We start from the raw sequence: 111,937 nt of genomic DNA, 5'->3' as shown, positions 1-111,937 counted from the left end.
GCCCGCTGCAGGCCGGTATCGGCAGCATTGCCAACGCAGTGATGTGCGGCCTGATCGAGTCGCCGTTCGAAGACCTGACCATGTACTCCGAAGTACTGCAGGACTCCACCTTCGACCTGATCGACGCCGGCAAGCTGAGCTTCGCCTCGGGCAGCTCGATCACCTTGTCGACCCGCCGCAACGCCGACGTGTTCGGCAACCTGGAGCGTTACAAGGACAAGCTGGTACTGCGCCCACAAGAAATCTCCAACCACCCGGAGGTGGTCCGTCGCCTGGGCATCATCGGTATCAACACCGCGCTTGAGTTCGATATCTACGGCAACGTTAATTCCACACACGTGTGCGGTACCAAGATGATGAACGGCATCGGCGGCTCGGGTGACTTCGCCCGTAACGCCCATCTGGCCGTGTTCGTCACCAAGTCGATTGCCAAGGGTGGGGCGATTTCCAGCGTGGTGCCGATGGTCAGCCATGTCGACCATACCGAGCACGATGTGGACATCCTTGTCACCGAGCAAGGCTTGGCCGACCTGCGCGGCCTGGCGCCACGCGAGCGCGCCAGGGCGATCATCGACAACTGTGTGCACCCGGACTACCGCGCAGCACTGAGCGACTACTTCGATCGCGCCTGCCAGCGTGGCGGCCATACCCCGCACATCCTGCGTGAAGCCCTGAGTTGGCACGAGAACCTGGAAGAAACCGGGCGCATGCTGGCTAGCTGATACAGATGTGGTACGGAACGGCGGCCCTGCTCCCGCTGTTCCGGCTTCTTCGCATGCTTGCCAGCGAATGGGCCATAACAGTCCAACCCGTCTATCAAGATACCTGGCCGCCGCTACTCAGTTAATCTGTACTACTGTACTGGTAATTCCACGCCTTCCTGGCAGACAAATACCTTTGGTTTAATGAAAATGCACCAAATAAGGGCGGACCAGTACAGTTACGCCAGTTTCGAGTGCAACAGTAGGGTTACACAGTTAACTGGACCATCGTCTTTCAACTGAACTGTATCTACTGTTATGGACGACAGAGGAGGATCATTGGCATCAGTTAAATCACTACCTAATCCCGCCATAAGCGGAAGGATGAAACATCATGGAACGTACCCTCAGTTCCGGTCTGGTTTTTGAAAGCAACGCCCAACAATCCAACGCTTCGCTGCCGCTGCGCGCTCTGTCCACCTTGCTGCTGTGGCAGCGCCGCATGGCCAGCCGCCGTCAACTGGCTCGCCTGGACGCCCGCCTGCTGGCCGACGCCGGTATCAGCGAGTCGCAGCGTTACGAAGAGCTGAGCAAGCCATTCTGGCGCTAAGCTCCGGCTTGCCGGCTTCGGCCGGCACCGCGAATTCCCGAAACCCGTTGCAGGTGACTGCGACGGGTTTTTTGTTTGCAGGCGGCATGTCAGAGCCTTTTCCAAGCGAACCTGTACAGTTTTAAAAAATCATAAATCAGACCAGAACAGTTTATTGGTGCGCTGTTCATTAACATCCAGAAACACCGGCGCGTGATACGCTTGGCGTAACAGTCTGGTAGAACGCACTGTTGAAAAGTACCGCGACGAGCTGTGCGAGCGTCCGATAAAGCAGAACCACCCGACCCTAGTCCAGGAGTCCACGATCATGTCCCGTAAATACCTGATTGGCGCCGCCCTGATGCTGAGCCTGGCCGGCACCGCAAACGCCACCAGCTTCGTTGTAACCACCGACGCCGTCGTTGGCGCAGTGGCCGCGTCCACCGATGCCACTTCCGATATTTCCTCCTCGTTCCGTGACGACAAGATCGTCCAGGCCGCCCGTGACGACGCCGCCAGCTTCGTTGGCAGCCAGGGCGACATCCGCGGTGCCAAGCTGGAAAGCGCTTTCCTGCACATCCGCTCGCAGATGCCAACCCTGCAGGCCAGCGACGCGCAACTGGCCCAGGCCATTCTGGCGCTCTGACCCCGCCTGAGCCGTTCAGCTGTGCTGGTCACCACCAGCACAGCCGTACTCACCATTGCCGCCCACGTTTCCAGCTGTTGTAGAGCCCATGCGTTATCTGTTGCCGTTGCTGTTCTCCGTTATTGGCATGGCCAGCGCCCATGCCATGGATACCACTACGCAAAGCCTGGTCATCACCGGCTATGTCACCAGCCAGGTCACCAGCGCACCGTTCGACCGCAAACTGGTCCGCCAGGCCCAGGACGATGCCGCTGCCTTCGTCGCCAGCGACGGCCAGATCCGCGGTGCACGGCTGGAGGCAGCACTGGAATCATTACGCCACAATTGCACACGGCATACCGTCGGCGATCTGGAACTGGCGCGAGCAATTCTCGTCCAATAATTAAATCTGACTCCCTGTATTTTTCGGAGATGCTCCATGCGTAAACCGCTGATTGCCGCTACCCTCGGCATGCTGCTGCTGGCCGACCTGGCCCAGGCACAGACCCTGGTGGCCACCAGCAATATCATCGTGCGGGCCTTTGGCCGTTCGATCGATTTCACCTCTGACACCACCACCTCGATCCGCGATTCCAAAGTGGTGCGCGAAGCCCATGACGACGCCGCCAGCTTTGTCGCCAGCAACGGTGACATCCGCGGCGCCCAGCTCGAGGCCGCCTTCAACACCCTGCGCGAGCGCGTACCGCAAGCGCGTGACGCCAGCGACCAGGTACTGGCTGAAGCCATCCTCGCGCTGTGAACCGCGTGCGCGCCTGGCTGCTCGGCTGCGCCCTGACGCTGCTCGGCACGCCCGCCCTGGCCGACCTGCAGCTTGAGCTGCAGGCGTCCGGCCTTGACTCACAGCAGGCCCTGGCCACTCAGGCTCTGCTCGACGAAGCCATGGGCAAGCTGCCCCCCAGCTTCAAGCAAAAGCTGAACCGCCGAGTGCGGGTCAGCTGGAGCGACAATATGCCGGCCGACGCCTATGGCCAGGCATCGCTGGTCTCTACCCTCGAACTCAATCGTCGCCTGCTGCCCAGCCTCACCGATGGCAGTGCAGCCACCGAACGCACCAACCGCCCGCATGGCACGGTGCGAGAAGAACTGCTGGCCACCGTGCTGCACGAACTCACCCATATCTATGACCGTGCCCGGCTGTGGCCCAGCGCCGAGAACGCGCTGATCGCCCGTTGCAAGCGCCAGCAAGGTACGTTGGGCAAGGTCGGCCTGCCCGAAGCATGCCGTGGCCAGGCCGAGCGCCGCTTCACCCTCAGCGACGACCCGCGCCTGCTCGACCTGGCCGGCTGGCAGCAGTACGTGGGCCGACGCGGCGAGCGCGAGCAGCACAACGGCCAGTTCGTGCGCAGCCCCGACAGCTATGAACTGAGCAGCCCCAAGGAGTACATCGCGGTCAACATGGAGTACTTCCTACTCGACCCGAGCTACGGCTGCCGCCGTCCGGCGCTGAACCAGTACCTGCGCGAACACTTCGGCTGGGCACCACAGCAGGACAGCTGCGCCAAGGGCCTGCCGTTCATCAATGCCGGCAGCGACTTCGCCCGCCAGCCGCTGGGCGAAATCGACCCCGAGCGGGTCTATGAGGTGGACTACCTGCTTGCCGAAGCCAACCAGAACCTGGTCAGCCGCTGGGGCCACAGCATGCTGCGCCTGGTGATCTGCAAGCCGGGCCGCCCACGCGGGCCGGACTGCCGCCTGGACCTCGACCAGAGCCTGGTGCTGTCGTACCGTGCCTTCGTCAACGATGTGCAACTTTCCAGCTGGGACGGCTTGGTCGGTGCCTACCCCTCGCGCCTGTTCGTGCTGCCGCTGGGCCAGGTGATCGACGAGTACACCAAGACCGAACTGCGCAGCCTGGCCTCGGTGCCCTTGCGGCTCGACCGCGACGAGATCGAGAACCTGGTGCGTCAGGCCGCCGAAATGCACTGGAGCTACGATGGCAACTATTGGTTCCTGTCCAACAATTGCGCAGTAGAGTCATTGAAGCTGCTGCGCAGCGGCACCGCCAACCCGCGCCTGAACGACCTCGACAGCATCATGCCCAATGGCTTGCTGGCTGTGCTCAAGGGCAGGGGACTTGCCGACACCAGCGTGCTCGACGACCCCCGCGAAGCGTTGCGCCTGGGTTATCGCTTCGACTCCTACCGTGACCGTTACCAGGCCATGTTCGAGGTGTTGAAGAAGCACTTGCCAATAAAGCAGGACAAGGTCGAAGACTGGCTGGCCCTGGACGCCGAGCAACGGCGGGCCTGGTTCGCCCAGGCCGATCTGCGTACCAGCGCCGCCTTGCTGCTGCTTGAACAGGCCAGCTTACGCCGGCAACTGCTGCTGGCCCAGGACGAGGTCAAGCAGCGTTACCTGAACGCCGCCGCGCTGAAGGATGGCAGCGTCAGCAAGGCCGATGCGACCCTCAGACAGATGCTTGCCAACAGTGGCTTCCTCAGCCGCCCGGCAGAGTTGCTCGACAGCAAGGGCTACGGGCTGCCGCAGCCGCAGGAGCGCAAGCATCTGGAACAGGTCAGCAGTGAGCGGCAAGCGCAGTTGCTGCGCTTGAGCACAAGCCTGGACAAAGAGGTGAGGGCGCTGCTGGAGCCGTCGCGGGCCAAGGAAATTGCGGCGGTGGAAGCCAATGTGAAGCAGGTGGGCGAACATCTGCGGGCGCTGCACAAGGCCGCCGGTGGCCTGCAATTGTAACGTCCACTGTGCCGGCCTCTTCGCGGGCATGCCCGCTCCCACAGGATCTGTACAACACCTGAAATCTGCGCCGTCCCTGTAGGAGCGGGTTTACCCGCGAAAGGGCTGGCACAGACAGCACAAGGCCTACAGGTTCTCCTCCGCCTCCGAAGGCAAATCCTCATCCAGATGCAACCAAGGCAACCGGCTACCCACCCAGATATGCCGGTTGGCCCTGACCCGTTCCGGGTGGTCCAGCGTCGCCACCGTCACATCCACCGTCTCCGGGCTATGTGTAGTCACCAACGCCACATGCGCCCCGCAATGCCCACAGAAGTAACGGCTGCAACTGGCCGGCGCCACATAGCAGTTCGGCTCGCCCGCCAGCCACCGAAACCCCGAGCGGGGCAGGGTAAGCCAGGTCACCACCAGCCCGCCACTGACCCGCCGGCAGATCGAACAATGGCAATGGGCAATGTCCGTCAGGTCGCCCTCCAACCGATAACGCAAGGCGCCACAATGGCAGCCACCCTCGGTCACATCCTGCATCACCTACCTCTCGTCGCCTTAGCTTCGGCGAAAGCTGGCTGAAAGCTTGCCCTCATAGGATAGCCCCCACTACCGGCACAAGACCGGTCAGCCAGGGCACCCGGTAACCACCGCGCCCGGCCCAATCAACAACAACAATGGTGATTCTGATGTATTCCTGTGCCCGACTTTCCGTAGCCCCCCTCCGCATGCTCCCTGCACAGCGCCAAGCGCGCTGATCCGCCCGAATCGACGTTCCTTTCGCCGCGCCACGCCTGGAGTATTGCCATGCTGACCTTCCTCGGCTTTGCCATGGTCATCACCTTCATGTACCTGATCATGACCAAGCGCCTGTCGGCCTTGATCGCGCTGATCCTGGTACCGATCCTGTTCGCCCTGTTCGGCGGTTTTTCCGCCAAGATCGGCCCGATGATGCTCGAGGGCATCAGCAAGCTCGCACCTACCGGCGTGATGCTGATGTTCGCCATCCTCTATTTCGCCCTGATGATCGATTCCGGCCTGTTCGACCCGGCCGTGCGCAAGATCCTCAAGCTGGTCAAGGGCGATCCGCTGAAAGTGTCCGTCGGCACCGCGGTACTGGCCCTGGTGGTCTCGCTCGACGGTGACGGCGCCACCACCTACATGATCTGCTGCGCCGCCATGCTGCCAATGTACAGCCGCCTGGGCATGAGCCCGCGGATCATGGCCGGCCTGATCATTCTCGCCGGCGGGGTAATGAACATGACCCCCTGGGGTGGCCCGACCGCCCGCGCCGCCAGCGCCCTGCACGTGGACCCGTCGGACATCTTCGTGCCGATGATCCCGGCCATGCTGTTCGGCGTGCTGGCAATCCTGGCCATCGCCTACATGTACGGCAAGCGTGAACGTGCCCGCCTGGGCGAGTTGCACCTGCCCACCGACGACATCGACCACAGCCAAATTACCGTTTCGCAGTACCCGGACGCGCGCCGGCCAAAATTACTGTACTTCAACGGTGCCCTGACCGCTGCCCTGATGGTCGCGCTGGTTGCCGGCGTGTTGCCGCTGCCCGTGCTGTTCATGATCGCCTTCAGCATCGCCATGATCGTCAACTACCCGTGCCTGCAGCAGCAGAAAGACCGCATCGCCGCCCACGCCGGCAGCGTGCTGGCGGTCACCGGGCTGATCTTTGCCGCCGGCATCTTCACCGGCATCCTGTCGGGCACCGGCATGGTCGACGCCATGTCCAAGAGCCTGCTGTCGGTCATCCCCGAGGCGTTGGGCCCATACCTCGCGGTGATAACCGCGATCGTGAGCATGCCGTTCACCTTCTTCATGTCCAACGACGCATTCTACTATGGCGTGCTGCCGGTGCTGGCCGAAGCTGCCAGCCACTACGGCATCAGCCCGGTGGAAATGGCCCGTGCGTCGATCGTCGGGCAGCCGGTACACCTGCTAAGCCCCCTGGTACCCTCCACCTACCTGCTGGTGGCCCTGGCCGGGATCGAGTTCGGCGATCATCAGCGCTTCACCTTGAAGTGGGCAGTGCTGGTGTGCCTGTGCATAATGCTCGCCGCGCTGCTGATGGGGATTTTCCCGCTGTTCAGTAGTCTTTAATAAACACGTATTTCCCTAACGCGACGCGCCCGGATCCGGGCGCGTCGCCTTTACCGTTCGAAGGAAGACACATGGAATGGCTGACCAGCCCGGAAATCTGGGTTGCCTTTTTTACCCTTACCGCGCTTGAGATCGTCCTCGGTATCGACAACATCATCATGATCTCGATTCTGGTCAGCCGCATGCCCAAGCACATGCAGCCGCGCACCCGGATCTTCGGCCTGGCCCTGGCAATGGTCACTCGTATCATGCTGCTGCTGTCGATCACCTGGGTCATGCGCCTTACCGCCGACCTGTTCGTGGTCCTGGGCCAGGGCATCTCCGGGCGGGACCTGATCCTGTTCTTTGGTGGCCTGTTCCTGCTGTGGAAAAGCTCGCAAGAGATCTATCACGGCCTGGAAGGCGAGGACGAAAACCCGGAAGAACCGAAAGGCGCGGGTGGCAAGTTCTTCTACACCATCATCCAGATCGCCATCATCGACATCGTGTTCTCGCTGGACTCGGTGATCACTGCGGTGGGCATGGTGTCCCACGTACCGGTGATGATCGCCGCGATCATCGTCGCCGTGCTGGTGATGATGCTGTGCGCCGGCACCATCAGCGATTTCATCGACAAACATCCGTCGTTGAAGATGCTCGCACTTTCGTTCCTGATCGTGGTCGGTACCGTGCTGATCGCCGAATCTTTCGACGTACATGTGCCTAAAGGCTATGTCTACTTCGCCATGGCGTTCTCGCTGGCGGTGGAAGCCATCAACATCCGCATGCGAACTGCCTTGGCCCGCAAGAACGGCAAAGAGCACGAGCCAGTGAAACTGCGCAAGGACATTCCGGGTCAATAAGATCAGGAAGTGCAGGACAAAGGGCCCTTCGGGCCCTTTTTTCATTTCCGCCACATTTCAAACAAATGACAGCCATGCGAAGCTGGCGACAGCTCCGCAAAACAACTAAAGCTTTGAGTGAGCACTGAAAATTCTTCAAACGCTCACGCTTCGTCTCTTGGCCCTCTGGGCCAATGCAACAGGGGGCCGTCGCCATGCTGACCCTGCTCAACCTGCTCTCGGCCGTTACGCTTCTGGTCTGGGGCACCCACATCGTTCGTACCGGCATACTCCGGGTATTCGGCTCGAGCCTGCGGCGCATCATCAGCCAGAACATGAGCAAACGCCCGCTCGCGTTCGTCGCAGGCATTCTGGTCACAGCCCTGGTGCAAAGCAGCAACGCCACAGCCATGTTGGTCACCTCGTTCGTCGGCCAAGGTCTGATGGCCATGACCCCGGCCTTGGCAATCATGCTCGGCGCCGACGTGGGTACCGCGCTGATGGCCCGGGTGCTGACCCTGGACCTGTCCTGGCTGTCGCCGCTGCTGATCTTCCTGGGTGTGATCTTCTTCCTCTCGCGCAAGCAGACGCGGGCGGGCCAGCTGGGCAGGGTAGGGATCGGGCTTGGCCTGATCATCCTGGCACTTGAGCTGATCGTGCAGGCAGCTACACCGATTACCCACGCCCAGGGCGTGAAGGTGCTGTTCGCTTCGCTCACCGGCGACATCATGCTCGACGCCCTGGTCGGCGCACTGTTCGCCATGATTTCCTATTCCAGCCTGGCCGCCGTGCTGCTCACCGCGACACTGGCCGGCGCCGAAGTGATCAGCCTGCCGGTGGCCATCGGCCTGGTGGTGGGCGCCAATATCGGCAGCGGATTGCTGGCCTTCATTAGCACCAGCATGCAGAACGCCGCTGGCCGCCGTGTGGCCCTGGGCAGCCTGCTGTACAAGCTGATCGGCCTGCTGCTGATCATCCCAGTGCTGCACCCGCTGGTGGGTTGGATGGACTCACTGAGCTTCAGCCCACAGGAGCTGGTCATCGGCTTCCACCTGCTCTACAACACGCTGCGTTGCCTGATCATGCTGCCCACGGTCAAACCCATGGGCCGGCTGTGCAACAGCCTGCTGCCCGAACGGGAAAACGGCAACGGCCAGATTCGCCCGCGCCATCTCGACACCTCGGCGCTGGAAACACCCAGCCTGGCCCTGGCCAACGCCTCCCGCGAAACCCTGCGCCTGGGCGATATCGTCGACAGCCTGCTCGAAGCCATGCTCGGTGCCCTGCGCGGTACCCAGGCCGCCTTGCCGCAGCAGGTCCGCGCCCTGGGCGAGGACGCCGAAGCCTTGTACAGCGCGATCAAGCTGTACTTGGCGCAGATTTCACGTGAAGGCCTCAGCGAACAGGACAACCGCCGCTGGGCAGAAATCATCGAACTGGCGATCAACCTCAAGCTGGCCTGCGACCTGATTGAGCGTATGCTGCGCAAGGTCCAGCAGCAGAAAACCAGCCAGCGCCGGGAGTTCTCCCAGGTGGGCCTGGAAGAACTCACCGGCTTGCAGGAACAGCTGCTGGCCAACCTGCGCCTGGGTTTGTCGGTGTTTCTCAGTGCCGACCCGGAAAGCGCCCGTCTGCTGCTGCGGGAAAAACGCCGATTTCGCGCCCAGGAACGGCGCCTTGCGCACGCCCATGTCAGCCGCCTGCAGCGCAAGGTAGTGCAAAGTATCGAGACCAGTTCGCTACACTTGGAGCTGATCGCCGACATGAAACGGTTGAACTCTTTGTTCTGTAGCAGTGCCTATGTGGTACTGGGCGGCTCGGACACGGGCGGGCTGATGCTCGACAGCGTGCCGGACGAAGCCCGACTGCCGTGATTTCGCCTACCTGAGGACCCAAGCTCGCCCATGCGTTGCCTGATGTTCGTTTGCCTGCTGATCTGCAGCCTGCCCTCATTTGCCCTCGACCGCTCGCGGGTTGAAGGTTACCTGTTGCCCAACGGCCTGCAGGTGATCCTGAAAAACGGCTATGAACGTGACCATGTAGCGATTCGCCTGGTGGTCGGCGTCGGCCTGGATGACTTCAATTGCGAGCAGAAAGAGCTGCCGCACCTGCTCGAGCACCTGCTGTTCAGCGGCATCGACGCAACCGGCGAGGGTGGCCTGGAAGAGCGGCTGCAATCGTTGGGCGGCGAGTGGAACGCCTACACCAGCAGCGCCGACACCACCTTCGTCATCGAAGCCCCGGCGCGCAACCAGCGCAAAGTCCTCGACCTGCTACTGGCGGTGATCCACGAAACCCGCATAGATGCCAAGGCCCTGGCCACTGCCAAGCGCATCATCGAGCGTGAAGATGGCGGCCATTATGGCCACCTGCAGCGCTGGCTCGACCGCCAGGACATCGGCCACCCCGCCAGCGACCAGTTGGCCACCGAGCTAGGCCTGAAATGCCCGGAGCGCTCCAACCTCGACGACATGACCCTGGAGCAGGTGAACACCTTGCGTGACCGCTGGTACGCGGCCAACAACATGACCCTGATAGTGGTCGGCGGCCTCGACCGCCTGCTGCCGGCCTACCTGGAGCGCACCTTTGGCGAATTGCCCGCCACCGAGCCGGAGGAGCGCCGCACCCTGGAAAGCATCGGCCAGCAAGCTGAACAGCGCCGCGACCTGACCCGCGGCTGGCTGGGCGACAGCGTCAAGCTGCACTGGCTGTTCGTCGAGCCGGTGCTGGACAACGACCATCAGGCCACCCTCGACCTGCTGTCGCACTATCTGGATTGGGCGCTGTATGACCAGCTGCGCTTGCGCAACGGGTTGTCCTACGGCCCTTCGGCACAACGCGAGAGCTTCGGCGACACCGGCCTGCTAAGCCTCAATGCCGACCTGGAGCGCGAGGACATCGACCAGGCGGTCGAGGTGATGCAGAAATTGTTCGATCACCTGCGCAAGGAAGGCCTCGACCCGGACACCTTCGAGCGCATCAAGTACGCCAGCGTCGCCAAGGAAAGCTGGAGCACCCAGGGCAACAGTGCCTTGGCCGACTACTATTGGGGCGCGCTGAACGACTATAGCGACGGACGCTTCGCCAACCCGGTGCGCAAGCTGCGCCAGGTCAGCCTGGCGCAGGCCAACGAGGCGCTGAAGGAACTGCTCAAGGAAGATGGCTATGTGCGTATCGAAAAGCCATTGCTTGGCTATGATGAACTCTATGGGCTGGTTGCCTTGCTATCGGGGCTGATCCTGGCAGCGGGGCTGTTGCGCTGGCGTCTGCATGGTCCAGAAAAACCGAGCGGTGCTACACGCTAGCGGTGAATCGGCGGTATCCTTTTGCCAGTACCGGCCCATTCGCGGGTATCGCAACACGGTCTTTGTGGGAGCGGGTTCACCCGCGAAGAAGCCGGCACAGCCACCATATCCTTTCTGTTGTAGCCCCCAATGCCCCAAATCCCCCACATCGTCCAGCGCATCATCGAACTGCTCAAACGCTACCCCGGCATCATCGCGCTCGGCGGTTTCCTCTCCGGCATCGGCAGTTTCATACTAGTCGACCGCCAGGCTGGCCTTGCCAGCTGGGTAGCTGTGCTCATGCTGGTCAGCTGGCTCTGGCTGATGCTGGAAAACACCCTCACCGGCCTGTTCGCGCGCACCTTCAACCGCGAAATACCGCAGCCATTGCTGCGCTATGCGACACAGATGATCCACCAGGAATCGCTGTTCTTCGTACTGCCGTTCTTCTTCATCACCACCACCTGGAACAGCGGCCAGTTGGTGTTCACCGGCCTGCTTGGCGCCGCCGGGCTGATTTCGATCATCGATCCGCTGTACTACAAGTGGCTGGCACCGAGGCGCTGGCTGTTCCTGGCGCTGCATACCCTGACCCTGTTCGCCGCCCTGCTGACCGCGCTGCCTATCATCCTGCACCTGACCACCGCGCAAAGCTTCAAGCTGGCCCTGATCGCAGCCATGGCCTTGTCGTTTCCCAGCCTTGCCAGCAGCTTCCCGATCAACAACTGGCGCCGTGCCGTGGCCCTGGTGCTGGTCACCCTGTCGGTTGGCGGCGGGGGCTGGCTTCTGCGCTCCTGGGTGCCACCAGCAACCTTGTGGATGACCGAAGTGGCGGTCAGTACCGAAGTGCTGAACCGCCAGCCGGGCGATTCGCTGCACGAAATTGCCGCCAGCCGCATCCGTAGCAGCGGCCTGTACGCCTACACCGCGATCAACGCGCCACGCGGCCTGAACGAGCGGATCTATCACGTGTGGCAAAAGGACGGCCAGGAAGTTGATCGCATTGCCCTGGACATCCATGGCGGGCGCAAGGAAGGCTACCGGGCCTGGACCCACAAGCAGAACTTCCCGCCGAACCCGGTGGGCAAGTGGCAGGTGAGGGTACTGACAGAGGATGGGCAGGTCATCGGTGTGCTGCGCTTCAAGGTGGTCGATGACGCACCCGCGGGGTGAGTGAAAGGGGGCCGCTTTGCGGCCCTCAAGGTCAGTGAAGACAGCACATAATCACCAAACAGCCCATGCCCGCTGCGCTATGATCAGGCCCTAAGCCTTAGCGCCGAGTCAGTAGCATGGAGCCGATGACCACCCCCAGCGCCACCCTGGACACCAGTAGCCAACCGGCCTGCCTGCGCATTACCGGTGACTGGACCCTGGCGCACTACGCCAGCCTCAAGCGTGAGAGCGAGCGCCTGCGGGCGCAATATGCTGCCGATACCGTCGCCGACCTCAGCCAACTGGGACGCCTGGATACCGCCGGTGCCTCGCTGCTGGCCGAACTGCTCGGCTCCGAACGCCTGTCCCGCTGCACCCACGGCCTGCCCGAAGCCAGCCGCGCCCTGCTCAAGAATGTCTACTGCTCGGTGCAGGACTACTGCATTCCGGTCAAGGAACCCGAGCGTAACGTGCTCCTGTTGCTTCTAGAGCGCATCGGCTGCGCCGTTGGCACCTTGTGGCAAGACACCCTGCAGGTGCTCGGCTTCGTTGGCCTGATCCTCGAAACCCTGCTGCGCCGCGCCCTGCAACCCCATCGCTGGCGCTTCACCCCGGTCGTGGCGCACATCGAACAGACCGGTCTGGACGCCGCGCCCATCGTCGCCCTGCTGACCTTCCTGGTGGGCGCGGTGGTGGCCTTCCTCGGCGCTACGGTGTTGGCCGATTTCGGCGCGACCATCTTCACCGTCGACCTGGTGGCATTCTCGTTCCTGCGAGAGTTCGCCGTGCTGCTGACCGCCATCCTCATGGCCGGCCGAACCGCCAGCGCGTTCACCGCGCAGATCGGCTCGATGAAGGCCAACGAAGAAATCGACGCCATCCGCACCCTGGGCCTGAACCCCATGGAGATGCTGGTGGTGCCGCGCGTACTGGCGCTGTTGATTTCGCTGCCCTTGCTGACCTTCATCGCGATGATCTGCGGCATCGTCGGCGGTGCGGTGGTGTGCGCGCTGACACTGGACATCTCGCCAGCCATGTTCCTGTCGCTGCTGCAAAGCGACATCGGCGTGCAGCACTTCCTGGTCGGCCTGGCAAAGGCACCGTTCTTCGCCTTCCTGATCGCCGCGATCGGCTGCCTGGAAGGCTTCAAGGTCAGCGGCAGCGCCGAATCGGTGGGCGCGCACACCACCTCGGCGGTCGTGCAGTCGATATTCGTGGTCATCGTGCTGGATGCGGTGGCTGCGCTGTTCTTCATGGAGATGGGCTGGTGAATGGCCAGGAACGTGTGATCGAGGCCCGCGGCATCTGTAACCGCTTCGGCCGTCAGAGCGTGCACGAAGACCTCGACCTCGACCTGTATCGCGGCGAGATACTCGCCGTGGTCGGCGGCTCGGGCAGCGGCAAGTCGGTGCTGTTACGCAGCATTATTGGCCTGCGGCGGCCCAACGAAGGGCAGATCAAGGTGTTCGGCCAGGACCTGTCCGGCCTGCGCGAAGAGCAGCGCTCACTGGTCGAGCGGCGCTTCGGCGTGCTGTTTCAGAAGGGCGCGCTGTTCTCTTCGCTGACTGTCACCGAAAACGTGGCATTGCCGCTGATCGAGCACGCCGGGCTGTCCCGCGCCGATGCCGAGCACCTGGCCGGGGTGAAACTGGCCCTGGCCGGGCTGCCAATCTCGGCCGCCGACAAATACCCGGCCTCGCTGTCCGGGGGCATGATCAAGCGCGCCGCGCTGGCCCGGGCACTGGCACTGGACCCTGACATCCTGTTCCTCGACGAACCCACCGCCGGCCTGGACCCGATCGGTGCCGCCGCCTTCGACCAGTTGATCCTTACCCTGCGTGACGCCCTGGGCCTGTCGGTATTCCTCATCACCCACGACCTCGACACCTTGTACACCATTACCGACCGCATCGCCGTGCTGTCGCAGAAGAAGGTCCTGGTGGCCGGCCCGCTGGCCGAGGTCGAGCAGACCGACGACGCCTGGATTCAAGAATACTTTCATGGCCCACGCGGGCGCGCAGCCGAGCAGGCCGCCACCCGTGCCGGGCAGGAGCGCTGAGCAATGGAAACCCGAGCCCATCACGTTCTTATCGGCCTGGTCACCGTCCTGGTGGTGGCCGGCGCCATGCTGTTCGGCATGTGGCTGGCCAAGTCGAGTGTCGACGACGCCTTCAAGGACTACGAAGTGGTGTTCAACGAAGCCGTCTCCGGCCTGTCCCGCGGCAGCCCGGTGCAGTACAACGGCATCAAGGTAGGCGATGTGTCCACCCTGCGCCTGGACCCGAAAGACCCGCGCCGGGTACTGGCACGGGTGCGCCTGAGCGCCGACACCCCGGTGAAGGAAGACACCCAGGCCAAGCTGACCCTGGCCGGCGTGACCGGCAACTCGTTCATCCAGCTCAGCGGGGGCACCCCGCAAAGCCCCGAGTTGAAAGGCAAGGACGGCAAGCTGCCGGTGATCATCGCATCGCCCTCGCCAATCTCGCGCCTGCTCAATGACAGCAGCGACCTGGTGACCAACATCAACCTGCTGCTGCATAACGCCAACCAGATGTTTTCCGAGGACAACATCGGCCACCTCAGCAACACCCTGTCCAACCTCGACAAGACCACCGGCGCCTTCGCTGGCCAGCACGGCAGCATCACCCAGGCCATCGAGCAACTGGTACAGGTGGGCAAGCAGGCCAGCGCCACCCTGGCCGAAACCCAGGCACTGATGCGCAATGCCAACGGCCTGCTGGGCAGCGAAGGCAAGCAGGCAATCGGCAGCGCCGAGCAGGCCATGCAGTCACTGGCCGAGAGCACCGCCACCATCAACCGCCTGCTCGAGGACAACCGCGAAGCCATCGGCGACGGTGCCCAGGGCCTGAACCAGCTGACCCCGGCGATTCGCGAGCTACGCGAAACCCTAAACGCACTCAAAGGCATTTCCCGGCAACTGGAGGCCGACCCTAGCGGCTACCTGCTCGGCCGCGACAACAACAAGGAGTTCCAACCATGAAACCGTCGCTGCGCCTGCTGGCCCTGGCGGCCGCACTGAGCCTGGCCAGTGCCTGCTCGATATTGCCGCAGAGCGAGCCCGTCGACCTGTACCGTCTGCCGGTGAACCAGCCCGGCCGGACGGCGCCGGCGCTGGACTGGTCATTGCGCCTGAACAAGCCGCTGGCCAGCGAAGTGCTGGCCGGGCCACGGATTGCAGTGATTCCCCAGGGCGATGTGGTCAGCAGCTACAAGGGCGCGCGCTGGAGCGACGCAGTGCCGGTGCTGCTGCGCAACCGCCTGCTCGACGGTTTCCAGCGTGACGGCCAGGTACAGCGCCTGAGTGCCGACGACAGCAACCTGCAGGCCGACTACGAGCTGGCTGGCGAGCTGCAGGCATTCCAGACCGAGTACCTCCCGGGCGGGGCGGTGGAGGTGGTGATCCGCTATGACGCACGCCTGATTCAAGGCCGCAACCAACGCATTCTGGCCAGCAAACGCTTCGAAATCCGCCAGCCGCTGGCCGACAAGCAGGTGTCAGCGGTGGTTGCCGGCTTCGGGAAAGCCTGCGACCAGCTGACCGGGCAGGTGGTGAGTTGGACCATTGCACAGGCGGGTAGTACACAACCACCATCAGTCCGTTGAGTCAGGCCCGGCTCTATCTCCTGTCAGGGCCTCATCGCCGGCAAGCCAGCTCCCACAGGAACTTCGCATGCCTTGAAGTCTGTGAGGTCAAGGTGGGAGCTGGCTTGCCGGCGATGGGCCTCAAAGCGGCCCCAAAAAGGTCAGGCGAAGAACCAGTAGCAGACGAATATCGCCGCGATCACACCGGAAAACTCCGCCAGCAAGGCGCAGCCGACGGCATGGCGCACGCGCTGGATACCCACCGCACCAAAGTAAACCGCCAGCACGTAGAAGGTGGTTTCGGTACTCCCCTGAATCGTCGCCGCCACCAGCGCCGGGAAGCTGTCCACACCGTGGGTCTGCATGGTCTCGATCAGCATCGCCCGCGCCGCACTGCCGGAGAACGGTTTGACCAGCGCCGTGGGCAAGCCCTCGACGAAGCGGGTGTCCAGGCCCAGCCCAGTCACCGCATGACGAATACCGTCCAAGGCCAGCTCCAGGGCGCCTGAGGCCCGCAATACACCCACCGCCACCAGCATCGCCACCAGGTAAGGCAACAGGCCCTTGGCCACATCGAAACCTTCCTTGGCGCCTTCGACAAAGGCTTCATACACCTTCACCCGCTTCAAGGCGCCGATCACCAGGAACAGGGTGATCACACCAAACAACGTGAGGTTGCCCAGGATCGACGACAGGCTGGCCAGCGCGGCCGCCGAAAGGGTGCCGAGAAAGGCCATGAAGCCGCCCAGCAGCAAGGCACCGGGAATTAGGTAGGCAAGCACTACCGGGTCCCACAGGCGCAGGCGCTGCATCACTGCCACCGACAGCAGGCCGACCAAGGTGGAGACGCTGGTGGCCAGCAGGATTGGCAGGAACACCATGGTCGGGTCCGCCGCACCTTGCTGGGCCCGATACATGAAGATGGTCACAGGCAGCAGGGTCAACGACGATGCGTTGAGCACCAGGAACAGGATCTGTGCGTTGCTCGCCGTGATACTGCTGGGGTTCAGCTCCTGCAGTGCGCGCATGGCCTTCAGGCCGATCGGCGTGGCGGCGTTGTCCAGCCCCAGGCCGTTGGCGGCGAAGTTCATGGTGATCAGGCCCAGGGCCGGGTGGCCGGGTGGAACTTCCGGCATCAGCCGGGCAAACAGCGGGCCGAGCACCTTGGCCAGCCACTCGACGATGCCAGCCTTCTCGGCGATCTTGAGAAAGCCCAGCCACAGGGTCAGCGTGCCGAACAACAGCACCATCACCTCGACCGACAACTTGGCCATGGCGAATATGCTCTCGACCATCGCCGCGAAGATGCCGGCGTTGCCGCCTATTAGCCATTGGGCCAGGGCGGACACTGCCGCCACCAGGAAAAAGCCAAGCCAAAGGCCGTTGAGCATCCGTGTGTTCCCCCTGAAAAATGCCCGAATGATAGCGTATCGGGGCGTAAGGCTGGAGACCGCAGGCGAGGGCTGCGGCCTTGCGTCGCGAAAGGGCCGCAAGATCTCACAGGCAACAAAAAGCCCCGACAGGTCGGGGCTTCTTGTTCAGCTCATCAGGCTCAGCGCTTGGCAGCTTCGCCAACCATGGCCGCTTCCTGCTTGCCGGCCATCAGCGAGGCGTAGTACTTCTCGCCCTTGGCGGCGTCGTACATGCCTTCCCAGCGCGCGATGACCAGGGCTGCCAGGGCGTTGCCCACAACGTTCAAGGCGGTACGGGCCATGTCCATGATGCGGTCGACACCGGCGATGAAGGCCAGGCCTTCCAGCGGGATACCCACGCTGCCCAGGGTGGCCAGCAGCACCACGAAGGAAACACCCGGTACGCCAGCGATGCCCTTGGAGGTGACCATCAGGGTCAGCACCAGCAGCAGCTGCTGGCTCCACGACAGGTCGATACCGTACAGCTGGGCAATGAAGATGGCCGCGATGCTCTGGTACAGGGTCGAGCCGTCGAGGTTGAACGAGTAGCCGGTCGGTACCACGAACGAGCAGATCGACTTCGGCGCACCGTACTTCTCCATCTTCTCGATCACGCGCGGCAGCACGGTTTCCGAGCTGGAGGTGGAGTAGGCGAGAATCAGCTCATCTTTCATGATGCGCATGATCTTGATCACCGAGAAGCCGAACAGGCGGGCAACCAGGCCCAGCACCATGAAGGCGAAGAAGGCGATGGCGAAGTACACCAGTACCACCAGCTTGGCCAGCGGCAGCAGCGAGCTGAACCCGAAGTTGGCCACGGTCACGGCGATCAGGGCGAACACGCCGATAGGGGCGTAGTTCATGATCATGTGGGTGACCTTGAACATAGTCTCGGAAACCGCCTGGAAAGTACGCACCAGCGGGTCGCGCAGCTCTGCCTGCAGGCTCGACAGGCCCAGGCCGAACATCACCGAGAAGAAGATGATCGGCAGCATTTCGCCACGCATCAGCGCTGCGAAGATGTTCGACGGGATCAGGTTCAGCAGGGTTTCGATGAACGCATGCTCATGCTGCACCTCGGCCGCGGTAGCCTGGTACTTGGAGATGTCCACTGTACCCAGGGTGCTCATGTCGATGCCGGCGCCCGGGTGGAACAGGTTGGCCAACACCAGGCCGACGACGATGGCGATGGTGGTCACCACTTCGAAGTAGATGATGGTCTTCAGGCCGATGCTGCCCAGTTTCTTCGCGTCGCCAACCCCGGCGATACCCACGATCAGCGACGAAATCACGATCGGGACGACGATCATCTTGATCAGGCGAATGAAGATGTCACCAGCGGGCTGGAGGACGTTGCTGATCCACCATGCCTTTTCTGCACTGAAATGATTCAGTAGAGCGCCGATTGCAACACCCAGGACCAGACCGATGACGATCTGCCAGGCGAGGCTCAGTTTTGCCTTCTTCATGTCTTTACCCTTTGTTCTAGTGGTCATGGGCACCCAACGGAAACGCGCGTAACAGAGCTGTTAGCTAGGTCACGGGCAGCAGCTGCTTCCGTCCGGCGACTTCATGTAAGGACACCGCAGGCGAGCGACAGGGGCGCTCGGCCGGCGAAAAAGGCGGCAACTATTGCGATGGCAAAGGGGGAAATCTAATGCCTGAAGCGCATGCCCCATGCCGTTTATGCATAACGTTTCTGACCAAAACGGGAGGTTCGCAAGTGCTTGATTTCCAACGTTCGGAATCCCGAACAAGACCAAACCGCCATATTTAGGCAGATTTGGCAGGGTAAAAAGGACAGGGGCGATGGCTTGTTCGACAATCCGAATGGCCGAAATGCCACTTGAACAAGCGCCGATCTGATCGAAAAAAATTGATGTGCGGTCGAGACAAAATGTGTCTCGAAGAAGAAATCGCGCAGGAAGAGACGTTTCCTACATGGCTCCTCGGAAGTCAGGTCTGGTCAGCCCCTATGGCACCGCCGACCTGAAACTTCCGATTCCGCCGTTCCTGACCCGGCCCATTGCTGGAGGCACTCCCTGTACCCCTAGGCCACTCCGATCCTGCAACAATCAGAACAGCCCGGCCCCTTGGTCATGTGCAGCCCCTCCTCGGGGCGGCGCATCATAGAAGGCTGAAATATAGAAAGGTTCAGCTTCTATTACGTGACAGTGCATGACCTTTCATCCGTACCGGGTACAAACGCTCAGTACCAGTTCGGGTCACGCTTGAGCTGCTCCTGCAGCATCGCTTTCATGCCGTCGTCCGGCTCACCCAGCCAGCGGTACTGTGCGTGGCGGGTGGGCGACTTGTCGTTCGGCAGACCTTCGGGCACCTCCACGAGCATCCCGTAGGCATCATCCTTGTCCCAGCTGAACGCCACGATCAGGCGCTTGTAGGTGCAGTTGTCCTTGCCTTCGCACAACGGGCCGACCAGGTACTTGTCGCCGTCCTCGGTAACGGCAGACATCTGCTGCTGGGAACTGCCGGTCAGATTGACCACCCAGTCAGGCAGGCGTTCCTCGCCTTTGATCGTGTCCTGCCAGGTTTCCCTGTACTCCGGGTCCGAGCCGAGCAACTGGTCGACCCGGACCTGGCCGTCATTGGCCGCCATCGCCGCTGCACTGCCACCCAGTAACAGGGCGGCAGCCAGGGCTGTCCAACGCTTCCTGCCCATCTTCAACCTCGTCCACGTCCAAAGAAGAAGGAGGCTACGAACAGCACCAGGAAGACAATGAACAGAATCTTCGCGATACCCGTGGCAGCGCCCGCGATACCACCGAAGCCCAGTACGGCGGCGACAATGGCGATGATGAGGAAAGTGATAGCCCAACTCAGCATGGTGGTTCTCCTTTCTTTTTCGGAATCGGTTCAGCCGGCGGTCAGAACACCCAGCGGTCCTGGGGTACGATATTTTCCAAGGTGGCCGGTGACGCAGCGGCCTGGCCGGTTGGCAGCGGGTCGGCGGCCTTGACCAGGGTGTTGGCACGGGTTGCCTGAATCTGCGTCAACAGGGCGGTCTGCGCCGCCACTTGCTCGGCCAGGCGTGCGGTCTGCCAGCTGTAATAGAAGAGGCCAGCGGCCAAAGTCAGTACCAGCGCCAGGCTGAGTGACAACACCTGGCGCAGGGGCAGTGCGGCGCTCTGCAAGCGGTTGACGGATTGGCAGTTCATGCCGGCTCCTCCTGCTGTAATTCTTGTTCAAACCTGAATAAGTAATTGCAGCCTGCATGCCAGCCTTTTGATTCAAATAAAATCCTTTGAAATCAATAATTTACACACGAAGACAATAATCGACAGGGACGTATCCTGCACGATGCCGTCCGTGGGGTCGTGCGAATTGCACGATCAACCTTCGACCTTGGTCGATACCTTGAGCAGGTCTGCGTCCACCCCGCGCACACCGATGATCTGCCTAGCGATTTCCACGGCGATGGTTTTCTGCTCGCTGCTGACCACTTCGCCTGAAAGCCGAACCAGCCCCTCTTCGCTGGCCACTTTCAGGTTCAGGCCATCGAGGTTGCGGCTGAAGCGGTAGCTGTTCTGGATCTTGTCGATGATCCAGCTGTCACTCGGCTGCGGCCCGGTCGGCAGCCCAATCGGAGCTTCCCGGGCCTTGGCCATGGCGGCGGTATCGAGGCTGACCAGGTTGTTGACCAGGTGCACGCCCTCCGTGGTGCGCGCCACCACGCCGGCCAGCTCCTTGGCCTCGGCACTGTCGACCTTGCCGCGCAGGGTCACCACACCTTCGCTGCTCTGTACATCTATAGGTGCCTTCTCGGTTATGCGGCTCCATAGCAGCCGAGCACGGATCACCGCGGCCAGGGTGGCATCCTCCAGGCGCTGGGCGTAGGCACGCAACGCCAGCGGGCGCTCCACCAGCTGGGCATTGACCCGCAGTTGGTTGTCAACTTGCTCGATGCCACGGGTAGCCAGAGCCACATGCTCTGCCAGCTGGCGCTCGACATCGTTCTCCACCTCACCGGAAAGGCGCGCCTGCTTGCCATCCACCTCGACCTGAATACGGAACGGGTCGAGCATGCGGTTCAGCGACAGGGCAGTTTGCAAGGCCCCCTCCAGGCGGGCGTCTTGCACCGGATCGGCGAATACCGGCGTGAACACCGGTAGCAGTGTGGCTGCCAACATGGCGGCTCGGATGGAAAAGGGCATGGCAGTGCCTCCTTTTGTAGGCAAAAACTGAAAATCCTCGCAACCAATGTGCCACCGTGCGCCTCTAAGAAAATCATCTGGATAGCGCGGCCTCCACGCGCTGATTGGCCAGTGGCTAGCATGCAAAGGACAGGTTCCTTCACAATGGACCATGCAACTTGCCCGATTTTTCCCACACTAAATGAAGATCTTTCCTAAAGGAGCGCAGCACATGGAGTCAGCCCAGGACAACCAAGGCCGCATTCTGCTGGTGGATGACGAGTCCGCGATCCTGCGCACCTTCCGCTACTGCCTGGAGGACGAGGGCTACAATGTGGCAACGGCCAACAGCGCCGCCCAGGCCGAAGCCTTGCTGCAGCGCCAAGTATTCGACCTGTGCTTCCTCGATTTGCGCCTGGGCGAGGACAACGGCCTCGATGTGCTGGCGCAGATGCGTATCCAGGCCCCCTGGATGCGGGTGGTGATCGTCACCGCGCACTCAGCGATCGATACGGCGGTAGACGCGATCCAGGCCGGCGCCGCCGATTACCTGGTCAAGCCGTGCAGCCCCGACCAGCTGCGCCTGGCTACCGCCAAACAGTTGGAAGTACGCCAGCTTTCCGCGCGACTGGAGGCCCTGGAAGGTGAAGTACGCAAACCCAAGGACGGCCTCGACTCGCACAGCCCGGCCATGATGGCGGTACTGGAAACCGCCCGCCAGGTCGCTACCACCGACGCCAACATCCTCATCCTTGGCGAGTCGGGCACAGGTAAAGGTGAACTGGCCCGGGCCATCCACGGCTGGAGCAAGCGCGCGCGCAAATCCTGCGTGACCATCAACTGCCCGTCACTGAACGCCGAGCTGATGGAAAGCGAGTTGTTCGGCCACACCCGCGGCGCCTTCACCGGCGCCAGCGAAAGCACCCTGGGGCGAGTCAACCAGGCAGATGGGGGCACGCTGTTCCTCGACGAGATCGGCGATTTCCCGCTGACCTTGCAGCCCAAACTGCTGCGTTTCATCCAGGACAAGGAATACGAGCGCGTCGGCGACCCGGTAACCCGTCGCGCCGATGTGCGCATACTCGCCGCCACCAACCTCAACCTCGAAGAGATGGTGCGTGAGAGCCGTTTCCGCGAAGACCTGCTGTATCGCCTGAACGTCATCACTTTGCACCTGCCGCCGCTGCGCGAGCGCAGTGAAGACATCCTGACCTTGGCCGACCGCTTTCTCGCCCGCTTCGTCAAGGAATACTCTCGGCCTGCGCGCGGCTTCAGTGACGAAGCCCGCACAGCCCTGCTCAACTACCGCTGGCCCGGCAACATTCGCGAACTGCGTAACGTGGTGGAGCGGGCCAGTATCATCTGCCCACAGGAACGCGTGGAAATCAGCCACCTGGGCATGGGCGAGCAGCCTGCTGGTAACGCCCCTCGCATAGGCGCCGCACTGAGCCTTGATGAGCTGGAGCGCGCCCACATTGGCGCGGTGCTGGCCGCCAGTGACACCCTTGACCAGGCCGCCAAGACCCTGGGGATCGACGCATCCACCCTGTACCGCAAGCGCAAGCAGTACAACCTATGAAATGGCCGCCCATGAAGCTGCGCACGCGGCTTTTCCTCAGCATTTCGGCGCTGGTCACCGTGGCCCTGCTCGGGCTGCTGCTGGGCCTGGTCAGCGTGCTGCAGATGGCCACGGTGCAGCAGCGACTGGTGCGCGATACCACCCACACCTTGGAAATAGGGCTGAAGTTGCGCCAGAACCTTGGCGAACAGTTGACCCTGATCCTCGATGACGAGACCGCTCCGGAAAATCTGCGGCTGCTGCAAGACAACTTCCAGACCCTGCTGAACCAAGGGCTGGACCAAGGTGGCGAGCGCACCGGCTTCAGCAAGGCCAGCAGCAACTATCAGGCCTTCCTCCAGGCCTACCGCGCCAGCCCGGCGCCCTCCCGCAGCATGGGCGTTGACCAACCACTCGGGGCCGCGTTCAACCAGGTCCGCACCGATCTGATCGATTCCCACAAGCAGGCCCTGGAGCACATCACCCGCAGCGAGGAGCACACCCGCGACCACGCCCTGCTGGTCAGCGGCGTACTCGGCCTGATGGGTTTGGTGGTACTGGTACTGGGCTTCATCACCGCGCACAACATCGCCCGGCGCTTCGGCCAGCCGATCGAAGCATTGGCCAAAGCGGCCGACCAACTCGGCAAGGGCGATTTCGACGTCACCCTGCCGGTCACACAGGCCACCGAACTGAACCAGCTCACCCGCCGCTTCGGCCTGATGGCCGATGCCTTGCGCAAGCACCAGGCCACCAACGTCGATGAACTGCTGGCTGGCCAGCAACGCTTGCAGGCCGTGCTGGACAGCATCGACGATGGCCTGCTGATAATCGATCGCCAGGGCCGCCTGGAACACCTCAATCCGGTGGCGCAGCGCCAGCTGGGCTGGACCGACAGCCGCGCCGGCAGTAGCCTGGCCGAAGCCCTGCAGCGCCCGGAACTGGAACAGCAGCTACGCCAGGTACTGCGCGGCGGCAACCTCGACCGCCAGCCAGACGACCTGAACATGGACGTCGATGACGAAACGCGCCTGCTCGCCTACAGTCTGACCCCGGTCAGCCACCCGCAAGGGCCGATACTTGGCGCAGTGATGGTGTTGCATGATGTAACCGAGCAGCGCGCCTTCGAACGCGTGCGCAGCGAGTTCGTGCTGCGCGCTTCCCACGAGCTGCGCACTCCGGTGACTGGCATGCACATGGCCTTCGGTCTGTTGCGCGAGCGGCTCAAGTTCCCGCCAGAGGCGCGCGAGCATGACCTGCTGGAGACCATTGGCGAGGAAATGCAGCGCCTGACCCAGTTGATCAACGACCTGCTCAACTTCAGCCGCTACCAGAGCGGGATGCAGAAGCTCGAGCTGGCTCCCTGCGCCATAGACGAACTGCTGGAACGTGCACAACATCGCTTTGCCGAGCCGGCGGCGAACAAGCAGATCGAGTTGATCACGGAGCTGGAGCCGCCGCTACCGCGCATCCAGGCCGATGTCGCCCAACTCGACCGGGTGCTGGACAACCTGTTGCACAATGCCATCCGCCATACCGCCAGCGGCGGTCGCATCCGCCTGCATGCACGACGGCATGCGGAGCGGGTGATCATCAGTGTCGAGGACAACGGCGAAGGCATTGCCTATGGGCAACAGGGGCGCATCTTCGAGCCCTTCGTGCAGGTAGGGCGCAAGAAAGGCGGCGCGGGGCTGGGGTTGGCGCTGTGCAAAGAGATCGTGCAGCTGCATGGCGGGCGCATGGGCGTGTTTTCCCGACCGGGGCAGGGAACCCAGTTCTACATGGCACTACCGGTCTGAATGTACCCTGCCCCCGGCCCCATCTTCGGTGCCGGATCAGTCAATGCTCAACCCGCCGCGGCAGCCGACCTCGTGTCACCAGTTCGGCAAACTGCCGGGCATTCAGTGGCCGGGCAAAAAGCCAGCCCTGGCCATAATTGACCCCTTCGCTGTTCAGCAGCACCGCTTGGTCTTCACACTCGATTCCTTCGGCAATCACCCGCAGGTGCAGATCGTGGGCCATGCGAATGATATGCGGGGCAACACCGCTACTGGCGGCGTCGTGCCCCAAGGCATCGATAAACGCCTTGTCGATCTTCAGGCAGTCCACTGGCAGGGTTTGCAGGTACGCCAGGCTGCAATAGCCAGTCCCAAAATCGTCGATCAGCACTTGATGCCCCACTGCGCGCAGCGCCTGGAGGTTGTCGCGGGCCACAACCACGTCGATCAGGCCGCGCTCGGTCACCTCGAAGGCGATCTGGCTGGCCGACACACGGTGCAAGGCCAGCAAGCGTGCCGCCACCCGCCCGATGCGCGGCACCATCACATCACAGGCCGCCAGATTCACCGAAATGTACAAGTTGGGATGCGAGCGCAGCAGTTGCCCTAGCTGTTCCAGCACACGCTGCAGGACAAAGTCCGTGATCTGGCGAATCTGCCCGGTGTTTTCCGCCAAAGGGATGAACAGGTCCGGGCTGGTCAGGGTACCGTCCGGGCGGCGCCAGCGCACCAGAGCCTCGGCCCCGACACAGCGTCTGCTGTCGAGCTCGAAGATCGGCTGGTAGAGCACCTGCAGTTCGCCGCGACGCAAGGCATTCTGCAATTCCGAGCTCATCGACCGCCGCTGCAGGATCAGTTGCAGTACCAGCCAGCCGATGCAACAGGCCGCCAGTACACTGCCGGGGAACAGAAGCCAGAGCATGCCGTTCATCCTCAACGGCAGGCTCGCCCGCGGGGCGATCAGCACCAACTGGTAGTCCGGTGACTTGGTCGGCATTCGGTAGATCAGGCGATCGCTGAGTTCAAGCAGCGACTTGTGGCTGGTTGACCAGGCCGAAGGAGGCGGCCATACCTGCGGTGGGCCCAGCACGGGGATGGCCCGGGCACCGTTGTCCAACACCACCACCAGGCTGCCGCCCGGGGGCAGGTCGACCACATCGGTCAGGTGCCCACGAGAGGTGGATACCACGAACTTGCCCCTCCCAAGCATCAGCGCGGCCAGGTTCTCGTTCGGCTCGGTCGTGGTATTCAGCCAGTAGCTGTAGGTCGGCCCTTGTATGTCGGGGGCGCGCAAGGGTTCGATCGCCCGCTCGTCACCGCGGTTTGAGCAGGCCACATCTCCATCCACGTACGCCGCTTCATAAATGAAGCGGGAACTCAGGCCTACCTGCTGCAATGCCGTCAGCATCGCCGGGCTGCAGCCGCGCAAGGGTTGCGCCTGCAGCAGGTCGACCCCTTCGCGCAACTGGCCGAACACCTGCTCGAGGCGCTCCAGAAAGCGTTCGCCCTGGGCGTTCATCTGTGCACTCTCGCTTTGCTTCATCTGTTGCAGGGCAATGCCGATGCTTGCAGAAAGCAACAGTGCCGCGCTGGCCAGTGCTGCCAACGTGGCCAGCATCCAGGGACGGTAAAAAATTTGGCGCAGCAAGGCGATGAGGGCTGGCATCGAGGGCATCCAGTTGATAACTAAGGTATAGCAACTGAATCAGGAATCACCTTTGCCGTTTGGCGCTTCGCTACAAGCGCCGAAGGCCGCTCCTAAACAAGAGCCCGTCTCACCTTGGCAGCTCAACGCATCCGGTTGAGCACCTGCAGCATCGCCGCCGTCTGCGCATCCGGCATGCCATCGAAGCGCTGCGGGCGGAAACGCATCTGGAACGCGGCGATCACATGGCGGGTGGCAACATCCAGTACCCCAGTCTGCTCGATCGCATAGCCAAACCGCGCCAGCTCCTGCTGGTACCAGCCAACGCTCGGCGGGTTGACGCTGAAATAGGCTTGCTGCCGTGCCACGGCAGTTGCATCCGGCCAGACCCCCAGCCCGGCGTCGGCCAGGCGTTTCCACGGAAATAGCGGCCCCGGGTCAAGCTTGCGCAGCGGCGCGATATCGCTGTGGCCAATGATGTGCCGTGGCTCGATGTTGTTACGCTTGACGATGTCCTTGAGCAGCGCGATCAGCGACTGGACCTGCGCTTCGCTGTAAGGGTGCCAGACCCGCCCATTTGGCGTGTCGGTGAAGCCCGGGTTGACGATTTCGATACCGATGGACGAGGAGTTCAGCCAAGTCCGCCCCTGCCACTGGCTATCACCGGCATGCCAGGCGCGGCGGCTTTCATCCACCAGCTGGTACACCGTCGCCGGGCCGTCACCAATCAGATAGTGGCTGCTGACTTCCCCATGGGTCAGCAACGCCAGGGAACGCTCCAGCGAAGCATTGGTGTAGTGCAGGACAACGAACTGGATGCGGTTGTCCTGGTTGATCGAAGGGTGGCTACGGTCGATGCGCAGGCCGGTCGAGCAACCGGCGACAGACAACAGCAGGAAGGAAATCAGGGTTTTTTTAAGCGTGGAAAGCACGTCAGTGGCCTCAGCGTATGAGCGCTACAGTATAACGTGCTCCCCAAGGGCCGTGCGTGCCGCGAGTCAGCAGCTACCGGCTATGCCAGCTCGACACGGTTGCGTCCCGATTCCTTGGCCCGGTAAAGCGCCGCATCGGCGCGCTTGAGCACCTGATCGCCGCGCTCGCCGGGACGGAATGCACCCAGGCCGATGGACGTGGTGATCACCACCCGTTCGCCCTTGAAGTGGAACGGGCACGCCTCGACCGTGGCCCTCAGCACCTCGGCTATCTGGGCAGCGGCAGCCGGCGAGGTCTGCGGCAGCAGCAGGACAAACTCCTCGCCGCCAAACCGGGCGATGAAGTCATGGCTGCGCAGGCGCTTGCGCAACTGGTCGGCGACGATCTTCAAGACCTTGTCCCCAGCCAGGTGCCCATAGCTGTCGTTGATACGCTTGAAATGGTCCAGGTCGAGGATCGCCATCGCCAGATGGCCGCCGTGTGCCTGCCATTCGAGCATTTCGCGCTCGACCCGCTCGCTCCAGGCCGCACGGTTGGGCAGGCCGGTGAGGGGATCGAGCAAGGCCTTCTGGCGCTGCTCTTCCAAGTGCTCACGGTAGCCGAGCGCCTCTTGCTCCATGTTCGCCACCCGCTCCGACAGCCCTTGCAGGCGTCCAGCCAGCTCCTGTTCGCGGCGATCACGCTCATGCTTGTGCTCATCCATGGTCACCAACAGACCTTCCAGGCGGTTTTCCAGAATGTGCTTGAGGCTGTCGACGTCGGCGGCACCTTGCACACTGCTCTGCAACCCATCGACGTGCTCACGCAGCTGGGTATCCAGCTCGCGAGCGGCCGAGCTGTTGTCGGCATGGCCGGCGCTAGCCTCGTGCAGGTGGCTCTGGAAACCTTCCAGGCGTTCGTTGAGCTGCTGCAGGTAGGTTTCGAATTCGTGCTGGCCGCTGTCGGTGATCGCCAGCATGAGCACAGCCAGGTCATCCAGCACCGGTATCAGCTCATACCAGTTCAAGCCCCGGGCGACGCGTTCACGCATCTCTAGCGCCTGGGCCTTGTGTCGCTCCGGCAGGCTGAGGTCATCGAGCAAGCCGATCAGAGTGTGCTCGATGTGCTCGGCAACCTGGCTGTAGGGCGGCTCCACCGCGTAGGGCAGGGCGTAGGGGCCATCTTCGCCAAAGGTTTCTTCGAGTGTTTGCGCCGGTCCTGCTTCAACCGGCGGCTCGCTGGCGATAGCTACCGGTGCCGGTACATCGTCCGGCAGCGGGGCTGGTGACAGTTCGGCCGTTTCGATAAGCGCCGGGCCTGGTGCCTCCAGCTCGGGCTCCGATATTACGAGTGCTTCGACAACAGAAGCTGAGGAGGCTGGCAGGGGCTGTAGCGCGTCCATGTCGTCGGGCTGCGGGGCATCGGCAGGTGCCGCCAAAGGCTGCGCCTCGGCAACCGGCAGCGCCAGAGGCACAAGCGCTGGCTCGCCTTGCACGCCATCCTCGCGGCTGCCGAACAAGCGCTGCAAGAAGCCGGGGCGGGCCTCCGCCGCCGATTTGCCCAAGGCTGACAGCGCGCGGCCCTGCAAGCCGCTCAACTCGCCCAGCAACGGTGGCAGGTCGCGTGACTGGGCCACTCCGCCATCGAGCTTCTTCGCCAGCTTTTTCAACGGACGCGACACATCGTTCGGCAATGGCAGGCCTTGCAGCTGGTCGACCAGCGCTGTCAGCGCATCGCTGACCTGGTTCATGCGGGCTTCCCGACGCTGTTCGGAGTCCAGTACCGCCTTCTCAAGACGAGGAATCAACCCGGCAAGGCCGGCGTCCATGTTGTCGCTGCGGATGACCTCGCGCATTTCCTTCATGCACTGGTCCACCACCTTGTCGCTGCCTTCGGCAGCCAGGGTGCTGCGTACCAAGCCACGACGCAGCAGGTCGAGACGGGCGTCCCAACGGCGCTCGAGCTTTTCCTGCTGCTCGATGCTTTTCAGGTATTTTTCTTTCCAGCGCTCAGCGTCTTCAGTCATGCCCGGGTCCGCAAACGGTGATGGCAATTAGCTCAGGACCGGCAGCGTATCCACAGTCAATGCATCAGGCAATCGAATCTCTACAGCAACGGGAAGGTGGTCGGAAATTGGCTGCGCCAGCACCTCGACACGCTCCAGCGTGAGGCTTGGGCTGAGCAGGATATGGTCCAGGCAACGCTGTGGACGCCAGCTGGGGAAAGTGGCCTCGACTTGCGGGGCTATCAGGCCCAGGTCGCGCAACGGTGAGTGCTCCAGCAGGTCGGTTGCATGGGTATTCATGTCGCCCATCAGCACCTGGTGGCGATAGCCGCCAATCAGCTCGCGGATGTAGCCCAGCTGCAGAGCGCGGGTCTTGGCGCCGAGGGCCAGGTGCATCATCACCACGATCAGCGCATCTTCACCCTCGCCAAAGCGCACCAGGATCGCACCCCGCCCAGCCGGGCCGGGCAATGGGTGATCCTCGAGCAGTTGTGGCTTCAAGCGGCTGAGCACGCCATTGCTGTGCTGGGCAAAACGCCCAAGGTTGCGGTTGAGTTGCTGGTACCAGTAGGGGAAGGCGCCCAGGTGGGCAAGGTGCTCGACCTGGTTGACATAGCCCGAGCGCAGGCTGCCGCCATCGGCCTCCTGCAAGGCTACCAGGTCGAAGTCGCCCAGCAGTTGGCCAATCTTCTGCAGGTTGCCGGCACGCCCGTTGTGCGGCAGCAGGTGCTGCCAGCTGCGAGTCACGTAATGCCGATAGCGCTCGGTGCTGATGCCCACCTGGATGTTGAAACTGAGCAGCCGCAGACGACCATCCTCGGGCAGGCCAGGGGCATGCAAGTGATGCTCGTTGACCTGCGGCTGGTGCAGGCCAATGCCACGCGCGGTTCTGAAGCGGCGCATGGGTTACGCCGCTTACTTAGCGGCGCGCTCCTTGGCGATCAGCTGGTCGGCAACGTTCAGTACGCCTTCCGGCCCGCCGGCGGTACCCAGGTCGAAGCGGTACTTGCCGTTGACCACCATGCTCGGTACGCCGGTGATCTCGTACTTCTTCGCCAGTTCCTTGGCCTGGTTGACCTGGCCCTTGATGGCGAACGAATTGAAGGTGGCGAGGAACTTGTCCTTGTCCACGCCCTGGGTGGCAAGGAAGTCGGCCATGTCCTGCGGGTCGGTCAGGCGCTTGCGCTGGTTCTGGATGGCATCGAACACCGCGGCGTGTACCTTCTGCTCGACGCCCATGGCTTCGAGGGTCAGGAACATCTGGCCATGGGCGTCCCACGCGCCACCGAACATGGCTGGTACGCGCTTGAAGTTGACGTCCTTGGGCAGTTTATCGACCCACGGGTTGATGGTCGGCTCGAAGTGATAGCAGTGGGGGCAGCCGTACCAGAACAGCTCGACCACTTCGATCTTGCCAGGTACGGAAACCGGAACAGGGTTGCTCAGCTCGAGGTATTCCTTGCCAGCGACAGGCTCGGCGGCCTGGACGGCAGTCATACCGAATACGCTGGCAGCGACCAGCGCGGCGCTGAGAATCAGTTTACGCATGCTTTACTCCTGGGCAGTCATTGGTCGCCACGACGCGACCTGCACTGAGACAGGCCGGGAACGGGCCGAGTTCTGTAGTGTAACGGCTGCGGACGGAAAAAAGGGCGGTCCGGCCGCCCTTTCATCATTGGCCTACAACATTAACTGAAAGTTAATGCGCCGCCTGTAATGGCCTCAGTGCAGGCCCTGGATGTAACTGGCCAGCGCCTCTATGTCGTGGTTGCTCAGCTTGCCGGCGATGGTGCGCATGGTCATGGCATCGCCATCGTTGGTGCGGTTGCCTTCGCGGAAGTCGGTGAGCTGCTTGGTCACGTACTGCGCGTGCTGCCCGCCCAGGTGCGGGAAGCCGGCCAAGGCGATACCCGCGCCGTTCGGCGAGTGGCAGCCGGTGCAGGCTGGCATGCCCTTTTCCAGGTCTCCACCGTTGAACAGCGCCCGGCCACGTTCGACCAACTTGGGATCGGCGGCGCCCACGCTGCCTTTCTGGCTGGAGAAGTAGGCGGCGATATCGGCCAGGTCCTGGTCGCTGAACGCGGCCAGCATGCCGGTCATCTCCAGCACGGTACGCTTGCCCGACTTGATATCGTGCAATTGTTTTTCAAGGTAGCGCTGGCCTTGGCCGGCCAGTTTCGGGAAGTTCGGTGCCAGGCTGTTGCCGTCGGGGTTGTGGCAGGCGCCACAGACGGCCGTCTTGGCCTGGCCGGCGGCGGCATCGCCTTTGACGGGTTGCGCAGCAGTGGCCGCACCTGCGACACCCAGGGTCAACAGCAGACTCACGACTAGTTTGTTCATCAGCTAATCCAACACGGCTAAGGGTGAAATGTTATGTATCGGGACTGCCACTCATCCAAAGGATGACCAAACGGTAGTCCTCGGCACTGCAGTCCATGCACAATCCACGCGGCGGCATAGCCTTGAAACCCTGGGTCACGTGCTTCACCAGTACATCCATGCCTTGCGCCAGCCTTGGCTCCCATGCTGCCCGGTCACCCTGCCTGGGTGCCTGTGGCAACTGCCCGGTGTGACAGGCCGCACACGTGCGGTTGTACAACACCTCGGGATCCTGTGTAGCCTGTGCGCTGAAAAACGGCAGGAACATACCGACAGCAAGCAGCCATTTCGCCATGCGGAACGACCTTCAGGGTTGGGGGCCGCGCTGCGTTCTGTTGCGCGAGCTATTGTTCGACACCCCATGCCCGTTCTCCTTCGCCGGGAGAATGAGCACACAAAAACTGGGGCATTATATACTTCCGCCATCCAAACGGAAACGACACCGCTTGCCAGGCTCGGGCCTATAGAGTCAGGCAACACCCACATCGGATATCCCATGCAAGTCAAGAACCCCATCCTCGGCCTCTGCCAGAAAGCCAAATTCGCCCTCAGCGCTGCCAAGGTCGAACAATGCCCGGAAGACCAGGGTTACGAGGTGGCTTTCGCCGGCCGCTCCAACGCCGGCAAATCCAGCGCCCTCAACACCCTGACCCATGCCAGCCTGGCACGCACCTCGAAAACCCCCGGGCGCACCCAGCTGTTGAATTTCTTCAGTCTGGACGATGAACGGCGTTTGGTCGACCTGCCAGGCTACGGTTATGCAAAAGTCCCGATTCCGCTCAAGCAGCACTGGCAGAAACACCTGGAAGCCTACCTGGGCAGCCGGGAGTGCCTGCGTGGCGTGATCCTGATGATGGACGTGCGCCACCCGATGACCGACTTCGACAAGATGATGCTCGACTGGGCCAAGGCCAGCAGCATGCCGATGCACATCCTGCTGACCAAGGCCGACAAGCTGACCCACGGCGCGGGCAAGAACACCCTGCTCAAGGTGCAGTCGGAAATCCGCAAGGGTTGGGGCGAAGGCGTGACCATCCAGCTGTTCTCGGCGCCCAAGCGCCTGGGCGTGGAAGAGGCCTACCGAGTGCTGGCGGACTGGATGGAGCTGGAAGACAAGCCAGTAGCCTGAGGCCTGCACCGCTCGTTGTAGGAGCAGCCTTGTGCTGCGAAGAGGCCAAGACAGGCTGTATAGGTCTGTTGGCTGTACCGGCCCTTTCGCAGTACAAGGCTGCTCCTACAGGGGTAGCTGTGCCATCAGGTCAAATTCCGGGCAAAAAAAACCCCGGACTTCGTATGGGGAGGGGGAAGTTCGGGGTCCAAGTCCGGACCGCTAGGGCGGGGTCCAGATATCTGCCAACACTTAACACAACATAGGAGCATCGAAAGGCTTCACCAGCCATTCAGTTACTCTGAGTTCCGTTTCACCGGTTTAGTTCCAAAGCCCTGAAAACTATTTGCGATAGTTTCATGAAACTTCAGCACCGCTGGCACTGAGCAGTGCCGGATCCGCATCGCTACAACACGGATCCTACACAGCTTTCCCCACCCGATCAGTGAGCTTCGTCCCAATTCGCACCAATTCCTGCCTCGACCAGCAGCGGCACATCCAGTTGCGCGGCCTTGCTCATGTGCTGGCGAATTTCATCTTTCACCAGCTCCACCAGGTCCTCGCGCACTTCCAGCACCAGTTCGTCGTGCACCTGCAGGATCACCCGGGCATCCAGCCCGCTCTCGCTCAGCCAGTTATCCACATTGACCATGGCCCGCTTGATGATGTCGGCCGCAGTGCCCTGCATCGGGGCGTTGATCGCCGTGCGCTCGGCGCCTTTGCGCAGGGCCGGGTTCTTGGCATTGATATCCGGCAGGTACAGGCGGCGGCCGAACAGGGTTTCGACAAAGCCTTGCTCCGCCGCCTGGGCGCGGGTGCGCTCCATGTAGGCCAGCACGCCCGGGTAGCGGGCGAAGTAGCGGTCGATGTAATCCTGCGACTGCTTGCGGTCGACGCCGATCTGCTTGGCCAGGCCAAAGGCGCTCATACCGTAGATCAGGCCGAAGTTGATGGCCTTGGCACTGCGGCGCTGATCGGTGGTGACGTCTTCCAAGGCTACGCCGAATACTTCCGCCGCCGTGGCGCGGTGCACGTCCAGGTTGTTGCGGAAGGCATGCAGCAAGCCTTCGTCCTTGGCCAGGTGGGCCATGATGCGCAACTCGATCTGCGAGTAGTCCGCCGCCAGCAGCTTGTAACCCGGGCTGGCAACGAAAGCCTGGCGGATGCGCCGGCCTTCGGCAGTACGGATCGGGATGTTCTGCAGGTTCGGGTCGCTGGACGACAGTCGACCGGTGGCCGCCACCGCCTGCTGGTATGAGGTGTGGATACGCCCGGTGCGCGGGTTGATCTGCCCCGGCAGCTTGTCGGTGTAGGTGCTCTTGAGCTTGCTCAGGCTGCGGTACTGCATCAGTACCTCCGGCAGCGGGTAGCCTTGCTCGGCCAGTTCGTCGAGCACCGCCTCTGCCGTGGATGGCTGGCCCTTGGTGGTCTTGCTCAGCACCGGCATGCCCAGCTTGTCGTAGAGGATCGCGCCCAGTTGCTTGGGCGAGCCGAGGTTGAACTCCTCACCGGCCAGCTCATAGGCGCGCTGCTCGAGCTCGGCCATCTTTAACCCCAGCTCACCGCTCTGCACCTGCAGCAACGCGGCATCGACCAGCGCCCCCTGGCGCTCGATCTTGGCCAGCACCGGCACCAGCGGCATCTCGATGTCCATCAACACCGGCTGCACGCTTGGCGTCTGTGCCAGGCGCGCCTGCAGCGCCTGGTGCAGGCGCAGGGTGATGTCGGCATCTTCGGCAGCGTAGGGGCCGGCCTTGTCCAGGTGGATCTGGTTGAAGGTCAGCTGCTTGGCGCCCTTGCCGGCGATATCCTCGAAGGCAATGGTGGTATGGTCGAGGTACTTCTGCGCCAGGCTGTCCATGTCGTGACGGGTGGCGGTGGAGTTCAGCACGTACGACTCGAGCATGGTGTCGTAGGCAACGCCGCGCATTTCGATGGCGGGCGAGCCATTGGCAAGGATGTTGATATCGTACTTGGCGTTCTGCCCGACCTTGGCCTTGGCCGGGTCTTCCAGCAGTGGCTTCAGCGCCAGCAGCACGGCAGTGCGGTCCAACTGGGCCGGCGCGCCTTCATAGTCGTGGGCCAGCGGCACATAGGCCGCTTCGTGCGGTTCAACGGCGAACGACAGGCCGACCAGCTGGGCCTGCTGAGCGTCCAGGCCGGTGGTCTCGGTGTCGAAAGCGAACAATGGCGCCTGGCGCAGCTTCTCCAGCCAGAAGTCGAAACGGGCCTGGTCGAGAATGGTTTCGTACCTGGGCTCGACCTTGGCCACCTGCTCCGCGACCGGCGCGATTTCGTCACCGGCCTTGCCAGCGTCACGCTGCACCTCGGCGATCCAGCTCTTGAATTCCATCTCGGTGTACAGCGCCAGCAACGCATCGCGATCAGGTTCGCCGCACACCAGGGCATCTACTTCGATATCAAGCGGCACATCGACCTTGATGGTAGCCAGCTCATAGGACAGGAACGCCGCGTCGCGGTGCTCTTCCAGCTTGGCCGGCAGGGTCTTGGCACCGCGAATGGCCAGCGTCGGGACCTTGTCCAGATTGGCATACAGGTCGCTGAGACCGCCGCCGATACCGGTCAGCAGGCCCACCGCGGTTTTTTCGCCCACGCCCGGCACACCGGGGATGTTGTCGACCTTGTCGCCCATCAGCGCCAGGAAGTCGATGATATGTTCCGGGCCGACGCCAAATTTCTCGTGCACGCCAGCCACGTCCAGCACGCTTCCGGTCATGGTGTTGACCAAGGTAATGTGCCCGTCCACCAGCTGCGCCATGTCCTTGTCACCGGTCGAGATGATCACCGGGCGGTCCAACGCGGCGCTGCTGCGCGCCAGGGTGCCGATCACGTCGTCGGCCTCGACCCCCTCGACGCACAGCAACGGGTAGCCCAGCGCCTTGACGCTGGCGTGCAGCGGCTCGATCTGTACCCGCAGGTCGTCAGGCATGCTCGGGCGGTTTGCCTTGTATTCAGCGAACATGGCATCGCGGAAGGTGCCACCCTTGGCGTCGAACACCACCGCGAACAAGCTGTCGGGGTATTGCTTGCGCAGGCTCTTGAGCATGTTCAGCACCCCCTTCACCGCGCCGGTCGGCATGCCTTTGGAGGTAGTCAACGGCGGCAGCGCGTGGAAGGCGCGGTACAGGTAGGAGGAACCGTCCACCAGGACGAGGGGCGCTTGGCTCATGAGCAGAATCAACCTTTTCGACGGGTCCGGCGCTAGAATAGCCAGAATCATTGACGACAAAGGGACAAGGTTATCATGCGTACACTCAATCGCCTGTTACTGCTCGGTCTGTTGGCCACCATGCCTGTCGTCACCCTGGCGGCGGACGACGCCCCCTCGGCCGATCCCGAGGTGACCATTCGCACGGAAGGCGACAAAACCATCCAGGAGTACCGGCAGAACGGGTTCCTGTATGCGATCAAGATCACGCCGAAAAACGGCAAGCCTTATTTCCTGGTACGCGCCGATGGCTCTGATGGCAATTTCATTCGTTCCGACCAGCCGGACATGCTGATTCCGTCCTGGAAGATCTTCGAGTGGTAATCTGACGCGCACCGTTCACATCAACCCGGCACTTCCCGGCGGAAGTGCCCGTATGGGCAAATTTTCATCATGTCAGTCTTCACCCCCGTGACCCGGCCTGAGCTGGAAACCTTTCTGGCGCCGTACGCGCTGGGTCGTCTGCTCGATTTCCAGGGCATCGCCGCCGGCACCGAGAACAGCAATTTCTTCGTCAGCCTCGAACAGGGGGAGTTCGTCCTGACGCTGATCGAGCGCGGGCCCAGCGAGGACATGCCGTTCTTCATCGAGCTGCTGGACACTTTGCACGCAGCCGACATGCCGGTGCCCTATGCAATACGCGACCGCGACGGCAATGGCCTGCGCGAGCTGTGCGGCAAACCGGCGCTGCTGCAGCCACGGCTGTCGGGCAAGCACATCAAGGCACCGAACGCCCAGCACTGCGCCCAGGTCGGCGAGCTGCTGGCGCACATTCACCTGGCTACCCGCGAGCACATCATCGAGCGCCGCACCGACCGCGGCCTGGACTGGATGCTGGCTTCGGGTGCCGAGCTGCTGCCGCGCCTTACCGCCGAGCAAGCCGCGCTGCTGCAACCGGCGCTGGATGAAATCAGCGCGCACAAGGCACAGATCCTGGCCCTGCCACGGGCAAACCTGCATGCCGACCTGTTCCGCGACAACGTGATGTTCGAAGGCACCCACCTGACCGGTGTGATCGACTTCTACAACGCTTGTTCCGGGCCGATGCTGTATGACATTGCCATCACCGTGAACGACTGGTGCCTGGATGAACACGGCGCGATCGATGTGCCACGCGCCCAGGCGTTGCTGGCGGCCTATGCGGCGCTGCGGCCGTTCACCGCGGCCGAAGCCGAGCTGTGGCCGGAGATGTTGCGGGTAGGCTGCGTGCGCTTCTGGCTGTCGCGCCTGATTGCAGCGGAATCGTTTGCCGGGATGGATGTGATGATCCACGACCCGAGCGAGTTCGAAGTGCGTTTGGCGCAGCGTCAGCAGGTGGCCTTGCACCTGCCGTTCGCCCTCTAGAGCGTGTCTGCTTCTTCGCGGGTAAACCCGCTCCCACACAGGCGTGAGGCTGGCGCTATCCCTGTGGGAGCGGGTTTACCCGCGAAGAGGCCGGCACAGGCTTACAACTGCTCCAGGCACCCAACCAGGTCGCCACCCAGCTTCTCCAGCAAGCGCTCATAGCCCTTGCCATCCACCGGGTCGGTACCGCCCAGGGCATCAAGCTCGGCCAGGCGCACCGGCAGCCCGGCGGTCAAGGTCTCGGCCAACCGCGGCCGCAGCGGCGGTTCGCTGAACACACAGGTCTTGCCCACTTCCTGCAGGCGCTTGCGCATGGCAGCCACGTGCTGCGCACCCGGCTGCACCTCGGATGCCACGCTGAATACCCCGGCGTGCTTCAGACCATACTCGGCCTCGAAATAGTCGAATGCTTCGTGGAACACGAAGTACGGCTTGCCGGCAATCCCGGCCACCCGCGCCTTGATCCGCTTATCCAATGCGTCCAGGCGTTCGTCGAAGGCCTTGAGGTTGCTCTGGTAGCGCACCGTATTGGCCGGATCGATCTGCGCCAGGTCAGCCGCCATTTTCGCTGCAATCACACGCGCGTTGACTGACGATAGCCACAGGTGAGCATCCAGGCTGCCCGGGCGGTGGTCGTGGTCATGGTCGTCGTGGTCTTCTTCCTCATGGGAATGGCTGTCCTCGCCAAAATGCCGGAGCTTCATGCCCGGTAGCGCCTGCACGGCCACAGTGGGCTTGCTGCGATTGCCCAGTACCCGCGGCAGGAAGCCTTCCATGTCCGGGCCAATCCAGTAAAGCAGGTCGGCATCGCCTACCCGCCGTACGTCGGACGGGCGCAGCGCGTAGTGGTGTGGCGAAGCCCCCGGAGGCAGCAATACCTCAGGGCTGCCAACACCGTCCTGCACGGCAGCGGCAATCTGCTGCAGGGGTTTGATACTGGTCAGCACGCGCACGTCGGCCTGGGCGGAAAATGCGATGAAAGCGACAAAAAGGACTAGGAATCGGGACACGGTGAATACTCGAGTCGTCAGAAACAGGTAACATAATAACGTCTCCATCCAGAACCGTCGCTGCCCATGTCCATCACGCCGCTGGCCAACCGTCCTCACGATCATTCCCATTGCGTACACAGCGCACTGGCTGAAGCCGACGCCTTGTGCACCCGCCAAGGCCTGCGCCTGACCGCGCTGCGCCGTCGAGTGCTGGAACTGGTTTGGCAAAGCCACAAGCCGCTGGGCGCCTACGATATCCTCGCCGTGCTCAGTGAGCAGGACGGCCGCCGAGCCGCGCCGCCCACGGTGTACCGTGCGCTGGACTTCCTGCTGGAAAACGGCCTGGTGCACCGCATCGCCTCGCTCAACGCCTTTATCGGCTGCAGCCACCCCGAACACCTGCACCAGGGCCAGTTCCTGATCTGCCGGGCCTGCCATGTGGCCATCGAACTGGAACAGGACAGCATCAGCGAAGCCATCATCAGCAGCGCCAAGGGCGTGGGCTTCGCGGTCGAGACCCAGACGGTGGAAGTGGTCGGCCTTTGCAGCAATTGCCGGAGCGCGGCATGAGCGATGCACTGATCCGCCTGGAGCAGGTCGGCGTCACCTTCGGTGGCGAGGCGGTGCTCGACAGCATCGACCTGTCGGTCGCACCTGGCCAGATCGTCACCCTGATCGGCCCGAACGGCGCGGGCAAGACCACCCTGGTGCGCGCCGTGCTCGGCCTGCTCAAGCCGCACCGCGGCAAGGTTTGGCGCAGGCCGAAGCTGCGTATTGGCTACATGCCGCAAAAGATCCAGGTCGATGCAACCCTGCCGCTGTCGGTACTGCGCTTCTTGCGCCTGGTGCCCGGTGTAGACCGCGCGGCAGCCTTGTCGGCGTTGCAGGAAGTGGGCGCCGAGCAGGTCATCGACAGCCCTATCCAGACCATTTCCGGTGGCGAGATGCAGCGCGTGCTGCTGGCCCGCGCCCTGCTGCGCGAACCCCAACTGCTGGTGCTCGACGAGCCAGTGCAGGGCGTAGATGTGGTCGGCCAGACAGAACTGTACAACCTCATTACCCGCCTGCGCGACCGCCACGGTTGCGGCGTGCTTATGGTGTCCCACGACCTGCACCTGGTGATGAGCGCCACAGACCAGGTGGTATGCCTGAACCGCCACGTGTGCTGCTCGGGCCACCCGGAGCAGGTCAGCGGCGACCCGGCATTCGTCGAGTTGTTCGGCAAGACCGCCGCCCCCAGCCTGGCCATCTACCACCACCATCACGACCACAGCCACGACCTGCACGGCTCGGTGGTCGCCCCTGGCACCCATGTTCACGGAGCGCACTGCAAGCATGGCTGATTTTCTTCTCTACGCCCTGCTTGCCGGTTTGTCCCTGGCGCTGGTGGCCGGCCCACTGGGCTCCTTCGTGGTGTGGCGGCGCATGGCCTATTTTGGCGACACCCTGTCCCACGCCGCCCTGCTCGGCGTGGCCCTGGGTTTTGCCCTGGACGTCAGCCCGGCGCTGGCGGTAACCGTGGGCTGCCTGTTGCTGGCGATCTTGCTGGTTACCTTGCAGCAACGCCAACCGCTGGCCTCCGATACACTGCTTGGCATCCTCGCCCCCAGCACCTTGTCGCTGGGCCTGGTGGTGCTGAGCTTCATGCATGATGTCCGCATCGACCTGATGGCCTATCTGTTCGGCGATCTACTGGCCATCAGCACCACCGATCTTGCCTGGATCCTCGGTGGCAGCGCGCTGGTCCTGCTGTTGCTCGCTGCACTGTGGCGGCCGTTGCTTGCAGTCACCGTGCACGAGGAACTGGCCATGGTTGAGGGCTTGCCGGTGGCCGGGCTGCGCATGGCGCTGATGCTGCTGATCGCGGTGGTGATTGCCGTTGCCATGAAGATCGTCGGGGTGCTGCTGATCACCTCGCTGCTGATCATTCCTGCCGCTGCGGCGCAACGTCACGCCCGTTCTCCCGAACAGATGGCCTTGGGCGCCAGCCTGCTGGGCGTGACCGCGGTATGCGGCGGCCTGGCTCTGTCCTGGTTCAAGGACACCCCTGCCGGCCCGTCGATCGTGGTCTGCGCGGCGGTGCTATTCTTGCTGAGCCTGGCCCTGCCAAAACGCTGAAAAACAGGGCGTGTGAAGGCGCGCCCTGCAACCTTTCCGCACGTAAAGGGTCTGTAAGACTTGTTTTCGAGCGTGCGCACCTGGGTGTAGACTTGCTCGCTTTTTGCGCAAATAGAGAGTCGCAGGAATGAAGCCGTTCGCCTCCCGTTATCTGCTTGTTGCCGCGTTTTCCCTGTTCCTGGCTGCGTGTTCAAACGCGCCGGTCGAACAGGCCACCGCACCTGCCCAAGCAGATGCCTGGCAGCAATTGCAACAGAACATCGCCAGCAACGAGCTGGCCACCGCCGAAGACCAGCTGGCAGCCCTGCAGGCCCAGGCACCGGATGACGCGCGCCTGGAGCAATACCAGCGCCAGCTTGCCGAAGCCTACCTGCAACGCAGCCAGATCTTCCTGCAAAAGGGTGATGTGAACGCTGCCGCCACAGCCTTGGCCCGTGCCCGCGCGCTGATGCCGCAGGCCCCGGCGGTTACTGGTGGCGACGCCGTGACCCAGGCGCGCAAGGCCGAGCTGGAGAAAGCTGAAGCGGCGTTGAAAGCGGCCGAGGCCAAGCCCAAGGCGCGCATCATCGACCCGGCTGCACCGAGCACCGTGGTGGCCTTGAAGACCACCGACAGCCGCGCCATGCGTCGCCAGCTGGATGACATTGCCGCCGATGTGGTGAGCTATCAATGCGACGTGGTGTTCCAGGTGCCGCGTACCGAAGATGCGCCTTGGCTGAAGACCTTGCTGGAGAAACGCGTGCGCAAGATCGACAGCGGGTTCGAGCTGAAGCAGAAGCACGAGATTCAGCGGTCGTTGCCGGCGCAGGTGGTTCTGGTTCCGCATCAGCGTTAAGAATCTGGGGGCGCTGCGCGCCCCTTTCGCGACACAAGGCCGCTCCTACAAGGGAATGCGATCTCCTGTAGGAGCGGCCTTGTGTCGCGATGGGGTGCAAAGCAGCCCCTTAGGCAGGCACAGCCTCCGCAACCGCCTCCCGCTCCCACACCCGATGCCCCTCTACCGCTTTGACGAAGGCATCCACGGTCTTCTGCTCATCCCCCAGCAGCAACCCCTTGTCTTCTTTCAGCCCCAAGCAGCCCAAAAGCTCTTTGGTCAACACCATCGCCTTCAGGTGTTTGTAGCCCTCCAGCAGGAAGTGCTTGGCTAAACCACTGCCTGCCAGCGCATCGGTCGAGGCCTTGCCCGCTGGCACGACAATCCCGTCAAACATGATCGAGGGCATCCCTTCCATGGAAGCATCCACCGACAGCTGCTTGCCGTCCGCGGCCATCACCGGTGCCGAGGTCGGCCCAAGCAGCATCGGCCGGGCACTGTGCGCCTCCAGAGCCTTGACCAGCTTGTCCACGCTGGCAGCGTCTACGCCATCTGCCACCAGCACGGCAATCTTGCGCCCCTTGATGCCAACCGAGCCCGGGTGGTTCATCTGGCTCAGGGCAGGCGACTGCGCAAGCTGGCTTCCCTTCACTTGCACAGTGCCTGCGCTCGGTGCAGGCAAACCGAGGTTGGCAGCAACCGCAGCCGCCAGCTTCAGGTCGATATTGGCGAGAATCTCATTCACTTCCCGAGCACGGATCGTCTCCCGCTCCACCTTGCCCAGCTCAAAGCTGTAAGCCTTGATGATGTGCTGCTGCTCGGTCGGGCTCATGCTCTGGAAGAACAACCGCGCCTGCGAGAAATGGTCGCTGAACGAATCGCTGCGCTGGCGGATCTTGTGCGCATCGATACGCTCCTGGTAGCTCTCGAAGCCGCCATCCTGCGCGGCTGGTGGCGTTTCCTTCGGCCAGCCACCGTCGATGGAATTGGGCTCGTAGGATGCGCGCCCCTTGTGCACCAGATGCTGATGCAAGGCGTCACGCTGGTTGTTGTGGTTAGGAGCGACGGGGCGGTTGATCGGGATCTGGTGGAAGTTGGGCCCGCCGAGGCGGCTAAGCTGCGTGTCGGTGTAGGAGAACAGGCGTCCCTGCAACAAAGGGTCGTTGGTAAAGTCGATGCCAGGCACGATATGAGCCGGGCAGAACGCCACCTGCTCCACTTCGGCAAAGAAGTTGTCCGGGTTGCGATTCAGGACCATCCTGCCCACAGGTGTAACCGGCACCAGTTCTTCCGGGATTATCTTGGTCGGGTCCAGCAGGTCGAAATCGAATTTGTGCTCGTCGGCTTCCGGCACGATCTGCACACCCAGTTCCCATTCAGGGTAATCACCCGTCTCGATAGCCTCCCACAGGTCGCGACGCTGGAAATCAGCATCCTTGCCTGCCAGCTTCTGCGCTTCGTCCCATAGCAAGGAGTGCACACCCTGGCGCGGTTTCCAGTGGAATTTGACGAAACTGGCTACGCCCTGGGCGTTGATCAGGCGGAACGTATGCACCCCGAACCCTTCCATCATCCGCAAGCTGCGCGGGATAGCGCGGTCCGACATCGCCCACATGACCATATGAGCCGACTCCGGTACCAGCGAGACGAAATCCCAAAAGGTGTCATGGGCCGAAGCGCCGGTCGGGATCTCGTTGTGCGGCTCCGGCTTTACGGCGTGGACGAAATCCGGGAATTTGATCGCATCCTGGATGAAGAACACCGGCATGTTGTTGCCCACCAGGTCGAAGTTGCCCTCGTCGGTGTAGAACTTCACAGCAAAGCCCCTCACGTCACGCACGGTGTCGGCTGATCCGCGCGGGCCTTGTACCGTGGAAAATCGCACGAAGACGGGCGTGACTTTCTCCGGGTCCTGCAGGAAGCCGGCTTTGGTCAGCTCGGCGTGGTTGCCATAGCTCTGGAAATAGCCATGCGCCCCTGTTCCTCGCGCATGCACGATGCGCTCAGGAATGCGCTCGTGGTCAAAGTGCGTGATCTTTTCGCGCATGATGAAATCTTCGAGCAACGAGGGGCCTCTATCCCCCGCCTTGAGCGTGTTCTGATTGTCAGCGATGCGCACCCCCTGGTTGGTACGCAACGCACTGCCTGTGGCATCGCTTCGGTCAGCCTCCAGGCTCTGCAACTTGGCGTTGGTATTGGCCCGGTCCGGGGTCTGGGTGCCAGCGGCCTCGCTGTGCTTTGGCGCGTCCGTGTTCTTGCTGGGCATGATCGGCTCTCCTCGTCAGTCTTAAGGCATACCCGTTTCGGGCTGTGTGCAAGTAGTGACCGGGAGGCTTTGCCGAGCGTTCAATCAGGATTACCGGTTGTCGCGATATGCCCGAAGGATTGGTGCATTACGAAATAAATGCTAAGAACAGCTATGGGAAAAGGCTAAAATGCGCGACCCCAGCTAACCGCTGACCCAAATTCCATGCGCCCCACAAGGTTCGCTACGTGATCGAGTTCCAACAGGTACACAAGACCTACCGCGTCGCCGGTAGGGAAATCCCCGCACTGAATCCGACCAGCCTGACCATCGAAGATGGCCAGGTGTTCGGCCTGATCGGCCATTCCGGCGCCGGCAAGAGCACCATGCTGCGCCTGATCAACCGCCTGGAAGAGCCTTCCGGCGGCAAGATCATCGTCGACGGCGAAGACGTTACCGCGTTCAACGCGAGCCAGCTGCGCGGTTTCCGTCAGCAGGTCGGGATGATTTTCCAGCACTTCAACCTGCTGGCCTCCAAGACTGTCGCCGACAACGTCGCCTTGCCACTGACCCTGGCCGGCGAGCTGTCGCGCAGCGAAATCGACAAGCGCGTGACCGAGCTGCTGGCCCGCGTCGGCCTTTCCGACCACGCCAGAAAGTACCCGGCGCAGCTGTCCGGTGGCCAGAAGCAGCGCGTCGGCATCGCCCGCGCCCTGTCCACCAACCCGAAGATCCTGCTGTGCGACGAGGCCACCAGCGCCCTCGACCCGCAAACCACCGCCTCGGTCCTGCAATTGCTGGCCGAAATCAACCGTGAGCTGAAGCTGACCATTGTGCTGATCACGCACGAAATGGACGTGATCCGCCGGGTCTGCGACCGCGTGGCAGTGATGGACGCCGGCCAGATCGTCGAGCAGGGCTCGGTGGCCGAGGTGTTCCTGCACCCGCAGCACCCCACCACCAAGCGCTTCGTCCAGGAAGACGAGCAGGTTGACGAAGGCGAGCAGCGTGACGACTTCGCCCACGTGCCGGGCCGTATCGTGCGCCTGACCTTCCAGGGCGACGCCACCTATGCGCCGCTGCTGGGCACCGTGGCCCGCGAAACCGGCGTGGACTACAGCATCCTCGCCGGGCGTATCGACCGCATCAAGGATGTCCCCTATGGCCAGCTCACCCTCGCCCTGATCGGCGGTGACATGGAAGCGGCGTTCGCCCGCTTCAAGGCAGCTGACGTACATATGGAGGTACTGCGTTGATGGACGCCCTGAATTTCTTTGCCAACGTCGACTGGGCCGAAATCTGGCTGGCCAGCGTCGACACCATGATCATGCTGTTCGGCTCGCTGTTCTTCACCGTGCTGCTCGGCCTGCCGCTGGGCGTGCTGCTGTTCCTCTGCGGGCCAAAGCAGATGTTCGAACAGAAGGGTGTGTATGCGCTGCTGTCGCTGATCGTCAACATCCTGCGCTCGCTGCCGTTCATCATCCTGCTGATCGTTATGATCCCGATCACAGTGCTGATCACCGGCACTTCGCTGGGCGTAGCCGGCGCCATTCCGCCGCTGGTGGTGGGTGCCACGCCGTTCTTCGCGCGCCTGGTGGAAACCGCCCTGCGTGAAGTGGACCGCGGCATCATCGAAGCCACCCAGTCGATGGGCGCCACCACCCGCCAGATCATCACCAGCGCACTGCTGCCGGAAGCTCGCCCGGGCATCTTCGCCGCCATTACCGTAACCGCCATCACCCTGGTTTCGTACACCGCCATGGCTGGTGTGGTCGGTGCCGGCGGCCTGGGCGACCTGGCCATCCGCTTCGGCTACCAGCGTTTCCAGACCGACGTGATGGTAGTCACAGTGGTGCTGTTGCTGGTACTGGTTCAAGTCCTGCAGAGCGTGGGCGACAAACTGGTCGTGCATTTTTCCCGTAAGTAACCCCAATGGGGTCGGCCCGGCCGACCCGTTCGGGGGCCGTCGCGGCCCTCACAAGGAGTGATCAATGAAGAAGCTGCTTGCTGTTGTCGCCGCTGTCGCGGCCTTCTCGGCCCACGCCGAGTCCCTGACCGTTGCCGCTACCCCGGTTCCGCACGCCGAGATCCTCAACTTCGTCAAACCTGTTCTGGCGAAAGAGGGCGTGGAGCTGAAGGTCAAGGAATTCACCGACTACATCCAGCCGAACGTGCAGGTGGCGGAAAAGCGCCTGGACGCCAACTTCTTCCAGCACCAGCCGTACCTGGATGAGTTCAACAAGGCCAAGGGTACCAACCTGGTGAGCGTTGCCGGCGTGCACATCGAGCCGCTGGGCGTGTACTCGACCAAGATCAAGAAGCTGGACGAGCTGTCCTCCGGCGCCACCGTGGTCATCCCCAACGACGCCACCAACGGCGGCCGCGCGCTGCTGCTGCTGGACAAGGCCGGTGTGATCAAGCTGAAGGACAACAAGAACATCCTGTCCACCGTGAAGGATGTTGCCGAGAACCCGAAAAGCCTGAAGTTCCGTGAGCTGGAAGCGGCCACCATCCCGCGCGTGCTGACCCAGGTCGATGCTGCCCTGATCAACACCAACTACGCGCTGGAAGCCAAGCTGAACCCGGAAAAAGACGCCCTGGTCATCGAAGGCAGCGACTCGCCTTACGTGAACATCCTGGTTGCCCGCCCGGACAACAAGGACTCGGACGCCATGAAAAAGCTGGCTGCTGCGCTGCACTCGCCTGAGGTGAAGCAGTTCATCAACGAGAAGTACAAAGGCGCTGTGGTTCCGGCGTTCTAAGCCGTCACATCGCGCTGGACTCTTCGCGGGTAAACCCGCTCCCACAGGGATAGCGCAAGGCTCACGGCCTACGCTGTACCTGTGGGAGCGGGTTTACCCGCGAAGCTTCTGGGGCTAACTCAATCCCGCTTCACGAGCCCGGGCAACTGCGCCACCAGCTTCTGGTTGTTGAACGGCGCCCGAATGAACCCGCGCTGACGCCCATCCGGCCCCACAACCGCCAGGTTGCCGCTGTGATCCACGGTATACCCCGGCTTGCTGGTATCGGCCGGAATGAACGGAATGCTCAAGGCATTGGCCAGCTTCTGGGTATCCTCGATCGACCCCGCCACCCCGACGAAATCCTTGTCGAAATAACCCAGGTACTGCTTCAGCTGGTTCGGCGTGTCGCGGTTCGGGTCAACGCTCACCAGCACCACCTGCAGCCGGTCGACGGCCTCCTTGGGCAGCTCGCTCTTCACCTGGCGCAGCTGGGCCAGGGTGGTCGGGCAGATGTCCGGGCAGTAGGTGTAGCCGAAGAACAGCAACGACCATTTGCCCTTCAGGTCATCCAGTTGCACCGGCTGGCCGTCCTGGTTGGTCATGGTCACGTCGGCCACGGTACGGCTCTGCGGCAGCAGGATGATGCCGGCATCGATCAGCTCGGTGGGGTTGGGCTGGTCGCGGCCATTGAGCACCTTGTTGACGGTCAGGCCCAGGATCAACGCGACCAGGGCAACGAGGATGAAGACGGTTTTCTGGGTTCGGGTCATAGGTTCAGCAACAGGTAGTGGTCGAGGAGCAACGCGATGAACAGCGCGAACAGGTAGCCGATAGAGTACTTGAAGGTGCCGATCGCTGCGTGCGGCCGGCTGCCACGGTACAACACCCATGCCCATTGCAGGAAGCGCAGGCCCAGTACAAGGGCACAGGCCAGGTACAGCGGGCCGCTCATATGGATGGCGTACGGCAGCATGCTTACCGCCAGCAATACCAGGGTGTACAGCAGGATATGCAGCTTGGTGTAGCGCTCGCCGTGGGTCACCGGCAGCATCGGTATATCGGCCTTGGCGTATTCCTCCTTGCGGTGGATGGCCAAGGCCCAGAAGTGTGGTGGGGTCCAGGCGAAGATGATCAGCACCAGCAGCAGGGGCTCGGCGCTGACATGCCCACTGACCGCCACCCAGCCCAGCAACGGCGGGGCGGCGCCAGCCAAGCCGCCGATGACGATATTCTGTGGCGTAGCGCGCTTGAGAAAACCGGTGTAGAGCACCGCATAACCGAGCAGGGAAGCCAGTGTCAGCCAGGCGGTGAGGGCGTTGGTGAATACCAGCAGCAGGGCCATGCCAAGTAGCGCCAGCGCCAGGGCGAACAGCAGCGCCGGCAGCGGTTCGACCCGGCCCTGGGCAAGCGGCCGTTTGTGGGTACGCGCCATCAGCGCGTCGATGCGTCGGTCCACCACATGATTGACCACCGCCGCGCCGCCTGCACAAAAGCCGATGCCCAAGTTGCCGAACAGCAGCACGCTCCAGCTGACACCCGCACGGGTGGCAAGGAACATGCCCGCCAGCGAGGTGATCAGCATCAGCACCACCACCTTGGGCTTGGTCAGCTCCAGGTAGTCACGCCAACTGGCCCTCTGTGCGCTCAGAAGCGTCGCCACGAGTCATTCCTCATGTGGTGGGAAATGCTCACGCCAGCCACGGGCCGCAGGCGCCAGCCATGGCCGACACCCACGCGAACCTTGTCGACCACGCGGATGCGGTAGTTCACCAGCACCATGCTCAGCAGCAACAGCGCCCCACCAGCGTTGTGCGCCACGGCCACGGCCAGCGGCAGGTGCAGCAGCACATTGCTGATGCCCAGGCCGACTTGCACCACCAGCGCCAGCAGCACCAGCCGCGCCAGGCCAGGGAGGCCGCAGCGGTGCAGCTTCCAGCTGAGCATCAGCAGCACGCAGGTCACCAGCAGTGCACCCAGGCGGTGGCTGATGTGGATGGCCGTGCGCGCATCACTGTCCAGTTGCCCACCCAGGTAGTTGGGCCCGACGTGCTGGGTCAGATGGAACCCGTTGCTGAAGTCCGCCGCCGGCCACCACTGGCCGTGGCAGGTGGGCAGGTCGATGCAGGCGACGGCCGCGTAGTTGGCACTGACCCAGCCGCCCAGGGCGATCTGGCCGATCACCACCAGCAAGGCCAGCGCGGCGATCCGGCGCAGGCTCAATGGCAGCTTTGGCAAAGGCGCAAAGGCCCGGGACAGACGCAGGGACAACAGGAACAACAAACTCAGGGTAGTGAAGCCGCCGAGTAGATGCGCGGTGACCACCTGCGGCCACAGCTTGAGGGTGACCGTCCACATGCCGAAGGCTGCCTGGGCCAGCACCACGCCCAGCAGCAGCAAGGGCAGGCGGTAAGGCTGGCCATCGCGGGCATGCCGGCGCAGCGCCTGCAAGGCGAGCAGGGCGATCACCATCGCCAGGGTGCCGGCGAAGTAGCGGTGGACCATCTCGGCCCAGCCCTTGGCGGCTTCCACCGGATGTTCGGGGAAATGCAGCTCGGCATGAGCCAGCTGCGCTTCGCTCTTGGGCACGCTGATGAAGCCGTAGCAACCCGGCCAGTCCGGGCAGCCGAGGCCGGCGTGGGTCAGGCGGGTATAGGCACCGAGCAGGACGACCAGCAGTGCCAGCAAGGTGGCGAACACAGCAAGGCGGAATCCGGGTCTGGCCATGGCAGGCTCCTAGCCGATGTTGGACAGCTTGAGCAGGTGGCGCAGGTCGTCCAGCACATGCTTGCCGTTGACCTTGGCGTCGTAGCGCAGCACCAGGTTGCCGTGTGGGTCGACGATCCACAGCTGCGGGCCGGTCTCGCCGACCTTTTGCAGGTAGCGTTGCGCATCCAGCGGGTAACGCTGCAACTGTGGGTATTCGCGGCCGAGCAACGCCTGGTAATCGGCACTTGCCGGCTGGGCGGCCGCCAGGGCATGGCTGGCACGGCTGGCATCACGGCCCAGGCCGACCTGGATCTGCCGGGCCAGGTACACCAGCCGCTGGCAATCCTCGGCACAGGCTGTGGGTGTGCTCACCAGCAGCTGCCAGCGCTCGTCCTGGCCCGCCACGCCGAGATCGGAAAGGCTCTCACCGTTGCCGATCATCACGCCGTGGTAGCTGCGGCCGTCCGGCACCCAGAACTTGAGCTTGTACATGCTGGTGGCCAGAACCATCGGCCCGAGCACCACCAGCAGAATCAGCAGCAGCTGCAAACGCCCGCGGGCTCTGGGTTTGCTGCGTTCAGGCACGTCCAGTGGAGTGGCGGTGGCCATGGCGTTTCTCCTTGTTGTGGTGCCAGCCGAAGTAGAGGTAGAGCAGTACCAAAGTGGTTGCCAGGGCAAACCATTGCACGGCGTAACCCAGGTGTTTTTCCGGGCCCATGGCAACGACCGGCCAGTCCAGGCGATAGGTCGCCGGGCCGGGTTCCAGGCGCAGCTCATGGGCGAAGCCATCGCGATCGAGCTGTTGCCATAGCTGCGCGGCATCCACGGCAGTCAGCAGGTGCGGCCACTGGCCGCCTGCAGGGTCGGGGTGCAGCTGGAACGTGCTACCAGGCGCGACATACACCGAAGCGTCCAGCGCCAACGCCTGGGCAGGGGTATCGAAATGCACCGGCACGCGGCGGTCCGGCCAAGGCAGCCAGCCGCGGTTGACCAGCAGCCACACGCCGCTCGCCTGATCATGGAAGGGTTGCAGCAGTTCGACACCGGCCTGGCCGTCACGCATGCGGTTGTCCAGAAGCAAGCTGTGCTCGGCATCGAAGCGGCCATAGAGATGCACGCGGCGGAAGGCATTGTCCTGGTTCGCTGTCAGCTGGGCCATGGCCACTGGCGCTTCGACCCGCCGCTCGGCATAGGCGGCCAGCAGCACGCGCTTTTCCTCGGCACGGCCGAGTTGCCAGCAGCCAAGCGCGATCAGCCCCGGCAGCAGCGCAAGCACCACCAGGGTTGGTACCCAGCCCGGACGAAACGGCCTCATCGGAGCCTCGTCGGGCCGATCGCTATACTTATCCACATCACCGCATCCCCCCGGAGTATCGCCATGCTCAAGGCCGCGATTGTCCTGATGCTGTTGGCTACGATTGCCAGCCTGTTCAGCGGCCTGGTGTTTCTGGTCAAGGACGATGAAAACTCGACCCGTTTGCTGAAGGCACTGACCGTGCGGGTGACCCTGGCGGCCCTCACCATCGGCCTGGTGGCCTGGGGCTTCATCAGCGGTCAGCTGGTCTCACACGCCCCCTTCTGAAGTTTTCACCTGACCCTGTGGGAGCGGGCATGCCCGCGAATGCGATGTTGAATGTACCGACGCATTCGCGGGCGCGCCCGCTCCCACAGGGTTCTCTATTCACAACACATAGACAAAGATGAACAACCCCACCCACACCACATCGACGAAGTGCCAGTACCAACTGGCCGCCTCGAAACCAAAGTGTTTCTCCGGGTTGAAATGCCCGCGCAAGATGCGCACGAACATCACGATCAGGATGATCGTGCCCAAGGTCACGTGGGCGCCGTGGAAGCCGGTGAGCATGAAGAACGTCGCGCCGTAGATACCCGACCCCAGCGTCAGCCCCAGCTTGGTATAGGCCTCGTGGTACTCGTAGGCCTGCAACGCGATGAAGCTGGCGCCCAGGACGATGGTCAGCGCCATCCAGAATTTCAGCGGGCCACGGTGGCCGCGACGCAGGGCATGGTGGGCGATGGTGATGGTCACGCTGGAGCTGACCAGCAAGATGGTGTTGATCAGCGGCAGGTGCCACGGGTCGATCACTTCCTTGGGCGGCGGGAACAGTTTTGGGTCGGGCGTGTGCAGCAGCGGCCAGGTGAATTCGAAGGTCGGCCACAACATGTGCGCAACACCCTTGGCCCCTTCACCGCCCAGCCACGGCCCGGCCAGCACGCGCACGTAGAACAGCGCACCGAAGAAGGCTAGGAAGAACATCACCTCGGAGAAAATGAACCAGCTCATGCCCCAGCGGAACGAGCGGTCCAGTTGCGGGCTGTACAGCCCCGCGCGGCTCTCCCGCACCACCGAACCGAACCAGCCGAACAGCATGTAGGCCAGGAACAACGCACCGATGAAGAAGATCAGCGGCCCGTGCGACTCGGGGTGGCCGGCCTTCATGTCGTTGAACCAGGTACCCAGGCCGAACACCGTGATGAACATGCCGATGGTGGCGATGATCGGCCACTTGCTCTGCGCCGGAACGTAATAGTGCTCATGACTTGCCATTGCTGTTCTCCTTCCCTTAACGGGCGCCCTGGACGTCCTGAACCGCGACATGCGCGACCGGCGGGTGGCGAGCGGTGATGTCGAACAAGGTGTAGGCCAGTGTCAGGTGCTTCACGCTGGCCGGCAGGTCGCGGTCGACAATGAAGCGCACCGGCATCTCGATGCGTTCGCCGGGCTGCAGCACCTGCTGGGTGAAGCAGAAGCACTCGGTCTTGTGGAAGTACGCCGCGGCCTCGGCCGGGGTGATGCTGGGGATGGCTTGCGCACTCATCGGCCGATCGGTCGGGTTGTGGGCGATGAAGATCATCTGGTTCACCGCACCCGGGTTGACCTCCAGCTGGTCTGCGGTGGAATAGAAGTCCCAGACCATGTCGCTGGCATTGGTCGACATGAACTGCACCCGCACCGAACGCGTCGGATCGCTGACCTGGCTGCCTTCATACTGCCCACCGGTCTTGCCGTTGATGCCGAAGGCCTTGCACATCACGTCATAAATGGGCACCAGGGCGAAGCCGAAGGCGAACATCACCACCGTCAGCATCAGCAGGCGCAACACCAGGCGTTTCAGCGAAAGGCCGCTCATGGCACGGTTCCTATTTCACTTCCGGTGGCGTCTGGAAGGTGTGATAAGGCGCAGGCGAAGGGATCGACCACTCCAGGCCCTCGGCGCCATCCCATGGCTTGGCCGGTGCCGGCGCGCCGCCGCGGATGCACTTGATGACGATGAACAGGAAGAAGATCTGCGTGGCACCGAACATGAACGCGCCGATCGACGACACCATGTTGAAGTCGGCGAACTGCAGGTTGTAGTCGGGGATCCGCCGTGGCATGCCGGCCAGCCCCACGAAGTGCATGGGGAAGAAGGCCATGTTCATGCCGACGAACGATAGCCAGAAGTGCAGCTTGCCCAGGGTTTCGTCATACATGTGGCCAGTCCATTTCGGCAGCCAGTAGTAGGCCGAGGCGAAGATGCCAAAGATAGCCCCAGGCACCAGCACATAATGGAAGTGCGCCACCACGAAGTAGGTGTCGTGGTACTGGAAGTCCGCTGGAGCGATGGCAAGCATCAGCCCGCTGAATCCGCCTATGGTGAACAGGATGACAAAGGCGATGGCGAACAGCATCGGCGTTTCGAAGGTCAGCGAGCCCTCCCACATGGTGCTGACCCAGTTGAACACCTTCACCCCGGTAGGCACGGCGATCAGCATGGTGGCGTACATGAAGAACAGCTCGCCGACCACGGGAATACCGACCACGAACATGTGGTGGGCCCAGACGATGAACGACAGGAAGGCGATGGCGCCGGTGGCGTATACCATCGAGGTGTAGCCGAACAGCGGCTTGCGCGAGAACGCCGGGATGATCGAGCTGACCGCGCCGAAGGCCGGCAGGATCATGATGTATACCTCGGGGTGGCCGAAGAACCAGAACACGTGCTGGAACAGCACCGGGTCACCACCGCCGGCGGCACTGAAGAAGCTTGTACCGAAGTGGATGTCCATCAGCATCATGGTCACGACGCCGGCCAGCACCGGCATCACCGCAATCAGCAGGAATGCGGTAATCAGCCAGGTCCAGACGAACAGTGGCATCTTCATCAGGGTCATGCCTGGAGCACGCAGGTTGAGGATGGTGGCGATCACGTTGATCGCGCCCATGATCGAGCTGATGCCCATCAGGTGGATGGCAAAAATGAAGAAGGTGACGCTGGCCGGCGCGTAGGTGGTGGACAGCGGGGCGTAGAAGGTCCAGCCAAAGTTGGGCCCGCCGCCCGGGCTGAACAGGGTCGAGACCAGTAGCAGGAAAGCTGCCGGCAGCAGCCAGAAGCTGAAGTTGTTCATCCGCGGCAAAGCCATGTCGGGCGCGCCGATCATCAGCGGGATCATCCAGTTGGCCAGGCCGACGAAGGCCGGCATCACCGCACCGAACACCATGATCAGGCCGTGCATGGTGGTCATCTGGTTGAAGAACTCCGGCTGGACGATCTGCAGGCCAGGCTGGAACAGCTCGGCGCGGATCACCATGGCGAACGAGCCGCCGAGCAGGAACATGATGAAGCTGAACCACAGGTACATCGTGCCGATGTCCTTGTGGTTGGTAGTCAGCACCCAGCGCATCAGGCCCTTGGCCGGGCCGTGCGCATGGTCATGGCCGTGGGCGTGGTCGTCGATCACTGCACTCATGTCCTGTCTCCTGCAATCCATTGATTGCCGCGAGTAACCCGGTTCATTGCGCTTCTGCCTGCTTCAGCGCCAGCACGTCCTTCGGCGTGACCATGTCACCCTTGTTGTTGCCCCAGGCGTTGCGCTCGTAGGTGACCACGGCGGCGATGTCGACTTCCGAGAGCTGCTTGCCGAACGCGGCCATGGCCGTGCCGGGCTTGCCGTGGAAGACGATGCCCAGGTGGGCTTCCTTCGGCCCGGTGGCGATCTTCGAGCCCTTGAGCGCAGGGAACATCGGCGGCAGGCCCTGGCCTTCGGCCTGGTGACAGGCCACGCAGGTGGTGTGGTAGACCTTGTCACCACGTTCCACCAGTTCTTCCAGGGTCCATTCCTTGCTGGTCAGCTCCTTGAGCTTGGCAGCTTCAGCCTTGCGCTCGCCCAGCCAGGTGTCGTAGTCGGCCTTGGACTTGACCTCGACCACCACCGGCATGAAACCGTGGTCCTTGCCGCACAGCTCGGTGCACTGGCCGCGGTAGATGCCGGGCTTCTCGATACGGGTCCAGGCTTCGTTGACGAAGCCGGGGATGGCATCACGCTTGACCGCGAAGGCCGGCACCCACCAGGAGTGGATGACGTCGGCAGCAGTCACCAGGAAGCGCACCTTGGCACCCACCGGCAGCACCAGCGGCTGGTCGACTTCGAGCAGGTAGTGCTCGTCCTTGGGTGCCTTGTTGTGGATCTGCTCGGTGGGGGTGGCCAGGTTGCTGAAGAACTCCACGTCCTGGCCAAGGTATTTGTAGTGCCACTTCCACTGGTAGCCGGTAACCTGGATATCGATGTCCGACTCGCTGGCATCGTAGATGTCGATCAGGGTCTTGGTGGCCGGGATGGCCATGGCTACCAGGATCAGGAAGGGGACCACGGTCCAGAGGATTTCCACCCAGGTGTGCTCGTGGAAATGCGCAGCCTGCTGGCCGGTGGAACGGCGGTGGATGACCATGGACCAGAACATCGCGCCAAAGACAACGATGCCGATGATCACGCAGATCCAGAAGATGGTCATGTGCAGGTCGAAGACGGCGTTGGAGACTTCCGTCGCGCCTGGGTGCATGTTCACGGTCCAGGCGGCGTTGGCCTGACCAAAAACCGACCACAACAGGAGGCCCATCCAGACATGTGGATGTCGCATCATTGCGGGTTCCCCTTCTCGTTCTTGTAGTCCCGGAGGCGTGGCCTGCGGCAAGAGGGAACGGTGGTCAAGACTACCTGGCTTCGACGACCGAGCCCCTGCTAAAAGCAGTCGGGCCTCATCAACGAATCACGTTCACCGGGAGTATAGACAGCGACCAACGGCACGCAACGAAGCCCGTGAAATGAACTTCATGAAATGGCTGAATGGCCTGAAAACCGCGCGCTTGACGCGGCATGGCACAATAATGGCTTTTCGATATGCCTGAGCATGCACACGTTTGCGAGACTTATAACAAATGCGTCTTAGGTATTCTGTATACCGAGCTAATTTAGTGTCTTCCGTTTGAAACGTAATGTCCCTGGAGTTGTCATGAACATCGCTGCTGTACGCGAGCAGGTAAGCCAAGCCCATCAACACGAAGGCCAGACCGGCCAACTGAAAAAGCGTCTCGAGCTGCAACTGCCCCACCTGCACCCCTCGATCCAACTGCCTGAGCAGGACGCCCAGGGTACTTTGGCGCGCTTCGTCAGCGCCTACATCGAACAGGTTCCGGAACTGCTTGAGGCCGCCCATGAGGTCGCCCGCGAGGCCGGGATCGAATCGCAGATCAAACCTGTACTGAAAATCGCCGAAGCCTACTTCCTGCAGCCGCCCAGCGTGATGCAAGGGCATGTGGGCCTGGACTGCCTGCTGGATGAGGCCTACCTGGCGCACCGCCTGGTGGAAGAGGTGAACGACCTGTACATCCGCCACTTCCAGCAACCGTTGATCCCGGTCGACACCACCGTCGCCAACCTGATTGCCCACCAGTTGATTGGCGAGACGTTTGCCAATCAGCTGGATGAAGTGGTGCACCACTCGGTGGATGAAATGTTGAACGACGAAAGCTTCGCGGTGGAGTCGGTGGAGGCCTACCGCGAGAAATTGAGCAGCCCGGAAACGGGCGCGGCCTGGAAGCGCTGGCCGTGCCTGTCGCGGCAGCTGGGGGTGGAGCTGGGCCAGCCGGCCTGATATTCCTGTCCCGGCCTCTTCGCGGGTAAACCCGCTCCCACAGGTACTCCACAGGGTTCATAGCCTGTGCAGTACCTGTGGGAGCGGGTTTACCCGCGAAGAGGCCAGTTCAGGCGATACAGACTTTCAGCTTCAGGCCCCAACCCCCGCCTTAGTCCGCATCCGCCCCTCGATCCGCCGCTTCAAGCGCCGCTGCTCGATCAGCAAACGCGACCCATTGGCCGAATTACTGCGCCCCCAATCCTCAAGCAGCTCAAGGCACGAGTGGTCGATATAGCTCAGGTTACCCAGCGGCACATGCAGCGTGGTCCCCGCCGGCACGCTATCCAGCACCTGGGTCAGCGCCGGCACCTTGAGGAAGGTGGCCGCGCCACTAAGCCGCAATTCCATGTGCCCAGCCTTCTCCAGGCTGACCAGATTGATCTTCAACCGCGCCGCCTTCAGTGCCAGCTTCAGCAAGGTCAAGGCAAAGCCCAGCAATACGCCAGTCAGCAGGTCGGTAAAGATGATCGCCAGCGCCGTCGCCGCGTAGGTGAACATCGGCATGCGGCCATAGCGGCCCAGCCCACGAAACGCCTTGAAATCCACCAGCTTGACCCCGGTGAACACCAGCACACCCGCCAGGCTAGCCACCGGGATCTGCTGCAGCACGCTGCTCAGCGCCACCACGAACGCCAACAGCCAGAGGCCATGGAAGATCGCCGAAGCCCGGGTCTGCGCACCCGCCTGCACGTTGGCCGAGCTACGCACGATCACCCCGGTCATCGGCAACGCACCGAGCACCCCGCACAGCATGTTGCCGATGCCCTGGGCCGACAGTTCACGATCAAAGTCCGAACGCTGGCCGCTGTGCATGCGGTCAACCGCTGCAGCCGACAACAAGGTTTCGGCACTGGCGATGAAGGCCAGGGCAAAAGCGGCGACCAACAAGGTAGGGTCGGCCAGTTGCATCAGGTCACCAGGGCGGATCCAGTCGATGGCCTCGGACAGGTCGGCCGGCACCTGTACGCGGTTCACCGGCAAAGCCAGCCAGATGCTGATGGCCGTCATGGCCGACACACCCAGCAGGGCACCCGGGACGAAGCGCAGCCGCTGCGGTCGCAGCCGCTCCCAGCTCCACATGATGGCGATGGTGCCCAGGCCAAGCGCACCGGCCATCCAACCAGAGCCGGCGCTTTCCTGCGGCAGGGCGGCGGCCACGGTCGCCGGGAACTCCAGCAGGTTCTGCATGCCGGATGGCTGCGGCGCGGTGTCGAACATCACATGCACCTGCGAAAGCACGATCAGCACGCCAATCCCCGCCAACATGCCGTACACCACCGCCGGAGCGGTAACCCGGAACCAGCAGCCCAGGCGCAGGCGCCCGGCCAGTAACTGCAGCAAGCCGGCCAGCAGCAGGATCGGCCCGAGCATGGCCATGCCATGCTGGCGTACCAGCTCGAATACCAATACCGCCAGACCTGCGGCCGGGCCACTGACCTGCAGCGGCGAACCGGCGAGGAAACCTACGACAATACCGCCAATAATGCCGGTAATCAGGCCTTTGGCCGGCGGCATGCCAGAGGCGATCGCAATGCCCATGCACAACGGCAGTGCCACCAGGAAGACCACCACCGACGCCAGCAACTCACGCGGCAGGGCCGCTTTCAACTGTGTAGTGTTCACCGTGTTTCTCCTTTCTTTGTCACACAGCCATTCCCCTGGCCGTGGGCACGTTTGCCCCTGACGAGCGCGCAGGCGCGGGCCGCCAGCGGGAGTGCCGGCAAGGCAGTCAGGGAATTCAAGGCAGCCGAAGGCCGTGCCACACCCCTACGGGGTGCAGCCGGCTATCAAGGTTCCAGCGGGTGGATGGGTCGCTTAGTAGCGGCCTCTCGGAGTAGCGCAGGGGACCGGCTCGCCAGCAGCCAAGGGCAGGAAGGTATCGCTGGCGGCGTCGTAGGCTTCGATCTTGCTGGTCTCGATGTCGTAGACCCAGCCATGGATGTACAGCTCACCGGCTGCCAGGCGCGAAGCCACCGAAGGGTGGGTGCGCAGGTGATGCAGCTGGGCGATGACGTTTTCCTTGGTCAGCACCTGCATGGTTTCATGTTCGCTGCCGCACGAGCAGTTGTTCTCGACCACGGTGCGGGCCACTTCGGCGTGGCGCAACCAAGCGGACACGGTCGGCATCTTGGTCAGCGATTGCGGGTTGAGTACGGCACGCATGGCGCCGCAGTCGGAGTGGCCGCAGACGATGATGTGATGCACTTTCAACGCCAGTACGGCGTATTCGATGGCGCTGGAAACGCCGCCGTTCATCTGGCCATACGGCGGTACCACGTTACCGACGTTACGGGTCACGAACAGGTCGCCAGGTGAACTCTGGGTGATCAGCTCGGGAACAATGCGCGAGTCGGCGCAGGTGATGAACATGGCTCGCGGGGTTTGCGCGGTGGCGAGCTTCTTGAACAGCTCTTGCTGCTCGGGGAAAACGTCATGGTGAAAACGCAGGAAGCCGTCGACGATGTGCTTCAGGGCGGCATCGGCGCTCTCCGCGGGGACCTGCGGTACGACCTTGGATGGGTCCTTGACGGGCATGATTCATCCTCTTGACGGTTTGTAGGTAAATCCATTTTACCGGTGAAAGATTCTGGCTATGCAGGGATTTAGATGACACGCACGGGCCATAGATCACAGTCGGTGAAGACTGATTTCCTACGCTAGCGGGGAAAACTTAACTGAAACTTAATTCGAAGGCTCTAGAACGGGTGTTCCAGATGAGAAAGGCGGGTATTGGATAATAGCAAAAAAACATCAACTGCCAAGAGCCATTACTGCAATTATCAACTTGAATTAGTTGCATTGAGGGCTGGCAATGCGCCACACGTGGGAACCCGGAACCTGCGCAGAACCTGTGGGAGCGGGCGTGGCCGCGAAGGAGGCAACTCGGTACATGGCACCGGCTGCGCCGGTGTTCGCGGGCGCGCCCGCTCCCACAAAAGCCGTGCTCTGCTCAAACATCAGAACAACGCCATCTGCCCACCCGGCGGGCAAAACGCCGAACAATCCAGCGCCTGCGCTTCTCGCTCTTTGAACTCCAGCCGCTTCATGGCCTTGGCAAAACGCTGCGCCAGCAACTCGGCAAACACGCCTTCACCGCGCATGCGCGCACCAAAGCGGCTGTCATACAGTTCGCCGCCGCGGCTCTGGCGGATCAGGCTCAACACATGCGCCGCCCGCTGCGGGTAATGGTCCTGCAGCCATTGCTCGAACAACGGTGCCACTTCCAGCGGCAGGCGCAACATCATGTAGGCTGCGCTCTGTGCACCTGCCTGCCTCGCCGCCTCCAGCAGCCGTTCCAGTTCACTGTCGTTGATCATCGGAATCATCGGCGAACACAACACGCCCACCGGCACTCCCGCCTCGCGCAACACGCGGATCGCCCGCAAGCGCGCCTTGGGTGACGCCGCACGCGGTTCCAGTACCCGTTTCAAGTCATCGTCCAGCGTGGTCAGGCTGATCATCACCCGCACCAGGCGCTGGCGAGCCATCTCGGCCAGCAGGTCGAGGTCGCGCAGCACCAGCGACCCCTTGGTGACGATGGTCACCGGGTGGCGAAAACGCAGCAGCACTTCGAGCAGGCGCCGGGTCAGCAGTTGTTCACGTTCGATCGGCTGGTACGGGTCGGTATTGGAACCCAGGTTGATCGGCGCGCACACGTAACCCGGTTTGCTCAACTGTTGCGCAAGCACCTCGGCGGCGTTGGTCTTGGCAATCAGCTTTGTCTCGAAATCCAGGCCGGGGGATAGGTCCCAGTAAGCGTGGGAAGGGCGGGCATAGCAGTAGATGCAACCGTGCTCGCAGCCACGGTATGGGTTGATGGAACGGTCGAAGGGCAGGTCGGGCGAGGTATTGCGGCTGATCACCGATTTGGCCGTCTCTACCCGTACCTCGGTGCCCTGGGTTTGCGGCACCTCCTGATACCAGCCGTCATCCTCCGCCATCGAATGGCTGGGGGCAAAGCGGTTGTGCGGATTGTGCGCCGTGCCACGGCCCTTTTGCGGTGCTGGAGGAATCATGGCCTACCTCGGATACTGTATTCATGTACAGTATCGCGCATGCCTGATTCTTTCCAGCACCTCCGGTCAGCCCACTGTCACTTCAGGCCATGCCAACGCAGGAAGGGCAGTTGGCTTGACTGCCGGCCGAGAAACGCCTCAATACCGTCACGTAAAGGTCGCGATGCCCCAGGGGCAAGCAATGTCTCCTGCAGCGCCCGGCCTGTGGCCCGGTCCAGCAGGCCTTGGGCCTCGAAGCGGGTGAACAGGTCGAATGCGTGCACATCCGACCACAGATAGGCGTAATAACCGGCATCGTAGCCATTTACCAGATGGTCGAAGGCATGCGCCGGGTGCTCGAAATCGGCCAAGGGCCAGTAGCCACAACGCTCACGAGCATCGCCCAGGCGCTGCTCGAGGGACCGGCCATCGTTCGGCGTGCCATGCAGGTCCAGATCGAACAGCGCCATGCTCAGGTCGCGCGCGGTTTCCTCCACACCTTGCTGCCGCAAGCGGCGCAGGCATTCATCGACCCGGGCCCGGGAAAGCTTGCTGCCATCCTGAAGTGGCGAAGAGATCGCCACCAGGTAATCCGCGTCCCAGACCCAGCGCTCAAACAGCTTGCCGAACAGTTCCACGCCATCGGTACCGAGTTCGGTGACGTTGGACATCACGTGGTTGGTCGTGCGCACCAGCAAATGGTGCAAGGCATGGCCAAACTCATGGAACAGCTTGCGCAGTGACAGATGGTCCAGTAACGGCTGGCTACCCGGCAGCGCTGCAGGCACGTCGCTGTAGACCACCACCGAGGCCGCCTGGAAGATTCCCTCGGCATCGACCCGGCGGTTGCGAATGTAGGTGGTGAACACCGAGTCAGGTTGCTTGCCGGCATGCTGTACGGCGTCCAGGTACAGGAAACCGATCAAGGCGTTGTCCTGCCACACCTCGAACGGTTGCACGCTGTCATCCCAGGTTGCCAGCGGCTTGGCCAGCAGCGTTACGCCAAACAGTTTTTCCGCCAACTGCTGCAATGCGCTGACCACGGCATTCAGCGGGAAGTGTTCGCGCAAGGCTTCGGTGGAAAGCACCTCTCGCGACGAGGCCTGCAGATAGGCAATGTCCCAGGGCTGGACATTCCCCAGACCTTTGGCTGCGGCCTGATGCTGCATATCTGCACGCCACTGCAGCACGGCCGGCCGCACATGGTCGGCAAGGTCATGAAGAAAGCCGCGCACCTGGGCAACCGAACCCGCGCTCTTCGAATGCAGGCTCTGCTCCAGATGGCTGGCAAAGCCGAGCAAGTGGGCCTTTTCTTCCAGCAGCCTCGCCAGTTGCTCCAGGTGCGAGCGATTATCCTGCTGTTGGCCAAGGCCGACGCCTCGGGTGTTGTAAGCCCGGTATACACGCTCACGCAGCTGCCGGTTGTCGGCATGCTTGAGCACGGCGTCGGTAGTCACGCTTTCACATGCAATCAACCAACCCGGCTCACCCACCTCCTGTGCTCTGGTAGCCAGCTCGTCACGGATGCGTTGAGGTACACCGCTCAGTTCGGACTCATCCGTAATGCTCAGCCCTGGCCGGTTGATGTTGCCGCGAAACGCCTCGCGCGCAGCGCCAATCCGTTTCAGCAGTTCGGCCAGGCGTACCTTGCCTGCGGGGTCGAGCGATGCACCACTGGAGGTGAACTTGTGCAGATGCCAGCGCAGCGTGGCGCGTTTCTGGGCATCCAGCTGCTTGCCGATGTCGCTGTTGGCCAAGCGCTCATACAGGGCCTGCAGTGCTGAATTGGCGAATTTCTGTTCGAACCGCTCCGTGGCCTTGGCGAAGAAGTCGAAGATGGCACCGGCCCAGGCTTGATCCCGACCAACCAATGGCGAGGCGGCATACAACACCGTCAGCAGCTGACTATCCAGCCCGTCCACCGCCAGCACCATGTCATCCCAGGTTGGCAGTGCCTGCTGTTCGCGAATGATGCGCTCGATGCCTTGCTCGTGCGCCAACAGCACGTGGTCGAAGGCAAACTGCATGTTTTGAAGCGTGATCGACGGATAATCGACGGGGATACGGCTATTTTGCAGAAGGGGGTTATCCATGGTGCAACACCTTGCTCGTAGAGAAGAGCAGGCGAGCTTGCATGGCCAGCGTGCAGCAGGTGGCCTGACTATCTACCACCCGGGGCATGCCCGCCCGGGCACGAACCCGGGCGGCACGACGGCTTTATTCAGCCGGTTTCTTCAGCTTCGGGTTGGGGAAGAACTGCACCGTTTGTACCTTGGCCGGCGCGGCTTTCGGTTCCAGATGGTTGACCCGGGTGCCGAGCTCCTTCGGCACCGACAAGCCCTGCTCGTTGAGGGTGTCAGTAAAGCCGCAGGCCACGCACTCGCGGTGCGGTACGCCGTCTTCGTTCCACATCATCAGCTTGTCGGTCTCGCTGCACGCCGGGCATACCGCCCCGGCAATGAAGCGTTTCTTGGTCTTGTTCACGGCTACCTCGCTCATGCTGCAGCGTCCTCGCTCAGGCCACTATGGCGCAGCAAGGCATCGATGGAAGGCTCACGGCCACGGAAGTCGACGAACAGCTCCATCGGCTCGCGCGAACCACCGCGTGCCAGGATCGCCTCACGGAAGGCACGGCCGGTTTCGGCGTTCAGCACGCCTTCTTCCTCAAAGCGCGAGAAGGCGTCGGCCGACAGCACTTCGGCCCACTTGTAGCTGTAGTAGCCCGCCGCATAACCACCAGCGAAGATGTGCGCAAAGCTGTTGGGGAAGCGGTTGTACGCCGGCGGGCGCATGACCGACACCTCGTCGCGCACGCCTTCGAGCACCTGCAGCACGCTGCGGCCGTCGCCATGGGTTGCATGCAGCTCGAAGTCGAACAGCGAGAACTCCAACTGGCGCACCATCATCATGCCCGACTGGAAGTTCTTTGCCGCCAGCATCTTGTCCAGCAGGTCCTGGGGCAGGGGGCCGCCAGTTTCGTAGTGAGAGGAGATCAGTGCGAGGCCTTCCGGCTCCCAGCACCAGTTTTCCATGAACTGGCTCGGCAGTTCGACCGCGTCCCAGGCCACGCCGTTGATGCCGGATACACCGGGATGCTCGATGCGGGTCAGCATGTGATGCAGACCGTGGCCGAATTCGTGGAACAAGGTGGTGACTTCATCGTGGGTCAAAAGAGCCGGCTTGCCGGGCGCGGCCGGGGTGAAGTTGCACACCAGGTTGGCCACGGGGCTCTGCAACTGGCCAGCGGCTGTGCGGCGACGGTCACGCGCGCCATCCATCCAGGCGCCGCCACGCTTGTTGGCGCGCGCGTATAGGTCGAAGAAGAAGCGGCCGACGTGCTGGCCGTTTTCCTTGATCTCGAACAGGCGCACATCCGGGTGCCAGCTGTCGAAGCCCTTGAGCTCGGCAATCTCGATACCGTAAAGGCGCTGCACGATGCTGAACAGGCCACCCAGCACCTTGTCGATCGGGAAGTAGGCGCGCAGGGCTTCCTGCGACACGCTGTAGCGCTGCTCGCGCAGCTTCTCGCCGAAGTACCCGGCGTCCCAGCTGGCCAGCTCAGGGCAGCCCTGCTCGGCGGCATAAGCCTTGAGCTGCTCCAGGTCCTGGGCGGCGAACGGCTTGGACCGCTTGGCCAGGTCACGCAGGAAGCTCAGCACCTGGTCACTGGACTCGGCCATCTTGGTGGCCAGGCTGAGCTCCGCGTAGTTCTTGTAGCCCAGCAGTTCGGCCAGCTCCTGGCGCAGGTCAAGGATTTCCTGCATCACCGGGCCGTTGTCGAACTGGCCGGCATTCGGGCCCTGGTCCGAGGCGCGGGTGCAGTAGGCCGCGTATAGCTCTTCGCGCAGGGCGCGGTCGCTGGCGTAGGTCATCACCGCGTAGTAGCTGGGGAATTCCAGGGTGATCAGCCAGCCGTCGAGGCCCTTGGCCTGGGCGGCCGCGGCCATCTGCGCCTTGGCCGAATCGGTCAGGCCGGCCAGCGCGGCTTCGTCGGTAACATGCTTGGTCCAGGCCTGTGTGGCGTCGAGCAGCTGGTTGGAGAAACGGCTGCCAAGCTCGCTGAGCTTGCTCTGCACTTCGGCGTAGCGCTGCTGTTTATCCGCCGGCAGGTCGATACCCGACAGGCGGAAGTCCCGCAGAGCGTGCTTGAGGATAGTCTTTTGCGCCACATCGAAGCCGGCGGCTTCCGGGCTGTCGATCAACGCCTGGTAGGCTTCGAACAGCGCACGGTTCTGGCCCAGTTCGGTAGAGTAGGCGCTAAGCGCCGGCAGGCAAGACTCGTAGGCTTCGCGCAGCTCCGCGCTGTTGCACACCGCATTGAGGTGGCTGACCGGGCTCCAGGCGGCGCCCAGGCGGTCATTCAGTTCGTCCATGGCCAGCACCAGGCCAGCCCAGGTAGGGTTCTTGCCCTGCTTTTCGAGGATCTCGGCAATGGCTTTACGGTTGTCGGCCAGGATCGCTTCGATCGCCGGCAACACGTGTTCGGCACGGATTTGCGAGAAGGGCGGCAGATCGTAGGACTGCAGAAGCGGGTTGTTCGCACTCACGGTTTGGATACCTTGGCAGAAGAAACACTGCCCCATCTTAATTACAATCGACGCCGACCGCAGCAGGCAGCCTGCCTATCGGCACAGATGAGAGACGCTATCATGGCCATCCGAAGCTTCCAGCAACACACTCCGAAAGTTGGGCCCAGGGCCTTCGTCGACCGATCGGCGGTAGTGCTGGGCGACGTGGAAATCGGTGAAGACAGCTCCGTCTGGCCTTTGACTGTGATACGCGGCGACATGCACCGCATCCGCATCGGCGCGCGTACCAGCGTGCAGGACGGCAGCGTGCTGCACATCACCCATGCAGGCCCGTTCAACCCGGACGGCTTCCCGCTGATCATCGGTGACGAAGTGACCATCGGCCACAAGGTCATGTTGCATGGCTGCACCCTGGGCAACCGCATCCTGGTCGGCATGGGCAGCACTATCATGGACGGTGCCATCGTGGAGGACGAAGTGATCATCGGCGCCGGCAGCCTGGTGCCGCCGGGCAAGCGCCTGGTCAGTGGGTACCTGTACATGGGCAGCCCGGTGAAGCAGGCCCGGTTGCTGAACGACCAGGAACACGCATTTTTCGCCTACAGCGCCAGTAACTACGTGAAGCTCAAGGACCAGCACCTGGCCGAAGGCTACGACCAACCGGAATGACCGCATTCGCGGGTAAACCCGCTCCCACAGGTACGGCGCCGGCCTCAGGCCCTGTGATATCCCTGTGGGAGCGGGTTTACCCGCGAAGAAGACCACGCAGCATTCAAAGTGGAACCCGCAAATGCACCAGCAAAACATCCTTTTCGACCTCGACGGCACCCTGACCGACCCACGCCAGGGCATCACCCGCTCGATCCAGTATGCCTTGGCCAAACTGGGCATCGATGAGCCGGACCTGACCCGCCTCGAGCACTTCATCGGCCCACCCCTGCTGCAGGCCTTCATGCAGTTCTACAGCTTCGACGAAGCCAAGGCCTGGGATGCGGTGAACTTCTATCGGGAACGCTTCAGCGTCACCGGCCTGTACGAAAATCTGGTGTTCGAAGGTGTGCCGGAGCTGCTCGAGGCCCTGAGCGGGCAGGGTCGCACGCTGTACATCGCCACCTCCAAACCGTGGAAGTTCGCCCGTGAAATCGCCCGGCACTTCGCCTTCGACCACCATTTCAAGGTGATCTACGGCAGTGAGCTGGATGGCACACGCACCAACAAGGTCGAGCTGATTCGTCACCTGCTTGAGCAAGAAGGGCTGGACCCGGCGCAGACGCTGATGATCGGCGACCGCAAGCATGACCTGATCGGTGCGCGCAGCAATGGCTTGCAGGCGGTGGCGGTGGGGTACGGGTTTGGTAGCCAGGAAGAACTGATGGCGGAAGAGCCGGCCTACCACTTTGCGACCTTGGCCGAGATGCATCAGGCGTTCCTCAAGGCTTGATGGCCCTGGGGGCCGCAAAGCGGCCCCAAATTCTCACAGGTTCACCATCAACCGCTGCAACGCCACTTTCCTCTCTTCAATCGGCAACTGCCCCAACTGCTCGACCCGCTGATAAAACCGCTCCCAGTCCCCACCCACCTCACGGAACACCGCCGCAAACGCAGGTACCCACTGGTCATACAGCCCGAACGGCAACAACTTGGCATTGCTCATCGGCCCATACATCCAGGCGTCATAACGCTTGTCACCACCCCACTGGGCATCACGCACCTGCCGGTATTCCCGCCTAAGCCGCTCGAACTCCGCCTGCTTGGCCGCCCGCTTTTGCACATCATCCAGAGGCCCGGCATAAATCGCCTGCAACCGCTCGCGGCTGGCCAGCACCAAACGGATGAATTGCTCACGCTGCTGCCCCTGCTCCCCGCCAGAGGCAGCCAGGCCCCGCGCCACACGCCATTGCCGCGTGCCTTCCTGCTCGACGAAGGAGGCAAACGACTCGTTGAACTCGGTGTCGTCCTGCACATAAAAGCGCTGGTGGGCCAGTTCATGGAAGATCAGCGTGGCCAGGCGCTCGTCGCTCCAGCCCACCATCGACGACAGGATAGGGTCGTCGAACCAGCCCAGAGTCGAATAGGCCTCCACGCCGCCCACGTACACATCCATGCCGTCCTGGCGCATCAACGCCGCCGCCCCACGTGCCGCGCCTTGCTGATAATAACCGCGATAGGCCACACACCCCGCGATCGGGAAGCAGTGCGTCACTGGCTGCAACGACAGCTCGGGGGTAGCGAACACATTCCACACCACATAGGGCCTGCCAATGTCGGCATACACCCGGTAGCTGCGGTTGTCCGGCAGCTTCAGCTGCTGGCTGGCAAATACCCGCGCCTGCCTGGCGTGTTCCAGGCGCGCGCGCAATTGCGCCGAAGTGGCCGGATTGGCCAATACCTGCTCCACCGGCTGCCGTGCGCGTAGCAGCTGCCACTGGCCCTCGGCCAACTGCCCATAGTAGGCGGCGCTGCTGCAACCGTTCAGCAGGAGCACCGCCAGCAGGGGAACCAAACGGGTGAAAACAAGGTCGAGTGGCCCAGGGCCTGAGCGCTGCATAAGAATAAGTCGAAGCATCCGGAACTGTCTGACTCGCTCAAGGCCGATTCACTCCAAGACTATCTCGCCAAGGGGGCGTTTCGCCATGCGTGCACTGTTGGTCACCGGCTCATTGCTGCTGATATCCGCCTGTTCGACCTTGCCAGACCCGGACCCGAACCAGGCCTGGATCGACCTCACGCCCTACGACAACACCTCGCTGCACGCTGTGCAGGTAGATGAACGCGACTGGGCCGATAGCCGTTACTTCGAAGTACAGCCTGGCAGCCACGAGCTGACCGTGCGCTACCAGTTTCCGGTTACCCCCAGCAATATCGGCCCGGTCGAGGAGCCTTTGTGGCGGGATTGCCAGGTCAAGCTGACCTTCAAGGATTTCAGTGCCGGCCAGCGCTACCAGTTGCAGGCTGGCAGCATCGGCTTCCGCCCCTGGATCAAACTCTATGACCGTCAGCAAAAGCTGGTTGGCCAGGGCTCGCCTGCAGGCTGCCAGCGCACCTGAAACGCACAAACGGCGCTATGCTTGTAGCCTATAAGTCGCAAGTGGGAGTCTTGCCATGCGCCAGCCCATGATGCTGATCGCCCTCAGTGCACTGGGGGCATGCGCCAGCCCCTTGCCGCCCGTCGATCCCAAGCAGGCCTGGGTCGATCTGTACACCATGACTCCCGGCAGGGTGATCATGGCCGACCGCCTCGACGGCAAGCGCCTGGAAGATGGCCGTTACTTCCAGGTGACGCCGGGCAAGCACGAACTGGTAGTGCGCTTCGATTACGAGATCTACGGGGGCGGCCTCATGACCCAGCCCCGGGATCGTACCTGCTACCTGACTGTGCGCTTTGACAACTTCAAGGCCGGTGAGCGCTATCGCCTGGAGGCACGGGCGCCGGTGATGGAACCGCAGGTGCTGCTGTATGACGGCAGTCGCAAGGTGGTGGTGAACGAGCCTAGCGAGGTGTTCTGCATTCCTTGACCTGGGGCTGCTTTGCAGCCCATTCGCAGCGCAAGGCTGCTCCTACAGGAGATACGCGATCCCTGTAGGAGCGGCCTTGTGTCGCGATAGGGCCGCAAAGCGGCCCCCAAAATTCTGAACCTACCGATCATTCTTCTGATAAATGATCTTCTTGGTCCCGCCATCGCAGGTCCCGACGACCATGTTCTGGTCCTTGACCTCGCTGTTGGGCACGATCTCCAGGGTATAGGACGAAACCCCCTGGGCCTGGATCTTGGCTTCGATCTCGGCTTTGAGTTCCTCGCACGGCTTGACCGCCGCCAGCGCAGATGTGGCGACCAGGGAAGCCAACACGGCGATTGCTACGCGAATCATGAAACGGCTCCTGAAAGGGCAGCGTGCTGCCGACGCTGTTTAGACTACAGCAAACCGCCCTCATTGCACGGCTTCATCCCACCAGCGCTGCATCCAGGCTGATCTTCGCGTTCAACACCTTGGACACAGGGCACCCGGCCTTGGCCTTGTCGGCGATCTGCAAGAACTGCGCTTCACTCGCCCCAGGCACCTTGGCCCTGAGCACCAGATGCACTGCGGTAATGGCAAAGCCATCAGCTTGCTTGTCGAGTGTCACTTCGGCAGCGGTGTCGATCCTGTCCGGGGTAAACCCCGCTTCGCCCAGCATCATCGACAGTGCCATCGAGAAGCAGCCGGCGTGCGCCGCACCAATCAGCTCCTCCGGGTTGGTCCCGGGCGAGCCCTCGAAACGGGTGTTGAAACCGTAGGGGTTCTGCTTGAGCGCGCCACTTTCGGTAGAAAGCAGGCCTTTACCGTCCTTCAGGCCACCTTGCCAGATCGCCGATGCTGTCTTTTTCATGATGCCTCCTGGTCTCGGGTTACATGCTTATGGCTTCAGAGGTCAGCCGCCTACGGCAAGTTCAGAGCAATCGCACGGCAAGCATTGAATCCGTCGAATGTGCCCATACAGAGTTGAAAAGGCCTGTGGCCAAACACCTTTGCGGAGGCTCCATGACGCAGCTGCGTGACCTGAAGATTTCCACCCTCGACCTGGTGCCGGTACGCGCCGACGCCGGCCCGGCGCAGTCGCTGCGCAACTCGCTGGACCTGGCGCAGCATGTCGAGCGCTTTGGCTACAACCGCTTCTGGGTAGCCGAGCACCACAACATGGACGGCATCGCCAGCTCGGCGACTTCGGTGCTGATCGGCTACCTGGCCGGGGGGACCTCGAGCATTCGCGTGGGCTCTGGCGGGGTCATGCTGCCCAACCATGCGCCGCTGGTGATCGCCGAGCAGTTCGGCACCCTGGCCAGCCTGTACCCGGGACGCATCGATCTGGGGTTGGGCCGCGCACCGGGTTCCGACCAGATGACCGCCTACGCCCTGCGCCGCGACCGCGCCGGCGGCCCGGATGACTTCCCGGACGATGTCGAGGAACTGTCACGCTACCTCGGCCCGCGTACCGATGATCAAAAAGTGATCGCCGTGCCAGGGCACGATACCGAGGTGCCGATGTGGCTCCTCGGCTCTAGCCTGTTCAGCGCTCAACTGGCCGGCATGCGCGGCATGCCCTACGCCTTCGCCTCGCATTTTGCGCCGCGCTACATGCACGAGGCGATCCGCGTGTACCGCAACCACTTCAAGCCCTCGACCACATTGGACAAGCCGTATGTGATGCTGGGCATCCCCATGGTGGTGGCGGAAACCGACGAAAAGGCCGAGTACCTGGCCACTTCGGTGTACCAGCGCATCCTCGCGCTGATTCGTGGGCAGAGCCTGATGCAGAAGCCGCCTGTGGAAAGCATGGATGGGCTGTGGCTGCCCCATGAACGGGACGCGGTGGGTAGCTTCCTCGGCCTGGCGATGATTGGCAGCCCGCAGAAGGTGCGGGCCAAGGTGGAAGTGCTGCTGGAGCAGACCGGGGCAGATGAGCTGATCTTCACCTGTGATTTGTATGAGCATGCGGACCGGATTCGGTCCTATGAACTTATGGCGCAGGCTCTCAAGACCGCGTGATCTTCTTCGCGGGCTTGCCCGCTCCCACAGGTACAGCGTCGCTCTCAGGCCTGTGATATGCCTGTGGGAGCGGGCGAGCCCGCGAAGAGGCCAGCATATTAGCCGCGGCGGTACACAATCTCCTTGGTACCAGCCTCGCAGCTGCCAATCACCTTGCCGGCCGGGTCGCCCTTGTCGACGATCTCCAGCTTGTAGCCGGTGACCCCCTTGGCATCCAGCTTGGCCGCAATCTCTGCCTTGAGCTCCTCGCACGGCTTGCCCGCCGCCAGCGCACCACCCGCCAGGGTCATCAGGCCCAGCGCCAGAATCAGTTTGTTCATCACTCGCTTTCCTTGTGCAGATGAAATCAGAAAAGGCGCCCGACAAGGCGCCCCCTCCCTAAATACCCCATCATGCCGGGCTCATCCAGCCCGGCAGTGTTTCAGCTATTGGCGATACGGAAGCCGACCTTCAGCGTGACCTGAAAATGCGCCGCCTTGTTATCACGGATATGGCCACGGGTATCTATCACTTCGAACCACTCCAGGTGCTTTATGCTCTTGCCGGCTTCGGCCAGGGCATTGTTGATCGCCTCCTCGATGCTGGTGGTCGAAGACCCCACCAGCTCGATCTTCTTGTAGGTGTGATGATCGGTCATGAGCACTCTCCTCGGATGATGGTGAGATTGAGCCTAGCAGCGCAGGCCTGGTTTACCTGCGAGCGGTCACCATTGACGAAAGTTCGATCGCACTTTCCCGCGGACCCAAGGTCGCAATCCTTACAGTCCATACTGCAAAGGAGAGTCAACATGCACCGCAATTCGCTGCGTAGAACGTCCCTGGAAAGCATGGAAGCGGAGATCGAGAGCCTTCTGAAAAGCCTGGAAAACCTCAAGCATGATGCGTCGGAGGAGTCCCAGAAATCGGTGAAGGCAATCCGCAGCAACGCCGAGAGTGCCCTGCGTCATTCGCGCCACCTGTTGAGCGATGCCTACGAGGAAGTGAAGCACCGCACCCGCCAGACCGGCATCGCCACCCGCGACTATGCCCAGGAACACCCGTACACAACTGCCGGCGTTGCCATTGGCGCGCTAGGCTTGCTGGCGGCGTACCTGATGTGCAAACGCAACTAAGCGCCCTGTCGCGCCAGTTCCGCCCTTAGCCACTGCGCCAACTGCTCGGCGCGCCCGTCTGCGGCGCGCCTGGGCACCCACAGCGCCAATGCGGCAGGGGTAGGTGAAAAGCCCCACGGCGCACTCAAACGGCCAGCTCGCAGGTCGTCAGCGACCAACGGCTGCGGCGCAATCGCCACACCCAGCCCGGCCACGGCAGCCTCCAGCAAGTAATACAGGTGCTCGAAGGCCTGGCCATAGTGGAGGGCCGCCGGCTCCAAACCTTGTTCCAGCGCCCAGGTCGGCCAAGCCTGCGGGCGCGAGGTGGTGTGCAGCAAGGCTTCGCCCAGCAAGGCCTTGGCCGGCGCGCCATGCAAGCGCTCGAAACCGGCGAAATGCGGGCTGAGCACCGGCCCGATGCGCTCCTCGGCCAGTACATGCACCTGCATGTCCGTCGGCCACGGCGGCTCGGCGTAAACCAGCAGCGCATCCAACCCTGGCCGCCGTGGGTCCAGGTCGCCTTCACCGGCCGAAAGGTGCAGACGCAGTTCAGGTAAATCCGCCTGCAGCCGCCCCAATCGCGGGATGAACCAGCGCGCCAGCAGGCTGCCCGAGCAGCCCAGCACGAACGGCGCCTCGCTGACATCGTGGCTGAGCTCGGCGCACACGCTGCGCAGGCGGTCGAAGGCTTCGCTACTGGCATCGCGCAGACGTACGCCGGCATCTGTGAGTTTGATGCCACGCCCGTCCTTAACGAACAGCGCGACGCCCAGGTGCTCTTCAAGTACCTTGATCTGCCGGCTGACGGCGCCATGGGTGACGTGCAGCGCTTCGGCCGCCTGGCTGACGCTGTTGAGCCGTGCGGTAGCCTCGAAGGCCCGCAGGGCATTGAGGGGAGGGAGGTCGTGGGCCATTTTACCTGTGAGTTTTTCTGACAAGTTTGCGCAATCTTATCGGTTTTCAGCCGGGCTTGCCGTGGTTAGAGTAAAGCCCATCACTCTTTCATTACGCCCTGGAGCGCCCCCATGACCCAGTCCCAATACCGCCCCGGCCCCGACGCCAATGGCCTGTTCGGCTCGTTCGGCGGCCGCTACGTGGCCGAAACCCTGATGCCACTGGTGCTGGACCTGGCCCGCGAATACGAAGCGGCCAAGGCAGACCCCAAGTTCCTCGAAGAGCTGGCCTACTTCCAGCGCGACTACATCGGCCGCCCCAACCCGCTGTACTTCGCCGAGCGCCTGACCGAGCACTGCGGCGGCGCCAAGATCTTCTTCAAGCGTGAAGAGCTCAACCACACCGGCGCGCACAAGGTGAACAACTGCATCGGCCAGGTGCTGCTGGCCAAGCGCATGGGCAAGAAGCGCCTGATCGCAGAAACCGGCGCCGGCATGCACGGCGTGGCCACCGCCACCGTCGCTGCCCGCTTCGGCCTGCCTTGCGTGATCTACATGGGCGCCACCGACATCGAGCGCCAGCAGGCCAACGTATTCCGCATGAAGCTGCTTGGCGCCGAAATCGTCCCGGTCACTGCCGGCACCGGCACCCTGAAGGACGCCATGAACGAGGCCCTGCGCGACTGGGTCACCAACGTCGAAGACACCTTCTACCTGATCGGCACCGTGGCCGGCCCGCACCCGTACCCGGCCATGGTCCGCGACTTCCAGTCGATCATCGGCAAGGAAACCCGTGCCCAGTTGCAAGAGAAGGAAGGCCGCCTGCCAGACAGCCTGGTTGCCTGCGTCGGTGGCGGCTCCAACGCCATGGGCCTGTTCCATGAGTTCCTCGAAGAGCCAAGCGTGCAGATCATCGGCGTCGAAGCCGGTGGCCATGGCGTGCACACCGACAAGCACGCCGCCAGCCTGAACGGCGGCGTACCGGGCGTGCTGCACGGCAACCGCACCTACCTGCTGCAGGACGAAGACGGCCAGATCACCGACGCCCACTCGATTTCCGCCGGCCTGGACTACCCGGGCATCGGCCCGGAGCACGCCTACCTGCACGAAGTGAAGCGTGTCGAGTACGTCAGCATCACCGACGACGAAGCGCTGGATGCATTCCACGCCACCTGCCGCCTGGAAGGCATCATCCCGGCCCTGGAAAGCTCCCACGCCTTGGCCGAGGCGATCAAGCGCGCACCGAAGCTGCCCAAGGACCACCTGATGGTCGTGTGCCTGTCGGGCCGCGGCGACAAAGACATGCAAACCGTCATGAACCACATGGCCGCCCAGGAGAAACAGGCATGAGCCGTCTTGAAAAACGCTTCGCCGAGCTGAAAGCCGAAGGCCGCTCGGCACTGGTCACCTTTGTCACCGCGGGCGACCCGGGCTATGACGCCTCGCTGCAGATCCTCAAGGGCCTGCCGGCAGCCGGTGCCGACGTGATCGAACTGGGCATGCCGTTCACCGACCCGATGGCCGACGGCGTGGCCATCCAGCTGGCCACCCTGCGTGCCCTGGAAGCCGGCCAGACCCTGGCCAAGACCCTGCAGATGGTTCGCGAATTCCGTGTGGATAACCAGACCACACCGATCGTGTTGATGGGCTACTACAACCCAATCCACCGCTTTGGCGTGGAAAAGTTCGTGGCCGAAGCCAAGCAAGCGGGTGTAGATGGCCTGATCATCGTCGACCTGCCGCCAGAGCACGACGCCGAACTGGCAACCCCGGCCCAGGCAGCGGGTATCGACTTTATCCGCCTGACTACCCCAACCACCGACGACGCGCGCCTGCCGCGCGTACTGGAGCGCAGCTCCGGGTTCGTCTACTACGTGTCGGTGGCCGGTGTGACCGGCGCCGGCTCGGCGACCACCGAGCACGTGACCGAAGCCATCGCCCGCCTGCGTCGGCATACCGATCTGCCAATCAGCGTAGGTTTCGGCATTCGTACGCCGGAGCAGGCTGCGGCCATTGCCCGCCTGTCGGACGGCGTAGTGGTGGGCTCGGCGCTGGTCGACAAGATTGCCCAGGCCAAGAGTGCCGAGCAGGCAGTCAACGATGTATTGAGCCTGTGCTCGGCGCTGGCTGAAGGGGTACGCGGCGCCCGCCGCTGAACCGCGTCGCCTGCTTCGCGGGCACGCCCGCTCCCACAGGGACAACACAGATGCTGAAAGCTGTGGAGGACCTGTAGGAGCGGGCTTGCCCGCGAAGAGGCCAGCACAGGCTATAGAGGCCTATCCCCCGAAAATCGACAGATCCAGCGGCCGCACAGCCCCCATCCAGATAGCATGGTCACGGTGGTCCGCCAGTTCATCCCCGGTCAGCGGGTGCATGAACACCACCAACCCCTTCCGATACAGTGCCAACCACGGCAGCACCACCCCCACAAACTCCGGCTCGAAGGCCAGCTGGCAGCTCCAGTCCGGGTGCGGCCCCACCGGTTTCTGGTGCATGCGCCCCATCGTCACGGGAAACAGCCGCGCCGCCTCCTCGCACAGTTCACGGGCCTGGTCCATGGTCGCTGCGTCGTAGTAAACGTGGGCGTGGTAACCCTTGATCCTCTGCACGATAACTCCTGATTGCGGTCCAAACATCACCACCTGCAAAGGGAGTGATGCAGTGAAAAACGCCGAAACCCCAGTGTTCAAACTAGTCCTGTTCGGGCCAGAAAGCAGCCTGGGCAACGCCCTGATGGTAGAGCTGCTGTCGCGCCAGCACGAAGTCACCGCCGTGGTCGACGACCTTAATCGCCATGCGCCGCGCCCCGGCCTGCATTTCAAGATAGGCGGGCTTGGCGATGCCGACCAGGCGGAGCAGGGCGCGGCAGGCGGGTCGGCAGTAATTGCCCTGTTGTCGACGCTGGCGCCGGACGATCTGCCCGGGCAAGCCCGCATGAGCGAGGCGCTGGTGGCGGGGCTGAAGCGTACGACTATACGCCGGCTGTTGCTGGTGGGCGATTTCGATGTGCTGGATGAGCCGGGCAAGTACAGCGAGGCGGAGCGGGAGTGTGTGGACCAGGTGGTGGACGGGTTACAGCGCAGTGCCTTGCACTGGACGCTGATCAATGCCCCACAGGAACTGGCCGGGTTGGGGATTGAGCATTTTCGCAGCACCGAAGGCACGCTGGAACCGGGGTTGGCCGAGCCGTTGCGGCACCTGGCCAGGGTCGCGGCAGGGATGGTGGATATGCTGGAGCTGGATTTGCACCGGGGCGAGCATCTGAACTTCGTGGTCTAGATTGCCGGGGCTGCTGTGCAGCCCATCGCGACACAAGGCCGCTCCTACACGGGCCGGCCTTTGTAGGAGCGGCCTTGTGTCGCGATGGGCCGCAAAGCGGCCCCAAATCTCAAAGGCTACGCTCTTGCTCCAGCCAATCCACAAACCGCTCGATCAAAGCCCCACGCCGCTTGCGTGGTGGCAGCACCGCGTAATACCCGCGCGCCGAGCGCAAACTCCCCTCCAACGGCCGGCATAGCAACCCTTGCTCCACCAGCCCATCCACCAGATGCCCCCAGCCAATCGCCACCCCTTGCCCGGCAATCGCCGCCTGGATCAGCAACGTATAGTTATCAAACCGCAGCTGCCCGGCCGGCGGCGGGCTGGCCACGCCAAACCCGCGAAACACCCCCGCCCAATCAAACCAGCGGCTAGCCTGCTCTCCCTTCAAGTGCAGCAAGGGCAATCGTTGCAAAGCCACGGCTGACAAGGGTTTGCCATGAATCAGCCGGGGGCTGCACACCGGAAAAACCTCCTCATCGAACAGCCAACGGCTCTCGCCCTGGTGGAAGCGCCCGTCACCAAACAGCACCGCCACATCGATGTCCGGTCGCAACATGCCCTGGCTGCGCTCACCGGTCACCAGGCTCACGTCCACCTGTGGATAAGCCTCGTGAAAACGCTGCAGCCGTGGCATCAGCCAGAACGCCGCAAAGGCGAAGTCGGTAGCCACCTGCAGCACTTCCCTCTGGCCACGCCCACTGGCCTGGGCGATGCCGTCCTCCATGGCCTGCAGGCCCTGATGCACCTGTTCGAACAGCACCTGACCAGCCTCGGTCAGTTCGATACCCCGGTAAATGCGGTCGAACAGGCGCGTGCCCAGCTGTGCCTCCAGCCGTTTGACTTGCTGGCTCACCGCCGGCTGCGTGGTGCCCAGCTCCAGTGCCGCAGCGGTAAAACCACGCAACCGTGCGGCAGCCTCGAACACGCGCAGTGTATCCAGCGACAATTTGGCAAGGTGGTCAAACATAAGCAGGGCTAATCCCAGTCATTGCCCGCCATGGGCTTTACCCATGTTATCCACAGACGCATCTTGATAGGCAAGCAGTTCGCATAACCCTCAACGATGGAAGCCACCATGACGCGCCCGAATATCCTGTTCATCATGGCCGACCAGATGGCCGCGCCCTTGCTGCCGATCTACGCCTCGTCGCCGATCCAGATGCCGCACCTGAGCCGCCTTGCCGAACAGGCGGTGGTGTTCGACTCGGCTTACTGCAACAGCCCGTTGTGCGCACCGTCGCGCTTCACCCTGGTCAGCGGCCAGTTGCCCAGTCGCATCGGCGCCTACGACAACGCCGCCGACTTCCCCGCCGACGTGCCGACCTACGCCCACTATCTGCGCCGCCTTGGCTACCGCACCGCGCTGTCGGGCAAGATGCACTTCTGCGGGCCGGACCAACTGCATGGCTACGAAGAACGCCTGACCAGCGATATCTACCCGGCCGACTACGGCTGGGCGGTGAACTGGGATGAGCCCGACGTGCGCCCGACCTGGTATCACAACATGTCCTCGGTGCTGCAGGCCGGCCCGTGCGTGCGCACCAACCAGCTGGATTTCGACGAAGAAGTGGTATTCAAGGCGCGCCAGTACCTGTACGACCATGTGCGCGAAAACGATGGCCGGCCATTCTGCCTGACCGTGTCGATGACCCACCCGCACGACCCCTACACCATCCCCCGGCGCTATTGGGATCGCTACGAAGGTGTGGATATCCCCATGCCCCGCGCCGAATTCGACCAGGCAGAACTCGACCCGCACTCGCAGCGCCTGCTGAAGGTCTACGACCTGTGGAACAAGCCCTTGCCTGTGGACAAGATCCGTGACGCCCGCCGTGCCTACTTCGGCGCCTGCAGCTATATCGACGACAACATCGGCCTGCTGCTGCAGACCCTGGAGGAATGCAACCTGGCTGACGACACCCTGATCGTGTTCTCCGGCGACCACGGTGACATGCTCGGCGAGCGCGGCCTCTGGTACAAGATGCACTGGTTCGAGATGTCGGCGCGGGTGCCTCTGCTGGTGCACGCGCCGAAGCGCTTCGCACCAGCTCGGGTCAGCGCCTCGGTGTCTACCTGCGACCTACTGCCGACTCTGGTCGAGCTGGCTGGCGGCGCTGTGGATAACCACCTGCATCTGGATGGCCGCTCGCTGGTCGGCCACCTGCAAGGGCAGGGCGGTCATGACGAAGTGATCGGCGAATACATGGCCGAAGGCACCGTCGGCCCGCTGATGATGATCCGCCGGGGGCCGTACAAGTTCGTGTACAGCGAAGACGACCCATGCCTACTCTATGACCTGAGCCGCGACCCGCACGAGCGGGAGAACCTCACCGGCAGCCCGGAATACCAGGCGCTGCTGCAGGCATTTGTCGATGAAGCACAGCAACGTTGGGATATCCCCAGCCTGCGCCAGCAGGTTCTTGCCAGCCAGCGGCGCCGCCGCCTGGTGGCCGAGGCGCTGGCCATCGGCAAGCTGAAAAGCTGGGACCACCAACCGCTGGTGGACGCCAGCCAACAGTACATGCGCAACCACATCGATCTCGACGACCTCGAGCGCAAGGCACGTTATCCACAGCCCGCCCCCCTGGATTGAGAAGAGAGGCCGCCATGCACAAGTTCTCCGCCGCCGTGTTCGCCCTGGCCCTGAGCCTGGGTACCGCCACGGCCCACGCCGCCGACAGCGACGCGCAATGCACCACCGTGAAGATGGCCGACCCCGGCTGGAGCGACATCGCCACGACCAACGCCTTGGCCCGCCTGCTTCTGGAAAGCCTGGGTTATCAGGTGAAAATCGACAGCCTGGCCGTGCCGATCATCTACGGCGGCCTCAAGGATGGCCGCGTCGATGCCTTCCTCGGCAACTGGATGCCGGCGCAGCAGGGCTTTCATGACAAGTTCATCGCCAATGGCGATGTGCAGCAGCTTTCGCGCAATCTGGAAGGAACCGAGTTCACCTTGGCAGTGCCCGACTATGTGTGGAATGCCGGAGTGAAGGATTTCGCCGACTTGCAGAAGCACGCCGACCAGTTCGACAAGAAGCTGTACGGGATTGGTTCCGGGGCACCGGCCAACCTGTCGTTGAAGGAAATCATCGACAAGAATGAATTCAACCTCGGCCAGTGGAAACTGGTGGAGTCCAGCGAGCAGGCGATGCTGGCGCAGGTCGACCGGGCGGTGAAGAAACAGCAGTTCATCACCTTCCTCGGCTGGACCCCGCACCCGATGAACGTGAAGCTGAAGATGCATTACCTGAGCGGCGGGGAGAAGTGGTTTGGCAGCAAGGGCGAGGTGTATACCCTGACCCGCAAGGGTTATCCACAAGCCTGCCCGAATGCGGCCAAGCTGCTGGGCAACCTGAAGTTCACGCTGGACATGGAAAACACCATCATGGCCGAAGTTGTGGACAAGAAGATCAGCTTCGATGATGCGGCCAAGGCTTGGTTGAAGGAGCACCCCGAGTTGCTGGAAGGGTGGTTGGCCGGGGTGACGACCAAGGCCGATGGCAATGCGCTGGAGGCCGTCAAAGCCAAACTGTAACCTCACAAGCAAAACCTCTATCCCTGTGGGAGCGGGCATGCCCGCGCACACCGGCGAAGCCGATGCCATCCACCGCGGCGGCTTCTTCGCGGGCGCGCCCGCTCCCACAGGGATTGGCGAAACAGTAAGGAATGTGGATAACCCATGCATCGCCTCACTCACCTGCTGCCCTTCCTCTCATGGCTCCCCCGCCAATCGGGCCGCAGCCTGCGCCAGGACCTGCTGGTGGGCCTGAGCGGTGCAATCCTCGCCCTGCCGCAATCCATCGCCTATGCCCTGATCGCCGGCCTGCCGGCCGAATACGGGCTGTACGCCGCCATCGTGCCAGTGCTGATCGCCTGCCTGTGGGGCTCTTCCTGGCACCTGATCTGCGGCCCGACCGCTGCCATCTCCATCGTCCTCTACGCCAGCATCAGCCCGCTGGCCGTGGCCGGCAGCGCCGACTATGTCACCCTGGTGCTGCTGCTGACGTTCCTCGGCGGCATCTTTCAGTTACTGCTGGGGCTTTTGCGCTTCGGCGCACTGGTCAATTTCGTCTCCCATTCCGTGGTGCTCGGCTTCACCCTGGGCGCCGCTGTCGTCATTGCCCTGGGCCAGTTGCCCAACCTGCTGGGCATGGACCTGCCAAGCCAGGCCACGGCGCTGAAGACCGTGCAGGACCTGGCCAGCCATGCCGGCGAGGTCGACCTGCCTTCCTTGATTCTGGGCCTGGCCACAGTGGTGATCGGCGTAGGCTTCAAGCTCTGGCGCCCGCGCTGGCCCAGCCTGTTGATAAGCCTGATTTTGGTAAGCCTGCTGGCCTGGCTGCTGCCCGGGTTCTTTGGACATGTGCCGCGTGTGCCGGCATTCACCGGCCAGCTACCACCCTTCAGCCCGCTGCCGTTGCTGGATGTGGAACTGATCCTGCGCCTGCTGCCCAGCGCTGTGGCAGTGGGCATGCTCGGGCTGGTCACCAGCCTGTCGATTGCCCGCTCATTGTCGGCACGTTCGGAGCAGTTGATCGACGCAGACCAGGAAATACGCGCACAGGGCCTGTCGAACATCGTTGGTGCATTTTTCTCCGGTTACCTGTCTTCCGGCTCCTTCACCCGTTCCGGGCTGAGCTACGACGCCGGTGCCCGCTCGCCCATGGCCGGGGTATTCTCGGCGCTGTGGGTGGCCGTGTTCGCCGTTGCCGGAGCCGGGCTGATCGCGCACCTGCCGATTCCGGCCATGGCCGGCAGCATCCTGCTGATCTGCTGGGGGTTGGTGGACCACCGGGGGATTCGTGCGCTGTTCCGGGTCAGCCGCTCGGAGTTCCTGGTAATGGCGCTGACGGCGGCAGCGACCTTGTTGCTGGAGCTGCAGACGGCGATCTATGCCGGAGTACTGGCGTCGCTGTTCTTCTATCTGAAGCGCACCTCGCGGCCACGGGTGCAGCAGAGCCGTGAAGGGGAGGCAGATGTGCTGCGGGTGGGCGGGTCGATCTTCTTTGGCGCGGCGCATTACCTGCAGGTGCGCTTGCAGCGCTGCCAGGGGCCGCATGTTGTTATCGATGCGCGGCAGGTGAACTTCATCGATTACTCGGGTGTGGATATGTTGCACCGCGAGGCGCGGCGGTTGCGGCGGGCGGGGGGGAGTCTGACCCTGCACCGGGCCAGGCCGCAGGTGATCGAGGAATTGCAGAAGCTGGAAGGGGTGGAGTTGTGCCCGATCCGGTTTGAGGAGTGAGGCTGAGATATGGGGACCGCTTTGCGGTCCCCGACAATCTCAGCCGCGAGCCAGCTGCCGGCGCAACTCAGCCAACACTGGCGCCGTATCCGGCCGCACCCCACGCCAGATAAAGAACGCCTCAGCCGCTTGCTCAGCCAGCATCCCCAGCCCATCCAGCACCTTGGCCGCCCCCAGCTTCTCGGCCCACTGGCAAAACGGCGTAGGCTCCTTGCCATACATCATGTCGTAGCAAACCGTGCGCCCCGCCTCGACCAGGCTGTCGGCGATCGGTGGCAACTCACCGGCCAGGCTCGCCGAGGTGGCATTGATGATCACATCCACCGGTTCCTGCAACCAGGCAAACCCGCTGGCCACCACCGGCCCCAGTTCATCGAACTCACGCGCCAGCTGCTCGGCCTTTTCCACGGTACGGTTGGCAATCACCAGCGACTGCGGCTTGTGCGCCAGGATCGGCTCCAGCACGCCACGCACCGCGCCACCAGCACCCAGGATCAGAATGCGTTTGCCCGCCAGCTCGACCCCAGCATTCACCGTCAGGTCGCGCACAAGGCCAGCGCCATCGGTGTTGTCGCCCTGCAGCGTGCCATCGGCCAGCTTGCTGAGCGTGTTCACCGCACCAGCGCGCCGGGCACGCGCGGTCAGGCTGTCGCACAGGCGGTAGGCCTCTTCCTTGAACGGCACGGTGACGTTGCCGCCGCGGCCTTGCTTGAAGAAGCCGCGCGCGCAGTCGCTGAACTCGTCCAGCGGCGCCAGCAGGGTGGCGTATTCCAGGTCCTGGCCGGTCTGTTCGGCGAACAGGCGATGGATCAGCGGCGACTTGCTGTGACCGATGGGGTTACCAAAAACGACGTACTGGTCCATGACGGCTCCTTGATTATCAACAGGCTTACTGGCCGAGCCAGTCGCGGTCCTGCAGGAAGTACTCGGTCAGGCGCGCTTCTTCGCTGCCGGGCGCGGCCTTCCAGTCGTAGCCCCAGCGCACCTGCGGCGGCAGCGACATGAGGATGGACTCGGTGCGGCCGCCGGACTGCAGGCCGAACAAGGTGCCACGGTCGTAGACCAGGTTGAACTCCACGTAGCGGCCACGGCGGTATTCCTGGAACTCGCGCTGCTGCGGCGTGTAGGGCGTGCCCTTGCGGCGCTGGACGATCGGCAGGTAGGCGTTGACGTAGGCGTCGCCAATGGCGCGGATGAAGGCGAAGCAGGTGTCGAAGTCCCACTCGTTCAGGTCATCGAAGAACAACCCACCAATGCCGCGTGGCTCGCCACGGTGCTTGAGGTGGAAGTAGCGGTCGCACCAGGCCTTGTAGCGCGGGTACACGTCGGCGCCGAACGGCGCGCAGGCCTGCTCGGCCACACGGTGCCAGTGGATGCAGTCTTCTTCATTGCCGTAGTACGGAGTCAGGTCGAAGCCGCCGCCGAACCACCAGACAGCCTCTTCACCTTCCTTTTCGGCGATGAAGAAGCGCACGTTGGCGTGGGAAGTGGGCACATGCGGGTTGTACGGGTGGATCACCAGCGACACGCCCAAGGCCTCGAAGCCACGGCCCGCCAGCTCGGGGCGGTGGGCACTGGCCGACGGCGGCAGACCGGCGCCGAACACGTGGGAGAAGTTGACCCCGCCTTTCTCGATCACCTTGCCATCGCCGATCACCCGCGTGCGTCCCCCGCCACCGGCTTCGCGCACCCATGCGTCCTCGACGAAGCGGGCGCCGCCGTCTTCAGCTTCGAGGGCAGAGCAGATGCGGTCTTGCAGGTCGAGCAGGTAGGCTTTCACGGCCTCGGTGCGGCTAGTCATCGGGTCACCAGGAACGGGCAGGGAAGAATTCGCCGCGTAGCATACCACCCCCAGCCCGCGCGCCGCAGTTGACTGCGATCAAGCAAAGGCGTCCGATAGAAGGTCTTTCCCGACCCATACGACAGGAGTGCGAGATGGCCAAGCGTATCCAGTTCAGCCAGCATGGCGGCCCGGAAGTGCTGCAGTTTGTGGAATTCGAACCTGCACCGCCAGGGCCACAGCAGGTTCGTGTGCGTAACCATGCGATCGGCCTGAACTTCATCGATACCTACTTCCGCAGCGGGCTGTATGCGCCGCCATCCCTGCCTTCGGGGCTGGGCACTGAAGCCGCTGGCGTGGTCGAGGCCGTGGGCGAGGGCGTGACCCGGCTGAAAGTGGGTGACCGCGTGGCCCATGCCGGCGGCCCGTTGGGCGCGTACAGCGAGGTGCATACGCTGCCGGAAGCCAATCTGGTGAAGCTGCCCGACAACATCAGCTTCGAGCAGGCAGCGGCGGTGATGCTCAAGGGTTTGACCGTGCAGTACCTGCTGAAGCAGACCTATGAGGTGAAGGCGGGTGACGTGATCCTGTTCCACGCGGCGGCTGGTGGCGTGGGTTCGTTGGCGTGCCAGTGGGCCAAGGCCTTGGGCGCCAAGCTGATCGGGACCGTGAGCTCTACCGAGAAGGCCGAGCGGGCCAAGGCGCTGGGGGCGTGGGCGACCATCGATTACAGCCGTGAAGACGTGGCCAAGCGGGTGCTGGAGCTGACCGACGGCAAGAAATGCCCGGTGGTGTATGACGGTGTGGGTGCCGACACCTGGCTGACCTCGCTGGACTGCCTGCAGCCGCGCGGGTTGATGGTGAGCTTTGGCAATGCCTCGGGGGCGGTGAGCGGGGTGAACCTGGGGATTCTGGCGCAGAAAGGGTCGCTGTATGTGACCCGCCCGACGTTGGCGACCTATGCCAACAATGCCGAGAATACCCAGGCCATGGCCGATGACCTGTTTGCGATGATCGGCAGTGGCAAGCTGGTTGTGGATATCCAACAGCGGTATCCGCTGAGTGAGGCGGCCAAGGCGCAGAGCGAGTTGTCGGCACGGCGTACGGTGGGGTCGACGGTTCTCTTACCTTGAGAGAAGTAGAAATCGGCTTATCAAGCCTATATATAAAATAAGAATTTTGGCAGTGGTATTGCTGCGTTTGATCGTTAAAACAGGCGAGCTGAGCAATACCACTCCTTAATTCTTTGACAAGAAAACGTCATAGCGATAATCAGGAGAACGCAAATTTTAGATAATAGCCCTCAGATCTCTCCTACACCCAGGGAGCACTTATAAGTTCCCTCCACAATCATTACATGCTTACCATAAACTACGTAATTTTTCTCAGAGAAGATTAAGTTAGAGTCTTTTTCTAGATGCTTGAACAGGAATTCCGCATCACTGACCGGAAGCGGCGTCCCTGGAACTTCACCGCTCAGCACAAGCACTTCATATTCATAACTCATTTCAAAACTCCTCAGTTGTAAGTGCAGGTCAACTGTGTCTAATAAAACAAAACCAAACAACTGGCATTTTTAATAGTTCTCTATTTTCAAGTATTGTGTTAGCACAGAGTCAATACAATTTGCCGATAGCAGCTAGGGAGTCGGCGCGCTGTGAGTGAGTCGAGCAAATTGGCGTATAGGGGTGAACTAGTACAATGATTTTTCCATCGCCGGATCGGTCAGCGAAAACCAGTTCAAAGGATGTCTCCGGTCGTACACCGCGGTGAATGGCACCGGCTTTGCCGGTCTTCGCGGGTCAACCCGCTCCCACAGGTACTGCGTCGGCGTTGAATAAGGCGCTATCCCTGTGGGAGCGGGCATGCGCGCAAAGCAAGCACCGCGGTGCATGGCACCGGCTCCGCCGGTATTCGCGGGTGAACCCGCTCCCACAGGTACTGCGTCGGCCTTGAACAGGGCGCTATGCCTGTGGAGGACGGGTGGTTGGTATCGACTCGATACCATCGAGAATCGCCTCCACCAATCCCTCCGCCAATTCAATGGAATGCAGGCTCGACCAATACATGCCACGGCCTTCTTCGCGCAGGTACTCGAGGGCTTTCGAGCCCGTTTCGTAGGCGCCTCGCAGATACAGAGCTACATGAACCAAGGCGTCCTCAGCGGAAATGTTCGGGTTTACGGTGAACAGCGGTTCGTGGCCGGCATCGCAGCGGCCGAAGGGGCGAGTAGAGGTGCAGGGAAGCGGTGGATCGGGGACTATTTTCTTCATCATTGGAAAATGCTCCTCATTGCCGCCACCAATCACTACCACGTGAATGGGTGGCGACTGTACGCGAGGTGGTAGACCCGGGCATTTTCCAATCCAGGCAGGCTCGAAAGCCTCCCACGCACAGTCACCATAGACTGCCATGGAAAAAATGCATCCGGGCTACCACACCCGATCGCCAAGGTATTCAGCGACGGATGAAGCCTAGAGGCACTGGTTCCCACTGAGAAGGTGATGGCAGGGGACGCGGCTCGTAGGATATTTCCCAAGCCACGAGCTGGACAGCCATTCGAGACAAAATCAGAAAAATCTGCGGGGACTTGGCCCTGACCTGTGGGAGCGGGCATGCCCGCGAACACGGGCGCAGCCCGTGCCAGGCACCGCGTCGGATTCTTCGCGGGCGCGCCCGCTCCCACAGGAGGTCGCGGCCAGGCCTGTGGATATGTATCAGCCTGGACGAACGACTTCGCCAGTGGCCAGGTTGCGAATCACACTAGGGTTCTTCCTTCCACCCAACGCCCCCCCCAGCACCAGATCCAGCTGACCATGGAAGTACTGCTCCACCCGCAACCGGGTCTTAGCCGCCGGGCGCCCGCCCGGGTTGCACGAAGTGGAAATCAACGGCCCCACCAACGCACACAGCTCACGTACCACCGGGTGGTCACTGACCCGCAGTGCCACGGTGTCATGTTGCCCGGTCACCCATTCGGGCAACAGGTCCTGGTGCGGCACCAGCCAGGTGTTCGGCCCCGGCCAGGTGCTGCCCATGCGGTCGATCCAGTCTTCGGGGAAGTCCTCGAACAAGAAGTCGAACTGGCGGATGTTGTCAGCTACCAGGATCAGGCCTTTATCCACAGGCCGCGACTTCAGCGCCAGCAGGCGATACACCGCGTCCTCGTTCCACGGGTCGCAGCCCAGGCCCCAGACCGCTTCCGTCGGATAGGCGATCACTGCGCCCGCCCGGATCTCACGTGCGGCTTGTTGCACACGAAAACTGCTCACCATTTCTGTTACTCCGCCTAAATACCTTGCTTGTGAGCAGTGTACTTAGCCCGCGCGGGCAAACCAACGCCCGGCTTCATTGCTGACCCGGCCTTCCAGCTCCAGTTCGGTCAGCTGCGCCAGCACGTCGGCCAGCGGCAGCTCGCTGCAGTGGGCCAAGCTTTCACTGGTCTGTGGCGCGGCATGCAGCAGGGCAAGCAGTGGATGGTCAAATTTATCCACAACCGCAGGTGGCAGGTTCTGCCAACCCTGCAGGCTTTCCAGTATCTGCTCCACGCTCTCCACCAGCAGCGCGCCGTCACGGATCAACTGGTGGCAGCCCTTGGCCCCAGGATGGTGAATGGATCCCGGTATGGCATACACCTCGCGGCCTTGCTCGGCAGCCAGGCGTGCGGTGATCAGCGAACCACTGGCCAGGCTTGCCTCGACCACCAGCACGCCCAGCGACAGCCCGCTGATGATGCGATTGCGCCGCGGGAAATTACCGGGCAGCGGCCCAGCATCCAGCGGGTACTCGGATACCAGCGCGCCGCCATTGTCGATCATCGCTTGCGCAAGCGACCTGTGGCGCTGTGGATAAAGTTTTTGCAACCCCGTACCGAGCACGCCAATCGTGCCCCCGCCAGCCTGCATTGCGGCCCGATGAGCGGCACCGTCGATGCCCACGGCCAAGCCGCTGGTAATGGTGAAACCGGCCTGCGCCAGGTAGCGGGAAAATGCCGCAGCGGTGTCGAGCGCCGGTGGTGAAGCACGCCTGCTGCCCACAATTGCCAGTTGTGGGCGCTCGAGCAAGGCCGGGTCTCCAGCTACGAAAAGCAGTGGAGGGGCATCGTCGATTTCCGCCAATAGAGGCGGGTAGCCAGGGCCGTCCCACATCAGCAAATGCTGGCCCTGGCGCTCTAGCCAGGCCATTGCGGCCAGTGCACCCTCACGAACTTCGACACTGCGCCGGGCATCGATGGTGGCCTGGGGTATGCCCAATGCGCGCCAGGCGCCAGCCGGTGCGCACAGTGCCGACGAGGCACTGCCAAAGGCCTCCAGCAAGCTGTTAAAGCGACGCAATCCCGTTTCCGGCAGCCGGTGCAGGCGTAATCTCGCCTCCAGTTCGGCAGGCGGAAGAGGCGACGAATGGTAGGTCTGCATGGGGATCATCCTTGATCGAAATGGGGCCATCGACGTGGCACAAACTGTGGATAACTTTGTTGATAACGCTTTGACAACCTGTCCATCGAATGGGCAATAAGCTGGCCTTGAAAACCCTAGACGAGCTTTCACAGGTGCTGAAATCCCCGTTTCCCTTTATTATGTGTGCTCAGTTTTCAACCGAACGCACAGTGACTGCCTGACCTTATGGCCATCTTGAACATTCTCGAATTCCCGGACCCGCGCCTGCGCACCATCGCCAAGCCGGTGACGGTGTTCGACGACGCCCTGCGTCAGCTGATCGACGACATGTTTGAAACCATGTACGAAGCCCCTGGTATCGGCCTGGCCGCTACCCAGGTCAACGTGCACCAGCAGGTCGTGGTCATGGACCTCAGCGAAGACCGCAGCGAGCCGCGCGTCTTCATCAACCCCACGGTCGAAGAGCTGACCCACGACATGGGCCAGTACCAGGAAGGCTGCCTGTCGGTACCTGGCTTCTACGAGAACGTCGACCGCCCGCTGCGTGTGCGGGTCAAGGCCCAGGACCGCGACGGCAAGCCTTACGAGCTGGAGTGCGAAGGCCTGCTGGCGGTGTGCGTGCAGCATGAATTCGATCACCTCAACGGCAAGCTGTTCGTCGACTACCTGTCGCAGCTCAAGCGCGACCGGATCAAGAAGAAGCTGGAAAAGCAGCACCGCCAGCAAGCCTGATCCCCACCTTCCAGAAGGCTTGCTCCGGCAAGCCTTTTTCTTTTTTGAAGCGAGAACTCCATGCGCATCGTCTTTGCAGGCACTCCAGAGTTTGCCGCCGAACACCTCAAGGCCCTGCTCGACAGCCCGTACGAGATCGTGGCCGTCTACACTCAGCCCGACCGCCCCGCTGGCCGTGGCCAGAAGCTGATGCCGAGCCCGGTCAAGCAACTGGCTGTGGCCCATGACATCCCGGTGTTCCAGCCGCCGACCCTGCGCAACCCCGAAGCCCAGGCCGAACTGGCTGCGCTGAAGCCGGACCTGATGGTGGTGGTCGCCTATGGCCTGATCCTGCCGCAGGTGGTGCTGGATATCCCGCGCCTGGGCTGCATCAACAGCCATGCCTCCCTGCTGCCACGCTGGCGCGGTGCCGCACCGATCCAGCGCGCCGTGGAAGCCGGCGACGCCGAGAGCGGTGTGACCGTGATGCGTATGGAAGCGGGCCTGGACACCGGCCCGATGCTGCTCAAGGTGGTCACCCCGATCAGCGCCGAAGACACCGGCGGCAGCCTGCACGACCGCTTGGCCGAGATGGGCCCGCCCGCAGTCGTCCAGGCCATCGCCGGCCTGGCCGATGGTTCGCTGCACGGTGAAGTGCAGGACGATGCCCTGGCCACCTACGCGCACAAGCTGAACAAGGACGAAGCGCGCATCGACTGGAGCCGCCCGGCCGTCGAGCTGGAACGCCTGATCCGTGCCTTCAACCCATGGCCGGTGTGCCACAGCACCCTCGATGGCGAAAGCGTGAAAGTGCTGGGCGCCAACTTGACCACAGCGACAGGCACCCCGGGTGAGATCCTCTCCGCCAGCAAGGACGGCCTGGTTGTCGCCTGCGGTGACCAGGCACTGAGCCTGACCCGCCTGCAACTGCCCGGCGGCAAAGCACTGAACTTCAGCGACCTGTTCAACAGCCGTCGTGAGAAATTCGCCAGCGGCAAGGTGCTGGGCCAATGAACCCACGCCTCGCCGCCGCCCGTGCCCTTGCCGCTGTACTCAGTGGCAAGGCCTCGCTGAACAGTTCGCTGCCAGCGCAACTGGACAAGGTCGATGAGCGCGACCGCGGCCTGACCCAGGACCTGGCGTTCGGTACCGCGCGCTGGCAACCACGCCTCGACCTGCTGGCGGCGCAGCTGCTGCAGAAGCCGTTCAAGGCCGCCGATGCCGATGTGCAGGCGTTGCTGCTGGTCGGCCTGTACCAGCTGTTCTACAGCCGTATCCCGGCCCACGCGGCCATTGGCGAGACCGTTGGCTGTGCCGACAAGCTGAAGAAGCCGTGGGCCAAGGGCCTGCTCAATGCCGTGCTGCGCCGCGCCCAACGCGAAGGCGAAGAATTGCTGGCCGGCATGGAGCGCGACCCGGTGGTACGCACTGCCCACCCGCGCTGGCTGCAGAAGTCGCTCAAGGCCTTCTGGCCGGAGCAGTGGGAGGCCATCTGCGCCGCCAACAACGCCCACCCGCCGATGATCCTGCGGGTCAACCGTCGCCACCACAGCCGCGATGCCTACCTGGCACTGCTGGCCGAGGCAGGCGTTGGCGCCAGCGCCTGCCAGTACAGCCGTGACGGTATCGTTTTGGCCGAAGCCTGCGACGTGCGCGGCCTGCCAGGCTTTGCCGAAGGCTGGGTGAGCGTGCAGGACGAAGCCGCGCAGCTGTCCGCCGACCTGCTGGAACTGGCCCCCGGTCAGCGCGTGCTCGACGCCTGCTGTGCACCGGGTGGCAAGACCTGCCACCTGCTGGAAGCCGAAGCCGGCCTGGCCCACGTGGTGGCCATCGACCTCGAAGCCAAGCGCCTGACCCGCGTGCGCGAGAACCTCGACCGCCTGCAACTGGACGCCGAGCTGATCGCCTGCGATGCCCGCGACACCGCCAGCTGGTGGGACGGCAAGCCGTTCCAGCGCATTCTGCTCGATGCACCCTGTTCGGCCACCGGCGTGATCCGCCGCCACCCTGACATCAAGCTGACCCGTCAGGCCGACGACATCCCGGCCCTGGCCACGCTGCAAGGTGAGCTGCTCGATGCCCTGTGGCCGACCCTGGAAGTGGGCGGCATGCTGCTATACGCCACCTGCTCCAGCCTGCCGACCGAGAACACCGAAGTGATCGATGCCTTCCTTGCCCGCACCCCGGGCGCCCGTGAGCTGGACCTGGCCACCGAAGCCGGCCTGCGCCAGCCCCACGGCCGCCAGTTGCTAGCACAGGAAGGCGGCCACGACGGTTTCTACTATGCCAAGCTGATCAAGATCGCCGCCTCGCGCGGATAAAAACAAAAGGTAGGGAGTAGCGGATGAAGATCATCATCCTCGGCGCAGGACAGGTAGGCGGCACGCTGGCGGAGCACCTGGCCAGCGAAGCCAACGACATCACCGTGGTCGACACTGACGGCGACCGCCTGCGCGACCTAGGCGACCGCCTGGACATCCGCACCGTGCAAGGCCGCGGCTCGCTGCCTACGGTGCTGCGCCAGGCCGGTGCCGACGACGCCGACATGCTGGTGGCGGTAACCAACAGTGACGAGACCAACATGGTCGCCTGCCAGGTGGCCTATTCGCTTTTCCACACCCCGACCAAGATTGCCCGGGTGCGCGAGTCGGCCTACCTGACCCGCGAAGAGCTGTTCGACAACGACCATATCCCGGTCGACGTACTGATCAGCCCCGAACAGGTGGTGACCAACTACATCAAGCGCCTGATCGAGCACCCAGGCTCGCTGCAGGTGATCGACTTCGCAGAAGGCAAGGCCCAGCTGGTGGCAGTTAAGGCGTACTACGGTGGCCCGCTGGTAGGCCAGCAACTGCGTCAGATCCGCGCGCACATGCCCAACGTCGACACCCGCGTGGCGGCCATCTTCCGCCGCGACCGCCCGATCACCCCGAGGGGCGACACGGTGATCGAAGCAGACGACGAAGTGTTCTTCATCGCCGCGAAGAAGGACATCCGCGCGGTGATGGGTGAGCTGCGCCGTATCGACGAAACCAACAAGCGTGTGGTCATCGCCGGTGGCGGGCAAATCGGCGAACGCCTGGCCGAGGCCATCGAAAGCCGCTACCAGGTGAAGATCATCGAGATGAGTCCGGCCCGTTGCCGACACCTCTCCGACACCCTGGAAAGCACCGTGGTGCTGCAGGGCAGTGCCTCGGACAAGGACCTGATGCTGGAGGAGAACATCGCCGACGCCGACATCTTCCTGGCCCTGACCAACGACGACGAGGCCAACATCATGTCGTCGCTGCTGGCCAAGCGCCTGGGCGCCCGCAAGGTGATGACCATCATCAACAACCCGGCCTATGTCGACCTGGTGCAGGGTGGCGACATCGACATTGCCATCAGCCCACAGTTGGCCACCATCGGCACCCTGCTGGCGCACGTGCGCCGGGGCGACATCGTCAGCGTACACTCGCTGCGCCGCGGCGCGGCCGAGGCTATCGAAGCGGTGGCGCACGGGGATTCGAAGTCGAGCAAGGTGGTCGGCAAGGCGATCGAAGACATCGCCCTGCCACCGGGCACCACCATCGGCGCGATCATTCGTGACGAAGAGGTGATGATTGCCCACGACGACACCATGATCGAATCGGGCGACCATGTGATCCTGTTCGTTGTGGATAAAAAGCATATCCGGGATGTGGAGAAGCTGTTCCACGTCGGCTTGAGTTTCTTCTAGGAGCACAGGGCATGCGCGAATCGCTGGAGAAGATGCTGGCCAAGGGTGTGGATAACCCGTTGTTGAGGTTCGGCCTGGGCAAGGCCTGGCTGGATGAAGGCAATGGTGCTGAAGCGGCGGTGCATCTGGCACGGTGCGTGGAACAGGACCCGAAGTACTCGGCGGCGTGGAAGCTGCTGGGCAAGGCGCATCAGCTGCAGGGTGACCTGGCGGCGGCGCGCAAGGCCTGGGAGGAGGGGATCGTGGCCGCGCAGGCCCATGGGGACAAGCAGGCCGAGAAAGAGATGACCGTGTTTCTGAAGAAGCTCAGCAAGACATCAGGTTAACGCGGTCCCTGTGGGAGCGGGTTCACCCGCGAATGCGATGTTGGATTCACCGACGCATTCGCGGGTTAACCCGCTCCCACAGGGGACAGTGAAAATCTCAGTACCAGCGTGGCTCGCCAGCCGGGCGCTTCTTGAAGCGCTTCATGCTCCACATGTACTGGCTCGGGTACTCGCGCACATAGCGCTCGACCACCTTGCTCATCGCCGCCGCCGACACGGTCACGTCGGTGCTGTACATCTCTTCCGGCGCCGCCTCCAGGAACACCTTGAAGCCCGAGCCGTCAGGCAACCGCAGGGCATGCAGGAACACCCCAACCGCCTTGCCCCCGGCCAGCATGTTCGGCACGAACTTGCTGGTCAGCGCCTGGGTACCCAGGAACGGCACGAACACCCCGGCCGACTCCGCCGGCTCCGGGTCGGCAGGAATACCCACCTGGCCACCACGGCGCACTTCCTTGATCACGCTGAGGATGCCTTCCTTGGTCGAAGGCGCCACGCGGTTGCCCATCTGCACCCGCTGCTCGCGCAGCAGGTCATCCACCGCCTTCAGCTTCGGCGGGCGATAGAAGATAATCGGTTTGCACTGGTTGCAGTAGAAGTGGTTCAGCACTTCCCAGTTACCCAGGTGGCTGGTGATGCCGACCACGCCCTTGCCCGAGGCCAGGGCCTGCTCCAGCACTTCCAGGCCGTGCACTTCCTTGACCAGCTCCAGCGAGCGCTGCGGCGGCCAGATCCAGGCACAGGCACTTTCGACGAAGGATTTACCGATATCCTTCAACGCGCGGCCCACCAGCTGCTCGCGCTCGGCCGGGTCCATCTCCGGGAAGCACTTGGCGAGGTTGATGCGCACGACATTGCGCGAGCCGTTGGGGATCTTCCACATCAGCCAGCCGATACCGGCGCCGACGCGCTGCACAGCGCCCCAGGGCAGCTTGGCAAACAGGCGCAGCACCCCGACCATCAGGGCGCCCTTGAACTTTTCCACAGGCGAATTCCTTATTTCAGCAAGGCGCGCATTGTAACCCCTCAGCGCAACAAGGCGGCGTAGCGATCGCAATCGGTAGTGTGGTCCATGACCATGCCGGTGGCCTGCATGAAGGCATAGCAGATGGTCGGGCCAACGAACGTGAAGCCGGCTTTCTGCAGGGCTTTGCTCATCGCCTTGGCTTCATCGGTAACCGCTGGCACCTCACTGCGGCCAGTGAAGTGGTTGATCTTCGGCGCACCACCGACGAATGACCAGAGCCAGTCGGCGGGGTTGTCCACAGCCAGCCAGGCCTGGGCATTACGCCTGGCAGCCTTGAGCTTGAGGCGGTTGCGGATGATGCCGGCATCCTGCATCAGCTCCTCGATGCGTTCGTCGCTCATGACGGCGAGTTTCACCGGATCGAAGCCGTGCATCACCTCGCGATAACGCTCGCGTTTACGCAATACGGTGATCCACGAAAGCCCCGCCTGGAACCCTTCGAGCAAAAGCATCTCGAACAGCAACGCCGGGTCACGCTGGGGCGTTCCCCATTCCTGGTCGTGGTAGGCCTGGTACAACGGATCGTCGGTACACCAAAAGCAGCGTGGCATAAGGCTCCAATGAGTAGAGGGCGAGGCGAATCAGGTTATACTCCCGCTCTTTACATCCGCATCCCCAGATACAGGTGAATTTCGTGAGCCAGCCTACGCCAGCCGTGCGTACCTTCCAAGACCTGATCCTCGCCCTGCAGAACTACTGGGCCGAGCAAGGTTGTGTGGTGCTTCAGCCCTACGATATGGAAGTAGGCGCCGGCACTTTCCACACCGCTACATTCCTGCGCGCCGTGGGTCCAGAAACCTGGAACGCCGCCTATGTGCAGCCTAGCCGTCGCCCTGCCGACGGGCGGTATGGCGAAAACCCCAACCGCCTGCAGCACTACTACCAGTTCCAGGTGGTACTGAAGCCCAACCCGGCCAACTTCCAGGAGCTGTACCTCGGCTCGCTGAAAGCCATCGGCCTGGACCCGCTGGTCCACGACATTCGCTTCGTCGAAGACAACTGGGAATCGCCGACCCTCGGCGCCTGGGGCCTGGGCTGGGAAATCTGGCTCAACGGCATGGAAGTCACCCAGTTCACCTACTTCCAGCAGGTAGGCGGCATCGAGTGCTACCCAGTCACGGGTGAAATCACCTACGGCCTGGAGCGCCTGGCCATGTACATCCAGGGCGTCGACTCGGTGTACGACCTGGTGTGGGCCGACGGCCCGTTTGGCAAGGTCACCTACGGCGACGTGTTCCACCAGAACGAGGTGGAGCAGTCGACCTACAACTTCGAGCACGCCAACGTCGACAAGCTGTTCGAGCTGTTCGACTTCTACGAAAGCGAAGCCAACCGCCTGATCAAGCTTGAGCTGCCGCTGCCGACCTATGAAATGGTCCTGAAGGCCTCGCACACCTTCAACCTGCTGGACGCCCGCCGCGCCATCTCGGTAACCGAGCGCCAGCGCTACATCCTGCGTGTACGTACCCTGGCCCGGGACGTGGCGCAAAGCTATCTGCAAGCCCGCGCACGCCTGGGCTTCCCGATGGCCACCCCTGAACTGCGTGACGAAGTGTTGGCTAAGCTGGAGGCTGCACAATGAGTGCTCAAGATTTCCTGGTAGAACTGGGCACCGAAGAGCTGCCACCGAAGGCCCTAGCCAGCCTCGGCGAAGCCTTCCTGGCCGGTATCGAGAAAGGCCTGCACGCCGCTGGCCTGAACTACACCGGCAAGCAGGTTTACGCCGCGCCGCGCCGCCTGGCCGTGCTGATCCGCCAGCTGGACGTGCAGCAGCCTGACCGCAGCATCAATATCGACGGCCCGCCCCTGCAGGCTGCTTTCAAAGACGGCGAGCCGACCCAGGCTGCCTTGGGCTTTGCCAAGAAATGCGGTGTGGAGCTGTCGGAAATCGACCAGAGCGGCCCCAAGCTGCGCTTCTCCCAGCACATCCCGGGCAAGGCCACCACCGGCCTGCTGCCGACCATCGTCGAAGACTCGCTCAACGACCTGCCGATCCCCAAGCGCATGCGCTGGGCGGCCAGCCGTGAAGAGTTCGTGCGCCCGACCCAATGGCTGGTGATGCTGCTGGGCGACCAGGTGGTCGACTGCACCATCCTGTCGCAGAAGGCAGGCCGTGAATCCCGTGGCCACCGCTTCCATCACCCGGAAAACGTGGTCATCACCACCCCGGCCAATTACGTCGAAGACCTGCGCAAAGCCTACGTGCTGGCCGACTTCGCCGAGCGCCGCGAGCTTATCAGCAAGCGTACCGCCGAACTGGCCATGCAGCAGGAAGGCAGCGCCATCGTGCCGCCGGCGCTGCTGGACGAAGTGACCGCCCTGGTCGAGTGGCCAGTGCCGCTGGTGTGCTCGTTCGAGGAGCGCTTCCTCGAAGTGCCGCAGGAAGCCCTGATCACCACCATGCAGGACAACCAGAAGTACTTCTGCCTGCTGGACAGCGAAGGCAAGCTGCTGCCGCGCTTCATCACCGTGGCCAACGTCGAGAGCCGCGACCCGAAGCAGATCGTGCAAGGCAACGAGAAGGTCGTGCGCCCACGCCTGACCGACGCCGAGTTCTTCTTCAAGCAGGACAAGAAGCAGCCGCTGGAAACCTTCAACGAGCGCCTGAAGAACGTGGTGTTCCAGGCTCAGCTGGGTACCGTGTACGACAAGGCCGAGCGCGTTTCCCGGCTGGCCGCCTTCATCGCCCCGCTGATCGGCGGCGACGCCCAGCGCGCCGGCCGTGCCGGCCTGCTGTCGAAGTGCGACCTGGCCACCGAGATGGTCGGCGAATTCCCTGAAATGCAGGGTGTTGCCGGTTACTACTACGCGCTCAACGACGGTGAGCCGGAAGACGTGGCCCTGGCCCTGAACGAGCAGTACATGCCGCGCGGTGCTGGCGCCGAGCTGCCGCAGACCCTCACCGGTGCTGCGGTGGCCATCGCCGACAAGCTCGACACCCTGGTCGGCATCTTCGGCATCGGCATGCTGCCTACCGGCAGCAAGGACCCGTACGCCCTGCGCCGTGCCGCCTTGGGCGTGCTGCGTATCCTGATCGAGAAGCAGCTGGACCTGGACCTGACCGGTGCGGTCGAGTTCGCGGTCAAGCAGTTCGGCGCCAAGGTCAAGGCCGCCGGCCTGGCCGAACAGGTGCTGGAGTTCATCTTCGACCGCCTGCGTGCGCGTTACGAAGACGAAGGCATCGACGTGGCCACCTACCTGTCGGTCCGTGCCCTGCAGCCAGGTTCTGCCTTGGACTTCGACCAGCGCGTGCAGGCTGTACAAGCCTTCCGCAAGCTGCCGGAAGCCGAGGCCCTGGCCGCGGTGAACAAGCGCGTGTCGAACCTGCTGAGCAAGGCCGAAGGCGCCATCGCCGATCACGTCGAGCCGAAGTACTTCGACAACGCCAACGAGTTCTCCCTGTACTCGGCCATCCAGCAGGCCGACCAGGCCGTGCAACCGATGGCTGCTGCGCGCCAGTACAGCGAATCGCTGGCCCGCCTGGCGGCCCTGCGTGACCCGGTCGACGCCTTCTTCGAGGCGGTGATGGTCAACGCCGAGGATGCCAAGGTACGCGCCAACCGTTATGCCCTGCTCAGCCGCCTGCGCGGCCTGTTCCTGGGCGTGGCCGACATTTCGCTGCTGGGGTAAGCCTTGAAACTGCTGATTCTCGACCGTGACGGAGTAATCAACTACGACTCCGACGCCTACATCAAGACGCTGGACGAGTGGGTGCCGATCCCTGGCTCGGTCGAAGCGATCGCGCAGTTGAGCAAGGCGGGCTGGACGGTGGCCGTGGCCACCAACCAGTCCGGCATTGCCCGTGGCTACTATGCGCTGACTACCCTCGAGGCCATGCACGCGCGCCTGCGCGCGCTGGTGGCCGAGCAGGGTGGCGAAGTGGGCCACATCGTGTATTGCCCGCACGGGCCGGACGAAGGCTGCGATTGCCGCAAGCCCAAGCCTGGCATGCTGCGGGCGATCGCCGAGCATTACCAGGTCGGCCTGGAAGGCGTCTGGTTCGTTGGCGACAGCAAAGGTGACCTGGAGGCCGCCCTGGCCGTCGGTGCACAACCCGTGTTGGTGAAAACCGGCAAGGGCGAGCGGACCCTGGAAAAAGGCGTCCCGGAAACTACACTGATTTTCGACGATCTGGCAGCTATCGCCAGAGAACTAATTTAAACAGTGCGCCTTCGGGCGCATTTTTCTCAGGCGGGCATGCCCCGCAATGGTACAAGCCACTATGTCGATCCTGCAGGCGATCAGAATCTTTCTTTTTTACCTGCTGCTGGGCACCAGTTCGCTGCTGTGGTGCTCGCTGAGCTTCTTCGTCGCGCCGTTCCTGTCGTTCCCCAAGCGCTACAAGTTCATCAACGTGTACTGGTGCCGTTGCGCGTTGTTCCTGGTGCGCACCATCCTGGGTATCGACTACAAGATCACTGGCGCCGAGAACGTGCCTGATGAGCCTTGCGTGATCCTGTCCAACCACCAGAGCACCTGGGAAACCTTCTTCCTTTCCCAGTATTTCTCGCCGCTGAGCCAAGTGCTCAAGCGCGAGTTGCTGTACGTGCCGTTCTTCGGTTGGGCCATGGCCATGCTGCGGCCGATCGCGATCAACCGCGATAACCCCAAGGAAGCCCTGCGCCAGGTAGCCAGCAAGGGTGACGAGCTGCTCAAGCAGAAGACCTGGGTGCTGATCTTCCCGGAAGGCACCCGCGTGCCATTCGGCACCATGGGCAAGTTCTCCCGTGGCGGTACCGCGCTGGCAGTGAATGCCGGGCTGCCGGTGCTCCCGATTGCCCATAACGCCGGCAAGTTCTGGCCCAAGACCGGTTGGGGCAAGCGCGCAGGCACAATCGAGGTGGTGATTGGCGAGCCGATGTACGCCAACGGCACCGGGCCACGGGCCATCGCCGAGCTCAACGACCGCGCCGCGGCGTGGAACGAAGCGACCCAGCGGGCCATGGGTTCGCTGCCGCCAGCAGAGGAAAAACCCCAGGAACAGATCGCCTGACCATCTGTGGATAACTTGTGAACTGTTTTTGGATTAAAAGCCTGAAGTGATCGCTAAGTGTTTGAATTAGCTGTTTATTTCTGTGTATGACATTTTTCTGAAAATCGTGCATAAGTTTTTTTGGGGCATAAGAAAACCGGCTTTTACAGCCGGTTTTTTTATTGCCTCATGCGGGCGTGTAGAAACGGCCCGTTGCAGCCGTCAGATCTTGTCGATATCCACATCCCTGGTTTCTTTCAGGCAGAAGATCCCCACCACCAAGCTGACCCCGGTCACCAGCACCGGGTACCACAGCCCATAGAAGATATCCCCGGTATACACCACTAGCGCGAACGACACCGTGGGCAGGAAGCCACCGAACCAGCCGTTGCCAATGTGGTAGGGCAGTGACATGGAGGTGTAGCGGATGCGAGTGGGGAACAGTTCGACCATCACCGCCGCCAGCGGGCCATAGGTCATGGTCGCGATCAGGATCATCGCCACGATCAGCACCACCACCATCACCTGGTTGACCTGCCCAGGGTCGGCCTTGGCCGGGTAGCCAGCCTGTTCCACCGCCGCACGCATGGCCGCTTCGTCGAAGCCGTTGATGGTCTTGTCACCGATGTTAACCACCACATCGCTGCCGGCCACATCCACAGAGCTGTACGGCAGGCCTTGCTTGACCAGGAAGGTCTTGACCTTGTCGCAGGGGCTGTCGAAGCGCGCCTTGCCTACCGGGTCGAACTGGAAAGTACAGCCTTGCGGGTCGGCAGTGACAACGATCGGCGCCTGGCGGCTGGCTGCGTCGATCTGTGGGTTGGCGTAATGGCTCAGCGCCTTGAACAGCGGGAAGTACAGCACCGTGGCCAGGAGCAGGCCGAGCATCAGGATCGGCTTGCGGCCAATACGGTCGGACAACCAGCCGAAGAACACGAAGAACGGCGCACCAATGACCACGCTGATGATCAGCAGGGTGTTGGCCTGGGCCGGGTCCATCTTCAGCATCTGGGTCATGAAGAACAGCACGTAGAACTGCGCCGTGTAGAAGGTCACGGCCTGCCCGGCGTTGATGCTGAACAAGGCGGTGAGCACCACTTTCAGGTTCGGCCAGGAGGTGAACGACTCACGGATCGGCGACTTGCTGACCTTGCCCTGGGCCTTCATTTTCACGAAGGCCGGCGACTCGTGCATGCTCATGCGGATCCAGGTGGAAATCGCCAGCAGTACGATCGACAACAGGAACGGCAGGCGCCAACCCCAGGTTTCGAACTGGTCGCCACTGATATAGCGGCTGCCCAGCACCACCACAAGCGACAACAACAGGCCAAGAGTGGCGGTGGACTGAATGAAACCCGTGTGGAAACCGCGCTTGCCGGGCGGCGCATGCTCGGCCACATAGGTGGCCGCACCGCCGTATTCACCCCCCAGCGCCAGCCCCTGCAGCATGCGCAGGACCACCAGGATGATCGGTGCCGCGATGCCGATGCTGGCGTAGGTGGGCAACAACCCCACCGCAAAGGTGGACAGGCCCATCAGCACGATGGTGACCAGGAAGGTGTACTTGCGCCCGATCATGTCGCCCAGCCGGCCGAACACAAGCGCACCGAACGGACGCACCAGGAAGCCGGCGGCAAAGGCCATGAGGGCGAAGATGAAGGCGGTGGTGTCGTTCACGCCAGCGAAGAACTGCTTGCTGATGACCGCTGCCAGCGCACCATAGAGAAAAAAGTCATACCACTCGAAAACTGTCCCGAGGGATGACGCGAAAATGATCTTGCGTTCTTCACGACGGCTGGAGCTGCTGGCCGCCGCACCCTGCTCTTGGATGTAATCCGACATCGTTGCTGTCCTCGGCCCGCAGGCCACAGTGATTATTCTTGTTGTTCCACTGTCGGCAGCTTCTGACCGCCAGCTGCCGGTACTGCACGCACCCGGGGTCAGGGCGTCGGTATCGCGTCTTCGTTCAAATAGGTCTGGGTGGCAGCTCCTTTGAGGATCAGTTGCGCCGCCTTCTCGGCGATCATCAGGGTGGGTGAACAAGTATTGCCGGAGGTGATCTGCGGCATGATCGAGGCGTCCGCCACGCGCAGGCCAGGGATGCCGTGCACGCGCAGCTGGTTATCCACAACGTCCAGTTCGCCATTGCCCATGCGGCAGGTGCCGACCGGGTGGAAGATGGTGGTGCCGATCTTGCCAGCGGCTTCGAACAGCTCTTCTTCGGTTTGCAGGCCTAAGCCCGGCAGGTATTCCTTTGGGTCGAACGCAGCGAGGGCAGGGGCCTGGACGATACGCCGGGTAAGACGAATGGAATCGGCGGCGACGCGCAGGTCCTGGGGGTCGCTGAGGTAGTTGGGGTCGATCAGCGGCGTGCTATTCATGTCGCTGCTGCGGATATCGATACGCCCGCGGCTGGCCGGGCGCAGGTTGCACACCGAGGCGGTAAAGGCCGGGAACGTGTGCAGTGGTTCGCCGAATCGCTCAAGTGACAGCGGCTGCACGTGGTACTGCAGATTGGCGGTGGCCTGCTCCGGGCTTGAACGCACGAATGCACCCAGCTGGCTCGGGGCCATGGCCAGCGGGCCACTGCGGTCATAGAGGTAGCGCAGGCCCATGCCCATCTTGCCCCACAGGCTGTTGGCCATCTGGTTCAGGGTACGGGTATTGCGGATCTGGTAGATCAGGCGCAGCTGCAGGTGATCCTGCAGGTTGCCGCCAACACCGGGCATGTCGTGACGCACGCCAATGCCCAGGCTTTTCAGTAACTGCCGCGGGCCGATACCGGAGCGCTGCAGGATACCGGGAGAGCCCACAGCACCCGCACAGAGGATGATCTCGCGACGTGCCGCAAACTCGTGCCAGGCACCCTGCCAGAACGCCTTTACCGCCCGTGCACGGGTGTTGTTGAGCAGCACCTGGTCAACCTGAACGCCGGTCAGCACGGTGAGGTTGGGGCGGTCCTTGATCGGCCGCAGGAAAGCCTTGGAAGCGTTCCAGCGCACACCGCTGCGTTGGTTGACCTGGAAATATCCACAGCCCTGGTTGTCGCCGGTATTGAAGTCATCGACCTTGCCGATGCCGCTTTGCTCGGCGGCATCACGGAAGGCATCGAGGATCGGCCAGCTATAGCGCTGGCGCTCGACCCGCCATTCGCCATCACCACCGTGGTGCTCGCTGGCGCCGGCAAAGTGGCTTTCGCTGGCCTTGAACAGCGGCAGTACGTCCTTCCAGGCCCAGCCGTCGTTGCCTTGCTCGGCCCATCGGTCGTAGTCGGCGGCCTGGCCGCGCATGTAGATCATGCCGTTGATCGAGGAGCAGCCACCCAGCACCTTGCCGCGTGGATAGCCCAGCGCACGACCGCCCAGGCCGGGCTGCGCCTCGGTCTTGAAGCACCAGTCGGTGCGCGGGTTGCCGATGCAATAGAGGTAACCGACGGGGATATGGATCCAGGGATAGTTGTCGCGCCCACCCGCTTCCAGCAGCAGCACTCGGCAGGAAGGATCGGCGGACAAACGATTGGCCAACAGGCAACCGGCGGGACCGGCACCTACGACCACGTAGTCGAAGACAGAATCGGCTGATGGCATGTGCAACCTCGGGCCTGATTATTATTCTTGTCCCGATCCATCTTAGTGAGTAATTTCGTGGAGGAAACACGAGATTTCGCGCAGCCGCTGTGCGTTTTAGCACAGTGGTAAGTCTGTACTGGCCTCTTCGCGGGCACGCCCGCTCCCACAAGGTAACGCGATCCCTGTGGGAGCGGGCGTGCCCGCGAAGAGGCCGGAACGAACTGCCAAAAAGGATCAGCATGTTCGACTGGAACGATCTGCGGTTTTTCCTCGAGTTGCAGCGCAGCGGCCGCCTGCTTACCGCCGCCAAGCGCCTCAACACCACCCACAGCACCGTGGCCCGGCACATCGAGAGCATCGAGCAAAGCCTGGGTACTGCGCTGTTCGTGCAGCATGCCCAGGGCTATGAACTGACCCCCTCGGGCCAGGCCCTGCTCAAGCACGCCGAAGCCATGGAAAACGTCGCCCTGCTGGCGCAGGAAGAAATCACCCAGGCCATCACGCCGCTGGGCAAGATTCGCCTGGGGGTGACCGAAGGCATCGGCATCATGTTCTTCACCCCGCGCATGAATGCGCTGTTCGACCGCTACCCCGGCCTGGAAGTGGAGTTGGTGGCGGTACCGCGCTTCGTCAGCATCCTCAACCGCGAGGCGGAGATCAGCATCCACCTGGAACGGCCCAACGCCGACCTGCTGATCACCCGCAAGCTCACCGACTATCGCCTGGCCCTGTACGCCAGCCAGGACTACCTGGATCGCGCGCCCCCGCTGCGCAACCGCGAGGACTTGGCCCGGCACAGCTGGATCGGCTACGTCGATGACTTGCTGTTCAGCCAGGAACTGCTGTTTCTCAACAGCTTCTGCCGGGCCCCCAACGTGGTGTTTCGCAGCACCAGCGTGATCGCCCAGCAAACCGCCGCCCGCGCCGGGTTGGGCATCGCCGTACTGCCCAACTACATGGCCCGCCACGACCCGACGCTGGTGCGCGTGCTGCCTGGCGAAACCATCCAGCGCAGCTACTGGATCTGTACCCGCCGCGAACTGCACAAGTCGGTGCGCCTGCGGGTAGTGTGGGACTACCTGCTGGCGCTATGCGCGGCAGAACAGAGCGAGCTGCTAGCCCAGTAGCGCCTTGCCGGCCAGCAGCAGGGCCGCAGCCCAACCGGCCACGGCAAACATCTGCTGCAAGCGCGGCCCGGCCAGCCTGGCCGCCAATGGCCGCGCCAGCAACAGGCCGAGCACCGCACCGACGGCGAACGGGGCGCCAACCTGCCAGTGCATGACCCCTGCGAGGCTGGCGCTGACCACACTGCCGGTGGACACCAGCGCAATCACCGCCAGCGAAGTGGAGACGATGCTGGCCATCCGCAGGTTGGTGTAGCGGTTAAGGGCCGGGATGATGACAAAGCCACCGCCCACGCCCAGCAGGCCGGACAGCAGCCCTGACAATGCGCCGGTAAAGGCCAAGGCGCGCGCGCAGGGCAGGGTCCAGCGCAAACGGCCCTGCAGCGGGTTCAGCACGCAGGGTTCGATGTAGCGATGGGCATCATTGGCTTCGCCGCGCAGCTCCTTGGCCGCCTTGCGCCAGATGCGCAGGCAGGCATACACCAACACCCCGGCGAACACCAACTGCAGCGGCGTGTTCGGCAGGCGGTGCGCCAGCATCAGCCCGAACGGCGCCGCTGCCACACCGATCAATGCGATGAACAGCGCCGCCCGGTAGCGCACCAGGCCCTGCCGCAAGCCCAGCACAGCACCCACCGCTGCCGCCATGCCTACGGCCAGCAGGCCGACCGGTGCCGCCTCGACCATCGACAGCCCCAGGCCGAACACCAGCAAAGGCACTGCGAGAATGCCACCGCCGGCACCGGTCAACGCCAGCACGGCACCGATGATCGCGCCCAGGCCCGCTCCCAGTATTTGATGTTCGATCACTGCCGACCCTCGGCTACCAACGGCTGTGGCCGTGCCAGCCACTCGCGGCCCTTGAGCATGCCTTTCCAGTACAAGGGTGGCAGCACCTGCGCCTTGAGCAACCAGGCCAGACGTGTCGGCTTGCGGCCATCCAGCAACCAGTTGGGGAAGCTTGGAGCCAGCTTGCCGCCATAGGTGAACTCGGCCAGGACGATCTTGCCGCGCTCGACTGTGAGCGGGCACGAGCCATAACCATCGTACTGGGCCAGGGTAGGCAACCTGCCCAGGGCCACCAGCACGTTGTTGGCCACGACCGGAGCCTGCTTGCGTGCAGCGGCGGCGGTCTTGGCATTGCTGGTGTTGGTCACGTCCCCAAGGGCATGGACATTGGTGAAGTGGCGATGGCGCAGGGTGTGCGGGTCGACATCGACCCAGCCGGCGCTGTCGGCCAACGGGCTTTCACGAATGAAGTCCGGTGCCACCTGCGGCGGTACTACATGCAGCATGTCGAAGGCCTCGATACGGGTTTCGCTGCTGCCATCGGCCAAGGTACGCACGAAGGTGGCTCGCTTGTTCGGCCCGTCCACGGCGACCAGGCGATGGGAAAAATTGAGATCCACGGCGTACTTGTCGATGTACTTCATCAGTGCGGGCACGTAGTCCGCCACTCCGAACAACACTGCACCGGCATTGAAGAAACTGGCTTTCACAGCCCCCAGGTGACCATGCCGCAGCCAGTGGTCGCAAGACAGGTACAGCGCCTTCTGCGGCGCGCCTGCGCACTTGATCGGCATGGGTGGCTGGCAAAACAGGGCTCGGCCTTGCTTGAGCTTCTGCACCAGTTCCCAGGTGTAGGGCGCCAGGTCGTAGCGGTAGTTGGAGGTGACGCCATTGCGGCCCAAGGTCTCGCTGAGGCCATCAATGGCCGTCCAATCCAGCTTGAGGCCGGGGCAGACCACCAACTGTTCATAACTGATGGCGCGGCCGCCTTCGAGGAGGACCAGTTGGCCCAGCGGGTCGAACCCCTGCACACGTGCCTTTATCCAGCGAACGCCGCGCGGAATGGTCGAGGCCATAGTGCGAGCAGTGCTTGGCGCCTTGAACACACCGGCACCGACCATGGTCCAGCCGGGCTGGTAGTAATGCACTTCGGCGGGGTCGATCAAGGTCACATCCAGCGACGGGTCACGGCTGATCAAGCTGGAAGCGGTGGCGATTCCGGCGGCGCCGGCACCGACGATGACCACTTTGTGGTGGTCGGTATTGGCAGGGGACAACAAGGCAGGCATGGCGGTAAATCCTGTAAATCTGGTTATGGGGCAGGGCGGTCACAGCTTGTTCAGCGGAATCTTCAGGTAGCTCACACCGTTGTCTTCCGGCGCGGGGAACTGGCCGCTGCGCATGTTCACCTGCACCGAAGGCAGGATCAGCACGGGCATGTCGAGGGTCTTGTCGCGGGCTTCACGCATGGCGACGAAGCTATCCTCATCGATGCCCTGGTGGATATGAATATTGTTGGCGCGCTGCTCGGCGACGGTGGTGACGTACTGCATGTCACGGCCACCTGGCAGGTAGTCGTGGCACATGAACAGCCGGGTCTGGTCGGGGAAGGCCAGCAGGCGACGGATCGAGCGGTACAGGGTGCGAGCATCAGCCCCAGGGAAGTCGCAACGGGCGGTACCGTAGTCGGGCATGAACAGGGTGTCGCCGACGAACACCGCTGTCTCGCCGGCGTCCTCGATCATGAAGCTCATGCACGCAGGTGTGTGCCCCGGGGTGTGCAACGCACGGGCATGCAGGTTGCCAATGCGGAAACCTTCCTCGTCCTCGAACAGCACATCGAACTGGCTGCCATCGCGGGCGAAGCCAGGCTCGGCGTTGAACAAGGCACCGAACACTTTCTGTACCTGGGTGATGTGCGCGCCGATGGCGGTATGGCCGCCAAGCTTTTCCTTCAAATAGGCCGCCGCCGAAAGGTGGTCGGCATGCACATGGGTTTCCAGCACCCACTGCACGTCAGCTCGCAGCTCCTTCACCCGGTTAATCAACTGGTCCGCCGAAGCAGTGCAGGTACGCCCCGACTTGGGGTCATAGTCCAGGACACTGTCGATCAACGCACACTTGCGCGTTTCGCCGTCCATGACGAGGTAGCTGATGGTGGAGGTCGCCTTGTCGTAAAAGGCGTCCACGTGCAGGTTGTTGCCGATGATCATCGCGTTCTCCAATTTATCCGCCCAGCCTTGTACAGGCGTAGGCAGTGCCAGGAGGTTTATCAAGATGCATGCCAGGCATTTTCCTGCGCTTGGGCCAATGAAACCGGCCCGTTGCTGACAATTGCCGACGACAGTGGCAGCGCAGATGGCAGTCGACTGTCAGCCAATGGCAGTGTTTGGCAGTCCTTGTTACCCTGCGCCGGTCATCCAATCGGTGCCGTCATGCCTGAAGCCCATCCCCTCATCCTAGCTTTGGTTTCCTATCTTGAGCACGATGCCCTGCCAACCATCGTGCTAGATACCGACTACAACATCCTGGCGGCCAACGCTGCCTATCGCCGCCAGTTCGGTCGCCATGAGCAGGCGCCGCTGGGTGAGAAATGCCACAAGGTCTCGCACCACTACGCCGTGCCTTGCGACCAGGCCGGCGAGCATTGCCCGATGCGCAAGGCGTGGCACAGCAAGGCACCGGAGCGGGTTTTGCACATTCATCACACGCCACGCGGCCCCGAGCATGTGGATGTAGAGCTGCGGCCGATCCTGGATGAACAGGGCAGGGTGGTGGCCTTTGTCGAACGCCTCACCAGCATCACCCTCGCGTCGGCGCAGCCTCAGGAACAAGGACTGGTCGGCCGCGCGCCAGCGTTCAAAGCGGCCCTGGCCAGCCTGCAACGTGCGGCACCGGCGCAGATCCCGGTGTTGCTACAGGGTGAGTCGGGTACCGGCAAGGAACTGTTCGCCCGTGCGGTGCACATGGGCAGCCCCAGGGCCAACGGCCCGTTGGTGGTGGTTGACTGTACCGGCCTGACCGAGTCGTTGTTCGAGAGCGAGTTGTTCGGCTACGAGAAGGGCGCGTTCACTGGCGCCAACCAGCGCAAGATCGGCCTGGCTGAAGCGGCGCATGGTGGCACCCTGTTTCTGGATGAAATTGGCGAGGTCCCGCTGGCGATGCAAGTGAAGCTGCTGCGCCTGATCGAGTCCGGCAGCTTCCGCCCGGTGGGTAGCCTGCGTACGGTGCATTCGGATTTCCGCCTGGTATCGGCAACCCATAAACCGCTGAAGCAAATGGTCGCGGACGGCACCTTCCGCGAAGACCTGTACTACCGCATCAGCGGCTTCCCGATACGTCTGCCGGCATTGCGCGAACGAGCAGAAGACCTGCCGTTGCTCGCCCAGAGCCTGCTGCAGCGCATGGCCGGCAAGCCGACACCCAGGCTGAGCGACGAGGCCTTGCAGAAACTCGTGCTGCATCCATTCCCAGGCAATATTCGCGAACTTCGCAACATTCTGGAAAGGGCGCGGTTGTTTGCGGACGACGGACTTATCCGGCCCGAGCATTTGCCGGAGGACATTGGGTCGACAGGAGCGATCACGGCAGATGGCCGGCGCAATCACCTGGGTGAGCTGGCCCAGGCACTGCAACAGTTCAAGGGCTCGCGCAGTGAACTGGCCCGTCACCTTGGCCTGAGCGAGCGAACCCTGTATCGCCGGTTGAAGGAGCTTGGCCTGAATTGACGCCTTCGGTTAACGCGGTCTACAAGGGCCCGCGTATCCCCGAGGGCAACACACATCCTGTGGGAGCGGGTTCACCCGCGAACACCGGCGAAGCCGGTGCCATCCACCGCGCATCCTCAGACCTTTACCGGACCTTTACCTCTGTCCTGACATTAAGCGGGAATGATTGTGGTCTGATCAGTTAACCGAACCTGGCAGCCAGTCAGATCCCGCCAGGCGTCAACATGCTGAGGACCGCAAAATGAAGACAACCCTGACCGTGATCTGCGCCGCGCTCATGCTCAGCGCCCCCTTGGCCAGTTTCGCGCAGCCAGGCCCACCTGACCGGCATGATGGCGGCCCATCGCACCAGGGCAACCCACCGCATGGTCAGCCAGAGTACCAAGGCCGACATGATAATGGCCGCGGTCCCGCTTATCGCGACCCGAATTTCCGCCCACAACCGGGCATGCCGGTTCCGCATCAGCAGTGGCAGCGTGGCCATGTGGTTGACCCGCATTACCGTGGCGACCGTTACTGGGTGACCGACTGGAAAGCACGCCACCTGTATGCGCCACCACGTGATCACCGCTGGTTGTATGTGAATGGGGACTATGTGCTGGTGGCTATTGCCAGTGGTGTGATCGTCAACGTCCTCAGCGGTTACTGATTTCTACAGGCACTAAAAAGCCCGCTTTCGCGGGCTTTTTAGTGCTTGGCGATCTACACCGGATCAGAAGTCCAGGTTCGATACCGACAGCGCGTTGCTTTCGATGAAGTCACGACGCGGCTCTACCGCATCACCCATCAGGGTGTTGAAGATCTGGTCGGCAGCGATCGCATCCTCGATTGTGACCTTGAGCATACGGCGGACGGTTGGGTCCATGGTGGTTTCCCACAGCTGCTCAGGGTTCATCTCGCCCAGCCCTTTGTATCGCTGGATGGTGTGGCGCTTGGTGGTTTCGTTCATCAGCCAATCCAGGCCTTCCTTGAACTCGACGATTGCCTTGCGGCGCTCACCGCGCTGCACATAAGCACCTTCGCCCAACAAGCTGGACAGCTTGGCACCAATGTTGACTACGGTACGGTAGTCATTACTGCCGAAGAAGTCCCGGTTGAAGGTGACGTAGCTGGCCAGGCCGTGGGAGGTAACTTCCACTTCTGGCAACCATACGTTGCGCTCTTTGTCTTCGCGCAGGCTGGCTTTGTAAACCAGACCGGACTTCTGGCTGTTGTTCAGGCGCTCCTGGAACTGGGCCAGCCAGGCTTGCATCACAGCGTGGTCACCCAGCTGTTCCAGGCTCACCTCCGGCAAGTAGATGAAGTGCTCGGTCAGCTCTTCCGGGTACAAGCGAGACAGACGCTTGAGGGTCTTCATGACACTACGGAACTCATTCACCAGTGCTTCCAGCTGCACACCGGAAACCGCTGGCGCCGACTCGTCCAAGTGCAGGCTGGCATCTTCCAGGGCCGACTGGGTCATGTACTCTTCCATGGCCTCGTCGTCCTTGATGTACTGCTCCTGCTTGCCTTTCTTCACCTTGTACAGCGGTGGCTGGGCAATGTAGATGTAGCCGCGCTCGACCAGCTCCGGCAGCTGACGGAAGAAGAAGGTCAGCAGCAGGGTACGGATGTGCGAACCGTCAACGTCAGCATCGGTCATGATGATGATGTTGTGATAACGCAGCTTGTCGATGTTGTACTCTTCGCGACCGATACCACAGCCCAGTGCAGTGATCAGCGTGCCAACTTCCTGGGACGAGATCATCTTGTCGAAGCGCGCTTTCTCGACGTTGAGGATTTTACCCTTCAACGGCAGGATCGCCTGGGTACGACGGTTGCGGCCTTGCTTCGCCGAGCCACCCGCGGAGTCACCCTCCACCAGGTACAGTTCGGAAAGGGCAGGGTCCTTTTCCTGGCAGTCCGCCAGTTTGCCTGGCAGGCCGGCAATATCCAGCGCGCCTTTACGGCGAGTCATTTCACGGGCTTTACGTGCTGCTTCACGGGCACGGGCAGCATCGATCATCTTGCCAACGACGGCCTTGGCCTCGTTCGGGTTTTCCAGCAGGAAGTCGGCGAAGTACTTGTTCATCTCCTGTTCCACGGCGGTTTTCACCTCCGAGGAGACCAGCTTGTCCTTGGTCTGCGAGCTGAACTTAGGGTCCGGCACCTTCACCGAGATGATCGCGGTCAGGCCTTCACGGGCGTCGTCGCCAGTGGTCGCCACCTTGTTCTTCTTGGCCAGGCCTTCCTGTTCGATGTAGCTGTTCAGGCTACGGGTCAGCGAGGAACGGAAGCCCACCAGGTGAGTACCGCCATCACGCTGCGGAATGTTGTTGGTGAAGCACAACAGGTTTTCGTTGAAGCTGTCGTTCCACTGCAGGGCGACTTCAACACCCACGCCATCGTCACGCTGGACGTTGAAGTGGAATACCTGGGAGTTGACCGGGGTCTTGTTGGTGTTCAGGTATTCGACGAACGCACGCAGGCCGCCTTCGTATTTGAAGAACTCTTCCTTACCGCTACGTTCATCCTTCAGCAGGATGCCAACGCCCGAGTTGAGGAACGACAGTTCGCGGATACGCTTGGCCAGGATGTCCCAACTGAAGTGAATGTTCTTGAAGGTTTCAGCCGAAGGCTTGAAGTGGATGTGGGTACCGGTGGTTTCGCTGTCACCGACAACCGCCATCGGTGCCTGTGGAACACCGTGAACGTAGGTCTGTTCCCAGATCTTGCCGCTACGGCGAACGGTCAGTACCAGTTTCTCAGACAGGGCGTTCACTACAGAAACACCTACGCCGTGCAGACCGCCGGATACCTTGTAGGAGTTGTCGTCGAACTTACCACCAGCGTGCAGCACGGTCATGATGACCTCGGCTGCGGAAACGCCTTCTTCTTTATGCACGTCGACCGGAATGCCGCGACCGTTGTCGCGCACACTGATGGATTCGTCCGGGTGGATGATGACGGTGATGTCATCGCAGTGACCGGCGAGGGCTTCGTCGATCGAGTTGTCGACCACCTCGAAGACCATGTGGTGCAGGCCGCTACCATCATCGGTGTCGCCAATGTACATGCCGGGGCGCTTGCGCACGGCATCCAAACCTTTCAGCACCTTGATGCTGGAGGAGTCGTACGTTTGATTTTCGCTCATGCATTCACTCCCGATGGTCGTGGGTCTGGGTGATACGGCCTTGTTCCACGTGGAACAAAGCAACTGGCGTTTCCGTCTGCCAGCCTTCCCTCAGTAATTCGTGATCTACACAGGTGATGAACACCTGGCAGCGTAATTCTTCAAGCAAGCGACACAGCGCGCGGCGATGCTGGTCGTCCAGTTCGGACGGCAAGTCATCCACGAGATAAATACAGTGACCGCGGCGAGCCTGACTAACGAGGTGGCCTTGGGCAATGCGCAATGCGCACACCACCAGCTTTTGCTGACCACGCGACAGGATGTCGGCTGCATTGTTGGCAGCCAGACGAAGACGCAGATCAGCACGCTGCGGACCGGCCTGGGTGTGGCCCATCTGCTGATCGCGAAGGAGAGAGGAAGCGAGTACTTCTTGCAGTTCCCGGTCCTTGTCCCAGCCTCGGTAGTAGCTAAGGGTCAACCCGTCCAGCTCGACCAGTTCGCTCAGGGTTCGCTCGAAGACGGGCTTCAAGGCCTTGATGTAGTTGCGACGGTATTCATCTATTTCCGCACTGGCCAGGCACAATTCCCGGTCCCAGGCGGCTTGCGAAGCTGGGTCAAGTGTACCATGCCGCAACCATGAGTTCCGCTGCCGCAGTGCCTTCTGCAGCCGTTGCCAGGCTGGCAGAAAACGAGGTTCCACGTGGAACACCCCCCAATCCAGGAACTGGCGGCGTATTTTCGGAGCGCCTTCCAACAAGCGGAAACTGTCCGGATTGATGAGCTGGAGCGGTAGCAATTCAGCCAGTTGCGCCGCACTCCGCGCATTCTGCCCATCGATGCGAATAGTGAACTCCCCCTGCCGCTCCCGGGATACACCCAGGTTACTGCTGCCACCTTCGGCCAATTGCACTTCGCCGAACACGGTACAGGCCGGTTGTTCGTACTGGATAACCGGGTTCAGGCGGGTGCTGCGGAACGAGCGCGCCAGCCCGAGCAGGTGCACGGCCTCAAGCACGCTGGTTTTGCCGCTGCCGTTGGCGCCGTAAAGGATGTTGATGCGGGGGGACGGTGAGAGTGTCACCGGGTGCAAGTTGCGCACCGCGGTGACCATGATACGTCGAAGAGACATTTCGCCTGCTACGTTACAGACGCATCGGCATGACAACGTAGGAAGAATCGTCATTGCCAGCTTCCTGCAGCAGGGCACTGCTGTTGGAATCGGACAGGATCAGACGAACTTGCTCGGTAGTCATTACGCCCAGCACGTCCAGCAGGTAGCTGACGTTGAAGCCGATTTCCAGCGAGCTACCTTCGTAGTCCACGCTGATTTCTTCTTCAGCTTCTTCCTGCTCGGGGTTGTTGGCCTGGATTTTCAGTTGGCCAGCAGCCAGTTGCAGGCGGATACCGCGGTACTTTTCGTTGGAAAGAATCGCAGTACGGCTGAAGGCTTCACGCAGCGCCTGACGGTCGCCGACCACCAGCTTGTCACCGCCCTTGGGCAGTACGCGCTCGTAGTCCGGGAACTTGCCGTCCACCAGTTTGGAAGTGAAGGTGAATTCACCGGTGGTGGCGCGAATGTGGTGCTGGCCCAGGACGATGCTGACCATGCCTTCCGGGTCGGTCAGCAGGCGTGCCAGTTCGAGGATACCTTTGCGTGGCACGATGACCTGGTGGCGATCATCCTGCTCGATCGGTGCGCTCATGGAGCAAAGCGCCAGGCGGTGACCGTCAGTGGACACAGCTCGCAGGGTGTTGCGGGAAACCTCCAGCAGCATACCGTTGAGGTAGTAGCGCACATCCTGCTGGGCCATGGCGAAACTGGTGCGCTCGATCAGGCGACGCAGCTTGCTCTGTTCCAGGTTGCAGGTCAGCGAGCCCGGGCCTTCTTCCACGGTCGGGAAGTCATTGGCTGGCAGGGTCGACAGGGTAAAGCGGCTGCGGCCGGCCTTGACCAACAGTTTCTGCTCGTCGACCTTGATATCGATCAGGGCATCGTTCGGCAGGCTTTTGCAAATGTCCATCAGCTTGCGTGCCGGGACAGTGATTTCGCCAGGCTCGGCCGGCTCTTCCAGTTGCACGCGGCCTACCAGTTCGACTTCCAGGTCGGTACCAGTCAACGACAGTTGCTGGCCTTGCACGACCAGCAATACGTTGGACAGGACCGGCAAGGTCTGGCGGCGCTCGACGACACCGGCGACCAGTTGCAGGGGTTTCAACAGGGCTTCGCGTTGAATGGTGAAATGCATGGTCTAGTCCCTTGCCTTCAATTAGCTGCGCAGACGGCCATCAGGTCGTCAGCGTCCGCAGCAGGTTCTTGTAGTCCTCGCGGATGTCCGCGTCGGATTCCTTCAGTTCGTTGATCTTGCGGCAGGCGTGC

Annotated in this window: 110 protein-coding genes and 1 pseudogene (2 of these 111 running past the window's edge); 54 read left to right on the top strand and 57 right to left on the bottom strand. The window is 62.6% G+C overall.

Features of this window, described 5'->3' with window-relative positions; translation table 11 throughout:
• The 6 genes from RR51_RS01570 to RR51_RS01545 all read left to right on the top strand — a co-directional run.
• Positions 1–722 carry the final stretch of an acetyl-CoA hydrolase/transferase family protein gene (locus RR51_RS01570; protein ID WP_003256967.1) on the top strand. 772 nt of this gene lie to the left of the window's left edge, so the window shows 722 of its 1,494 coding nt (coding positions 773–1,494); its start codon lies beyond the left edge, outside the window; it ends in the stop codon at positions 720–722.
• Positions 723–1,095: 373 nt separating this feature from the next.
• The gene (locus tag RR51_RS01565; RefSeq protein ID WP_003256968.1) at positions 1,096–1,311 is read left to right on the top strand and encodes a DUF1127 domain-containing protein; all 216 of its coding nucleotides are present in this window, start codon (positions 1,096–1,098) and stop codon (positions 1,309–1,311) included.
• Between the two features lie 307 nt (positions 1,312–1,618).
• Positions 1,619–1,936: a DUF2388 domain-containing protein gene (locus RR51_RS01560; protein ID WP_015268503.1), complete on the top strand. Its 318-nt coding sequence runs from the start codon at positions 1,619–1,621 to the stop codon at positions 1,934–1,936.
• Between the two features lie 88 nt (positions 1,937–2,024).
• Positions 2,025–2,318 carry a DUF2388 domain-containing protein gene (locus RR51_RS01555; protein ID WP_039612428.1) on the top strand — a complete coding sequence of 98 codons (294 nt, stop codon included), beginning with the start codon at positions 2,025–2,027 and terminating at the stop codon, positions 2,316–2,318.
• Between the two features lie 36 nt (positions 2,319–2,354).
• Positions 2,355–2,675, top strand: coding sequence for a DUF2388 domain-containing protein (locus tag RR51_RS01550; protein WP_003256970.1), 321 nt, complete (start codon positions 2,355–2,357; stop codon positions 2,673–2,675).
• Positions 2,672–4,627 carry a DUF7844 domain-containing protein gene (locus tag RR51_RS01545; protein WP_039612427.1) on the top strand — a complete coding sequence of 652 codons (1,956 nt, stop codon included), beginning with the start codon at positions 2,672–2,674 and terminating at the stop codon, positions 4,625–4,627. Before RR51_RS01550 ends, RR51_RS01545 begins: the two co-directional genes overlap by 4 nt.
• A 126-nt stretch (positions 4,628–4,753) precedes the next feature.
• On the opposite strand, the gene RR51_RS01540 is transcribed toward RR51_RS01545, so the two are convergent.
• Positions 4,754–5,155, bottom strand: coding sequence for a GFA family protein (locus RR51_RS01540; protein WP_003256972.1), 402 nt, complete (start codon positions 5,153–5,155; stop codon positions 4,754–4,756).
• 267 nt (positions 5,156–5,422) lie between these two features.
• On the opposite strand from RR51_RS01540, the gene RR51_RS01535 reads away from it, so the two are divergent.
• The 9 genes from RR51_RS01535 (at position 5,423) to RR51_RS01495 (ending at position 15,611) form a co-directional block, all read left to right on the top strand.
• Positions 5,423–6,730: a CitMHS family transporter gene (locus RR51_RS01535; RefSeq protein WP_039612426.1), complete on the top strand. Its 1,308-nt coding sequence runs from the start codon at positions 5,423–5,425 to the stop codon at positions 6,728–6,730.
• A 71-nt stretch (positions 6,731–6,801) separates the two neighbouring features.
• Entirely contained in the window at positions 6,802–7,572 is a 771-nt protein-coding gene (locus tag RR51_RS01530) for a TerC family protein (RefSeq protein ID WP_003256974.1), read from the top strand.
• Positions 7,573–7,766: 194 nt separating this feature from the next.
• Complete coding sequence (locus RR51_RS01525) at positions 7,767–9,425, top strand: Na/Pi cotransporter family protein (protein ID WP_023661571.1); 1,659 nt, start codon at positions 7,767–7,769, stop codon at positions 9,423–9,425.
• 30 nt (positions 9,426–9,455) lie between these two features.
• Positions 9,456–10,856, top strand: a complete 1,401-nt coding sequence (locus RR51_RS01520; protein WP_039612425.1) for a M16 family metallopeptidase — start codon at positions 9,456–9,458, stop codon at positions 10,854–10,856.
• A 129-nt stretch (positions 10,857–10,985) separates the two neighbouring features.
• Positions 10,986–12,008 carry a DUF5924 family protein gene (locus RR51_RS01515; protein WP_015268494.1) on the top strand — a complete coding sequence of 341 codons (1,023 nt, stop codon included), beginning with the start codon at positions 10,986–10,988 and terminating at the stop codon, positions 12,006–12,008.
• 116 nt (positions 12,009–12,124) lie between these two features.
• A complete protein-coding gene (locus RR51_RS01510; RefSeq protein WP_039612424.1) occupies positions 12,125–13,258 on the top strand; it encodes an ABC transporter permease in 1,134 nt (377 codons plus the stop codon).
• Positions 13,255–14,046: an ABC transporter ATP-binding protein gene (locus RR51_RS01505; protein ID WP_039612423.1), complete on the top strand. Its 792-nt coding sequence runs from the start codon at positions 13,255–13,257 to the stop codon at positions 14,044–14,046. Before RR51_RS01510 ends, RR51_RS01505 begins: the two co-directional genes overlap by 4 nt.
• Positions 14,047–14,049: 3 nt before the next feature.
• Positions 14,050–14,988 carry an MlaD family protein gene (locus RR51_RS01500; RefSeq protein WP_003256978.1) on the top strand — a complete coding sequence of 313 codons (939 nt, stop codon included), beginning with the start codon at positions 14,050–14,052 and terminating at the stop codon, positions 14,986–14,988.
• Positions 14,985–15,611 (top strand): ABC-type transport auxiliary lipoprotein family protein, encoded by a 627-nt coding sequence (locus tag RR51_RS01495; protein ID WP_003256980.1) that lies wholly within the window; start codon positions 14,985–14,987, stop codon positions 15,609–15,611. Before RR51_RS01500 ends, RR51_RS01495 begins: the two co-directional genes overlap by 4 nt.
• A gap of 140 nt (positions 15,612–15,751) precedes the next feature.
• Here the strand turns inward: RR51_RS01495 and RR51_RS01490 are convergent, their stop codons facing one another.
• The 6 genes from RR51_RS01490 to RR51_RS01465 form a co-directional block, all read right to left on the bottom strand.
• Entirely contained in the window at positions 15,752–16,981 is a 1,230-nt protein-coding gene (locus RR51_RS01490; RefSeq protein WP_039612422.1) for a nucleoside recognition domain-containing protein, read from the bottom strand.
• 161 nt (positions 16,982–17,142) lie between these two features.
• Entirely contained in the window at positions 17,143–18,471 is a 1,329-nt protein-coding gene (gene gltP, locus RR51_RS01485) for a glutamate/aspartate:proton symporter GltP (protein ID WP_003256981.1), read from the bottom strand.
• A 740-nt stretch (positions 18,472–19,211) separates the two neighbouring features.
• On the bottom strand, positions 19,212–19,682 hold the full coding sequence (locus tag RR51_RS01480; RefSeq protein ID WP_003256983.1) for an inhibitor of vertebrate lysozyme family protein: 471 nt from the start codon (positions 19,680–19,682) through the stop codon (positions 19,212–19,214).
• 2 nt (positions 19,683–19,684) lie between these two features.
• Entirely contained in the window at positions 19,685–19,846 is a 162-nt protein-coding gene (locus RR51_RS28650) for a DUF1328 domain-containing protein (RefSeq protein ID WP_003252966.1), read from the bottom strand.
• Between the two features lie 41 nt (positions 19,847–19,887).
• The gene (locus RR51_RS01470) at positions 19,888–20,178 is read right to left on the bottom strand and encodes a hypothetical protein (RefSeq protein ID WP_039612421.1); all 291 of its coding nucleotides are present in this window, start codon (positions 20,176–20,178) and stop codon (positions 19,888–19,890) included.
• A gap of 174 nt (positions 20,179–20,352) precedes the next feature.
• A complete protein-coding gene (locus RR51_RS01465; protein WP_039612420.1) occupies positions 20,353–21,174 on the bottom strand; it encodes a BON domain-containing protein in 822 nt (273 codons plus the stop codon).
• A 211-nt stretch (positions 21,175–21,385) separates the two neighbouring features.
• Between RR51_RS01465 and algB the strand changes: the two genes are divergently transcribed.
• Both algB and RR51_RS01455 read left to right on the top strand, forming a co-directional pair.
• On the top strand, positions 21,386–22,732 hold the full coding sequence (gene algB / locus RR51_RS01460; protein WP_015268485.1) for a sigma-54-dependent response regulator transcription factor AlgB: 1,347 nt from the start codon (positions 21,386–21,388) through the stop codon (positions 22,730–22,732).
• Positions 22,729–24,510 carry a KinB sensor domain-containing domain gene (locus RR51_RS01455; RefSeq protein ID WP_039612419.1) on the top strand — a complete coding sequence of 594 codons (1,782 nt, stop codon included), beginning with the start codon at positions 22,729–22,731 and terminating at the stop codon, positions 24,508–24,510. Before algB ends, RR51_RS01455 begins: the two co-directional genes overlap by 4 nt.
• 40 nt (positions 24,511–24,550) lie before the next feature.
• On the opposite strand, the gene RR51_RS01450 is transcribed toward RR51_RS01455, so the two are convergent.
• The 7 genes and pseudogenes from RR51_RS01450 to RR51_RS01420 form a co-directional block, all read right to left on the bottom strand.
• Positions 24,551–26,155: an EAL domain-containing protein gene (locus tag RR51_RS01450; RefSeq protein ID WP_039612418.1), complete on the bottom strand. Its 1,605-nt coding sequence runs from the start codon at positions 26,153–26,155 to the stop codon at positions 24,551–24,553.
• 122 nt (positions 26,156–26,277) lie between these two features.
• Positions 26,278–27,066: an N-acetylmuramoyl-L-alanine amidase gene (locus RR51_RS01445; protein WP_013970322.1), complete on the bottom strand. Its 789-nt coding sequence runs from the start codon at positions 27,064–27,066 to the stop codon at positions 26,278–26,280.
• A gap of 80 nt (positions 27,067–27,146) precedes the next feature.
• Positions 27,147–29,072: a GGDEF domain-containing protein gene (locus RR51_RS01440; protein WP_039612417.1), complete on the bottom strand. Its 1,926-nt coding sequence runs from the start codon at positions 29,070–29,072 to the stop codon at positions 27,147–27,149.
• Positions 29,073–29,099: 27 nt separating this feature from the next.
• A pseudogene (locus RR51_RS01435) lies at positions 29,100–29,932 on the bottom strand (endonuclease/exonuclease/phosphatase family protein).
• A 34-nt stretch (positions 29,933–29,966) separates the two neighbouring features.
• A complete protein-coding gene (gene dsbA, locus RR51_RS01430) occupies positions 29,967–30,599 on the bottom strand; it encodes a thiol:disulfide interchange protein DsbA (RefSeq protein WP_003256950.1) in 633 nt (210 codons plus the stop codon).
• 174 nt (positions 30,600–30,773) lie between these two features.
• Complete coding sequence (locus RR51_RS01425) at positions 30,774–31,391, bottom strand: c-type cytochrome (protein WP_003256951.1); 618 nt, start codon at positions 31,389–31,391, stop codon at positions 30,774–30,776.
• Positions 31,392–31,422: 31 nt separating this feature from the next.
• Complete coding sequence (locus RR51_RS01420; protein ID WP_015268479.1) at positions 31,423–31,725, bottom strand: c-type cytochrome; 303 nt, start codon at positions 31,723–31,725, stop codon at positions 31,423–31,425.
• A 201-nt stretch (positions 31,726–31,926) separates the two neighbouring features.
• Here RR51_RS01420 and yihA point away from each other — a divergent pair, with 201 nt between their 5' ends.
• Positions 31,927–32,559, top strand: a complete 633-nt coding sequence (gene yihA / locus RR51_RS01415; RefSeq protein ID WP_039612416.1) for a ribosome biogenesis GTP-binding protein YihA/YsxC — start codon at positions 31,927–31,929, stop codon at positions 32,557–32,559.
• A gap of 421 nt (positions 32,560–32,980) precedes the next feature.
• Here the strand turns inward: yihA and polA are convergent, their stop codons facing one another.
• Entirely contained in the window at positions 32,981–35,728 is a 2,748-nt protein-coding gene (gene polA / locus RR51_RS01410) for a DNA polymerase I (RefSeq protein WP_039612415.1), read from the bottom strand.
• Positions 35,729–35,803: 75 nt separating this feature from the next.
• Between polA and RR51_RS01405 the strand changes: the two genes are divergently transcribed.
• Positions 35,804–36,091, top strand: a complete 288-nt coding sequence (locus RR51_RS01405) for a DUF2782 domain-containing protein (RefSeq protein WP_013970316.1) — start codon at positions 35,804–35,806, stop codon at positions 36,089–36,091.
• Positions 36,092–36,160: 69 nt separating this feature from the next.
• Positions 36,161–37,111: a homoserine kinase gene (locus tag RR51_RS01400; RefSeq protein WP_024087954.1), complete on the top strand. Its 951-nt coding sequence runs from the start codon at positions 36,161–36,163 to the stop codon at positions 37,109–37,111.
• A 101-nt stretch (positions 37,112–37,212) separates the two neighbouring features.
• Here the strand turns inward: RR51_RS01400 and RR51_RS01395 are convergent, their stop codons facing one another.
• On the bottom strand, positions 37,213–38,169 hold the full coding sequence (locus RR51_RS01395; protein WP_052261020.1) for a zinc ABC transporter substrate-binding protein: 957 nt from the start codon (positions 38,167–38,169) through the stop codon (positions 37,213–37,215).
• Positions 38,170–38,187: 18 nt separating this feature from the next.
• Here RR51_RS01395 and zur point away from each other — a divergent pair, with 18 nt between their 5' ends.
• The 4 genes from zur (at position 38,188) to RR51_RS01375 (ending at position 41,056) form a co-directional block, all read left to right on the top strand.
• The gene (gene zur, locus RR51_RS01390) at positions 38,188–38,673 is read left to right on the top strand and encodes a zinc uptake transcriptional repressor Zur (RefSeq protein ID WP_013970312.1); all 486 of its coding nucleotides are present in this window, start codon (positions 38,188–38,190) and stop codon (positions 38,671–38,673) included.
• On the top strand, positions 38,670–39,446 hold the full coding sequence (gene znuC, locus RR51_RS01385; protein ID WP_039612413.1) for a zinc ABC transporter ATP-binding protein ZnuC: 777 nt from the start codon (positions 38,670–38,672) through the stop codon (positions 39,444–39,446). The genes zur and znuC overlap by 4 nt, the downstream gene beginning before the upstream one ends.
• Positions 39,439–40,221 (top strand): zinc ABC transporter permease subunit ZnuB, encoded by a 783-nt coding sequence (znuB, locus tag RR51_RS01380; RefSeq protein WP_003256958.1) that lies wholly within the window; start codon positions 39,439–39,441, stop codon positions 40,219–40,221. The genes znuC and znuB overlap by 8 nt, the downstream gene beginning before the upstream one ends.
• Positions 40,222–40,348: 127 nt before the next feature.
• Positions 40,349–41,056 carry a PA5502 family lipoprotein gene (locus RR51_RS01375; RefSeq protein WP_015268471.1) on the top strand — a complete coding sequence of 236 codons (708 nt, stop codon included), beginning with the start codon at positions 40,349–40,351 and terminating at the stop codon, positions 41,054–41,056.
• 109 nt (positions 41,057–41,165) lie between these two features.
• On the opposite strand, the gene katE is transcribed toward RR51_RS01375, so the two are convergent.
• Entirely contained in the window at positions 41,166–43,301 is a 2,136-nt protein-coding gene (katE, locus tag RR51_RS01370; RefSeq protein WP_039612412.1) for a catalase HPII, read from the bottom strand.
• A gap of 227 nt (positions 43,302–43,528) precedes the next feature.
• On the opposite strand from katE, the gene RR51_RS01365 reads away from it, so the two are divergent.
• The 3 genes from RR51_RS01365 to RR51_RS01355 all read left to right on the top strand — a co-directional run bounded on the left by RR51_RS01365 (position 43,529) and on the right by RR51_RS01355 (position 46,042).
• Positions 43,529–44,536, top strand: a complete 1,008-nt coding sequence (locus tag RR51_RS01365; RefSeq protein ID WP_003256960.1) for a methionine ABC transporter ATP-binding protein — start codon at positions 43,529–43,531, stop codon at positions 44,534–44,536.
• Complete coding sequence (locus RR51_RS01360) at positions 44,536–45,207, top strand: methionine ABC transporter permease (protein WP_013970307.1); 672 nt, start codon at positions 44,536–44,538, stop codon at positions 45,205–45,207. Before RR51_RS01365 ends, RR51_RS01360 begins: the two co-directional genes overlap by 1 nt.
• Before the next feature lie 64 nt (positions 45,208–45,271).
• Complete coding sequence (locus RR51_RS01355; RefSeq protein ID WP_013970306.1) at positions 45,272–46,042, top strand: MetQ/NlpA family ABC transporter substrate-binding protein; 771 nt, start codon at positions 45,272–45,274, stop codon at positions 46,040–46,042.
• A gap of 119 nt (positions 46,043–46,161) precedes the next feature.
• Here the strand turns inward: RR51_RS01355 and RR51_RS01350 are convergent, their stop codons facing one another.
• The 5 genes from RR51_RS01350 to RR51_RS01330 are packed head-to-tail and all read right to left on the bottom strand — an operon-like array spanning position 46,162 to position 50,045.
• Positions 46,162–46,794, bottom strand: a complete 633-nt coding sequence (locus tag RR51_RS01350; RefSeq protein WP_013970305.1) for an SCO family protein — start codon at positions 46,792–46,794, stop codon at positions 46,162–46,164.
• Complete coding sequence (gene cyoE / locus RR51_RS01345) at positions 46,791–47,684, bottom strand: heme o synthase (protein ID WP_039612411.1); 894 nt, start codon at positions 47,682–47,684, stop codon at positions 46,791–46,793. The genes RR51_RS01350 and cyoE overlap by 4 nt, the downstream gene beginning before the upstream one ends.
• Positions 47,669–48,748 (bottom strand): COX15/CtaA family protein, encoded by a 1,080-nt coding sequence (locus tag RR51_RS01340; protein ID WP_039612410.1) that lies wholly within the window; start codon positions 48,746–48,748, stop codon positions 47,669–47,671. The genes cyoE and RR51_RS01340 overlap by 16 nt, the downstream gene beginning before the upstream one ends.
• A 9-nt stretch (positions 48,749–48,757) precedes the next feature.
• A complete protein-coding gene (locus RR51_RS01335; protein WP_015268467.1) occupies positions 48,758–49,339 on the bottom strand; it encodes a hypothetical protein in 582 nt (193 codons plus the stop codon).
• On the bottom strand, positions 49,308–50,045 hold the full coding sequence (locus RR51_RS01330) for an SURF1 family protein (protein ID WP_039612409.1): 738 nt from the start codon (positions 50,043–50,045) through the stop codon (positions 49,308–49,310). Before RR51_RS01330 ends, RR51_RS01335 begins: the two co-directional genes overlap by 32 nt.
• Positions 50,046–50,108: 63 nt before the next feature.
• Between RR51_RS01330 and RR51_RS01325 the strand changes: the two genes are divergently transcribed.
• Complete coding sequence (locus tag RR51_RS01325) at positions 50,109–50,312, top strand: twin transmembrane helix small protein (RefSeq protein WP_003258925.1); 204 nt, start codon at positions 50,109–50,111, stop codon at positions 50,310–50,312.
• 99 nt (positions 50,313–50,411) lie between these two features.
• Here the strand turns inward: RR51_RS01325 and RR51_RS01320 are convergent, their stop codons facing one another.
• The 4 genes from RR51_RS01320 to coxB are packed head-to-tail and all read right to left on the bottom strand — an operon-like array spanning position 50,412 to position 54,653.
• Positions 50,412–51,299, bottom strand: a complete 888-nt coding sequence (locus RR51_RS01320; protein ID WP_003258926.1) for a cytochrome c oxidase subunit 3 — start codon at positions 51,297–51,299, stop codon at positions 50,412–50,414.
• Between the two features lie 16 nt (positions 51,300–51,315).
• A complete protein-coding gene (locus tag RR51_RS01315; protein ID WP_039612408.1) occupies positions 51,316–51,882 on the bottom strand; it encodes a cytochrome c oxidase assembly protein in 567 nt (188 codons plus the stop codon).
• A gap of 10 nt (positions 51,883–51,892) precedes the next feature.
• Complete coding sequence (ctaD, locus tag RR51_RS01310; RefSeq protein WP_015268463.1) at positions 51,893–53,482, bottom strand: cytochrome c oxidase subunit I; 1,590 nt, start codon at positions 53,480–53,482, stop codon at positions 51,893–51,895.
• A 43-nt stretch (positions 53,483–53,525) separates the two neighbouring features.
• On the bottom strand, positions 53,526–54,653 hold the full coding sequence (gene coxB, locus RR51_RS01305) for a cytochrome c oxidase subunit II (RefSeq protein WP_015268462.1): 1,128 nt from the start codon (positions 54,651–54,653) through the stop codon (positions 53,526–53,528).
• A gap of 369 nt (positions 54,654–55,022) precedes the next feature.
• Between coxB and RR51_RS01300 the strand changes: the two genes are divergently transcribed.
• Positions 55,023–55,664 (top strand): hypothetical protein, encoded by a 642-nt coding sequence (locus tag RR51_RS01300; protein WP_039612407.1) that lies wholly within the window; start codon positions 55,023–55,025, stop codon positions 55,662–55,664.
• Between the two features lie 132 nt (positions 55,665–55,796).
• On the opposite strand, the gene RR51_RS01295 is transcribed toward RR51_RS01300, so the two are convergent.
• The 6 genes from RR51_RS01295 to prlC all read right to left on the bottom strand — a co-directional run bounded on the left by RR51_RS01295 (position 55,797) and on the right by prlC (position 64,284).
• Entirely contained in the window at positions 55,797–57,329 is a 1,533-nt protein-coding gene (locus tag RR51_RS01295; protein WP_039612406.1) for a SulP family inorganic anion transporter, read from the bottom strand.
• A gap of 192 nt (positions 57,330–57,521) precedes the next feature.
• On the bottom strand, positions 57,522–58,241 hold the full coding sequence (locus tag RR51_RS01290; protein WP_013970295.1) for a carbonic anhydrase: 720 nt from the start codon (positions 58,239–58,241) through the stop codon (positions 57,522–57,524).
• 422 nt (positions 58,242–58,663) lie between these two features.
• On the bottom strand, positions 58,664–59,722 hold the full coding sequence (locus RR51_RS01285; RefSeq protein ID WP_039612405.1) for a PA0069 family radical SAM protein: 1,059 nt from the start codon (positions 59,720–59,722) through the stop codon (positions 58,664–58,666).
• Positions 59,723–59,799: 77 nt separating this feature from the next.
• Positions 59,800–61,794: a M3 family metallopeptidase gene (locus RR51_RS01280; RefSeq protein ID WP_039612404.1), complete on the bottom strand. Its 1,995-nt coding sequence runs from the start codon at positions 61,792–61,794 to the stop codon at positions 59,800–59,802.
• Between the two features lie 124 nt (positions 61,795–61,918).
• Positions 61,919–62,200 carry a YheV family putative zinc ribbon protein gene (locus RR51_RS01275; RefSeq protein ID WP_013970292.1) on the bottom strand — a complete coding sequence of 94 codons (282 nt, stop codon included), beginning with the start codon at positions 62,198–62,200 and terminating at the stop codon, positions 61,919–61,921.
• Complete coding sequence (gene prlC / locus RR51_RS01270) at positions 62,197–64,284, bottom strand: oligopeptidase A (RefSeq protein WP_039612403.1); 2,088 nt, start codon at positions 64,282–64,284, stop codon at positions 62,197–62,199. Before prlC ends, RR51_RS01275 begins: the two co-directional genes overlap by 4 nt.
• Positions 64,285–64,350: 66 nt before the next feature.
• Between prlC and RR51_RS01265 the strand changes: the two genes are divergently transcribed.
• Together RR51_RS01265 and RR51_RS01260 are read left to right on the top strand one after the other, a co-directional pair.
• Entirely contained in the window at positions 64,351–64,899 is a 549-nt protein-coding gene (locus RR51_RS01265) for a gamma carbonic anhydrase family protein (RefSeq protein ID WP_003261048.1), read from the top strand.
• Positions 64,900–65,020: 121 nt separating this feature from the next.
• The gene (locus RR51_RS01260; RefSeq protein ID WP_039612402.1) at positions 65,021–65,671 is read left to right on the top strand and encodes an HAD family hydrolase; all 651 of its coding nucleotides are present in this window, start codon (positions 65,021–65,023) and stop codon (positions 65,669–65,671) included.
• A gap of 33 nt (positions 65,672–65,704) precedes the next feature.
• On the opposite strand, the gene RR51_RS01255 is transcribed toward RR51_RS01260, so the two are convergent.
• Positions 65,705–66,778 (bottom strand): aminopeptidase, encoded by a 1,074-nt coding sequence (locus RR51_RS01255; RefSeq protein ID WP_039612401.1) that lies wholly within the window; start codon positions 66,776–66,778, stop codon positions 65,705–65,707.
• 85 nt (positions 66,779–66,863) lie between these two features.
• On the opposite strand from RR51_RS01255, the gene RR51_RS01250 reads away from it, so the two are divergent.
• Positions 66,864–67,277: a PA0061/PA0062 family lipoprotein gene (locus RR51_RS01250; RefSeq protein ID WP_013970287.1), complete on the top strand. Its 414-nt coding sequence runs from the start codon at positions 66,864–66,866 to the stop codon at positions 67,275–67,277.
• A 55-nt stretch (positions 67,278–67,332) separates the two neighbouring features.
• Complete coding sequence (locus RR51_RS01245; protein WP_013970286.1) at positions 67,333–67,746, top strand: PA0061/PA0062 family lipoprotein; 414 nt, start codon at positions 67,333–67,335, stop codon at positions 67,744–67,746.
• A 120-nt stretch (positions 67,747–67,866) separates the two neighbouring features.
• On the opposite strand, the gene RR51_RS01240 is transcribed toward RR51_RS01245, so the two are convergent.
• Together RR51_RS01240 and RR51_RS01235 are read right to left on the bottom strand one after the other, a co-directional pair.
• Entirely contained in the window at positions 67,867–68,100 is a 234-nt protein-coding gene (locus tag RR51_RS01240) for a DUF1161 domain-containing protein (protein ID WP_020191563.1), read from the bottom strand.
• Positions 68,101–68,173: 73 nt separating this feature from the next.
• Entirely contained in the window at positions 68,174–68,599 is a 426-nt protein-coding gene (locus RR51_RS01235; RefSeq protein WP_013970285.1) for an OsmC family protein, read from the bottom strand.
• Positions 68,600–68,751: 152 nt separating this feature from the next.
• Between RR51_RS01235 and RR51_RS01230 the strand changes: the two genes are divergently transcribed.
• On the top strand, positions 68,752–69,756 hold the full coding sequence (locus tag RR51_RS01230; protein ID WP_015268453.1) for an LLM class flavin-dependent oxidoreductase: 1,005 nt from the start codon (positions 68,752–68,754) through the stop codon (positions 69,754–69,756).
• Between the two features lie 98 nt (positions 69,757–69,854).
• Here RR51_RS01230 and RR51_RS01225 read toward each other — a convergent pair whose 3' ends face one another.
• A complete protein-coding gene (locus RR51_RS01225; protein ID WP_003261041.1) occupies positions 69,855–70,076 on the bottom strand; it encodes a DUF1161 domain-containing protein in 222 nt (73 codons plus the stop codon).
• A 101-nt stretch (positions 70,077–70,177) separates the two neighbouring features.
• Positions 70,178–70,393, bottom strand: coding sequence for a dodecin (locus tag RR51_RS01220; protein WP_013970282.1), 216 nt, complete (start codon positions 70,391–70,393; stop codon positions 70,178–70,180).
• A 150-nt stretch (positions 70,394–70,543) separates the two neighbouring features.
• On the opposite strand from RR51_RS01220, the gene RR51_RS01215 reads away from it, so the two are divergent.
• Positions 70,544–70,867: a DUF883 family protein gene (locus RR51_RS01215; RefSeq protein WP_003261039.1), complete on the top strand. Its 324-nt coding sequence runs from the start codon at positions 70,544–70,546 to the stop codon at positions 70,865–70,867.
• On the opposite strand, the gene RR51_RS01210 is transcribed toward RR51_RS01215, so the two are convergent.
• Positions 70,864–71,760 (bottom strand): LysR family transcriptional regulator, encoded by an 897-nt coding sequence (locus RR51_RS01210; protein WP_039612400.1) that lies wholly within the window; start codon positions 71,758–71,760, stop codon positions 70,864–70,866. The two genes, RR51_RS01215 and RR51_RS01210, sit on opposite strands and share 4 nt — an antisense overlap.
• A 111-nt stretch (positions 71,761–71,871) precedes the next feature.
• On the opposite strand from RR51_RS01210, the gene trpB reads away from it, so the two are divergent.
• The gene (gene trpB / locus RR51_RS01205; protein WP_015268451.1) at positions 71,872–73,089 is read left to right on the top strand and encodes a tryptophan synthase subunit beta; all 1,218 of its coding nucleotides are present in this window, start codon (positions 71,872–71,874) and stop codon (positions 73,087–73,089) included.
• Complete coding sequence (gene trpA, locus RR51_RS01200) at positions 73,086–73,895, top strand: tryptophan synthase subunit alpha (protein ID WP_013970279.1); 810 nt, start codon at positions 73,086–73,088, stop codon at positions 73,893–73,895. The genes trpB and trpA overlap by 4 nt, the downstream gene beginning before the upstream one ends.
• Before the next feature lie 120 nt (positions 73,896–74,015).
• On the opposite strand, the gene RR51_RS01195 is transcribed toward trpA, so the two are convergent.
• Positions 74,016–74,348 carry a DOPA 4,5-dioxygenase family protein gene (locus RR51_RS01195; RefSeq protein ID WP_013970278.1) on the bottom strand — a complete coding sequence of 111 codons (333 nt, stop codon included), beginning with the start codon at positions 74,346–74,348 and terminating at the stop codon, positions 74,016–74,018.
• Between the two features lie 52 nt (positions 74,349–74,400).
• Here RR51_RS01195 and RR51_RS01190 point away from each other — a divergent pair, with 52 nt between their 5' ends.
• Positions 74,401–75,018, top strand: a complete 618-nt coding sequence (locus tag RR51_RS01190; RefSeq protein ID WP_013970277.1) for an NAD(P)-dependent oxidoreductase — start codon at positions 74,401–74,403, stop codon at positions 75,016–75,018.
• Between the two features lie 109 nt (positions 75,019–75,127).
• Here the strand turns inward: RR51_RS01190 and RR51_RS01185 are convergent, their stop codons facing one another.
• Positions 75,128–76,027, bottom strand: coding sequence for a choline sulfate utilization transcriptional regulator (locus RR51_RS01185; RefSeq protein WP_015268447.1), 900 nt, complete (start codon positions 76,025–76,027; stop codon positions 75,128–75,130).
• A 108-nt stretch (positions 76,028–76,135) separates the two neighbouring features.
• Between RR51_RS01185 and betC the strand changes: the two genes are divergently transcribed.
• The 3 genes from betC to RR51_RS01170 all read left to right on the top strand — a co-directional run bounded on the left by betC (position 76,136) and on the right by RR51_RS01170 (position 80,307).
• Positions 76,136–77,653 carry a choline-sulfatase gene (gene betC / locus RR51_RS01180; RefSeq protein ID WP_039612399.1) on the top strand — a complete coding sequence of 506 codons (1,518 nt, stop codon included), beginning with the start codon at positions 76,136–76,138 and terminating at the stop codon, positions 77,651–77,653.
• Between the two features lie 14 nt (positions 77,654–77,667).
• Entirely contained in the window at positions 77,668–78,597 is a 930-nt protein-coding gene (gene choX, locus RR51_RS01175) for a choline ABC transporter substrate-binding protein (protein ID WP_039612398.1), read from the top strand.
• A gap of 144 nt (positions 78,598–78,741) precedes the next feature.
• Positions 78,742–80,307, top strand: a complete 1,566-nt coding sequence (locus tag RR51_RS01170; RefSeq protein WP_039612397.1) for a SulP family inorganic anion transporter — start codon at positions 78,742–78,744, stop codon at positions 80,305–80,307.
• Between the two features lie 39 nt (positions 80,308–80,346).
• On the opposite strand, the gene aroE is transcribed toward RR51_RS01170, so the two are convergent.
• Both aroE and hemF read right to left on the bottom strand, forming a co-directional pair.
• Entirely contained in the window at positions 80,347–81,171 is an 825-nt protein-coding gene (gene aroE, locus RR51_RS01165; protein WP_039612396.1) for a shikimate dehydrogenase, read from the bottom strand.
• Positions 81,172–81,196: 25 nt separating this feature from the next.
• Positions 81,197–82,108: an oxygen-dependent coproporphyrinogen oxidase gene (gene hemF, locus RR51_RS01160; RefSeq protein WP_039612395.1), complete on the bottom strand. Its 912-nt coding sequence runs from the start codon at positions 82,106–82,108 to the stop codon at positions 81,197–81,199.
• A 134-nt stretch (positions 82,109–82,242) separates the two neighbouring features.
• Here hemF and RR51_RS01155 point away from each other — a divergent pair, with 134 nt between their 5' ends.
• Complete coding sequence (locus RR51_RS01155; protein ID WP_039612394.1) at positions 82,243–83,220, top strand: NADPH:quinone reductase; 978 nt, start codon at positions 82,243–82,245, stop codon at positions 83,218–83,220.
• A gap of 170 nt (positions 83,221–83,390) precedes the next feature.
• Here RR51_RS01155 and RR51_RS01150 read toward each other — a convergent pair whose 3' ends face one another.
• The 4 genes from RR51_RS01150 to dprA form a co-directional block, all read right to left on the bottom strand.
• Positions 83,391–83,594 (bottom strand): hypothetical protein, encoded by a 204-nt coding sequence (locus RR51_RS01150; protein ID WP_039612393.1) that lies wholly within the window; start codon positions 83,592–83,594, stop codon positions 83,391–83,393.
• A 457-nt stretch (positions 83,595–84,051) separates the two neighbouring features.
• Positions 84,052–84,363, bottom strand: coding sequence for a hypothetical protein (locus RR51_RS28770; RefSeq protein WP_013970269.1), 312 nt, complete (start codon positions 84,361–84,363; stop codon positions 84,052–84,054).
• Positions 84,364–84,804: 441 nt separating this feature from the next.
• Positions 84,805–85,362: an L-threonylcarbamoyladenylate synthase gene (locus RR51_RS01140; RefSeq protein ID WP_015268440.1), complete on the bottom strand. Its 558-nt coding sequence runs from the start codon at positions 85,360–85,362 to the stop codon at positions 84,805–84,807.
• Positions 85,363–85,404: 42 nt separating this feature from the next.
• The gene (gene dprA, locus RR51_RS01135) at positions 85,405–86,502 is read right to left on the bottom strand and encodes a DNA-processing protein DprA (RefSeq protein ID WP_039612391.1); all 1,098 of its coding nucleotides are present in this window, start codon (positions 86,500–86,502) and stop codon (positions 85,405–85,407) included.
• A gap of 207 nt (positions 86,503–86,709) precedes the next feature.
• Between dprA and def the strand changes: the two genes are divergently transcribed.
• Genes def through RR51_RS01110 form a run of 5 tightly spaced genes read left to right on the top strand, consistent with a single transcriptional unit; the run spans position 86,710 to position 91,239 of the window.
• Complete coding sequence (gene def / locus RR51_RS01130) at positions 86,710–87,216, top strand: peptide deformylase (RefSeq protein WP_003260000.1); 507 nt, start codon at positions 86,710–86,712, stop codon at positions 87,214–87,216.
• Positions 87,217–87,276: 60 nt separating this feature from the next.
• On the top strand, positions 87,277–88,209 hold the full coding sequence (gene fmt / locus RR51_RS01125) for a methionyl-tRNA formyltransferase (RefSeq protein ID WP_039612390.1): 933 nt from the start codon (positions 87,277–87,279) through the stop codon (positions 88,207–88,209).
• Positions 88,206–89,516, top strand: coding sequence for a 16S rRNA (cytosine(967)-C(5))-methyltransferase RsmB (gene rsmB, locus RR51_RS01120; RefSeq protein ID WP_013970265.1), 1,311 nt, complete (start codon positions 88,206–88,208; stop codon positions 89,514–89,516). The genes fmt and rsmB overlap by 4 nt, the downstream gene beginning before the upstream one ends.
• A 23-nt stretch (positions 89,517–89,539) precedes the next feature.
• The gene (trkA, locus tag RR51_RS01115; RefSeq protein ID WP_013970264.1) at positions 89,540–90,913 is read left to right on the top strand and encodes a Trk system potassium transporter TrkA; all 1,374 of its coding nucleotides are present in this window, start codon (positions 89,540–89,542) and stop codon (positions 90,911–90,913) included.
• A gap of 11 nt (positions 90,914–90,924) precedes the next feature.
• The gene (locus RR51_RS01110; RefSeq protein WP_015268437.1) at positions 90,925–91,239 is read left to right on the top strand and encodes a tetratricopeptide repeat protein; all 315 of its coding nucleotides are present in this window, start codon (positions 90,925–90,927) and stop codon (positions 91,237–91,239) included.
• Between the two features lie 97 nt (positions 91,240–91,336).
• Here RR51_RS01110 and RR51_RS01105 read toward each other — a convergent pair whose 3' ends face one another.
• The gene (locus tag RR51_RS01105; RefSeq protein ID WP_003260003.1) at positions 91,337–92,224 is read right to left on the bottom strand and encodes a lysophospholipid acyltransferase; all 888 of its coding nucleotides are present in this window, start codon (positions 92,222–92,224) and stop codon (positions 91,337–91,339) included.
• Positions 92,225–92,265: 41 nt separating this feature from the next.
• The gene (locus RR51_RS01100; RefSeq protein WP_003260004.1) at positions 92,266–92,817 is read right to left on the bottom strand and encodes a DNA-3-methyladenine glycosylase I; all 552 of its coding nucleotides are present in this window, start codon (positions 92,815–92,817) and stop codon (positions 92,266–92,268) included.
• An 83-nt stretch (positions 92,818–92,900) separates the two neighbouring features.
• On the opposite strand from RR51_RS01100, the gene glyQ reads away from it, so the two are divergent.
• From glyQ to RR51_RS01080, 4 genes are read left to right on the top strand one after another with little or no spacing between them, the layout of a single operon-like run.
• Entirely contained in the window at positions 92,901–93,848 is a 948-nt protein-coding gene (gene glyQ / locus RR51_RS01095) for a glycine--tRNA ligase subunit alpha (RefSeq protein WP_013970261.1), read from the top strand.
• The gene (gene glyS / locus RR51_RS01090) at positions 93,845–95,896 is read left to right on the top strand and encodes a glycine--tRNA ligase subunit beta (RefSeq protein ID WP_039612389.1); all 2,052 of its coding nucleotides are present in this window, start codon (positions 93,845–93,847) and stop codon (positions 95,894–95,896) included. The genes glyQ and glyS overlap by 4 nt, the downstream gene beginning before the upstream one ends.
• 3 nt (positions 95,897–95,899) lie before the next feature.
• Positions 95,900–96,427 (top strand): D-glycero-beta-D-manno-heptose 1,7-bisphosphate 7-phosphatase, encoded by a 528-nt coding sequence (gmhB, locus tag RR51_RS01085; protein ID WP_013970259.1) that lies wholly within the window; start codon positions 95,900–95,902, stop codon positions 96,425–96,427.
• 46 nt (positions 96,428–96,473) lie between these two features.
• A complete protein-coding gene (locus tag RR51_RS01080) occupies positions 96,474–97,259 on the top strand; it encodes a lysophospholipid acyltransferase family protein (protein WP_039612388.1) in 786 nt (261 codons plus the stop codon).
• 201 nt (positions 97,260–97,460) lie between these two features.
• Here RR51_RS01080 and RR51_RS01075 read toward each other — a convergent pair whose 3' ends face one another.
• The gene (locus RR51_RS01075) at positions 97,461–99,080 is read right to left on the bottom strand and encodes an MFS transporter (RefSeq protein ID WP_039612387.1); all 1,620 of its coding nucleotides are present in this window, start codon (positions 99,078–99,080) and stop codon (positions 97,461–97,463) included.
• A 98-nt stretch (positions 99,081–99,178) separates the two neighbouring features.
• Positions 99,179–100,825 carry a GMC family oxidoreductase gene (locus tag RR51_RS01070; RefSeq protein WP_039612386.1) on the bottom strand — a complete coding sequence of 549 codons (1,647 nt, stop codon included), beginning with the start codon at positions 100,823–100,825 and terminating at the stop codon, positions 99,179–99,181.
• 221 nt (positions 100,826–101,046) lie between these two features.
• Between RR51_RS01070 and RR51_RS01065 the strand changes: the two genes are divergently transcribed.
• Positions 101,047–101,934: a LysR family transcriptional regulator gene (locus RR51_RS01065; RefSeq protein ID WP_013970255.1), complete on the top strand. Its 888-nt coding sequence runs from the start codon at positions 101,047–101,049 to the stop codon at positions 101,932–101,934.
• Here the strand turns inward: RR51_RS01065 and RR51_RS01060 are convergent.
• The 3 genes from RR51_RS01060 to RR51_RS01050 are packed head-to-tail and all read right to left on the bottom strand — an operon-like array spanning position 101,923 to position 104,933.
• Positions 101,923–102,741: a sulfite exporter TauE/SafE family protein gene (locus RR51_RS01060; RefSeq protein ID WP_013970254.1), complete on the bottom strand. Its 819-nt coding sequence runs from the start codon at positions 102,739–102,741 to the stop codon at positions 101,923–101,925. The genes RR51_RS01065 and RR51_RS01060 overlap by 12 nt on opposite strands.
• A complete protein-coding gene (locus tag RR51_RS01055) occupies positions 102,738–104,009 on the bottom strand; it encodes an NAD(P)/FAD-dependent oxidoreductase (protein ID WP_039612385.1) in 1,272 nt (423 codons plus the stop codon). Before RR51_RS01055 ends, RR51_RS01060 begins: the two co-directional genes overlap by 4 nt.
• Before the next feature lie 39 nt (positions 104,010–104,048).
• Positions 104,049–104,933: an MBL fold metallo-hydrolase gene (locus RR51_RS01050; protein ID WP_015268429.1), complete on the bottom strand. Its 885-nt coding sequence runs from the start codon at positions 104,931–104,933 to the stop codon at positions 104,049–104,051.
• Positions 104,934–105,155: 222 nt separating this feature from the next.
• Between RR51_RS01050 and RR51_RS01045 the strand changes: the two genes are divergently transcribed.
• Together RR51_RS01045 and RR51_RS01040 are read left to right on the top strand one after the other, a co-directional pair.
• Positions 105,156–106,448, top strand: a complete 1,293-nt coding sequence (locus RR51_RS01045; RefSeq protein ID WP_039612384.1) for a sigma-54 interaction domain-containing protein — start codon at positions 105,156–105,158, stop codon at positions 106,446–106,448.
• Positions 106,449–106,689: 241 nt separating this feature from the next.
• Positions 106,690–107,097 (top strand): RcnB family protein, encoded by a 408-nt coding sequence (locus RR51_RS01040; RefSeq protein WP_039612383.1) that lies wholly within the window; start codon positions 106,690–106,692, stop codon positions 107,095–107,097.
• Positions 107,098–107,160: 63 nt separating this feature from the next.
• Here the strand turns inward: RR51_RS01040 and gyrB are convergent, their stop codons facing one another.
• The 4 genes in view from gyrB to dnaA are tightly spaced (at most 40 nt apart) and all read right to left on the bottom strand, a layout consistent with a single transcriptional unit that may run on beyond the window.
• Positions 107,161–109,581 carry a DNA topoisomerase (ATP-hydrolyzing) subunit B gene (gyrB, locus tag RR51_RS01035; RefSeq protein WP_013970249.1) on the bottom strand — a complete coding sequence of 807 codons (2,421 nt, stop codon included), beginning with the start codon at positions 109,579–109,581 and terminating at the stop codon, positions 107,161–107,163.
• Between the two features lie 4 nt (positions 109,582–109,585).
• Positions 109,586–110,689, bottom strand: a complete 1,104-nt coding sequence (gene recF / locus RR51_RS01030; protein ID WP_003260018.1) for a DNA replication/repair protein RecF — start codon at positions 110,687–110,689, stop codon at positions 109,586–109,588.
• A 13-nt stretch (positions 110,690–110,702) separates the two neighbouring features.
• Positions 110,703–111,806, bottom strand: coding sequence for a DNA polymerase III subunit beta (gene dnaN, locus RR51_RS01025; RefSeq protein ID WP_003260019.1), 1,104 nt, complete (start codon positions 111,804–111,806; stop codon positions 110,703–110,705).
• 40 nt (positions 111,807–111,846) lie between these two features.
• A protein-coding gene (gene dnaA / locus RR51_RS01020; protein WP_039612382.1) for a chromosomal replication initiator protein DnaA crosses the window boundary here: on the bottom strand, positions 111,847–111,937 show its 3' portion. 1,448 nt of this gene lie beyond the right edge of the window; the window shows 91 of its 1,539 coding nt (coding positions 1,449–1,539); its start codon lies beyond the right edge, outside the window — the gene reads right to left on this strand; its stop codon occupies positions 111,847–111,849.

The sequence above is a fragment of the Pseudomonas sp. C5pp genome, assembly GCF_000814065.1.
Classification (GTDB): domain Bacteria; phylum Pseudomonadota; class Gammaproteobacteria; order Pseudomonadales; family Pseudomonadaceae; genus Aquipseudomonas; species Aquipseudomonas asiatica.
Note: the sequence above shows the minus strand (reverse complement) of the source record. Positions and strands in the feature narration are given on the sequence as shown.

What these genes read in the sequence shown, in the direction of transcription:
- gltP (WP_003256981.1), bottom strand. Translation starts at nt 18,471, where the DNA reads ATGAAGAAGGCAAAACTGAGCCTCGCCTGGCAGATCGTCATCGGTCTG.
- RR51_RS01235 (WP_013970285.1), bottom strand. Translation starts at nt 68,599, where the DNA reads ATGAAAAAGACAGCATCGGCGATCTGGCAAGGTGGCCTGAAGGACGGT.
- RR51_RS01425 (WP_003256951.1), bottom strand. Translation starts at nt 31,391, where the DNA reads ATGAACAAACTAGTCGTGAGTCTGCTGTTGACCCTGGGTGTCGCAGGT.
- RR51_RS01140 (WP_015268440.1), bottom strand. Translation starts at nt 85,362, where the DNA reads ATGGTGAGCAGTTTTCGTGTGCAACAAGCCGCACGTGAGATCCGGGCG.
- RR51_RS01080 (WP_039612388.1), top strand. Translation starts at nt 96,474, where the DNA reads ATGGTACAAGCCACTATGTCGATCCTGCAGGCGATCAGAATCTTTCTT.
- RR51_RS01355 (WP_013970306.1), top strand. Translation starts at nt 45,272, where the DNA reads ATGAAGAAGCTGCTTGCTGTTGTCGCCGCTGTCGCGGCCTTCTCGGCC.
- RR51_RS01100 (WP_003260004.1), bottom strand. Translation starts at nt 92,817, where the DNA reads ATGCCACGCTGCTTTTGGTGTACCGACGATCCGTTGTACCAGGCCTAC.
- RR51_RS01400 (WP_024087954.1), top strand. Translation starts at nt 36,161, where the DNA reads ATGTCAGTCTTCACCCCCGTGACCCGGCCTGAGCTGGAAACCTTTCTG.
- RR51_RS01510 (WP_039612424.1), top strand. Translation starts at nt 12,125, where the DNA reads ATGGAGCCGATGACCACCCCCAGCGCCACCCTGGACACCAGTAGCCAA.
- fmt (WP_039612390.1), top strand. Translation starts at nt 87,277, where the DNA reads ATGCGCATCGTCTTTGCAGGCACTCCAGAGTTTGCCGCCGAACACCTC.
- RR51_RS01450 (WP_039612418.1), bottom strand. Translation starts at nt 26,155, where the DNA reads ATGCCAGCCCTCATCGCCTTGCTGCGCCAAATTTTTTACCGTCCCTGG.
- RR51_RS01480 (WP_003256983.1), bottom strand. Translation starts at nt 19,682, where the DNA reads ATGGGCAGGAAGCGTTGGACAGCCCTGGCTGCCGCCCTGTTACTGGGT.
- znuC (WP_039612413.1), top strand. Translation starts at nt 38,670, where the DNA reads ATGAGCGATGCACTGATCCGCCTGGAGCAGGTCGGCGTCACCTTCGGT.
- RR51_RS01395 (WP_052261020.1), bottom strand. Translation starts at nt 38,169, where the DNA reads ATGGAGACGTTATTATGTTACCTGTTTCTGACGACTCGAGTATTCACC.
- polA (WP_039612415.1), bottom strand. Translation starts at nt 35,728, where the DNA reads ATGAGCCAAGCGCCCCTCGTCCTGGTGGACGGTTCCTCCTACCTGTAC.
- trkA (WP_013970264.1), top strand. Translation starts at nt 89,540, where the DNA reads ATGAAGATCATCATCCTCGGCGCAGGACAGGTAGGCGGCACGCTGGCG.
- RR51_RS01260 (WP_039612402.1), top strand. Translation starts at nt 65,021, where the DNA reads ATGCACCAGCAAAACATCCTTTTCGACCTCGACGGCACCCTGACCGAC.
- RR51_RS01255 (WP_039612401.1), bottom strand. Translation starts at nt 66,778, where the DNA reads ATGCAGCGCTCAGGCCCTGGGCCACTCGACCTTGTTTTCACCCGTTTG.
- dnaN (WP_003260019.1), bottom strand. Translation starts at nt 111,806, where the DNA reads ATGCATTTCACCATTCAACGCGAAGCCCTGTTGAAACCCCTGCAACTG.
- def (WP_003260000.1), top strand. Translation starts at nt 86,710, where the DNA reads ATGGCCATCTTGAACATTCTCGAATTCCCGGACCCGCGCCTGCGCACC.
- RR51_RS01565 (WP_003256968.1), top strand. Translation starts at nt 1,096, where the DNA reads ATGGAACGTACCCTCAGTTCCGGTCTGGTTTTTGAAAGCAACGCCCAA.
- zur (WP_013970312.1), top strand. Translation starts at nt 38,188, where the DNA reads ATGTCCATCACGCCGCTGGCCAACCGTCCTCACGATCATTCCCATTGC.
- RR51_RS01225 (WP_003261041.1), bottom strand. Translation starts at nt 70,076, where the DNA reads ATGAACAAACTGATTCTGGCGCTGGGCCTGATGACCCTGGCGGGTGGT.
- betC (WP_039612399.1), top strand. Translation starts at nt 76,136, where the DNA reads ATGACGCGCCCGAATATCCTGTTCATCATGGCCGACCAGATGGCCGCG.
- RR51_RS01560 (WP_015268503.1), top strand. Translation starts at nt 1,619, where the DNA reads ATGTCCCGTAAATACCTGATTGGCGCCGCCCTGATGCTGAGCCTGGCC.
- glyS (WP_039612389.1), top strand. Translation starts at nt 93,845, where the DNA reads ATGAGTGCTCAAGATTTCCTGGTAGAACTGGGCACCGAAGAGCTGCCA.
- RR51_RS01250 (WP_013970287.1), top strand. Translation starts at nt 66,864, where the DNA reads ATGCGTGCACTGTTGGTCACCGGCTCATTGCTGCTGATATCCGCCTGT.
- RR51_RS01245 (WP_013970286.1), top strand. Translation starts at nt 67,333, where the DNA reads ATGCGCCAGCCCATGATGCTGATCGCCCTCAGTGCACTGGGGGCATGC.
- RR51_RS01220 (WP_013970282.1), bottom strand. Translation starts at nt 70,393, where the DNA reads ATGACCGATCATCACACCTACAAGAAGATCGAGCTGGTGGGGTCTTCG.
- gyrB (WP_013970249.1), bottom strand. Translation starts at nt 109,581, where the DNA reads ATGAGCGAAAATCAAACGTACGACTCCTCCAGCATCAAGGTGCTGAAA.
- prlC (WP_039612403.1), bottom strand. Translation starts at nt 64,284, where the DNA reads ATGGGGCAGTGTTTCTTCTGCCAAGGTATCCAAACCGTGAGTGCGAAC.
- choX (WP_039612398.1), top strand. Translation starts at nt 77,668, where the DNA reads ATGCACAAGTTCTCCGCCGCCGTGTTCGCCCTGGCCCTGAGCCTGGGT.
- RR51_RS01070 (WP_039612386.1), bottom strand. Translation starts at nt 100,825, where the DNA reads ATGCCATCAGCCGATTCTGTCTTCGACTACGTGGTCGTAGGTGCCGGT.
- RR51_RS01500 (WP_003256978.1), top strand. Translation starts at nt 14,050, where the DNA reads ATGGAAACCCGAGCCCATCACGTTCTTATCGGCCTGGTCACCGTCCTG.
- coxB (WP_015268462.1), bottom strand. Translation starts at nt 54,653, where the DNA reads ATGATGCGACATCCACATGTCTGGATGGGCCTCCTGTTGTGGTCGGTT.
- RR51_RS01530 (WP_003256974.1), top strand. Translation starts at nt 6,802, where the DNA reads ATGGAATGGCTGACCAGCCCGGAAATCTGGGTTGCCTTTTTTACCCTT.
- RR51_RS01265 (WP_003261048.1), top strand. Translation starts at nt 64,351, where the DNA reads ATGGCCATCCGAAGCTTCCAGCAACACACTCCGAAAGTTGGGCCCAGG.
- RR51_RS01040 (WP_039612383.1), top strand. Translation starts at nt 106,690, where the DNA reads ATGAAGACAACCCTGACCGTGATCTGCGCCGCGCTCATGCTCAGCGCC.
- RR51_RS01440 (WP_039612417.1), bottom strand. Translation starts at nt 29,072, where the DNA reads ATGACTGAAGACGCTGAGCGCTGGAAAGAAAAATACCTGAAAAGCATC.
- RR51_RS01155 (WP_039612394.1), top strand. Translation starts at nt 82,243, where the DNA reads ATGGCCAAGCGTATCCAGTTCAGCCAGCATGGCGGCCCGGAAGTGCTG.
- RR51_RS01320 (WP_003258926.1), bottom strand. Translation starts at nt 51,299, where the DNA reads ATGGCAAGTCATGAGCACTATTACGTTCCGGCGCAGAGCAAGTGGCCG.
- RR51_RS28770 (WP_013970269.1), bottom strand. Translation starts at nt 84,363, where the DNA reads ATGATGAAGAAAATAGTCCCCGATCCACCGCTTCCCTGCACCTCTACT.
- RR51_RS01495 (WP_003256980.1), top strand. Translation starts at nt 14,985, where the DNA reads ATGAAACCGTCGCTGCGCCTGCTGGCCCTGGCGGCCGCACTGAGCCTG.
- RR51_RS01045 (WP_039612384.1), top strand. Translation starts at nt 105,156, where the DNA reads ATGCCTGAAGCCCATCCCCTCATCCTAGCTTTGGTTTCCTATCTTGAG.
- RR51_RS01515 (WP_015268494.1), top strand. Translation starts at nt 10,986, where the DNA reads ATGCCCCAAATCCCCCACATCGTCCAGCGCATCATCGAACTGCTCAAA.
- RR51_RS01170 (WP_039612397.1), top strand. Translation starts at nt 78,742, where the DNA reads ATGCATCGCCTCACTCACCTGCTGCCCTTCCTCTCATGGCTCCCCCGC.
- RR51_RS01405 (WP_013970316.1), top strand. Translation starts at nt 35,804, where the DNA reads ATGCGTACACTCAATCGCCTGTTACTGCTCGGTCTGTTGGCCACCATG.
- RR51_RS01230 (WP_015268453.1), top strand. Translation starts at nt 68,752, where the DNA reads ATGACGCAGCTGCGTGACCTGAAGATTTCCACCCTCGACCTGGTGCCG.
- RR51_RS01315 (WP_039612408.1), bottom strand. Translation starts at nt 51,882, where the DNA reads ATGAGCGGCCTTTCGCTGAAACGCCTGGTGTTGCGCCTGCTGATGCTG.
- RR51_RS01280 (WP_039612404.1), bottom strand. Translation starts at nt 61,794, where the DNA reads ATGGATAACCCCCTTCTGCAAAATAGCCGTATCCCCGTCGATTATCCG.
- RR51_RS01290 (WP_013970295.1), bottom strand. Translation starts at nt 58,241, where the DNA reads ATGCCCGTCAAGGACCCATCCAAGGTCGTACCGCAGGTCCCCGCGGAG.
- RR51_RS01340 (WP_039612410.1), bottom strand. Translation starts at nt 48,748, where the DNA reads ATGGCCAGACCCGGATTCCGCCTTGCTGTGTTCGCCACCTTGCTGGCA.
- RR51_RS01550 (WP_003256970.1), top strand. Translation starts at nt 2,355, where the DNA reads ATGCGTAAACCGCTGATTGCCGCTACCCTCGGCATGCTGCTGCTGGCC.
- znuB (WP_003256958.1), top strand. Translation starts at nt 39,439, where the DNA reads ATGGCTGATTTTCTTCTCTACGCCCTGCTTGCCGGTTTGTCCCTGGCG.
- RR51_RS28650 (WP_003252966.1), bottom strand. Translation starts at nt 19,846, where the DNA reads ATGCTGAGTTGGGCTATCACTTTCCTCATCATCGCCATTGTCGCCGCC.
- RR51_RS01540 (WP_003256972.1), bottom strand. Translation starts at nt 5,155, where the DNA reads ATGCAGGATGTGACCGAGGGTGGCTGCCATTGTGGCGCCTTGCGTTAT.
- RR51_RS01210 (WP_039612400.1), bottom strand. Translation starts at nt 71,760, where the DNA reads ATGGCCCACGACCTCCCTCCCCTCAATGCCCTGCGGGCCTTCGAGGCT.
- RR51_RS01455 (WP_039612419.1), top strand. Translation starts at nt 22,729, where the DNA reads ATGAAATGGCCGCCCATGAAGCTGCGCACGCGGCTTTTCCTCAGCATT.
- RR51_RS01215 (WP_003261039.1), top strand. Translation starts at nt 70,544, where the DNA reads ATGCACCGCAATTCGCTGCGTAGAACGTCCCTGGAAAGCATGGAAGCG.
- RR51_RS01520 (WP_039612425.1), top strand. Translation starts at nt 9,456, where the DNA reads ATGCGTTGCCTGATGTTCGTTTGCCTGCTGATCTGCAGCCTGCCCTCA.
- RR51_RS01285 (WP_039612405.1), bottom strand. Translation starts at nt 59,722, where the DNA reads ATGATTCCTCCAGCACCGCAAAAGGGCCGTGGCACGGCGCACAATCCG.
- dsbA (WP_003256950.1), bottom strand. Translation starts at nt 30,599, where the DNA reads ATGCGTAAACTGATTCTCAGCGCCGCGCTGGTCGCTGCCAGCGTATTC.
- RR51_RS01065 (WP_013970255.1), top strand. Translation starts at nt 101,047, where the DNA reads ATGTTCGACTGGAACGATCTGCGGTTTTTCCTCGAGTTGCAGCGCAGC.
- yihA (WP_039612416.1), top strand. Translation starts at nt 31,927, where the DNA reads ATGCAAGTCAAGAACCCCATCCTCGGCCTCTGCCAGAAAGCCAAATTC.
- aroE (WP_039612396.1), bottom strand. Translation starts at nt 81,171, where the DNA reads ATGGACCAGTACGTCGTTTTTGGTAACCCCATCGGTCACAGCAAGTCG.
- RR51_RS01110 (WP_015268437.1), top strand. Translation starts at nt 90,925, where the DNA reads ATGCGCGAATCGCTGGAGAAGATGCTGGCCAAGGGTGTGGATAACCCG.
- RR51_RS01300 (WP_039612407.1), top strand. Translation starts at nt 55,023, where the DNA reads ATGAACATCGCTGCTGTACGCGAGCAGGTAAGCCAAGCCCATCAACAC.
- RR51_RS01465 (WP_039612420.1), bottom strand. Translation starts at nt 21,174, where the DNA reads ATGCCCTTTTCCATCCGAGCCGCCATGTTGGCAGCCACACTGCTACCG.
- RR51_RS01420 (WP_015268479.1), bottom strand. Translation starts at nt 31,725, where the DNA reads ATGGCGAAATGGCTGCTTGCTGTCGGTATGTTCCTGCCGTTTTTCAGC.
- RR51_RS01350 (WP_013970305.1), bottom strand. Translation starts at nt 46,794, where the DNA reads ATGACCCGAACCCAGAAAACCGTCTTCATCCTCGTTGCCCTGGTCGCG.
- algB (WP_015268485.1), top strand. Translation starts at nt 21,386, where the DNA reads ATGGAGTCAGCCCAGGACAACCAAGGCCGCATTCTGCTGGTGGATGAC.
- RR51_RS01360 (WP_013970307.1), top strand. Translation starts at nt 44,536, where the DNA reads ATGGACGCCCTGAATTTCTTTGCCAACGTCGACTGGGCCGAAATCTGG.
- RR51_RS01185 (WP_015268447.1), bottom strand. Translation starts at nt 76,027, where the DNA reads ATGTTTGACCACCTTGCCAAATTGTCGCTGGATACACTGCGCGTGTTC.
- RR51_RS01535 (WP_039612426.1), top strand. Translation starts at nt 5,423, where the DNA reads ATGCTGACCTTCCTCGGCTTTGCCATGGTCATCACCTTCATGTACCTG.
- RR51_RS01555 (WP_039612428.1), top strand. Translation starts at nt 2,025, where the DNA reads ATGCGTTATCTGTTGCCGTTGCTGTTCTCCGTTATTGGCATGGCCAGC.
- RR51_RS01055 (WP_039612385.1), bottom strand. Translation starts at nt 104,009, where the DNA reads ATGCCTGCCTTGTTGTCCCCTGCCAATACCGACCACCACAAAGTGGTC.
- RR51_RS01470 (WP_039612421.1), bottom strand. Translation starts at nt 20,178, where the DNA reads ATGAACTGCCAATCCGTCAACCGCTTGCAGAGCGCCGCACTGCCCCTG.
- RR51_RS01240 (WP_020191563.1), bottom strand. Translation starts at nt 68,100, where the DNA reads ATGATTCGCGTAGCAATCGCCGTGTTGGCTTCCCTGGTCGCCACATCT.
- RR51_RS01075 (WP_039612387.1), bottom strand. Translation starts at nt 99,080, where the DNA reads ATGTCGGATTACATCCAAGAGCAGGGTGCGGCGGCCAGCAGCTCCAGC.
- RR51_RS01525 (WP_023661571.1), top strand. Translation starts at nt 7,767, where the DNA reads ATGCTGACCCTGCTCAACCTGCTCTCGGCCGTTACGCTTCTGGTCTGG.
- rsmB (WP_013970265.1), top strand. Translation starts at nt 88,206, where the DNA reads ATGAACCCACGCCTCGCCGCCGCCCGTGCCCTTGCCGCTGTACTCAGT.
- RR51_RS01330 (WP_039612409.1), bottom strand. Translation starts at nt 50,045, where the DNA reads ATGAGGCCGTTTCGTCCGGGCTGGGTACCAACCCTGGTGGTGCTTGCG.
- RR51_RS01275 (WP_013970292.1), bottom strand. Translation starts at nt 62,200, where the DNA reads ATGAGCGAGGTAGCCGTGAACAAGACCAAGAAACGCTTCATTGCCGGG.
- trpA (WP_013970279.1), top strand. Translation starts at nt 73,086, where the DNA reads ATGAGCCGTCTTGAAAAACGCTTCGCCGAGCTGAAAGCCGAAGGCCGC.
- hemF (WP_039612395.1), bottom strand. Translation starts at nt 82,108, where the DNA reads ATGACTAGCCGCACCGAGGCCGTGAAAGCCTACCTGCTCGACCTGCAA.
- ctaD (WP_015268463.1), bottom strand. Translation starts at nt 53,482, where the DNA reads ATGAGTGCAGTGATCGACGACCACGCCCACGGCCATGACCATGCGCAC.
- RR51_RS01325 (WP_003258925.1), top strand. Translation starts at nt 50,109, where the DNA reads ATGCTCAAGGCCGCGATTGTCCTGATGCTGTTGGCTACGATTGCCAGC.
- dprA (WP_039612391.1), bottom strand. Translation starts at nt 86,502, where the DNA reads ATGCAGACCTACCATTCGTCGCCTCTTCCGCCTGCCGAACTGGAGGCG.
- trpB (WP_015268451.1), top strand. Translation starts at nt 71,872, where the DNA reads ATGACCCAGTCCCAATACCGCCCCGGCCCCGACGCCAATGGCCTGTTC.
- RR51_RS01490 (WP_039612422.1), bottom strand. Translation starts at nt 16,981, where the DNA reads ATGCTCAACGGCCTTTGGCTTGGCTTTTTCCTGGTGGCGGCAGTGTCC.
- recF (WP_003260018.1), bottom strand. Translation starts at nt 110,689, where the DNA reads ATGTCTCTTCGACGTATCATGGTCACCGCGGTGCGCAACTTGCACCCG.
- katE (WP_039612412.1), bottom strand. Translation starts at nt 43,301, where the DNA reads ATGCCCAGCAAGAACACGGACGCGCCAAAGCACAGCGAGGCCGCTGGC.
- RR51_RS01150 (WP_039612393.1), bottom strand. Translation starts at nt 83,594, where the DNA reads ATGAGTTATGAATATGAAGTGCTTGTGCTGAGCGGTGAAGTTCCAGGG.
- RR51_RS01375 (WP_015268471.1), top strand. Translation starts at nt 40,349, where the DNA reads ATGAAGCCGTTCGCCTCCCGTTATCTGCTTGTTGCCGCGTTTTCCCTG.
- RR51_RS01050 (WP_015268429.1), bottom strand. Translation starts at nt 104,933, where the DNA reads ATGATCATCGGCAACAACCTGCACGTGGACGCCTTTTACGACAAGGCG.
- RR51_RS01335 (WP_015268467.1), bottom strand. Translation starts at nt 49,339, where the DNA reads ATGGCCACCGCCACTCCACTGGACGTGCCTGAACGCAGCAAACCCAGA.